Here is a 112,424-nt window from a genome sequence, read left to right on the forward strand (position 1 = left end):
GTCGACCTGGGTACAGGGACACAAAGAACACCACCAGGAAATACACCGAGCTGTAGAGGAACAGCGCCAACGGGCTTTCACCGGTCAGTGGCGCCAGGCCCACTTCGAATGACACGGTCGCAGTACGCGGGGTAGCGAACAGCGGCCCCACCGCCAGGTACGCCGCCGCCGCCAGCAGGCCACCGGCGATCTTGCCGATCGGGCTGCTCAGCGCATCCATGCCACCACCGACCTTGGCCAGGGCAATCACGGTGACCACCGGCAAACCGACCGCGGTGATCAAAAAGCCAAGCGCCGCCATCCAGACATGGGGCCCGGACTGCAAACCCACGATAGGCGGGAAGATGATGTTGCCAGCGCCCACGAACAGGGCAAAGGTCATAAAGCCCAGCGCCAGGATATCCTGGCTTTTCAACACTTTCATTTGAGGAAATACCACACTACTGAATCGGAATTTAGAGAGGGCTTCCCTATGGATGAGGGAAATGCTGCCGGCCCTTATGGGGACCGACCGGTCTAGCGCGCAGCTTCCTTTTGGGATGCGGACGCATAAAGAGGCGGCTAGAGTACAGAATCAGGCTGACAAACGCACTGTTGCGGGGCGAACTGTCCGATAAGCGACATTTGAATGTCGCGTTTTCATACTTAATTGGGCAATGCTGGCCCCTGTGGGAGCTGGCTTGCCTGCGATGGCATCGACTCGATGTGTCTGATGCACCGAGGTGCCTGCATCGCAGGCAAGCCAGCTCCCACACGGGACCAAGTACATCCTCACTCTATTTCAGAATGCACAAAGGCCACCCGAAGGTGGCCTTTGTGTGGTGAAGCGTCAGCTAAGCGCGAGGCTTACTTGACAGCCCAACCGGTCAGCTCGGCCAGGGCCTTGCCGATGTCTGCCAGCGAACGCACGGTTTTCACACCTGCGTCTTGCAGTGCAGCGAACTTCTCGTCTGCAGTGCCTTTGCCGCCAGAGATGATTGCGCCAGCATGGCCCATGCGCTTGCCCGCAGGGGCAGTCACACCAGCGATGTAGGAAACAACCGGCTTGGTCACGTGTGCCTTGATGTAGGCAGCCGCTTCTTCTTCAGCCGAACCGCCGATCTCACCGATCATCACGATCGCTTCGGTCTTCGGGTCTTCCTGGAACAGCTTCAGGATGTCGATGAAGTTGGAGCCTGGGATCGGGTCACCGCCGATGCCGACGCAAGTCGACTGACCGAAACCGGCGTCAGTGGTCTGCTTCACAGCTTCGTAGGTCAGGGTGCCGGAACGGGAAACGATACCGACCTTGCCTGGCAAGTGAATGTGACCTGGCATGATGCCGATCTTGCATTCGCCTGGAGTGATCACGCCTGGGCAGTTAGGGCCGATCAGGACTACACCCAGTTCGTCGCACTTAACTTTAGCGTCCAGCATGTCCAGGGTAGGAATGCCTTCGGTGATGCACACGATCAGCTTGATGCCGCCGAATGCCGCTTCCAGGATCGAGTCCTTGCAGAAAGGAGCTGGAACGTAGATCACGCTGGCAGTGGCGCCAGTGGCTTCTACCGCTTCTTTCACGGTGTTGAACACTGGCAGGCCCAGGTGCTCGGTGCCGCCTTTGCCCGGAGTTACGCCACCAACCATCTGGGTGCCGTATTCAATGGCTTGCTGGGTGTGGAAACTACCTTGCGAACCGGTAATACCCTGGCAGATAACTTTGGTGTCTTTATTGATCAGGACGCTCATTACTTGCCCTCCGCAGCTTTGACAACTTGTTGAGCAGCGTCGGTCAGGCTGGTAGCCGCGATGATGTTCAAACCGCTTTCTGCCAGTACTTTAGCGCCCAGTTCAGCGTTGTTACCTTCAAGGCGAACAACAACCGGGATTTTAACGCCGACTTCTTTCACTGCACCGATGATGCCTTCGGCAATCATGTCGCAACGAACGATGCCGCCGAAGATGTTGACCAGTACTGCTGCGACGTTGGAGTCGGACAGGATGATCTTGAACGCTTCGGTAACGCGTTCCTTGGTAGCGCCACCACCTACGTCGAGGAAGTTGGCTGGCTTGCCGCCATGCAGGTTGACGATGTCCATGGTACCCATGGCCAGGCCGGCACCGTTGACCATGCAGCCGATGTTGCCTTCCAGGGCCACGTAGTTCAGTTCGAACTTGGCAGCGTGCGCTTCGCGCGGATCGTCTTGCGACGGATCGTGGAAAGTCTTCAGCTTGGGCTGACGGTACATGGCGTTGGCGTCGATGTTGATCTTGGCATCAAGGCAATGCAGGTCGCCGTCAGCCTTGATCACCAGCGGGTTCACTTCCAGCAGGGCCAGATCGTGATCCTGGAACAGTTTGGCCAGACCTACGAAGATCTTGGCGAACTGGGCAACTTGCTTGCCTTCCAGACCCAGCTGGAACGCCAGTTCACGACCCTGGAACGGCTGTGCGCCAACCAGTGGATCGATAGTGGCCTTCAGAATTTTTTCTGGGGTTTCGTGAGCGATTTTCTCGATGTCCACGCCACCTTCGGTGGAAGCCATGAACACGATGCGACGGCTCGAACGGTCAACGACAGCGCCCAGGTACAGCTCTTTAGCGATATCAGTGCACGATTCAACCAGGATCTTGGTGACTGGCTGGCCATTGGCATCAGTCTGGTAAGTCACCAGACGCTTGCCCAGCCACTGCTGTGCGAAGGCCTTGGCGTCTTCTTTGCTGCGAACCAGCTTAACGCCGCCCGCTTTACCGCGACCACCGGCGTGGACCTGGGCTTTGACAACCCACTCGCTGCCACCGATTTTGTCGCAAGCTTCTGCTGCTGCTTCCGGGGTGTCTACTGCGTAGCCCTTGGAAACTGGCAGGCCGTATTCAGCGAACAGCTGCTTACCCTGATACTCGTGAAGATTCATGCTTTTTACCGTCTTCGTTAGGTACTGCGCATTCGGCGCTGCGCTCATTATGAGTGCCGCACCACCTGTGACTGCTGCTTGCGCAACTTGCGGGGCTTATGGCCCGTAAAGCTGCGCAAGGCTGCGTCCAGCGGATATTCCGCGGTGAGTCTTGCGCGCAAGGCTCACGACGGGCAACTCCGCCGTGGTTTCTTATTATCTCGCTTAGCGCTTCTTCTTGTTGGCGATGTGGATGGCACCGCCATTCACTGCCAACGCTGCTTCGTGCAACGCTTCGGACAGGGTCGGATGGGAGAAGACCATCATACCCAGGTCCTCGGCACTGGTGCCGAATTCCATACCGATCGCGCCTTGCTGAACCAGTTCTGCAGCGCTTGGGCCAATCACGTGGACGCCCAATACGCGGTCAGTCTTGGCATCAGCGATGACTTTGACAAAACCACCGGTGTCGTTGGCTGCCATGGCACGGCCGGAAGCGGCGAACGGGAAGGTGCCGACGTTAACTTCAACGCCTTCAGCTTTCAACTGCTGTTCGTTCTTGCCGACCCATGCGATTTCCGGGTGGGTGTAGATAACCGACGGGATCAGGTCGTAGTTCATCTGGGTCTTGTGACCCTTGATGCGCTCGACGACCATGATGCCTTCCTCGGAAGCCTTGTGGGCCAGCATCATGCCACGAACCACGTCGCCGATCGCATATACGCCCGGTACGGTGGTTGCGCAGTGATCATCAACGTGGATGAAGCCACGCTCGTCGATGTTCACGCCGCTGTCGGAAGCCAGCAGGTCGTTGGTCACTGGACGGCGACCAACGGCAACGATCAGCTTGTCGAAGGTGATGGTCTGCTCGCCGTCTTTATCGGTGTAGGTCACCACGACTTCTTCGCCGTTGACCTTGGAGCCGGTGACACGGGCGCCGAGCTTGATGTCCAGACCTTGTTTGGTCAGGGTTTTCAGCGCCTCTTTGGAGACTGCAGTGTCGGCCGCCAGCAGGAACGTGTCCAGGGCTTCCAGCACGGTGACTTCAGCGCCCAGACGGGACCATACCGAACCCAGTTCCAGACCGATTACGCCAGCGCCGATCACGCCCAGGCGCTTAGGCACAGCCTGGAATTCCAGGGCGCCAGTCGAATCAACGATCACGTTGTTGTCAACTGGAGCAGGCGGAATGTCGATTGGACGCGAGCCAGGAGCCAGGATCACGTTTTCGGCTTCGATGACTTCAACCGAACCGTCTGGCTTGGTGACTTCGACTTTCTTGCCGGCCAGCAGCTTGCCGTGACCCTGAATGGAAGTCACACCGTTGGCCTTGAACAAGGTGGCAACGCCGGAAGTCAGGCCTTTGACGATGTTGGCTTTACGGCCGACCATTGCTGGCACGTCCATGGTCACGCCAGCATGGTTGATGCCGTGGATCGCGAAGCCGTCTTGGGCTTCGTGGAATTTCCAGGAGCTGTCCAGCAGCGCCTTGGAAGGAATGCAACCAACGTTCAGGCAGGTACCGCCCAGCGCCAGTTTGCCTTCCTTGTCGGTGTACTTTTCGATGCAAGCAGTCGAGAGGCCCAGTTGCGCAGCCTTGATGGCGGCAACATAGCCGCCAGGGCCTGCACCAATCACTACAACGTCAAATTTCTGTGTCATGAAAATAGATCCTCTATTTGCGACAAGCTTCTAGCCACAAGCTGCAAGCCAAGCTGCTTTTTCCTACAGCTTGTAGCTCGCAACTTGCAGCTGCTTCTATCAGATGTCCAGGAGCAGGCGAGCCGGGTCTTCCAGCAGGTTCTTGATGGTCACCAGGAACGTCACGGCTTCTTTACCATCGATCAGGCGGTGATCGTAAGACAATGCCAGGTACATCATTGGGCGGATCACGACCTGGCCGTTGATGGCCATCGGACGCTGGATGATGTTGTGCATGCCCAGGATCGCGGCTTGCGGTGGGTTGACGATCGGCGTCGACATCATCGAACCGAAGGTACCACCGTTAGTGATGGTGAAGGTACCGCCGGTCATCTCGTCGATGGTCAGCTTGCCGTCACGGGCTTTCTTGCCGAAGCCGGCGATGCCGCCTTCGATTTCGGCCAGGCTCATCAGCTCGGCGTTACGCAGCACTGGAACCACCAGGCCACGGTCGCTGGACACGGCAACGCCGATATCTGCATAGCCGTGGTAAACGATGTCGCCGCCGTCGATGGAAGCGTTGACTGCCGGGAAGCGCTTGAGTGCTTCGGTGGCCGCTTTCACGAAGAACGACATGAAGCCCAGGCGCACGCCGTTGTGGGACTTCTCGAACAGGTCCTTGTACTTGGAGCGCAGGGCCATGACTTCAGTCATGTCGACTTCGTTGAACGTGGTCAGCATCGCCATGTTCGACTGCGCTTCAACCAGGCGCTTGGCCACGGTGGCACGCACGCGAGTCATCGGTACGCGCTTCTCGGTACGGTCGCCGGCAGCGAACACCGGGGCAGCAGCCGCTGGAGCAGCAGCCTTGGCAGGCGCGGCAGCCGGAGCGTTCTTCTTGGCTTCAACCGCAGCAACCACGTCTTCCTTGGTCACGCGGCCGTCTTTGCCGGTGCCCTTGATGGAAGCCAGGTTGATGCCGTTCTCTTCAGCCAGTTGACGCGCAGCTGGTGCAGCGATTGGATCTTCGCCACCGGCTGCCGGTGCAGCGGCAGGCGCCGAAGCAGCCGGTGCAGCAGCAGCGGCGGCAGGAGCAGGAGCTGCAGCAGCGCTGCCCTCTTCGATCGAACCCAGTACCTGGTTCGACAGAACGGTAGCGCCCTCTTCAGCCACGATCGCGCCCAGCACGCCGTCAGCTTCGGCCAACACTTCCAGTACGACTTTGTCAGTCTCGATGTCGACGATCAGGTCGTCACGCTTGACGGCCTCGCCTGGTTTCTTGTGCCAGGTGGCAACGGTGCCATCGGCAACCGATTCCGGGAATGACGGGGCTTTGATTTCGATAGCCATTATCTGTAGGTCCTTAAAATTCGGTTTCAGTCAGCGCGAAGGCGTTAAACAGTGAAAGCATCTTGCAGCAGTTTTTCCTGCTGCTCGGCGTGCATCGACGCATAGCCACACGCAGGTGCAGCAGAAGCATCACGACCGGCGTACTCAAGGACCAGGGCCTTGTTGTGGTTGCCGATGCTGCGACGCAGATGATGCTGGCTGCTGTACCAGGCGCCCTGGTTCATCGGTTCTTCCTGACACCACACCACGTTCGTGAGGTTGGTGTAAGGCGCGATGATCTCCATGAGGTCATCTTCCGGGAACGGGTAAAGCTGCTCGATACGCACGATGGCGATGTCTTCGCGGCCTTCGGCACGGCGTTTTTCCAACAGATCGTAGTAGACCTTGCCGCTGCACAGGATCAGGCGAGTGACCTTGGCGGCGTCCAGTGTATCGATCTCTGGAATCACGGTCTGGAACGAACCTTGGGCCAGATCTTCCAGGGTCGAAACGGCCAGTTTGTGACGCAACAGCGATTTCGGGGTCAGCACGACCAGCGGCTTGCGCAGCGGGCGGATCACCTGGCGACGCAGCAAGTGGTAGATCTGCGCCGGGGTGGTCGGCACGCACACCTGGATGTTGTGCTCGGCGCACAATTGCAGGTAACGCTCCAGACGGGCCGAAGAGTGCTCCGGACCCTGGCCTTCATAACCGTGTGGCAGCAGCATGGTCAGACCGCACAGGCGGCCCCACTTGTGCTCGCCGCTGGTGATGAACTGGTCGATAACCACCTGGGCACCGTTGGCGAAGTCGCCGAACTGGGCTTCCCAGATCACCAGCGCATTAGGCGTGGTGGTGGAGTAGCCGTATTCGAACGCCAGTACGGCTTCTTCGGACAGGAACGAATCGTACAGGTCGAAACGTGGCTGGCCTTCGTACAGGTTCTGCAACGGGATGTAGGTGCCCGCGTCTTTCTGGTTGTGCAATACAGCATGACGGTGCGAGAACGTACCGCGGCCGATGTCCTGGCCGGTCATGCGGATTGGGTGACCTTCGAACGCCAGGGTCGCGTACGCCATGGTTTCGGCGTAACCCCAGTTGATCGGCAGGCCGCCGGCTTGCATCTTCTGACGATCTTCGTAGATCTTCGCCACCTGGCGCTGTACGACGAAGCCTTCGGGAATTTCCAGCAGCTTGGCGGACAGTTCCTGCAACGTCTTCAAATCGAAGGATGTATCGTGACGTGCAGTCCAGGTGTGGCCCAGGTACGGACGCCAGTCAACGAACAACTCTTTGTTCGGCTCCTTGACCAGGCTTTTCACTACATGCAGGCCATTGTCCAGCGCGTTGCGGTATTCATCGACTTTCGCCTGAACACGCGCATCGTCAACCACGCCGGCCTTGGTCAGGCTTTCGGCGTACAGCTCACGGGTGGTGCGCTGCTTGGTGATCTGCTGGTACATCAACGGCTGGGTGCCGCTTGGCTCGTCCGCTTCGTTGTGACCGCGACGGCGGTAGCAAACCAGGTCGATCACCACGTCACGCTTGAACTGCATGCGGTAGTCGACTGCCAGTTGGGTCACGAACAGCACGGCTTCCGGATCATCGCCATTCACATGGAGGATCGGCGCCTGGATCATCTTGGCAACATCGGTGGCGTACTCGGTGGAGCGCGCGTCCAACGGGTTGCTGATGGTGAAGCCGACCTGGTTGTTGATGACGATGTGAACGGTACCGCCGGTCTTGAAGCCGCGAGTCTGCGACATCTGGAACGTTTCCAGGACCACGCCTTGACCGGCGAATGCCGCGTCACCGTGGATGGAAATCGGCAGAACCTTCTCACCGGTGGCATCGTTACGACGATCCTGGCGCGCACGTACCGAACCCTCGACCACTGGCGAAACGATTTCCAGGTGGGATGGGTTGAACGCCATGGCCAGGTGAACTTCACCGCCGGTGGTCATCACGTTGGACGAGAAGCCCTGGTGGTATTTAACGTCACCGGAACCCAGCTCGACCTTCTTCTTGCCTTCGAACTCGTCGAACAGCTCGCGCGGGTTCTTGCCGAAGGTGTTGACCAACACGTTCAGGCGACCACGGTGAGCCATGCCGATCACGATTTCCTTGGTGCCGTAGGAACCGGAACGCTGGATCAGCTCGTCGAGCATCGGAATCAGGCTTTCGCCGCCTTCCAGGCCGAAACGCTTGGTGCCCGGGTATTTGGTACCCAGGTATTTCTCGAGGCCCTCGGCCGCGGTCACGCGCTCCAGCAAGTGGCTGCGGACATCGGCGGACAAGACCGGACGGCCACGCACGCCTTCCAGGCGGTGCTGGAACCACTGGCGCTGCTCGGAATCGGTGATGTGCGTGAATTCAGCGCCGATGGTGCGGCAATATGTCTGCTGCAACGCTTCGTGAATTTCGCGTAGGCTCGCTTCCTCTTTGCCGATGAACAGGTCGCCGGCACGGAAGGTCGTATCAAGATCGGCATTGGTCAAGCCGTAATGATTGATCGACAGGTCTGCAGGTGCAGGACGCTGCCACAGCCCCAGCGGGTCAAGCTGGGCTGCCTGGTGGCCACGCATACGGTAGGCCTGGATCAGTCGCAGTACTTCAACTTGCTTCTTCTCGTGCTCACTGCTCACGCTGCCGGCGGAAACCGGTTGGGCGCGGCGCTGGTTCTTTGCCAGCAGCACGAACTGATCGCGAATTGTTGCGTGCGATACATCGGTGGCAGCGTTGCCGTCTGAAGACAACGTCTGAAATTTGGTGCGCCATTCTTCTGGCACAGCGTTAGGGTCGTGCAGGTAGAGCTCATAAAGCTCTTCCACATAGGCAGCGTTACCACCTGAAAGATAGCCGCTGTTCCACATGCGCTGCATCACGCTTTCTTGCATGCTTGGTCACCCTCGATTTGGGGACACCACCGGCGAAAACACCGAGTTTGCTTGCAAAAGGCCAAGTGCAGCGACCAAAACAAGCCACTTAGGATCACGCTGATAGTTCGGGTACCAACCCGAATGCCCCTGCTTGTCTCATTTCTTCAAAATAAGAGCCGCGGCTTTGTAAGTCGCTGCTCAAGTTAAAACTACGGCGCCGGTTGAAGCCTGCGCCGCAGCATTTACGGGCACAACGGTCCTGCTTTACTACAACGTCAGTTACACGCCGCTGTGCAGCAGCATGTTACGGATGTGACCAATGGCCTTAGTCGGGTTCAGGCCTTTGGGGCATACGTTGACGCAGTTCATGATCCCGCGGCAGCGGAATACGCTGAACGGGTCATCCAGCGAAGCCAGACGCTCGGACGTCTTGGTGTCACGGCTGTCTGCCAGGAAGCGGTACGCTTGCAGCAGTGCAGCTGGACCCAGAAATTTGTCCGGGTTCCACCAGAAAGACGGGCACGACGTCGAGCAGCAAGCACACAGGATGCACTCGTACAGACCGTCGAGCTTCTCGCGCTCTTCCGGGGATTGCAGACGCTCGATGGCCGGAGCCGGCGTGTCATTCTGCAAGAACGGCTTAACTTTCTCGTATTGCTTGTAGAAGATGCTCATATCGACGACCAGGTCACGGATAACCGGCAAACCTGGCAGAGGACGAACGATCAGCTTGTTGCCTTTGACAACAGCAGACAGCGGCGTGATGCACGCCAGGCCATTCTTGCCGTTGATGTTCATGCCGTCGGAGCCGCAAACACCCTCACGGCAAGAGCGACGATAGGAGAAACCTTCGTCCTGCTCTTTGATCAGTGCCAGTACATCCAGCACCATCAGGTCTTTACCACCGGTATCGACCTGGAACTCCTGCATGAACGGCGCAGCGTCCTGATCAGGGTTGTAGCGATAAACACTGACTTTCAACATGGCAGCCACCCTTAGTAAGTCCGAATCTTCGGTTCAAACGTCGGCACCGTCTTCGGCGAGAAGTTCACGGCACGCTTGGTTACGCGCTTGTCACCCGGGAAGTACAGGGTGTGGCACAACCAGTTTTCGTCATCGCGATCTTCAAAGTCTTCACGAGCGTGAGCACCACGGGATTCTTTACGAACCTCGGCGGCGATCGCCGTCGCTTCAGCCACTTCCAGCAGGTTTTGCAGCTCAAGGGCTTCGATACGAGCGGTGTTGAACGCCTGGCTCTTATCGTTGATCTTGACGTTGGCGATACGCTTGCGCAGGTCAGCCAACTGGGCGATACCTTTCTGCATGTATTCGCCGGTACGGAACACACCGAAGTAGTTCTGCATGCAGTTTTGCAGCTCGCGACGCAGGGTTGCCACGTCTTCGCCATCTGTGCGCTCGTTCAGAGCGTTCAGGCGCGCCAGGGCCGCTTCGATGTTGGCGTCGGTGGCGTCATCGTATTCGATGCCGTCGGTCAGCGCCTTTTCCAGATGCAGGCCGGCCGCGCGACCGAACACTACCAGGTCGAGCAACGAGTTGCCGCCCAGGCGGTTGGCACCGTGAACCGATACACAAGCCACTTCACCTACCGCGAACAGACCATGGATGATCTCGTCCACGCCTTCGGCATTCTGGGTGATCGCCTGGCCGTGAATGTTGGTCGGTACGCCGCCCATCATATAGTGGCAGGTCGGAACAACCGGAACCGGAGCAACCACTGGATCAACGTGAGCAAAGGTCTTGGACAGTTCGCAGATACCTGGCAGGCGGCTGTGCAGCACTTCTTCACCGAGGTGATCGAGTTTGAGCAGTACGTGGTCACCATTCGGGCCACAACCGTTACCGGCGATGATCTCTTTAACCATCGAACGGGCCACGACGTCACGACCAGCCAGGTCTTTGGCGTTCGGAGCATAACGCTCCATGAAACGCTCGCCGTGCTTGTTGATCAGGTAACCACCTTCACCACGGCAACCTTCGGTTACCAGTACACCGGCGCCGGCGATGCCGGTGGGGTGGAACTGCCACATTTCGATGTCTTGCACCGGTACGCCAGCACGCAGTGCCATGCCGACGCCGTCACCGGTGTTGATCAGGGCATTGGTGGTCGAGGCGTAGATACGGCCTGCACCGCCAGTCGCCAGCACGGTAGCCTTGGCGCGGATGTAGGTGGTTTCACCGGTTTCGATGCAGATGGCGATCACGCCGACGAACTCGCCCTTGCCGTTCTTCACCAGATCAACAGCGTAGTACTCGTTCAGGAACGTGGTACCGGCTTTCAGGTTGCCCTGATAAAGGGTGTGCAACAGCGCGTGACCGGTACGGTCGGACGCAGCGCAAGTACGGGCAGCCTGCCCGCCTTTACCGTAATCCTTCGACTGGCCGCCGAATGGACGCTGGTAGATACGACCTTGCTCGGTACGCGAGAACGGCAGACCCATGTGGTCCAGCTCGAACACTGCGGCCGGGCCTTCCTGACACATGTACTCGATAGCGTCCTGGTCACCGATGTAGTCGGAACCCTTGACGGTATCGTACATGTGCCAGCGCCAGTCATCGTTCGGGTCGGCGGAGGCGATGGCGCAGGTGATGCCACCCTGGGCCGATACGGTGTGGGAGCGCGTCGGGAACACCTTGGTGATCACGGCAGTCTTGTGACCGCCCTGGGCCAGCTGCAGCGCAGCGCGCATGCCCGCACCGCCGCCACCAATAATGATGGCGTCGAATGAAATAGTTGGAATGTTAGCCATGAATCAGATACCCCAAAGAATCTGCACACCCCAGACGAAGTAAGCGAACATCGCGACGCCGCATACTGCCTGGAAGAGGAAACGTACTGCAGTCGCGGACTTGCCAAGCGCCATAGGCGTCAGGTAGTCGGTCGCGATGGTCCACATGCCAACCCAGGCGTGTGCGCCCAGGGCTACAAGGGCCAGCAGACTGAAGATTCGCATCGCATTGTGGGAAAACAGGCCGTGCCACTGCTCATAGCCGATGCCCGGGTTTGCGACGAGGTATCCGATCAGAAAAATGAAATAAGCCGCGAGAACGACCGCAGACACACGCTGTGCCATCCAGTCATAGAGGCCCGAACGCGACAGATTCGTTACGCTGGTTACCATATCCAAACTCCTGCCAGAACGATCAGCACCACGGAAATGGCGATGATGATTTTCGAGCCCAGGCGGCCGCCTTCCAGCGTCTCACCGATGCCCATGTCCATGATCAAGTGGCGCACACCGGCTACCAGGTGATACAGAAGAGAGGACAGGAGGCCCCATGCTACGAACTTGGCCAGCGGGCTGGTCAAGCATGCCTTCACCTCGGCGTAACCTTCCTCGGAACCCAGGGATTTGCTCAATGCATAAAGCATGATGCCCAAGCCCAGGAACAGGATGATGCCGGAAACACGGTGCAGGAACGACGTAACGCCGGTGATGGGGAGTTTGATGGTCCTTAGGTCTAGGTTTACAGGTCGTTGGCTATTCACGGCTTTTTTTCACACTGAAGAGCCCCTAACAATCAGGGCAAAGTTGTTGGGGAGTGCGACTGGTCAGGTAAGCACCACCCAGGGAGTGCGACCCCCAATGAAAGCAAGCCCAAAAGCCCTTGGCGGTCGGTGGCCGAGTATAGACAGTTAGGTTACTAATGACAACGCGCACACCTCACCCTAATAGCTGATTGCGCTGGCGGGATAAAAGGCGTAAATGGCAGGCAATTTCGACGAAAAAGTACGGTTAAAGCCTTCTGGCGCAAGACTTTAGGCAAATTGACATCTGGATTTATATCAATATAGTGGTGCGGGCCCTGCGTGGGGGGTCTGTCTGATGATTTGAAGCATAAATAGGAGGCCACATGGCTGACAAAAAAGCGCAGTTGATCATCGAGGGCGCAGCCCCCGTCGAGCTGCCCATTTTAACCGGCACCGTTGGTCCCGATGTTATCGACGTACGGGGCCTGACGGCCACGGGCCGTTTTACTTTCGACCCAGGCTTCATGTCGACCGCTTCCTGCGAGTCGAAGATCACCTATATCGATGGTGACAATGGCATTCTGCTTCATCGCGGCTACCCGATCGAACAACTGGCTGAAAAGTCGGACTACCTGGAAACCTGCTACCTGCTGCTAAATGGCGAATTGCCAACAGCCGAGCAAAAGGCCCAGTTCGTCAGCACCGTGAAGAACCACACCATGGTTCACGAGCAGTTGAAGACCTTCTTCAACGGCTTTCGTCGCGACGCCCACCCGATGGCCGTCATGTGCGGCGTGGTCGGTGCCCTGTCGGCCTTCTATCATGACTCCCTGGACATCAATAACGCCGAGCATCGCGAAATTTCCGCGATCCGCCTGGTTGCCAAGATGCCGACCCTGGCCGCAATGGTTTACAAGTACTCCATGGGCCAGCCCATGATGTACCCGCGCAACGATCTGACGTACGCGGAAAACTTCCTGCACATGATGTTCAACACCCCGTGCGAGATCAAACCGATCAGCCCGGTGCTGGCCAAGGCAATGGACCGGATCTTCATCCTCCACGCCGACCATGAACAAAACGCCTCCACTTCTACCGTCCGCCTGGCCGGCTCTTCGGGTGCCAACCCGTTTGCCTGTATCGCCGCCGGTATCGCCGCACTGTGGGGCCCTGCCCACGGCGGTGCGAACGAAGCCGTATTGACCATGCTCGATGAAATCGGCGATGTATCCAACATCGACACGTTCATCGCCAAGGCCAAGGACAAGAACGATCCATTCAAGCTGATGGGCTTCGGTCACCGGGTCTACAAGAACCGCGACCCTCGCGCGACCGTCATGAAGCAGACCTGCGACGAAGTGCTGAAGGAACTGGGCATCAAGAACGATCCGCAACTCGAACTGGCCATGCGCCTGGAAGAGATCGCCCTGACCGACCCGTACTTCATCGAGCGCTCGCTGTACCCGAACGTCGACTTCTACTCGGGGATCATCCTCAAGGCGATCGGCATTCCAACCAGCATGTTCACCGTGATCTTCGCCCTGGCGCGGACCGTGGGCTGGATTTCCCACTGGAAGGAAATGCTCTCCAGCCCGTACAAGATTGGCCGTCCGCGCCAGCTGTACACCGGCTACGAGTCGCGTGACATTACCAAGCTGGAAGATCGCAAGTAAGCACTTAGCGGTTTGCTTGTAATGAGAACGGCCTCCCTTAGCGGAGGCCGTTTTTGTTTGTGTGGCCTGATCTACCGCCATCGCAGGCAAGCCAGCTCCCACAGTCGATCGGGTTCACACAGTCAACCTGTGGGAGCCGGGCTTGCCCGCGATGAGGCCAGCCCAGGCAACACAAAAGACCCAGGCAAAAAAATACCCCGGCCTTGCGACCGAAGTATCTCTTATGCATCTGACGACTTAGTGATTAACCGCCCCACTCGCCCCCAGGCCAGTCTGCGAACGCACAAACTGCGGGAAATACAGCGCACGCTCTTTCTCTGCCGCCGCCGATTTGTCGGTGATGGAGAAGAACCAGATGCCGATGAACGCAATGATCATCGAGAACAGCGCCGGATACTCGTACGGGAAGATGGCTTTTTCATGGTGCAGGATCGACACCCAGATGGTCGGGCCGAGGATCATCAGGCCCACGGCACTGATCAAGCCCAGCCAGCCGCCGATCATGGCGCCACGGGTGGTGAGATTTTTCCAGTACATGGAAAGCAGCAACACCGGGAAGTTACAGCTGGCGGCAATCGAGAACGCCAGGCCGACCATGAACGCAATGTTCTGGCTTTCGAACAGGATGCCCAAGCCAATCGCCAGCACCGCCAGGGCGATAGTGGTGATCTTCGATACGCGAATTTCATCCTTCTCGTTGGCCTTGCCTTTCTTGATCACGCTGGCATACAGGTCATGGGACACCGCCGAAGCGCCGGCCAGCGTCAAGCCGGCAACCACTGCAAGAATGGTGGCGAAGGCCACGGCCGAGATGAAGCCCAGGAAGATACTGCCGCCCACCGCGTTGGCCAGGTGCACCGCCGCCATGTTGTTACCGCCAAGCAAGGCGCCTGCTGCATCCTTGAACGCCGGGTTGGTGCTGACCAGCAGAATCGCGCCAAAGCCGATGATGAACGTCAGGATGTAGAAGTAACCAATGAAGCCGGTCGCATACAGCACGCTTTTACGTGCTTCCTTGGCATCGCTCACCGTGAAGAAGCGCATCAGGATGTGCGGCAGGCCGGCGGTACCGAACATCAGGGCCAGGCCAAGGGAGAATGCCGAGATCGGGTCTTTCACCAGCCCACCCGGGCTCATGATCGCTTCACCTTTAGGGTGAACCTTGATCGCCTCGGCAAACAACGTGTTGAAGTCGAAGTTGACGTGCTTCATCACCATCAGCGCCATGAACGAAGCACCGGAGAGCAGCAGCACTGCCTTGATGATCTGCACCCAGGTGGTCGCCAACATGCCGCCGAACAACACGTACAGGCACATCAGGATGCCGACCAGGATCACCGCCACATGGTAATCCAGACCAAACAGCAGCTGGATCAACTTGCCCGCGCCAACCATCTGCGCGATCAGGTAGAACGCCACCACCACCAGCGAGCCACAGGCCGACAGGCTGCGGATCTGAGTTTGCCCCAGGCGATAGGACGCCACGTCGGCAAAGGTGTACTTGCCAAGGTTACGCAGGCGCTCGGCGATCAGGAACAGAATGATCGGCCAGCCCACCAGAAAGCCGATCGAGTAGATCAGGCCATCGTAGCCGGAAGTGAAAACCAGCGCGGAAATCCCCAGGAAGGACGCGGCCGACATGTAGTCACCGGCAATCGCCAAGCCATTCTGGAAACCGGTGATCTTGCCGCCTGCCGCATAGTAGTCAGCCGCCGACTTGTTGCGCTTGGACGCCCAATACGTGATGCACAGGGTGGCGCCGACAAACGCGACGAACATCACGATGGCCGAGACGTTCAGCGGTTGCTTGTGCACTTCACCGGTCAATGCGTCCGCCGCCCAGACGGCCGGAGCAAACAGCGAAGCGCCGAATATAGCCAATAGACGCCGGATCATTGCGCAGCCTCCTTGAGAATCGCATTGTTCAGGTCGTCAAATTCGCCGTTGGCCCGGCGTACGTAGATGCCAGTGAGAATGAAGGCAGACACAATCAGCCCGACGCCCAGGGGAATGCCCCAGGTAATCGAGGAACCGGGGCTGATCTTGGCCCCCAGTATTTGTGGCCCGTAGGCAATCAACAGGATGAAAGCGGAGTAAAGCCCTAGCATGATCGCCGAGAGAATCCAGGCGAATCTTTCCCTTTTCCTGACCAGCTCCTTGAAACGCGGGCTGTTTTGAATCGAGAGGTAAATGCTGTCGTTCATTGTTTTTATCCTCGCAGCACAGCTTTTTTATTATTTTGGAACATATCCACTGTATGCGGCTGCGGAAGAGGTTCCAGACGACCTTAGTAGTAGATCGAGTGTAGCGAGGGATGGCCAAAGCGCAGGAAGATTTGAGGCGGTGCGAAACCAATGTGGGAGGGGGCTTGCTCCCGATAGCGGTGTGCCAGTCAAAAAATCTGTGGCTGACCTACCGCTATCGGGAGCAAGCCCCCTCCCACAGGGGTGCATCAGTGGCTTTTATTTAGCGGTCCACTCAGCGACGCGCTCAGGGTGCTTGGCCACCCAATCCTTGGCCGCGGCGTCTGGTTTGGCGCCTTCCTGGATAGCGAGCATGACTTCACCGATTTCGTCCTTGGAGGCCCACTGGAATTTTTTCAGGAAAGCTGCCACTTCCGGCGCTTTCTTTTCCAGGCCCTTGCTGCCGATGCTGTTGACGGTTTCAGCAGCACCATAAATCCCTTTTGGGTCGTCCAGGAAACGCAGTTTCCACTTGGCGAACATCCAATGGGGCACCCAACCGGTTACCGCAATGGATTCCTGCTTGTCTTCGGCACGTGTCAGTTCAGCGATCATCGCCGCGCCCGAGCTGGCTTGCAGTTTGTAGTCCAGGCCGTATTGCTTGATGGCGTCGTCGGTCTTGAGCATCACGCCTGAACCGGCGTCGATGCCGACGATCTTGTTTTTGAAGGTGGTGTCGGTCTTGAGGTCTTCGATGGATTTGGCCTTGACGTACTCCGGTACGATCAAGCCAATTTTTGCATCCTTGAAGTTGGGGCCGTAGTCGACCACCTTGTCCTTGTTCTTGGTCCAGTATTCACCATGGGTCACCGGCAGCCAGGCAGACAGCATGGCATCGAGCTTGCCGGTGGCGACGCCCTGCCACATGATCCCCGTGGCGACCGCTTGCAGTTTCACGTCATAACCGAGCTTTTGCTTGATCACTTCCGCCGCCACATGGGTCGTGGCAACGCTGTCGGACCAACCGTCCACGTAACCGATGCTCAGGGTTTTGCTGTCGGCACTGACCAGTGTGGAGCCCATCGCAACTACCAGCGTGGCAGCTGCGCCCAAGAGTCGTCGCATCTTCATATGTACTTCCCCGAAAGTGCTGCGCCCGACGGATGCCGAGCGACATCAACCTGTTGTTATGCGGTGCACCGCGCCCCCTTCACGCGCATCGATCCGGTTGCTGAGGCATCAGTGGAGTACTGACAGTTTTATCATCAACCTGCGTAGGCCTTTGCCCTGCTCTGTGGGCGACCTTGGTTGAGCAAGAAACGACATCACATCGCCAGCAGGACGTTTTGTAGGAGTTATCTTCAGAATCCCGCCCGAAGTTTGCATATCAAAATTATGCAGCCGCACTGGCACGCGCCAAATCCGGGTAAGATGCGCGCCTTTGCTCCCCCAGATAAGCCGACCATGCCCGCGACTGCCCGCTTTCCTGCCCTGCCCTATTTTCTTGCCTTGATCCTTGGTGTGCTTGCCCTCGCCGGCTACTGGTATGGCCTCGGCCGGCCGGTAGTGCTGCCGGATGTGGCGAGCGCCAGTCATAAGTTGCAGTGTGCGTCCTACACGCCCTTCGACAAGGACCAGTCGCCGTTTGACCAGCCATTCAAGCTGCGTCCCGAACGCATGGATGCCGACCTGGCCTTGCTGGCCACACGCTTTGAATGCATCCGCACCTACTCCATGACCGGCCTGGAAGCCTTGCCGGACATGGCGCGCAAGCATGGTTTAAAGGTCATGGCCGGCGCCTGGGTCAGCAGTGATCCGGTGGCGACCCAGAAAGAAATCAACGAACTGATCGCGGCGGCCAACACCAATCCCGATGTCGTCACTTCGGTGATCGTCGGCAACGAGGCGCTGCTGCGCAAGGAAGTCACGGCCAAGCAACTGGTGGCGCTGATCCATCAGGTCAAAAGCCAGATCAAGCAACCGGTCACCTATGCCGATGTGTGGGAGTTCTGGCTGCAACACCCGGAAATCGAGCCGGCGGTGGACTTCCTGACCATTCACCTGCTGCCGTACTGGGAAGATGAGCCGTCCGGCATCGACCAGGCGCTCAAGCATGTAGGCGATGTACGCCAGACCTTCGGCCACAAGTTCGCGCCCAAGGACATCGTGATCGGCGAGACCGGTTGGCCCAGCGAAGGCCGTCAGCGCGAGACTGCCGTGCCAAGCCGGGTGAATGAAGCCAGGTTCATGCGCGGCTTTGTCGCCATGGCCGAAGCCAATGGCTGGCGCTACAACCTGATCGAAGCGTTTGACCAGCCATGGAAACGTGCAAGTGAAGGCGCAGTGGGCGGGTATTGGGGGCTGTTCGATGCAGACCGCCAGGACAAGGGCATCCTCGCAGGGCCGGTGACCAATGTGCCGTACTGGTCGTTGTGGCTGGGCGTAGGCGCCGTGATTCTGCTCGGTACCCTGGCGCTCGGTGGCCGCATTCGCAGCAAGCGCTCCGCGGTGCTCCTGCCACTGCTCGGTGCGGTTGCTGCCTGCTCCATCGGCACCTGGGCCGAACTGACCCGCGTCACTGCGCGTTTCAGCGATGAATGGGTATGGGCAGGCTTGCTGGTGGTCTTGAACCTGTTGGTGCTGGCCCACGCCGCCCTGGCCCTCAGCGCCCGTGACGGCTGGCGCGAGCGTGCATTCAACTGGCTGGAGCAACGCGCTGGCTGGCTGGTGGCGATTGCCGGGTTTGCGGGGGCGGTGATGATGCTGGCGCTGGTGTTTGACCCGCGTTATCGCAGCTTTCCAAGCGCGGCGCTGGTGCTGCCAGCCCTGGTGTACCTGGTGCGCCCGGTGACCGGGCCGCGTCGGGAGATTGCGCTGCTGGCCTTCATTATCGGTGCCGGCATTGCGCCGCAGTTGTACCGCGAAGGGCTGTTGAATCAGCAGGCCTGGGGTTGGGCTGTGGTCAGCGTGCTGATGGTTGCGGCTTTGTGGCGTTGCTTGCGAGTGCGCAAGGCTTAAGATCGCTATCGCAGGCAAGCCAGCTCCCACATTTGACCGTGCTCACAGATAGAAATGTGTGAACCCAATCAACTGTGGGAGCTGGCTTGCCTGCGATGAGGCCACATCAGGCGCAGCCAGGCTTCCTGACCAACCGCAATCCCGCAATCACCACCGCAAACACCGCAAACGTCGTGTTGTACAACTCCAGTGCCGGCAACCCGAACACCAACCCCACTACTGCCAACGCCCATCCCGCACGCCCCGGTACAAAAAAGCCCAACACCGAGGTGATCAACGCCGCCCAGCCCAGCACCTTGAAGTGAATCATCAACCCAAGGTTCGCACGCACCTGGCACTCCCAGCGGCTGGCCTCCTCTGCGCAGAGGCCAACCCACTGCCCATCCTCCATAAAGCCATAACGTGCGGCATAACTGGCAGCCAGCCATAACGGCAGAGCAACAAGCAGCAAAATCAACGGCAAGCGGCGGGACATGGGGCACTCCGATAGGCAAAAACGGCGCTCAGCTTAATCCCACCGCGGCCGTTAGCAAGGTGTTCGCGCAGATATCTGTTCAACAATGCATGGCAAAGTGTATCGTCTGGCTACTATTACCCCGATTCCGACGTTTTTTCCGACTTTTCGTGCCGCTGCCTGGCACTTCGGTGGCAACGCGGTGGTCATAGCCTGCGAATTTCATTCAGCACGTTTCCTCTTAGGGATTAAGTCATGCTCCGTTCCTTGCGCTGTGCTGCCTTGCTGGGCAGCCTATTTTTGAGTGCGTCAGCACTGGCCGTCGATATCGACCAGGCCAGCTATGGCTACCCTTTGACCAACCCGTTCGAAGCGACCATCGCCACCACGCCTCCCGACCTTCGGCCAACCTTGCCGACCGATGATGAGATCAACCAATCCGATTACACCCTGAATATGCGCCCCGAGCGTGAGTTCAGCCTGCCCGATAACTTCTGGGCAGTGAAGAAGCTCACCTATCGCATCGCCAAGCAGGACCGCGCCGCGCCGCTGATCTTCCTGATCGCGGGCACCGGTGCGCGGTTCGACAGCAGCATCAACGAATACCTGAAGAAGCTGTATTACCAGGCCGGCTACCACGTGGTGCAGTTGTCATCGCCCACCAGCTTCGACTTCATCAGCGCTGCCTCGCGCTTCGCCACCCCGGGTATCACCCAGGAAGACGCCGAAGACATGTACCGCGTGATGCAAGCCGTGCGCGCGCAGAACGCCTCGCTGCCGGTCACCGACTTCTACCTCACCGGCTATAGCCTGGGGGCGCTGGATGCGGCGTTCGTCAGCAAGCTCGATGAGACGCGCCGCACCTTCAATTTCAAGAAAGTGCTGCTGCTCAACCCGCCGGTCAACCTCTACACCTCGATCACCAACCTCGACAAGCTGGTACAGACCGAGGTCAAGGGCATCAACAACACCACCACTTTCTATGAACTGGTGTTGAGCAAACTGACCCGCTACTTCCAGCAAAAAGGCTACATCGACCTCAACGATGCGCTGCTCTATGACTTCCAGCAGTCCAAGCAGCACCTGAGCAACGAACAGATGGCCATGTTGATCGGCACCTCGTTCCGCTTCTCGGCTGCCGACATTGCCTTTACCTCGGACCTGATCAACCGCCGTGGCCTGATCATTCCGCCTAAATACCCGATCACCGAAGGCACCAGCCTCACGCCGTTCCTCAAGCGTGCCCTGCAATGCGACTTCGACTGCTACCTCACCGAGCAAGTGATCCCGATGTGGCGCGCCCGCTCCGACGGCGGCAGCCTGCTGCAACTGATCGATCAGGTCAGCCTGTACGCCCTCAAGGACTACCTGCGCGACAGCCCGAAAATCGCCGTAATGCATAACGCCGATGACGTGATCCTCGGCCCTGGCGATCTGGGTTTCCTGCGTAAAACCTTCGGCGATCGCTTGACCGTCTACCCGCTGGGCGGCCACTGCGGCAACCTCAATTACCGCGTCAACGCCGACGCCATGCTGGAGTTCTTCCGTGGCTAAATATCTTCTGCTGCTCGCCGCACTGATGTGCGCAGGCGTGGCCAATGCCGACAACAGCAAGGCTCAAGAGCCCATCAAGGTCGATGCCGACGGCTTCAAGGAGCCGCTGACCAAGCTCAAGTTCAACCCGGGCCTGGACCAGCGTGAATTCGAGCGTTCCACGCTTACCGCGCTCAACGTCTACGACCCGCTGGAGTCGTGGAACCGCCGCGTTTACCACTTCAACTACCGCTTCGACCAATGGGTGTTCCTGCCGGTGGTCAATGGCTACCGCTACGTCACGCCGAGCTTCCTGCGCACCGGTGTGAGCAACTTCTTCAACAACCTGGGCGATGTGCCCAATCTGTTGAACAGCCTGTTGCAACTCAAGGGCCATCGCTCCCTGGAAACCACCGGGCGCCTGCTGGTCAACACCACCATCGGCGTCGCCGGCCTGTGGGACCCGGCCACGGCCATGGGCCTGCCACGCCAGAGTGAAGACTTCGGCCAGACCCTGGGCTTCTACGGCGTACCGGGCGGTGCCTATGTGGTGTTGCCGATCTTTGGCCCGTCGAACCTGCGTGATACCACCGGCTTGCTGGTGGACTACACGGCAGAATCGCAGATCAACTTCCTCAACGTGTCCGAAGTCAGCTCCAACCACCCGGAAGTCTGGGCCCTGCGCGCCGTCGATAAGCGCTACCAGACCAGCTTCCGCTACGGCCAGATGAACTCGCCGTTCGAGTATGAGAAGGTGCGGTATATCTACACCGAATCGCGCAAGTTGCAGATCGCCGAATAAACAGCAGCGACAAAAAAAGGCCATTCGATTGAATGGCCTTTTTTATTGCATTGATTTTACTCGCTTACTCAGATAGAAATTTTCTATTAGGAGGCAAGCCATAATCGTTCTCCCCCTTATCGCCTTGGGTGAACAGGCGGACGGACACCATTATGAAACCAACGACCGGTATCAAAAACCAAAGCGCATACGCCCCAGTAATGTTCACATCATGAAGCCTGCGAAATGTCACTGACACCGCAGGTGGGATCATGAACAAGACGTAAAACCCAAATGGAACGATAAACCACGGACTCGAGAGAACCTCCGCCAAGTACGCTATCAATATAGAGCCCCAAATCAGCATTATGTCCATCACTACAAACGCCCAATATTCCCTTCTACAGGCTCGCCCACTGAACTTGGCATAGTTTTTTATCGCTTGAAAACACCAGTTCATCCTTAACCCCTTATCGATCCATTTTTCGCGCCACTTCACATGAAGAAGCGCGATGCATCCTATAAATGCATGGAAAACCGGGCTGTAGGATTAAACTTAAACAGCGTTTCGATTTGCAATCAATGCGAACTAATCAGCGCTTAGCTGTTCGCCATACCTTGCCGACTGCTTGGACAACGATCAGCACCAAAGCCCCTGCAACGATCCCCGCCAGCGCATTGAGCAACGTCGGCATCAACCATGCCAGCGCCCCCGTGCTTTGGCTTACCGTTTCGATCCAATGATGCACCACAGGCACGCCATGGGTGAGGATGCCGCCACCGACCATGAACATCGCCGCCGTGCCGATCACTGACAGGCTCTTCATCATGTAGGGGGCCGCACTCAGGATCGCGCCGCCAATACTGCGCGCCACCTGACCCGGCTTCTGCGTCAGCCACAGCCCCAGGTCGTCGAGCTTGACGATACCGGCCACCAATCCATATACGCCGATGGTCATGACAATGGCGATACCCGATAGCACAATCACCTGTTGCGTGAGCTGCGCGTCGGCGACGATGCCGAGGGTGATGGCAATGATTTCGGCCGACAGAATGAAGTCGGTACGGATCGCGCCCTTTATCTTGTCTTTCTCGAACGCCACCAGATCGGTTGCCGGGTCGGCCACCGCTTCAGCCAACTGCGCGTGTTCGGCTTGATCTTCAGCCTTGCTGTGCAGGAATTTGTGGGCGAGTTTTTCGAAGCCCTCGAAACACAGGTAAGCGCCGCCCAGCATCAATAAGGGGGTCACGGCCCAGGGAGCGAAGGCGCTGATCAGTAACGCGGTAGGCACCAGGATCAACTTGTTGATAAACGAGCCCTTGGCCACCGCCCACACCACCGGGATTTCCCGCTCGGCGCGCACGCCGGAGACCTGCTGGGCGTTCAGTGCAAGGTCATCGCCCAGCACGCCCGATGTCTTCTTGGCGGCCATTTTTGTCATCAGCGCGACGTCATCGAGTACCGCCGCGATATCGTCGATCAACACCAATAAGCTGCTTCCTGCCATGAACCGGACTTCCGTTAGAGAGAGATGACGCGAGCATAGCCCGGCGTACGGCCTTGCGGCCAGATTGTTGAGGCCTGCTGATGGCCGGTGCTACCATGCGCAACCGCCTGTCATGGCAAGGAAACGTCTGGTTTATGAGCAGCATTCGCGAGCGCAACAAAGAAAAAATCCTGCGGGCGGCGAGCGAGGAGTTTGCCGACAAGGGCTTCGCCGCGACCAAAACCAGCGACATCGCCGCCAAGGCCGGGCTGCCCAAGCCCAACGTCTATTACTACTTCAAGTCCAAGGACAACCTCTACCGCGAGGTGCTCGAAAGCATTATCGAGCCGATCCTGGCCGCTTCCACGCCGTTCAACCCCGAAGGGGAGCCCAAGGAAGTATTGAGCAACTACATCCGCTCCAAAATTCGCATCTCCCGCGACCTGCCGTTCGCCTCCAAGGTGTTCGCCAGCGAAATCATGCACGGCGCCCCACACCTGAGCGCCGAGCAGGTTGAACAGCTCAATGCCCAGGCCAAGCACAATATCGATTGCATCCAGAACTGGGTGGATCGTGGGTTGATTGCGGCTATCGACCCTAATCACCTGATGTTCAGCATCTGGGCGGCGACCCAGACCTATGCGGACTTTGACTGGCAGATCTCAGCCGTTACCGGCAAGGCCAAGTTGGATGAAGCCGATTATGAGGCGGCGGCGCAGACGATTATCCGGCTGGTGCTCAAGGGGTGTGAGCCGGATTGATAGACCGCGGCGAGGCTATCGCAGGCAAGCCAGCTCCCACACGAATTTGCGCCGAACACAAAATGTAAAGTGGTCACAATCCCCTGTGGGAGCGGGCTTGCCCGCGATAGCGCCCATCCAGACACATCCTGCTAAAAGCCTGCCGATCAGCCTTCGCCCCTCAGTCTAGCCTCTCAGAACACCATCTGAAGAGAGGCCAAGGAATGCCCGATCTCCCTGCTTCAAATCGCCTGCGCATCGGACGCTATAACGAATCCAACCGCATTTACCTGCTCACCACCAACACCCTTGAACGCGAGCCCATCTTCAGCGACTTCAAACTCGGCCGCCTGGTCGTACAACAATTCAGGATCGCTCAATATAAAGGGCTCGCAACATCATTGGCCTGGGTAGTGATGCCTGATCATTTCCATTGGCTTGTTTCTCTGGAGAAAGGTTCGCTTGCCGACTTGATGCGCCAAGTTAAATCCAAGAGCACCCGAGTGGTGAATGCGGTGGCGGGCCGCCAAGGTCGCCTCTGGCAGCCGGGCTTTCATGATCATGCCGTGCGTCGAGAGGAAAGCCTTGAGGGGATTGCACGTTACATCGTAGCCAATCCACTCAGGGCCGGGCTGGTAAAGAAATTTGGCGACTATCCGCTATGGGATGCCATTTGGGTTTGACTGTAGACCGAGTCGACTGCATCGCAGGCAAGCCAACTCCCACACTGAGTGGGCTCACACAGTTAGATCTGTGAACACCGTCAATGTGGGAGCTGGCTTGCCTGCGATAGCTTACTCACAGTCAGAACGACTCAAGCCGACACCCCCGCATCCGCCATCAACCCCACCCCCTCAATCGCCGTGATCGCACACTGCTCGTCAATATCCGACGTATCCCCGGTGATTCCAATCGCCCCCAACACCACCCCCGACTGATCCCGTATCAACACCCCGCCCGGCGCCGGCACCACACTGCCCTGCCCCAGGCTGTTCAACGCTGCGATAAACGCCGGCCGCTGCTGCGCATCCAGTGCCAGTAAACGTGAGCCCTTGCCCAAGGCAATCGCCCCCCAGGCCTTGCCGATGGCGATTTGCGGGCGCAGCAGGCTGGCGCCGTCTTCGCGCTGCAAGGTAATCAAGTGCCCCCCGCTATCGAGTACCGCGATGGTCAGCGGCGCTGCAGAAATCGTGCGGCCTGCGGCGATAGCATGGCCGGCCAACTGGGTGGCGAGTTTCAAGGTTAAAGCGCTCATGGTGCCGTCCTTCTTTTGTTATTGGAAAGCGGTGGAGTTCTGTTTGATCAGATGCTCGATCGAATAAATAGAACACAATGACATTTGTTTTTGTATACAATATTTTCAAACAAATGCTCCATACGTCGAAAAAAGCCGTTCCGACGAACGCAAAGGCCGTTTCATAAAATGCATTGACCTGCGCCGTCCGCCGTGAATACACTTTGGACAAACACCACTTGTATACAATTACAAAACGCAAGAGGCACCAAAACCATGAGCAAAATGAGAGCAATCGAAGCCGCTGTCCTGGTGATGCGCCGTGAAGGTGTGGATACCGCCTTCGGTATCCCGGGCGCCGCGATCAACCCGCTGTATTCAGCCTTGCAGAAGGTGGGTGGCATCGATCACGTCCTTGCTCGCCACGTTGAAGGCGCCTCGCACATGGCCGAGGGCTATACCCGCACCAAGGCCGGCAATATCGGCGTGTGCATCGGCACTTCGGGCCCGGCGGGCACTGACATGGTCACCGGCCTGTACAGCGCCTCGGCCGACTCGATTCCGATCCTGTGCATCACCGGGCAAGCGCCACGTGCACGGATGCACAAGGAAGACTTCCAGGCCGTCGATATCACCAGCATCGTCAAGCCCGTGACCAAGTGGGCCACCACCGTGCTCGAACCCGGCCAGGTGCCCTACGCGTTCCAGAAGGCTTTCTATGAAATGCGTTCCGGGCGCCCAGGCCCGGTACTGATCGACTTGCCGTTCGACGTACAAATGGCCGAGATCGAATTCGACATCGACGCCTACCAGCCACTGCCCCTGGCCAAGCCGTTGGCCACTCGCATTCAGGTCGAGAAAGCCCTGGCGATGCTGGACCAGGCTGAACGCCCATTGCTGGTGAGCGGTGGTGGCGTGATCAACGCCGACGCCAGCGAGTTGCTGGTGGAGTTCGCTGAGTTGACCGGCATCCCGGTGATTCCGACCCTGATGGGCTGGGGCACCATTCCCGATGACCACCCGCTGATGGTAGGCATGGTCGGCCTGCAGACGTCCCACCGTTATGGCAACGCGACGATGCTCAAGTCGGACGTGGTGCTGGGTATCGGCAACCGCTGGGCCAACCGTCACACCGGCTCGGTGGAGGTGTACACCGAAGGGCGCAGATTCATTCACGTTGACATCGAGCCGACGCAGATTGGCCGCGTGTTCACCCCGGACCTGGGTATCGTCTCCGACGCCGGTTCCGCGCTGACGATGTTCATTGAAGTCGCCCGCGAATGGAAAGCCGCCGGCAAGCTCAAGGATCGCAGCGCCTGGTTGCATGACTGCCAGCAACGCAAAGCCACGCTGCACCGCAAGACGCACTTCGACAACGTGCCGGTCAAGCCGCAACGCGTGTACGAAGAGATGAACCAGGTGTTCGGCAAAGACACCTGCTACGTCAGCACCATCGGCCTGTCGCAGATTGCCGGCGCGCAATTTTTACATGTGTACAAGCCACGCCACTGGATCAACTGCGGCCAGGCGGGCCCGCTGGGCTGGACCATTCCGGCGGCACTCGGCGTGGTCAAGGCCGACCCGAGCCGCAAGGTGGTGGCGCTGTCAGGCGACTACGACTTCCAGTTCATGATCGAAGAACTGGCGGTGGGCGCGCAGTTCAAGCTGCCGTACATCCACGTGGTGGTGAACAACTCTTACCTGGGGCTGATCCGCCAGGCCCAGCGCGGCTTTGAAATGGACTACTGCGTGCAGCTGTCTTTCGACAACCTCAACGCCCCGGAACTCAACGGTTATGGCGTCGATCATGTGGCCGTCGCCGAGGGCCTGGGCTGCAAGGCGCTGCGTGTGTTCGAGCCGGGCCAGATCCAACCGGCCCTGCGCAAGGCTCAGGAAATGATCGAAGAATTCAAAGTGCCGGTGATCGTTGAGATTATTCTGGAGCGAGTGACCAATATTTCCATGGGCACCGAGATCAACGCCGTCAACGAATTCGAAGACCTGGCCCTGGTCGGCAACGATGCGCCGACTGCCATTTCCCTGCTCGATTAAGGAGAACCCTATGCCGCGCTTTGCCGCCAACCTGTCCATGCTGTTTACCGAACAGGACTTCCTTGCTCGCTTCAAGGCAGCCGCCGATGCCGGCTTCGAAGGTGTGGAATACCTGTTCCCGTACGAATTCAGCTCTGCCGATATCAAGGCACAGCTCGATGCCAACGGCCTGACCCAGGTGCTGTTCAACCTGCCGGCCGGTGATTGGGCCAAGGGCGAGCGCGGCCTGGCCTGCCACCCGGACCGGGTCGAGGAATTCCGCGCCGGGGTCAAGCTGGCCATCGCCTATGCCCAGGTATTGGGCAACACCCAGGTCAACTGCCTGGCAGGTATCCGGCCACAAGGCGTCGATGACGAGACCGTGGAAAAAACCTTCGTCGCCAACCTCAAGTACGCCGCCGAGAAGCTGCAGGCGGCGGGTATCAAGCTGGTGATGGAGATGATCAACACCCGCGACATTCCGGGCTTCTACCTCAACAACACGGCGCAGGCTCTGTCGATTCGCGAGCAAGTGGGCAGCGCCAACCTGTTCCTGCAATACGACATCTACCACATGCAAATCATGGAAGGCGACCTGGCGCGGACCATGCAAACGCACCTGGGTGAGATCAACCATATCCAGCTGGCGGACAACCCGGGGCGCAACGAGCCAGGTACCGGTGAGATCAACTACCGCTTCCTGTTCGAGCATCTGGACCGCATTGGTTACGCAGGTTGGGTCGGCTGTGAGTACAAGCCGTTGACCACGACCGAGGCGGGTTTGGGTTGGCTCAAGACCCATAACGCCATCTGACAACTGACACAACATAAAACAATGTGGGAGCTGGCTTGCCTGCGATGCAAACACCTCGGTGTATCAGTCAGGTCCGGTTGATGCCATCGCAGGCAAGCCAGCTCCCACATTAAAAGAGGATTTTGATCATGGCTAAAATCGGATTTATCGGCACCGGCATCATGGGCCAACCCATGGCCGCCAACTTGCAGAAAGCCGGTCACCAACTGTTTCTCTCCGAGCACCACGGCAAAGCGCCCCCCGAGCTGCTTGCTGCCGGCGCCATCGCCTTGGCCAACCCGCAGCAGGTCGCCCAGGAAGCGGAATTCATCATCGTCATGGTGCCCGACACCCCACAGGTCGAAGACGTGCTGTTGCGCGCCGATGGCGTGGCCGCCGGTCTGTCACCCAATAAAGTAGTGATCGACATGAGCTCGATCTCCCCCACCGCCACCAAGGCGTTCGCGGCGAAGATCAACGAAACCGGCGCGCAGTACCTGGATGCACCGGTGTCTGGCGGTGAAGTCGGCGCCAAGGCCGGTACCTTGAGCATCATGGTCGGTGGTGAACCGCAGACGTTCGAACGCGCATTGCCGCTGTTCCAGGCCATGGGCAAGAACATCACCCTGGTGGGCGGTAACGGCGATGGCCAGACCGCCAAGGTCGCCAACCAGATCATCGTCGCGCTGAACATCCAGGCGGTGGCCGAAGCCTTGCTGTTTGCCTCGAAAAACGGTGCCGACCCGGCCAAGGTGCGTGAAGCGTTGATGGGTGGCTTTGCGTCGTCGAAGATTCTGGAAGTACATGGCGAACGCATGATCAAGGGCACCTTCGATCCGGGCTTCCGCATCAACCTGCATCAGAAAGACCTGAACCTGGCATTGGCCGGCGCCAAGGAACTTGGGATCAACCTGCCGAACACCGCCGGCACCCAGCAAGTGTTCAGCACCTGCACGGCGATTGGCGGCGGTAACTGGGACCACTCGGCACTGATCAAGGGCCTGGAGCACATGGCCAATTTCTCCATCCGCGACAAGTAACCCACCTTGGAATGCAATCCAGTGTGGGAGGGGGCTTGCTCCCGATAGCAATCGGTCATTCAACCACTATGTCGACTGATACACCGCTATCGGGAGCAAGCTCCCTCCCACATTTTGACCGCATTTCAAATCTGAAATGGCTGCACTCCTAACAACAAGAATCCCCCGGGAGCCCGCTTATGTCGGTCGATCCGCAACACCTGCTTCGCGAGCTGTTTGCCACAGCCATCGACGCCGCCCACCCCCGGCAAGTCCTTGAACCCTACCTGCCTGTTGACCGCAGTGGCCGAGTGATCGTGATCGGCGCCGGCAAGGCCGCGGCCGCCATGGCGCTGGTCGTCGAAGACTGCTGGCAGGGAGAGGTCTCGGGCCTGGTGGTCACCCGCTACGGGCACGGTGCGCCGTGCAAAAAAATCGAGGTGGTCGAAGCGGCCCACCCGGTGCCGGATGCTGCCGGCCTGGCTGTGGCCCAGCGCGTACTGGCGCTGATCAGCAACCTGGGCGAAGAAGACCGTGTGATTTTCCTGCTGTCCGGCGGCGGTTCGGCGCTGCTGGCCTTGCCCGCCGAAGGCATCAGCCTGGCCGACAAGCAAAGCATCAATAAAGCCCTGCTCAAATCCGGTGCCACCATTGGCGAGATGAATTGCGTGCGCAAGCACCTTTCGGCGATCAAGGGCGGGCGACTGGCCAAGGCCGCATGGCCGGCTACCGTGTACACCTACGCAATTTCCGATGTGCCGGGCGACCAGGCCACGGTGATCGCCTCGGGCCCAACCGTCGGTGACCCGAGCACTTCGCAACAAGCCCTGGCAATCCTCAAGCGCTATGGCATCGACGCTCCCGCCTCGGTGCGCAGTTGGTTGCAAAACCCCTCCTCGGAAACCGTCAAGCCTGGCGACCCGGTGCTCGCCCGCAGCCACTTCCAATTGATCGCCCGCCCCCAGCAATCCCTGGAAGCCGTGGCCGTGAAGGTCCGCCGGGCAGGGTTCAGCCCACTGATCCTCGGTGACCTGGAAGGTGAAGCGCGGGAGGTGGCCAAGGTGCATGCCGGCATCGCCCGGCAGATTGTGCAGCACGGCCAGCCCCTGGCAGCGCCGTGCGTGATCCTTTCGGGCGGCGAAACTACCGTCACCGTGCGCGGCAACGGCCGTGGCGGACGCAATGCCGAATTCCTGCTCAGCCTCACCGATAGCCTTAAGGGCATGCCCGGCGTTTACGCCCTGGCCGGCGACACCGACGGTATCGACGGCTCGGAAGACAATGCCGGCGCGATCATGACCCCCTGCAGCTACCGCCGTGCCGAAGCCCTCGGCCTGAGCGCCAGCGACGAGTTGGATAACAATAATGGCTACGGCTATTTCGCCGCCCTGGGCGACTTGATCGTCACCGAGCCGACCCGCACCAACGTCAACGATTTCCGCGCCATCCTGATCCTTGAGACTGCCAACCATGACGCCTGACAAGAAGGTCAAAATCCTCGCCACCCTGGGCCCGGCCACCGACGGTATCGATGACATTCGCGAGCTGGTGCAAGCCGGGGTGAATATCTTCCGCCTCAACTTCAGCCACGGTGAGCACGCCGACCATGCGCAGCGTTACCAGTGGATTCGCCAAGTGGAGCGCCAGCTGAATTACCCGCTGGGCATCCTCATGGACCTGCAAGGGCCGAAGCTGCGGGTCGGACGTTTTGCCGAAGGCAAGGTACAGTTGATTCGCGGCCAGGCTCTGCGCCTGGACCTCGACCCGACACCCGGCGACCAACGCCGCATCAACCTGCCCCACCCAGAGATCATCGCAGCCCTTGAACCGGGCATGGACCTACTGCTCGACGACGGCAAGCTGCGCCTGCGGGTGATCACCAAACACGCCGATGCCATCGACACCACCGTGCTCAACGGCGGCGAGCTGTCCGACCGTAAAGGCGTAAACGTCCCACAAGCGCTATTGGAACTCAGCCCGCTCACCGCCAAGGACCGCCGCGACCTGAGCTTTGGCCTGGAGCTGGGCGTGGACTGGGTGGCGCTGTCCTTTGTGCAGCGCCCGGAAGATATCCGCGAGGCCCGCGAGCTGATTGGCGACAAGGCCTTCCTGATGGCCAAGATCGAGAAGCCCTCAGCCGTGCAGCGCCTGCAGGAAATCGCCGAGTTGAGCGATGCGATCATGGTGGCCAGAGGCGACCTGGGCGTGGAAGTGCCGGCCGAAAGCGTGCCGCAGATCCAGAAAGACATCATCAGCACCTGCCGCCAACTGGGCAAGCCGGTAGTGGTCGCCACGCAGATGCTCGAATCCATGCGCTTCTCCCCGGCGCCGACGCGTGCCGAAGTCACCGATGTCGCCAACGCCGTGGCCGAAGGCGCGGACGCGGTGATGCTGTCGGCCGAAACCGCGTCGGGCGAGTACCCGCTGGAAGCGGTACAGATGATGAGCAAGATCATCCGTCAGGTGGAAAATGGCCCGGATTACCAGGCGCAACTGGACGTCAGCCGGCCCAAGGCGGATGCCACGGTGTCGGACGCCATCAGCTGCGCGATCCGGCGCATCAGCAGCATCCTGCCGGTGGCGGTGCTGGTGAACTACAGCGAGTCGGGCAGTTCCAGCTTGCGCGCCGCAAGGGAGCGCCCGGTGGCGCCGATCCTCAACCTCACGCCGAACCTGTCCACGGCGCGACGCTTGAGCGTGGCGTGGGGCGTGCATTCGGTGGTCAATGATCGTTTGCGTCAGGTCGACGAGGTGTGTTCCACCGCGCTGGAAATTGCCCAGGCCCAGGGTATGGCGCAGCGTGGGGATACCTTGGTGATTACCGCAGGGGTGCCGTTCGGGCAGCCGGGGTCGACCAACTCGCTGCGTATCGAGACATTGCTCTAGCGCCTGTAGGGGCCTCATCGCAGGCAAGCCAGCGATGGGGACAACTCGGTCTCATTGAATACCTATCATGCACAACCACACCTGCCCCGACTGGGCCGAAGCCCTGCTCAACGGCTTCAGCCAGATTTTCCTGCAGCGCCACCCGCTGTGCGGCCTGCTGTGCCTGCTGGCGATCCTGATCGGCGCCCCGGACTTGCTGGGCGGTGCGTTGCTGGGCGGTGTCGCGGGGTTGCTCACCGCCCAGCGCCCTGGGTATCCCAAAGCTGAGCGTCAGGCCGGGCTGTATAGCTACAACGGCGTACTGCTGGGCTTGTTGATCAGCCAGCACTTTGCCTGGTCGGCGCTGGTGCCGCCGTTGATCCTGGCGGGCGGCGGCTTGAGCGCTATCCTCACCCGGCAATGGTTGAAACACGCCAGCCGGCCCCACAATTTGCCCGCCTACACTGCCCCCTTTGTTGGCCTCGGCTGGCTGCTGCTCGGCCATGTACCTCAAACTACGCTTGCGCCGGCCCAGGCCGACATGTTCGCGGTACTCACGGCGCCCTTTTCCGGTCTTGGGCAAATCATGCTGCTGGAGCAGCCCCTGGCGGGTCTTTTAATCGCCCTGGGTTTGCTGCTGGCTGACCACCGTGCCGCCGCATGGGCCATGATCGGCGCCAGCCTCGGTGTGCTGGCCGGCCTGTGGTTGAATGAGCCTTCCGGTGCCCTGCTCGGTCTGCACAGCTATAACCCGGCATTGGCGGCCCTGGCCCTGAGCCCGTTACGTCGCCAGCCCTGGTTACCGCTGCTGGGCATCGGCCTGGCCATCCTGCTCACGCCGGGCTTCACCGCCCTGCACCTGCCCGCACTGACTGCACCGTTTATCCTCGCCTGCTGGCTGGTGCGCGCCGGTCACCGGTTGCTTCACAAACCCCGCATGGACAGCCCGTTCGAATCCCCCTAGGCTTGCTCGATATTCGCTTCAGGCAGGATTTATGGACAGCAACAACGACTGGCGCCAGCGGCTCTACATCATGGTGTTTCAAAGCGATACCGTCGCCGGGCGGCGCTTTGACGGCATCCTGCTGCTGATCATCCTCGCCAGCCTGGTGATCGTGATGCTCGACAGCATCGACCAGATCCACCAGAACTACGCGGACGTGCTGGCCTATATCGAATGGGGCTTCACGCTGATCTTCGCCATCGAGTACGGCCTGCGCCTGTATTGTTCGCCCAAGCCGCTGCGCTATGCCTTCAGTTTTTATGGCCTGGTGGACCTGCTGGCCATCGTCCCCGGCATCCTCGCCCTGTACTACAGCGATGCGCAGTACCTGCTGATCATCCGCATCATCCGGATGCTGCGAATCTTCCGCGTGCTCAAGCTCAGCCCGTACCTCAAGCAAGCCAATTATTTGATGGCGGCGCTGCGCGGCAGCAAGCAGAAGATCGTGGTGTTCCTGGTCAGCGTGTGCACGCTGGTGACGGTGTTCGGTACCTTGATGTACGTGATCGAAGGCCCGGAACACGGGTTTACCAGCATTCCCAAGGGCATCTACTGGGCCATCGTGACCCTGACCACCGTGGGCTTCGGCGATATCGTGCCCAAGACACCGCTGGGCCAGGTGATTTCATCGCTGGTCATGATCACCGGTTATTCGATCATTGCCGTACCCACGGGCATTTTTACCGCCGAGCTGGCCAGTGCCATGCGTGGTGAACAGCTGCGTACCGAGTGCCCGGCGTGCAAGAAAGACAGCCACGAACCCAACGCCGCGTTTTGCTCGCGCTGTGGCAGCAATCTTTTCCATAAACTGGAATAAGCAAAGTTCGTTTTAATCTTTAAAGGTCTATGCAGGCCCGGCTATAGTCGCTGGCAAATTGCCTCCCCTCTTCTCGAACAACAAGGAATGAGCAGTGAAAAAAATCCTCAGCGCCTCTCTTCTGGCCGCCGGCCTGGCCCTGGCGGGCTCTGCCCAGGCAGCGACCACCCTGCTCAACGTCTCCTACGACGTGATGCGCGACTTCTATAAGGACTACAACGCCGCTTTTCAGAAGCATTGGGAAGCCGAGCACCCGAACGACAAGTTGACCCTGCAGATGTCCTTCGGCGGCTCCAGCAAACAGGCGCGCTCGGTAATCGACGGCCTGCCGGCTGATGTGATCACCATGAACATGGCCACCGACATCAATGCCCTGGCCGACAATGGCAAGCTGGTGCCGGACAACTGGGTCACGCGCCTGCCGAACAACAGTGCACCCTTTACCTCTGCGACCGTATTCATCGTGCGCAAAGGCAACCCCAAAGCCCTGAAAGATTGGCCGGACCTGCTCAAGGACGGCGTGCAGGTGATCGTGCCCAACCCGAAAACCTCGGGTAACGGCCGCTACACCTACCTGTCGGCCTGGGGTTATGTGCTCAAGAACGGCGGCGACGAAGAGAAGGCCAAGGCCTTCGTCGGCAAACTGTTCAAACAAGCGCCAGTGCTGGACACCGGTGGGCGTGCCGCGACCACCACGTTCATGACCAACCAGATCGGCGACGTGCTGGTGACCTTTGAGAACGAAGCAGAAATGATCGCCCGTGAGTTTGGCCGCGATCAGTTCGAAGTGATCTATCCAAGCGTTTCCGCCGAAGCCGAGCCGCCCGTTTCGGTGGTCGACAAAGTGGTCGAAAAGAAAGGCACCCGTGCTGCCGCTGAAGACTACCTGAAGTACCTGTGGTCGCCAGAGGGTCAGGAAATTGCGGCCAACAACTACCTGCGCCCACGGGATCCGAAGGTGTTGGCCAAATACACCGACCGCTTCCCGAAGGTGGACTTCCTGTCGGTGGAGAAAACCTTTGGTGACTGGCGCACGGTGCAGAAGACCCACTTCAACGATGGTGGGGTGTTTGACCAGATCTACTCCGGCCAGTGAATGATCTTGGCTGAATAGACTCGATCAAAATTGTGGGAGGGGGCTTGCTCCCGATAGCGGTGTGTCAGCCAATGCCTGTGCTGACTGACACACTGCTATCGGGAGCAAGCCCCCTCCCACATTGGGTTTTGCATTGAGTCATTATTTCGCGGCATGACAGTTATCACGCCAAGCGGCCTACTCACTGCCGGCCCTTGCCTTTACTCTCTCACCCCATCGTCCTTCGCCTTACGAGCACGCCATGAACGCTACCTCTCACGCCACAGGCACCATGACCCGGAGCATGGTCATGCTGTTCGCGTTTTGCTGCGGCGCCATCGTCGCCAACATCTACTACGCGCAGCCAATCATCGAACTGATTGCCCCGGACATCGGCCTGACGCCGGCGATGGCCAGCCTGATCGTGTCGCTGACACAAATCGGTTATGCCTTGGGCCTGTTCTTCCTGGTGCCGTTGGGTGATTTGCTGGAAAACCGCAGGCTGATGATCTTCACCACCGTGGTGGCTATCGCGAGCCTGTTGGGCGCAGCGTTCACCGAACAGCCCAACCTGTTCTTGCTGGTGTCGCTACTGATCGGTTTCAGTTCGGTATCGGTGCAGATCCTCATCCCGCTCGCCGCGCACCTGGCCCCTGCCGAGTCCCGTGGTCGTGTGGTCGGCAGCATCATGGGCGGCTTGCTGCTGGGCATTCTGCTGGCGCGGCCGGTGTCCAGCGTGGTGGCCGACCACTTCGGCTGGCGTGCGATGTTTATGGCCGCCGCCGCCTTGATGGCGTTTATCAGCGTGGTGCTGATGCTGACCATTCCCAAGCGTCAACCCGATCACAGCGCCAGCTACGCCCAATTGCTGCGCTCCCTGGGCACCTTGCTGCGTAAGCAGCCGGTATTGCGCCAGCGTGCGTTTTACCAGGCGTGCATGTTTGCCACCTTCAGCCTGTTCTGGACCGCTGCTCCACTGGAGCTGGCGCGCAACCATGGCCTGAGCCAAAGTGAAATCGCGCTGTTCGCCCTGGTGGGTGCCCTGGGCGCCATCGCCGCGCCCATCGCCGGTCGCCTGGCCGATGCCGGCCACACCCACCGCGCCTCGCTGCTGGCAATGCTGTTTGGCGCGTTGAGTTTCCTGCCCGCGTTCGTGCATCCGGTGTACAGCGTGATCGGCCTGGCAGTGACCGGCGTGGTTCTGGACTTCTGCGTGCAGATGAACATGGTCCTCGGCCAGCGCGCTGTATACGCCCTCGATGCCCACAGCCGCAGCCGCCTGAACGCGCTGTACATGACCAGCATCTTCATCGGCGGTGCGTTCGGTTCGGCAATTGCCAGCAGCGTGTATGAACACGGCGGCTGGCTGAGCGTGATGCTGGTGGGCAGCGCTTTCCCACTGGTGGCGTTGTTGCGTTTCCTTTCTGCATCGCGCCAGGTGAAGGTGGCAACCGCCTAAGAGCGCACCAACTTCTCCAGCGCCGCATCCGCCAGAAAGGAGGACCGGCTTTTGACCTTGTGCTCGCGCACATAACGGTCAATGCGCTGAATGACATAGCCGGGCAAGGTCACATTGACCTTCTCGGTCTTGCCAAGATAAGGCGAGATGTCCAGTTCCAACATGCCCCAGCCCATGCCCAGATAGTCTTCATGAGCGTGATGAGTGGCGACCGAGGTTGGCATCGGAATCACCCCACCCTCTGCGGCGATTTCCTGCAAAAGGATATGCGCCACTTCCACGGCGGCATTGTAGGCTTCTTCGAAACTGTCCCCGGCAGTGACCGCGCCTGGGATATCAGGGATCTGGATACCGGTGGCGGTGAAATCATCGCCCCATTCGATACAGATTGGGTATTGCATGAATGCTCTCCTTAAAACTGAAACAACCCGGCGCGCTTCCTGCAACTCCTTGATCAATAGCCTGCTCTGCACCGCTGCCTCCGTGGCTTGGCCTGAATAAAAGTAACCCTAGAGTTACCATTATTCAAGCGCAAAAAGCATCGCCCGGACTGGCGGCTGTTTTACCGAATGTTGAAAACTCACGAAAAAATCGAAAACAGCCTGCTTATAAAACCCGTGAACGATGAAAAAACGTTCTGGATAAAGCTCCCCCCTGGCCTGGGACCCGGTTCGTGCGGCTGGTCTGTGTCTGGAGTCGGTTCTGGAATAGGCGTCGGGAGAGGTTCTGGAACAGGCGCGACAATGGTTTCAGGGGTGGGGAAAGGAATTACCGTTGGGGCCTGCCCGCTCCACACCACATCCGTCTGTTTGATCTGGCCTTGGCTGGTCACCAACAGATCAGCTGTGCCAGTGCCAGTCGTATCCACCGCCAGGGTGAAACGCCCCGTCGCCGAGTCATGCCCGAGCACCGCATCCCCCGCCCGGCCTTTGAATCGGTCGGAGAAATTCAGCGACTTGAGCTGCGCAGTCTGAAGCACTCCGGTCAGGTCAATCTTGTCGATCCCGCTTTGGAAGTCCTGGATGATGTCCGGGTTCTGCGGCGTTGAATCGACGACACGGTGATAGACGAACGTGTCCGCCCCAGCACCACCGTGAAGCTTATCCGCACCCCGGCCGCCCGTAAGACGATTGCCAGCTTCGTTGCCTATCAATGTATCGTCGCCGGAACCACCAATGGCATTCTCCACGCTCACGCCCTTGGCAATCGACACATTCCCCCGCAAGCCACCTACATCCGAGAACGTTTCGGCCTTGAGGCTGATGGTTTGGTTCTGGGTGAACCCGGAGAAGTCGAGCGTGTCGTTACCACCGCCGTCCCAAACGGTGAAAATCGGTTTGTCACTCCCGCGCTTGAGGCTATAGAACTCCCGAGCGGAGTTGGAGTTGAAGCCGTAGGTGGTATCGGTATTGCGGGTTTTGCTATTCGCCCCGTAAAGCCGCTGGGCCGCGGCGATATCATCCATCATCGGCGCTACCGGGCTGTGCCTGGCAAAATTATGCCCAGGCTGATAAGTCTCCGCCCAATAACTCATGACACTGCGTGCCTTGGTGTCCTGGGCATATTCGGCAGAGCGCTCGTAATTGAAGCCACCACCATCGTATCCACCCGGATGACTCAACCCGAGGGTGTGCCCCAGTTCATGGATCAACAAACCCAGGAAGTGGCTGCCCATGGTCGGGTTATGCGCACCGCTGGTGCCGATGTTGGCCTGGACTCTGGAGTAATGCCTGTTAGGCAGCCTTGCCCAGCCCGACGAACCCGACGTGCCCTTGATACTGATGGTGCCATCGGTGTTCGAGCCGTTTTCGACAAATTCGATATTGGCGACATCCGCCCAGTATTGCAGGGCTTGTCTGGCTCGCTCTTTCTGCGCGGCATTGAAACCGCCAGCAAAATTAAAGCCGACGACAACCTTGCCATCTTTATTGAGATCATGAAACTTGGATCCACTGCGCGTAATATGTTTCGCCGCCTGATCCGTGGTGAAGGTTTTTTTATTGTTTGCCCAGAGAACAACTGCGTTCTCAGCGGCTGATAAACGGGACTGCGACATCGCCGAAGCGCGCGTACGGGAAGAATGCCTAACAGGGATTTGCATGGTGTATTGATACTCTGAACAGTGAAGAATTAACCGTCCATATATGAATTACCGACACTGACTTATCCGTGGCCAGCCCGATAAAAATCCCATATCAAAAACACCTTAACTACCGTTATTTTTTTGCGAAAGCATTTATTAAACACAACAGCAAAAAGTCCGTACAAGTATTAATCGGATCGACACACCCCTACATACCAATCGCCACAAAGGCGTTAAGCCACAGAAGAAACAGTTTTCAACAAATCAACTTAATTCAATCAAGAGTTTTACTTAACAACATCAAGAAACCCACTCAAACATACCGAAGAAAACACGCTTGAGGTGAAGGCTTTTATCTGATCTGAAACATGATCAATGCCTACACACCTTGATTGCCCGCAGCTACCGAGTGCGCCTGATCCAGGCAGCACAGCAAGCGTTCGACGGTATGCACCAAGGGCCCGGAATTATCCAACACAAACAAACCCGCGCCGTTTCCGGCAATCAGCTCAGCGGTAAATCGCGCGTTGCGCGCCAATCGCTCTTCGATGTCCGCCAATGACTCACGCCCGCGTGCGATCAAACGTTGGCGCAATACGGCTTGATCGACCGTCAGCAGCAACACCAACAATGTCGGGTAACGCTCACGGGTCTGCGCCAGGTGGGCGCGAGAGCCATTGACCAGCACATCGTCCCCTGCGGCCAGCCACTCGTCGATTTCCCTGGGGATGCCATACGACAAGCCATTGGCCTGCCAGCTCAAGGCAAACGCGCCCTCGGCGTCCATCCGCGCAAACTCCTGCGGGCTCACCCCTTGCGCCGCTTCGCCGACTGCCTCCGCCGAGCGTGTGATCACCCGGCGCACCATGCGACAACCACGCGCCTGCAAGCGCAGGCGTGCGGCATCCAGCAGGCTGTCCTTGCCCGAACCCGATGGCCCGATGAGATAGATCAACCTGCCCGTCATCAAAACACCCTCTTGGCTTGTCTCCAGGCTTGTTGCGCCCCCGGCAACGCTTCGCAGCAACCGACCTGCGCCAGGTAGCAGCCACTGGAAAGTATATCCAGCAATTTTTCGCCAGCCAGGCCGGCGGCGGCCACATTACCCGAGTGCGCGCTGCCGCGCACCTGTGGGAGGGGGCAAGCCCTGCTGCAAGTCAGTTAAGACAGAACTGGCAACTGTGGCGAGGGAGCTTGCTCCCTCGCCACAGGTCATTGCGCGTACTGCTTGCTCAACCCCGGCGGCACGCCTTGCACATTGGTTTCTTCCCAGGGCCCGTTGGGGCTGATGGAACGGCTCCAGCCGTTGCTCCAGCGGTAGTAGGTACGCTGGCGGTAGAAGGTGTCGGGCTGGTCGTCGAGCACGTACACCTGCATCTTGCCGTCCCAGTGGCTGGCAGCCCCCGGTGGTGGAGCAAAGGTGGGTGACTTGCTTGGCAGTGGCTTTGGCGGCGGGGTCACCGGGCCAGAAGGCTTGGTACTCGGCTGAGTCGACGGGCCCGATGGCGGGATGGTCGGGCCGGTGGGTGCCGCAGGTGGGCGGTGGACCGCACAGGCGCTCAGGCCGAGTACCAGGCTGAGCAGGGTGATGCGTGCATATGCGGTCATGGGCGTTTCCTCAGAATGACTTGTCCGGAGTGTCGATGGTCAATTGCTGCAGCGCAGTGGTGCTGCTGGCCAGCGGTTGGCTGCGGCCGATCCATTCGCCAGTGGTCGGTTGGCCGGCCCGGGATATGCGCGCAACCAGTTGGACTTCGGGGAAGTTGGACAGTTTCAACTGCGGCATCATCGCGTCGGCATCGCCCAGTTCGACGGTGATGGGCAGTTCGGCAACGGTGACGCGCTTGGCCGCCAAGGGTGCCGGTGGGCCGCTGACTGCACGGGCGAAGATGAACACAGTGTCGGTCGGCAAGGCTTTGGCTTTCGCTTCGGCGGACAGGTCTACACGCACGGTCATTACCGCCTTGCGCGCGACCGTACCGCCGCTCTCTTTAAGCTTCTCGCCAGCCCGGTCAATACCGCCTTGCAGTGCTACACGGGAGTTGTCCTGCGGTGGCAGTTGCGCCAGCAGACGGTTCCAGTAATCGATCGCTTCCTGATAACGCTGGCCTTCAAAAGCCGCGATCCCCAACAGGCCAAGGCTGGTGACTTCCTTGGGATCGAGCTTTAACGCCTCGTCGGTCAGCGCCTGCACCTTGGGCGACCACTGTTTATTGTCGGCAAAATATTGTGCCTGGGCCCACTGGCCAAGCAATTCCGGCTGGCGCCCGGCTAAGGCTACGGTGCGTTCAAAGACTTTGGCGGCATCGGCGGAACGGTCCTGAGCCATGTAGGCGCGCCCCAGGAAATACAGGCCCTCGGCCGAATCCGGCTGGGCTGCCGCGGCACGCTCCAGGCGCTGAGTCATGTCGGCCATGGACACCGGAGGCTGTGAGAATTCACGGGTCAGTTCGACCTTGTCGCTCGCCCCATAATGCAGGTACAGCGCAACGCCAAGCACCGGCACCAGAAACGCCGCCAAAAACGGCAGCGGTTTGCCCAGGCGCGATTCACGGGGCTTTTCCACGCCCTCGGTATCGGCCAGCAACTCGCGAGCCGCCTCGGCGCGGCCCGTATCCAGTTGCACGGCGTTCAATACACCTTCGTCCTGCTGCACTTGCAGCTCGGCGACGCGTTCCTGATACAGCGCCACGTTCAGCGCGGTACGATCCTCTTCACGCTGGGCGCGACGGTCACGCAGTACAGGAATCAACAGGAAACTCAGGGCAATCAGAAGCAGCAAGCCGGCTGCGAGCCAGAAATCAATCATCAGTCTTGGTGTCCAGCAATTGGTCGAGGCGTTTACGCTCTTCAGGGGACAGCGCATCGGAGCCATCAGTCGGCGCGGCGCGGCGACGGCGTACGATCACCGCCATCACCACAACGCCGGCCAGCAGCAGCCCGGCGGGGCCGAACCAGAGCAGCGCGGTTTTGCCGGTAAGGGCCGGTTTGTAGCGCACGAAATCACCGTAGCGGTCGACCATAAAGTCGATGATCTGCTGGTTATCCTTGCCCTCCCCCAACATGCGGAAGATTTCTTTGCGCAGGTCAGCGGCGATGGGCGCGTTGGAGTCGGCGATGTCCTGGTTCTGGCACTTGGGGCAGCGCAGTTCCTTGGTCAGGTCGCGGAAACGCTCACGCTCGGCGTCATTGGCAAATTCATAGGTGTCGATGGCGGCATGGGCCACACCGGCCAGGCCCAGGGCTAAAACAGCAGCGGTCAACCAACGCTTCATGGCTTGGCCTCATCGACCAGGGCCTGGTACTTGGCGGCCAGTTGCTCACGCCAGACTACCTCGTCGATCACGCCGACGAACTTGTCACGGATCACGCCCTTGGCGTCGATGAAGAAGGTTTCCGGCGCGCCATAGACGCCCAGGTTCAAACCCAGGTTGCCGTCTTCATCACGGATATCGAGCTGGTAAGGGTTATGAAACTCGGCCAGCCATTTCAAGGCCGCCGCATTGTCGTCCTTGTAGTTGATGCCGTAGATCACCACGCCCTTCTCGGCCAGTTTGTTCAGCACCGGGTGTTCGACGCGGCAGGAGATGCACCAGGTGGCCCACACGTTGACCAGCGCCGGCTTGCCCTGCAGGTCGGCCTGGGTCAGGGTCTTGTCACCCTGCACCGTCGGCAGGTTGAACGCGGGAAACGGCTTGCCGATCATCGCCGAGGGTAACTCGGCCGGGTCCAGATACAGCCCGCGATACAGGAACACTGCCATCAGCAGAAACAATGCCAGCGGCACCACCATCAACCAACGTTTCATACCGCAGCTCCCGAAAGGCCCAGTGCTTCACGCACACGGCTGCTGACCTTGACCCGATAACGCCGATCCAGCGCGGCGAGCAAACCCCCAAAGCCTGTGAGCAACCCGCCGAACCAGATCCAGCGCACGAAGGGTTTGACATGCACCCGCACAGCCCAGGCGCCGTCGCCCAAGGGTTCACCCAGCGCCACATACAGGTCACGGGTGAAACCGGCGTCGATACCGGCTTCGGTCATCATTGAACTTTGCACTGTGTACAGGCGCTTTTCAGGATGCAATACGGCGATTTCCTTGCCATTGCGCACTACGCGCACGGTGCCTTTATCCGAGGTGAAGTTCGGCCCTTCGAAGTGCCTGGCACCTTCGAAGATGAACTGGTAACCGGCCAGGTCCATGGACTCACCCGGCGCCAGGCGCAGGTCGCGCTCGGCGCTGTTCTGGCTGGAGAGCACTACGCCCAAAGCGCACACGGCGATGCCAATGTGAGCGATCTGCATGCCCCAGTAACTGCGGGTCAGGGTGGGCAAGCCTTTGATCAGGCCTTTGTGGCGCGTCTTGTCGAAGATGTCCCGCACGCCGGCCAGCAACACCCAGGCTGCCAGCAGGAACGTGGCGAGTACCGCCCAATTGAAGTCGCCGTAGGCGAACCCGGCGATCACTGCCAGGGCCACGCTGCCCAACAGCACCGGCATCAACATGCCTGCCAGCCATTTCACCGGGGTGTCTTTCCAGCGCACCAGCACACCGACCGCCATCACTACCATCAACAGGCCCATCAACGGGATGAACAACGCATTGAAGTACGGCGGGCCCACGGACAGCTTGGCGCCGCTCAAGGCATCCAGCACCAGCGGGTAGAGGGTGCCGAGCAGGATCATTGACGCGGCTACCACCAGTACCAGGTTATTGCCCAGCAACAGGGTTTCGCGCGACCACAGGTTGAAACCGACCTGGCTCTTGACCACCGGCGCACGCAGGGCGAACAGGGTCAGGGAACCGCCCACCACAAACAGCAGGAAGATCAGGATGAACACGCCGCGTTCGGGGTCGGAGGCAAACGCATGCACTGACGTCAGCACCCCCGAACGCACAAGGAACGTGCCGAGCAGGCTGAGGGAAAACGCGGCGATGGCGAGCAATACCGTCCAGCTTTTGAATACGCCACGCTTTTCGGTCACTGCCAGGGAGTGAATCAGCGCCGTGCCCACCAACCAGGGCATGAAGGACGCGTTTTCCACCGGGTCCCAGAACCACCAGCCGCCCCAGCCGAGTTCGTAGTAGGCCCACCAGGAGCCCAAGGTGATACCGATACCGAGGAAGGCCCAAGCGACGATGGTCCAGGGACGCGACCAGCGTGCCCACGCAGCATCCAGGCGGCCGCCAAGCAAGGCGGCGATGGCAAACGCAAAGGCTACGGAGAACCCCACGTAACCCATATAGAGCATCGGCGGGTGCACGATCAGGCCGATGTCCTGCAACAGCGGGTTGAGGTCATGCCCGTCTGCGGGGATCTGCGGCAGGATGCGGCTGAATGGATTGGAGGTCATGATCAGAAACAGCAGGAAGCCGATGCTGATCATGCCCATCACCGCCAGGACTCGCGCCAGCATCACTTGCGGCAGTTGGCGCGAGAATACCGACACGGCAAAGGTCCAGCCGCCGAGGATCAGCGCCCACAGCAGCAACGAACCTTCGTGGGCGCCCCACACGGCGCTGAACTTGTAGTACCAGGGCAAGGCGCTGTTGGAGTTGTTCGCGACATAGGCGACGGAAAAGTCGTCGGTCATGAAGGCATAGGTCAGGCAACCGAAGGCGAACAGCAGGAAAGCAAACTGACCCCAGGCGGCCGGCTGCGCCAGGCTCATCCACAAACGATCGCCGCGCCAGGCACCGAGCAACGGCACCACAGCCTGGACCACGGCAAAGCACAGGGCGAGGATCATCGCCAGTTGGCCCAGTTCAGGAATAAACAATGCGGACGTCATCACTTAGCCCTCCTTGGCTGGGGTCGCGGGCGCGGACTGGCCACTGTCTTTCAGGGCCTTGGTGACCTCGGGCGGCATGTACTTTTCATCGTGCTTGGCCAGCACTTCGTCCGCCACTACCACACCATCGGCGTTGAGTTTGCCCAGAGCGACGATGCCCTGGCCTTCGCGGAACAGGTCCGGGAGGATGCCGCGGTAAGTGATGGTCACGGCCTTGTTGAAATCGGTGACCACGAAGGTCACGTCCAGAGAATCGCCGGAACGCTTCAACGAGCCCTGCTCCACCATGCCGCCGGCGCGGATGCGCGTGTCCAGCGGGGCTTCGCCGTTGGCGATCTGGGTGGGGGTGTAGAACAGGTTGATGTTCTGCTGCAGGGCGCTCAAGGCCAGGCCCACGGCAATGCCGACGCCAACCAGGATGGCAAGGATGATCAACAGACGCTTTCTACGCAGCGGATTCACTTTTCGGTCTCCCGGCGCAGACGTCGCGCCTCTTGTTGCAGGTAACGCTTGCGGGCCAGGATCGGCGCGGCGACGTTGAGGGCCAGCACCGCCAGGCAGATGCCGTAGGCGCTCCAGACATACAGGCCGTGGTGGCCCATGGCGAGAAAATCACTGAAAGAAGCAAAGCTCATCCCCGCGCTCCCAGGCTGGTTTGCACTTGGGCTTTGACCCAACTGGTGCGGGCTTCACGCTTGAGCACTTCAAGGCGCATGCGCAGCAACAGCACGGCGCCGAAGAAGCAGTAGAACCCCAGCACCATCAGCAGCAGTGGCGCCCACATTTCCACGGGCATCGCCGGTTTTTCGGTGAGGGTGAAGGTGGCGCCCTGGTGCAGGGTGTTCCACCACTCTACCGAGTATTTGATGATCGGGATGTTGATCACGCCGACAATCGCCAGCACCGCGCAGGCCTTGGCGGCGCTATCGCGATTGCTGATGGCGTTGCCCAGGGCAATCAGGCCGAAGTACAGGAACAGCAGGATCAGCATCGAGGTCAGGCGTGCATCCCAAACCCACCAGGAACCCCAGGTCGGCTTGCCCCAGATCGCGCCGGTGACCAGCGCCACGGCGGTCATCCACGCACCAATAGGTGCAGCGCATTGCAGGGCCACATCGGCCAGTTTCATCTTCCACACCAGGCCGACGATGCCGCAAACCGCCAGCATCACGTAGCAGGACTGGGCCAGCATCGCAGCAGGGACGTGGATATAGATGATGCGAAAGCTGTTGCCTTGCTGGTAGTCCGGCGGCGCGAAGGCCAGGCCCCAGACCAGGCCGGTGCCGATCAGCAATACGGCGGCGACGCTCAACCACGGCAGCAGCTTGCCACTGATGCCATAAAACCATTTGGGCGAGCCGAGCTTGTGAAACCAGGTCCAGTTCATTGCATTTTCCATCACGGGTGCTTTTCGTCGTGGCGAAAAGCTTAGGGTCTTTACTGACTCAACGTCATTAACGCCGAGTCAGACCTCATTATTCACCGACGCTGATTTTCAGGCCGGCGGCTATAGCAAAGGGTGTCAGGGTTACCGCCAGGGCGGTCAGGCTACCAAGCCACAAGAGGTAACCGGTCGCCGGCATCCCCATGAGCGCGGCTTGCAAAGCGCCGCTGCCCAGGATCAACACCGGGATATACAAAGGCAGAATCAACAGGGCCAGCAGCAGGCCACCCCTTTTCAGGCCCACAGTCAAGGCGGAGCCCACCGCCCCCAACAGGCTGAGCACCGGCGTACCGAGCAACAAGGACACCAGCAACACGGGCAGGCATTCGACGGGCAAGCCCAGCATCATCGCCAGCAGCGGCGAGAGCAAGACTAGCGCCAGGCCGGAAAAAGCCCAGTGTGCCAGTACCTTGGCCAGTACCAGAAGTGGCAGGGGGTGCGACGAAAGGACCCACTGCTCCAGGGATCCGTCTTCGAAATCACTGCGAAACAGCCCGTCCAGCGAGAGCAGGACCGATAAAAGCGCCGCGACCCACACCAGTCCCGGGGACAAGGTTTGCAACAGTTTAGTCTCCGGGCCGACCGCCAACGGAAACAGCGCGATCACAATCGCAAAGAACACCAGCGGGTTGGCCAGCTCGGCCGGGCGACGGCACAACAGCCGCGCTTCACGGGCCACCAACAGGGCAAACACACTCATGCCGACCACCGTCCGAGATCCAGCTCCCGGTAACCACCCGGCTTGCGCGCCAGGGTATGGTGGGTGGTGAGCACCACCAGGCCGCCCTGCTCGCAATGCCGGGCCAGGTGCTCTTCGAGCTGGGCTACGCCCTGTTTGTCGAGAGCGGTGAAGGGTTCGTCGAGAATCCACAGCGGCGGGCCGGGCAGGTACAAACGCGCCAGGGCCACACGGCGCTGCTGGCCGGCTGACAGCGTGTGACAGGGCACATCTTCAAAGCCCTTGAGGCCAACGGCGGCCAGGGCCTGCCAGATGCCATCGCGGGTAGCAGGGTGATGCAGGGCGCTGAGCCAGCTGAGGTTTTCTTCGGCGCTGAGCACGTCCTTGATACCGGCGGCGTGGCCGATCCAGACCAGGTTGCGCGCCAGCTCGGTACGTTGTTCGTGCAGGGGCTTACCGTTGAGCCGAACAACACCCGCCGTGGGCTGCATCAAACCGGCCAGCAGACGCAGCAGACTGGTCTTGCCGCTGCCATTGGGGCCGCTGATTTGCACCATGTCGCCAGCCGCCAGACGCAGGTCGAGTTGCTCGAACAACAGGCGCAGGTCGCGTTCACAGGCAAGCGCTACGGCTTCAAGAAGAGGGCTGGTCAAGAGATCGCGGGCCTTTACGGTTCAAGTCGGCGGTGCAGCGGCCGTTATAGAGAGATGCACAATAACGACTTTGGCGACCGATTTTAGAGAGCTGGATCAAATAGTTGTGAGGTTTTTACCGCTCTCTTTGCAGACGGGCGGCATTATACATGCGATGCCCTACTCTAAAGAGGGCAATTTCCCCAGAGACGATGCGCACGATGACCGGTGAGATCAATCTTCCTCCACTGCCTCCAGCCTCAGCACCCAAGGCTGCCCCGCTGCCTGCGGCTGGCGAGTTGCTCAAGCTCCTGGAGCCACAGGCCGGGTTGATTGGCGCCGGAAAAACCGTAAACGCTGAAGTCATCGCGCTGAAACAAGGCAGTGAAGCCTTTCAGCTGTTGCTCAAGCTGACCCTTGAAGGTGGTCGCCAGACCCTGGTTCAAGCCAGCAGCGCCCAGCCCTTGCCCCTGGGCAGCAATGTGGCAGTGAGCCAAACGCCTGCGGGCAACCTGGCCATTACCTTGCAGCAAGCCATGAGCGCCAACGTGACCGCCCTCACCCGCCTCGACACCACACAAATGCCGGTGGGCACACTGCTGCAAGCCAAGGTGCTGACCACTCAGATGCTGCCTCAAGGCTCAGCGCAAGCGGCGATCTATCGCTCGCTGGTGAGTGTGCTCAATAATGCCCTGGCCGGTACCACGCTGACGCTGGAAAGCCCTCAACCCTTGCGGGTCGGCAGCTTGCTCAGTGCCGTGGTGCAGAACGCGCAAACCCTGAATTTTGTGCCGCTGAGCGGGCTGAAAGACCAACTGGCCGTGACGCAGCAACTGGCAACCCAGCAAAGTCGCCAAGGCTCGCTGGATGCGGTGTTCACTGCCCTGCAAAACCTGCCCCGTGGCGACAACACCTCGGCCGAGCTGCGGGCCGCTGCCGAGCGTTTACTGGCAGCCTTGCCCGATCTGGCGCAAGTCAGCAATCCCAAGGTACTGGCACAAGTGGTGCAAAACAGCGGCGCCTTCCTGGAAGCCAAATTGCTCGCTGGGCAGAACCCACAAATCCCACCGCTGGATATGAAAGGCGCGCTGTTGCGCCTGGTCGCGGACCTGCTGCCCGCCCTGCCCGCCAACACCAACCTGAATGCGATCCTCGCCGCCAATACCCTGGCCCAGGTGCTGCCGCACTTTGTGCGCAGCCCGTTGAACACTCTCGGCCAGGTCGGCGCTCGGCAGATACCCGCCGGTTTCCCCTTGCCGGAGCGGCTGATCGCGAAACTGGAAGGTGAAGGCGACCTGGAAAACCTGCTGCGCCTGGCCGCCGGGGCGATCTCGCGCTTGCAGAGCCACCAACTGTCGAGCCTGGAACAGACCGGCACCACCGCCGATGGCCGCCTGCAAACCACGTGGCAGTTGGAAATCCCCATGCGCACCCTGCAAGACATCGTGCCGTTGCAGGTCAAGTTTCAGCGCGAGGAGCCTGCGCCTGACAAGGATCAGCCCGAGCGCAAGGATAAAAAAGATCCGAAGCAGATGCTTTGGCGCGTCGAACTGGCCTTCGACATGGAGCCGCTGGGGCCGCTGCAAGTTCAGGCGCAGTTGTCCCAAGGCAAACTGTCCAGCCAGTTGTGGGCCAGTCGCCCTTTCACCGCCAGCCTGATCGAAAGTCACCTGGGCAGCCTGCGCGAGCGCCTGGTGTCATCCGGACTTAACGTCGGCGACCTGGATTGCCACCTGGGCACCCCGCCACGCGGTGCAAAAACCGGATTGGAACAACGCTGGGTGGATGAAACCGCATGAAGAACGCCGCCCCACCCCGCCAGGCCATCGCCCTCAAGTACGACGGCCAACAAGCCCCCACCCTGACCGCCAAGGGCGATGACGCCCTGGCCGAAGCGATTCTCAAGCTGGCACGGGAGAATGAAGTACCGATCTATGAAAATGCCGAGCTGGTGAAGCTGCTGGCGCGTATGGAACTGGGGGACAGTATTCCAGAAGAGCTCTATCGCACGATTGCCGAGATCATTGCGTTTGCATGGACCTTGAAGGGCAAGTTCCCGGTGGGCTACGACCCGGATGCGGGGCCGATGGAGCGGGATGTCACTGAGCGTGGCGACGATTACTGAGTAGCCACAGGCATACCAAGATCCACTGTGGGAGGGGGCTTGCTCCCGATAGCGTCATTACAGCCAACCTATCTGGGGCTGATACACCGCTATCGGGAGCAAGCCTCCTCCCACATTTTTTGATCTGTGTTCAGTTCAGGACTTCGCTCAGGGGGATGAAAATGACCGGGTCGCCAATGGCCAATGTGGTCCCCTCCATCACCTCCACAACCCCCTCCGCCCACGCCGCACTGCGCAGCACCCCGGAGCTCTGGTTGCGATAGATAATCGCCTTGCCCTGCTCGATACGCCCGCGCAGGTATTCGCGGCGGTTGCCTGGTTTGGGCCAGTCGAATCCTGCCGGCACCTCGAAACGCAGCGGCTGCACCTGCGCCACGCCTTGGCGGCGCAGCAGGTACGGGCGCGCCAATAGCGCAAAGGTCACCAGGGTCGAGGCCGGGTTACCTGGCAGGCCGATCACCGGCACGCCACGAAAATGCCCGAAGGTCAGCGGTTTGCCTGGCTTGATCGCCAGCTTCCACAACGCCAACTCGCCCTCTTCACGCAAGGCAATGCCGAGGAAGTCCGCTTCGCCCACCGACACACCGCCGGTAGACAAGATCAGGGCGACGCTACCCAGGCCGGCCAAACACGTACGGGTCTGTTCCAGATCATCCGGCAGAATCCCCGCATCGATCACTTCGCAGCCCATGCGCGCCAGCCAGCTGCACAGCACGCGACGGTTGCTGTTGTAGATCTGCCCCGGGCCCAACGGCAAGCCTGGCTCGATCAATTCGTCGCCGGTCGACAGCACGGCCACGCGCGGGCGGCGCACCACATCGAGCCGATCCCGCCCCAGAGACGCAGCCAGGCCCAACTCGATGGGCCCCAGGCGCGTTCCGGCGCTGAGTACGCACTCACCCACCGTAGTCTCCTGGCCCTGTGGTCGGATGTTGTCGCCCACCCGTAACGGCTCGGTGAAACTCACGCGCTGATCGGCATGAACCACCGCGTTTTCCTGCATTTGCACGCAGTCTGCGCCTTCGGGTACCGGCGCGCCGGTAAAGATCCGTGCGCAGGTGCCGGCCGCCAGCGGCTCGGGCGCAGTGCCAGCGAAAATCCGTTGGCTCACCACCAGCGGTTCCCCGGTCCAGTCCGCCAGGCGCACGGCGTAGCCGTCCATGGCACTGTTGGGCCACGGCGGCAGGTCGAGCGTCGAGATCAGGTCCTGGGCCAGTACGCGGCCATCGCACTGCGCCAGGGGCAGCACATGCTGGTCACGGATCGGCGCCGATTCCGCCATGGCGAGCAGCCGCTGCAAGGCTGCTTCCACCGGCATCAGTGCGCCGGTCTTGCCCGGCTTATCCACGGGATTCACAGGGTTGGGCCTGCTTCAGGTGCGGGACGAAATTGCATGGGCGGTGACGATTATCCAGTTGCTCGGCGAGGATGCCATCCCAACCGGTGCGCACGGCATTGGTGGAGCCCGGCAGGCAGCACACCAGGGTGCCATTGGCCAGGCCGGCCAGGGCGCGCGATTGCACGGTGGAGGTGCCGATATCGGCCACGGAGATCTGGCGGAACAGTTCGCCGAAGCCATCGACCTGCTTGTCGAGCAGGCAGCTCACGGCTTCAGGGGTGCTGTCACGGCCGGTGAAGCCGGTGCCCCCGGTGATCAGCACCACTTGCACCACGTCTTCGGCGATCCAGTGGGCAACCTGGGCGCGAATCTTGTAGAGGTCGTCCTTGAGCAGCACGCGCTCGGCCAGGTGGTGGCCGGCGGCGGTCAGGCGATCGACGAAGACCTGGCCGGAGGTGTCGGTGTCCAGGGTGCGGGTGTCGCTGACGGTCAATACAGCAATATTCAGGGGTACAAAGGGCGCATCGGCCTTGGCTTTCATGGCTCGGTCCAGTTGTCGAAAAAACAGCCCGATGTTATATCACAGGCCCCTCTTTACCTGCCGCAGTGGAACCGCCATGTCTCTTGAATCTTCACCCCTGCCTTGTTCGATTCTGTTGTTGGCCGGTGGTCGTGGCCAACGCATGGGCGGCCAGGACAAGGGGCTGCTTCAATGGCGGGGCGAGCCCTTGATTGCCCACCTGCAACGGCTGGCCAGGCCGCTCACGGATGACCTGATCATCTCGTGCAATCGCAACCTTGAACACTACGCGCCCTATGCCGACCAACTGGTCAGTGATGACAGCCCGGACTTTCCCGGCCCGTTGGCGGGTATCCGAGCAGGACTCTTCGCTGCACGCCATGAACATCTGCTGATCTTGCCGTGCGATGTGCCGCAAATTGATGAGCGACTGCTGGCCGACTTGCGTCAGATTGCCCAACGCAATCCGCAGGTTCCCATCATGGTGCGTCATGGCGAGTTCTGGGAACCCTTGCTGTGCATTATCCCAACAGACCTGAAAGATCAGGTGGAACGGGCCTGGCAAGCGGGTGAACGCAGCCCGCGCAAGGTCCTGCTGCAACTGGGTGGCGTCGGCCTGGAATGCCCGGCCGATGACCCGCGCCTGGCCAATCTTAATACGCCCGAGCTGTTGCACCCACGGGCTGGCGTGTCAGAATGAGCCTTTCACAAGGAACTTTGCCGACGTCCCATACGTCACAAGGTCAGCAATTTAAAAGTATTTTCTCGGAGACAAACTCATGACTCAACGGACCATCGCCGCTCTCATGCTTGCACTGGGCCTCGCCACCCTCGCCGGTTGCGCCTCGCCAACAGTGATCACCCTGAATGACGGTCGCGAAATCCAGGCCGTCGACACCCCGAAATTTGACGAAGATTCGGGTTTCTACGAATTCCAACAGCTTGACGGCAAGCGCACCCGCATCAATAAAGACCAGGTTCGCACCGTTAAAGATCTGTAAGCCTTAACGCTTGCCAACAAGGCCCGCCTCGCGCGGGCCTTGTCGTTTGCGGCGTTTACCAGTCGAGGGTGATACGGCTGTGAAAACTGCGTTCTTCACCATTTAGCGGGTCGATGAAACGCACGCCCTGGGCCAGCAGCTTCAGGGGGTGGGCGTAGTCGTCCTCGGCGTCCTTGACCACAACGGGATAGAACGGGTCATTGCAGATACTCGCCCCGAGGGCAGTCATGTGTACGCGCAGCTGGTGTTTCTTGCCGGTCACCGGGAACAGACCGTAACGCCATAAACCACCCTTTTTCTCGCGCACTTCAACGGCCGTCTCGGTGTTGCTGGCGCCCTGCCCTTCCTGCATCCGAAAGAAGGGTTCGCCATCCACCAGGCGGCTTTTATGCACCAGGGGAAAGCTCAGATTCGGCAGGGCCGGGGCGATGGCTTCGTAGAATTTGTCGATACGCCGCGTGGGAAACAGTTGCTGGTACGCCGAGCGGCTTTGCGGGTTGGCCGAGAACAGCACCAGCCCCGCCGTGTGCCGGTCAATGCGGTGCAACGGCACCAGGGCGGGGTTGTCCAGGCGACGGATCAGGCGACGCAACAGGGTTTGCTCAACGTACTCGCCGGCGGGAGTCACCGGCAGGAAATGCGGCTTGTCCGCCACCACCAGATGTTCATCGGCGTACAGGATAGTTTCCTGTACCGGAATCACTTTTTCGTTGGGTACTTCGCGAAAGTAATAGATGCACAGGCCTTCCTTGTAGGCCAGGCCCAGGCTGATCGGGTTGCCATTGATATCCAGCACTCGTTCCCGGGCAATGCGGTCCAGCCACTGCTCACGGCCAATGGCCGGGAAGTGATCGCACAGGCAGTCGATCACCGTTGCCCAAGGCCCCGGTGGCAGATACAACGTGCTGGCTTGGTGCTGGGCGGCGGAAAAACCGGAAGTGGACATGCAAATGCTCGAACCTGGAAACAGGCGGGCATTATCCCGCATGGAGCGCGATTGCGCCTAGGGCCGTTCTCATGCCTTGGCCAGTTGGGCCCGCAGCACCGGCGAAGCGCTCGCCGCCTCGGTGAACTCCTTGAGCCAGCGCAGTACGTCCACTGCTTCCCAACGGCCCGGATCATAGAGCGCGTAGAGCAAGCCTTGATAACCCACCACATCCAACTGTTTGTGATAACCGGCACGCTGGAACAGCGCCTCGATTTCCGCAAAGCAGGTGTTGAAATGCACTTTGTTGAAGGGCGTCTTGCCTTCCGTGACCAGCCCATCGAGGCGCAGTTCGTTGACCGCGTCGCGCACCACATCGGCGGACATGCGATTGACGCTGCTTTTCAATTGTTCAACATTCACCACGGGCGTTCCCTCTATTCAATCGCTGTACGAATATACAGTAACGTAATATTCGCAAGCCCGCCATCGGATAAACGTCAGCGCAGAAAGGCAACGACCTGGTCGGTGTCGAACGGCCAGTCCAGTTCCGCCCCGGTGTCCTTGCGCCGAAGCACCGGAATCCGCAGGCCGTAGTCTTCTGTCAGGTCATCTGGCTCAGTGATATCCACCAACTCCACCAGCAGCCCGTGTTCGACGAGCGGCATGATTTCGGCTTCGGCAATTTCACACAGATGGCAACCCAGGGTGCCGAACAGCTGGCATTCAGGAGGCATGACGAAAGAACCCGGTCAGAAAAACAAGTGACCATTCTAAACCCGCTCGCGCCGTGAAATCCCATTGCCGACAAAACACCTGATCCAGGTCACCATGGCCTATAACTGATTCAGCGATTCTCGCGGCTTTTTGCCCGTCCACCTGCAATGGAGATGCCTGTGTTTGCCAACCTGCTGATCATCCTGGCCTCATCCCTGGTGGTGATTGCGCTGTTTCGCCGGCTGCAACTGCCGCCCGTGCTGGGCTACCTGTGCGTGGGCCTGGCGGTGGGGCCGACTGCTTTGGACTGGGTGAACGACAACGAGGACCTGCCGGACTTGGCCGAGATGGGCGTGGTGTTTCTGCTGTTCTCCCTGGGCCTGGAGTTTTCCCTGTCGAAAATGTTCGCCCTGCGCCGCGTGGTGTTCGGCCTGGGCAGTTTGCAGGTGTTGGGATGCGGCGCCCTGCTCGGCGCTGCGCTGATGGGCTTGGGCCTGGCGCCGGGCATCGCGCTGTTACTGGGTGCAGGGTTGGCGTTGTCGTCCACGGCCATCGTCAGCAAGGAACTGACCAGTCTTGGGGAGATCTTCAGCAGCCACGGCCAGAATGCGATAGGCGTGCTGCTGTTCCAAGATGTGGTGGCGGTATTGCTGCTGACACTGGTGCCGGTGTTTGCCGGCAGCAGTGACCAAGCCTGGTACTGGGCATTGCCGCTGACCCTGGGCAAAACCGTGGTGTTGTTCGTCGGCCTGTTATTCGCCAGCCGCTGGTTGCTGCCGCGGTTGTTCCATGAGGTCGCCGCGTCCCATTCCGCAGAGTTGTTCGTGCTGCTGGCGCTGGTAATTGTCTTGCTCACCGCCTGGCTCACCCACCTGCTCGGCCTGTCCCCTGCCCTTGGTGCGTTTCTGGCCGGTATGTTGCTGGGCGAGAGTCATTATCGTCACCAGATAGAAGCGGATATCCGGCCGTTTCGCGACATTCTGCTGGGGCTGTTTTTCGTCAGCATCGGCATGTTGATCGACCTGCAGTTATTCGTCAGCCACAGCCTGTTGATCCTCGGCCTGACCCTTACGCTGATGTTGGTCAAAGGCTCTGTGGTGGCCGTACTGGTCAAGCTGCGTGGCAGCGACACTGAAACCGCCTGGCGCAGCGGCCTGGCCCTGGCCCAGGGTGGCGAGTTCTGTTTCGCGCTGATGGCGCAGATGCAGCAGAGCCGGTTGATTCCGGATGAGTTCAACGGCCTGCTACTGGCCGCCACGTTCTGCTCGATGCTGTTGACGCCGCTGCTGTTGCGCGCAGCGCCGGCCATTGCCCTGCGCCTGCATCGCAAGCCCAACCAGCAAGTGCAACTGGAGCACATCACCGCGCTCAACGCTCAGTTGCACGGGCACGCGGTGATTTGCGGTTATGGTCGGGTGGGACAATCGATCGGGCGGTTTTTGCGCCGCGAGCACCAGGCGTTTATCGCCCTGGATGACGACCCCGAACGGGTGCAGGAGGCCGCTACCAAGGAAAGCAGCGTGCATTATGGCGACTGCCGCCGGGGTGCCTTGCTCAGTGCCGTGGGCCTGGAGCGCGCGCGGTTGGTGGTGATCGCCGTCGACAACAGCGATGTCGCCCTGGTGGTGCTCAAGGAAGCGCGACGGATCAACCCACAGGTGCCGATCCTGGTGCGCACCCGTGATGACAGCCAGTTGGCTGAACTCAAGGCCGCGGGGGCCAGCGAAGTGGTGCCCGAGTTGCTTGAGTCAAGCCTGATGCTCGCGTCCCACGCCCTGATCCTGCTGGGCCTGCCGGACCAACAGGTACAGGCTCGGGTGGATGAAGTGCGGCAGAACCACTATCGCTTGCTGCACGGGTTTTATCCGCCGCCACACACTGATGAACAAGCGCCGATCAATCCTGACTGACCGCACCGATCTTGTGGATCGACAGGTCCGCGCCGTAATACTCCTCTTCCTGACTCAAGCGCAGCCCTTGCACGCGCTTGATCACGCCGTACACCAGCAAGCCGCCACCAAACGCCACCGACACGCCCAGGCCGGTGCCGATCAACTGGCTGATCAAGCTGACGCCGCCAAGCCCACCCAGGGTGGCCTGCCCGAAGATGCCGCAGGCGATGCCGCCCCACACGCCACACAAGCCGTGCAACGGCCATACGCCCAGCACATCGTCGATCTTCCAGCGTGCCTGGGCGGCGATAAAGCACCACACAAACAAGCCGCCTGCGACTACTCCGGTGACCAGCGCGCCCACCGGATGCATCAGGTCGGAACCTGCGCAGATCGCCACCAGCCCGGCCAAGGGGCCGTTGTGCAGGAATCCTGGGTCGTTACGGCCGATCACCAGCGCGGCCACGGTACCGCCAACCATGGCCATCAACGAATTGACGGCCACCAGGCCGCTGACCCCGTTGAGGGTCTGCGCACTCATCACGTTAAAGCCGAACCATCCCACGATCAGGATCCACGACCCCAGCGCCAGGAACGGGATGCTCGACGGTGCAAACGCCACCAGGCGCCCTTCGCGATAACGTCCATTGCGCGGCCCCAGCAGCAACACCGCCGCCAGCGCCAGCCAGCCGCCCATGGCGTGCACCACCACGGAACCGGCAAAATCGTGAAAACTGGCGCCAAAGCTTGCAAGCAGCCAGGCTTGCAGACCGAAATTGCCGTTCCACACCATGCCCTCGAAGAACGGGTAGATAAACGCCACGATCAGTGCAGTGGCGCACAACTGCGGCGCAAACTTCGCACGTTCGGCTATGCCACCGGAAATGATCGCAGGGATCGCCGCGGCGAAGGTCAGCAGGAAGAAAAACTTCACCAGGCCATAGCCATGATCGGCGCTGATGACGGCTGCCGGTTGCATGAAGCTCACACCGTATGAGATCCAATAGCCTATAAAGAAATAGGCCAGGGTGGAGATGGCGAAATCGCTGAGGATTTTCGACAGGGCGTTGACCTGATTCTTCTGGCGCACCGTGCCGACTTCAAGGAAGGCAAAGCCGGCGTGCATGGCCAGGACCATGACCGCGCCAATCAGGATAAACAGGGTGTTGGAACTGTGGACGAGTGTATCCACCGCACTTTGCAGATTTTCCATGGAGGTTGGCAGGCCTGCATCAAGGCAAAAAGCACCAAATCGGTTCAAGCTGAGGGTTGGCGCACTAAATGGGTACCACCGGCTTCGTCCCTCTTGGGAGGGCACGAACCGCTTTAGCGCAGCGATCAACACAACTGACCGTTGCCGACAGGGTTTTTCCGCGGGTTTTAGTTATTTAGGGTAAGGTTTTTCAAGGCTTGCGCCCCGACCGCCCATATTCGGCGCGGGCCTCTGAGCCTGCGCACCAATGCAAAGCAAAAGCTGTACCACACAATTGCAGTGAACCTTCAGCGAACGCCGCGACTCGAAACCACACGTACAGATCAGCCACACACGGAGACAACCATGGCCGGTAAAACAGCAAAGACTGCTCAAGAGATACTGATGGCGGATTTTCAAACCCTGGTCAGTGATACCGAAAGGTTGCTGGACGACACCGCAGTGCTGGCCGGCGATCAGGCCGACGAACTGCGCACCAAGATCCACGAGAGCCTGCTCAAGGCCCGCGAGACCTTGCAACTGACCGAAGACTCCCTGCGCGAGCGCGGTCAGGCGGCCATCACCGCCACCGAAGACTACGTGCAAGCCAACCCATGGCAGTCAGTCGGCATCGCTGCCGGCGTGGGCTTTTTGATCGGTCTGCTGGCTACAAGGCGCTAATCATGTCTATCGGCGAATCCAGCTCATCAACGAGCGCACATTCTTCGGCAAGCGGTTCCACCTCCCGACGCCTGGGCGCCGCTGTGCTGGGCTTGCTGCACAGCCATGTCGAGTTGTTTGGCATCGAATTGCAGGAGCAAAAGGCCCGCACTGTCAGCCTGTTGTTGTTTGCCGGTCTGGCGTTGGTGTTCGCCCTGCTGTTGCTGGTAGGGTTGTCGACGCTGGTGATGATCCTGGTGTGGGATACCGGCTACCGCCTGACGGGGATCATCTGCCTTTGCGTGTTCTATAGCCTGGCCGCGGCCTTCTGCGGTGTGCGCTTGAAAGCGGCGGTGTTCGATGAATCCACGCCCTTCCACGCCACGCTCGAAGAGCTGGCCAACGACCGGGAGCGCCTGCTGCCATGAGCATGACCGAGATCCCGAAAAATACCTCCCGCCGGGAAATGCGCAAGACGCTGATCCGCCTGCGCATGGAAATGCACCGCCAGGAAATCCGTCATGAGTCCCAGCAACTGATGGCCCCTCTGCAGAAAATGCGCAACATGCGCCACAACTGGCAGGACAGCCTGGGCATCAAGCACGCGCCACTGTGGGGCGTGGCGGCGGTGACGCTGATGGGCTTTTTCACCGGCAAGGGCGCCAAGGGCGGCAGTATCAGCAGCGTGACACGTCTGGTGCGGCTGGGTGCAGGGTTGATCCCATTGATCAAATTGGCCATGCAAGGCTCGCGCAAAAGTTAAACCTTTGCCGGCGTTTAGCGTGCCGATACCAGTGGCCCGGCCCTCGTCAACGGGTGCCGGGCCTTTTTTCGCCCGCACCGCCGACCTGTAGATTTTTGCTTGCTCCGCCACGCCGGAAACGGGAAGCTGGCGGATGTCATTCACCGAACGGAGAGTAGTTGCCTTGGATTGGCCCACCCTGCTGAACCGCGAACGCCTGGGAAAACCTCTGCACAGCCCTGAAGAACTGGGCCGCAGCCCCTTTCACAAAGACCACGACCGCATTATTTTCTCCGGCGCGTTCCGGCGCCTGGGCCGCAAGACCCAGGTGCATCCGGTATCGAGCAACGACCATATCCACACGCGCCTGACCCATTCGCTGGAAGTCAGTTGCGTCGGCCGCTCCCTGGGTATGCGCGTGGGTGAAACGTTGCGCGGCGCCCTGCCCGACTGGTGCGACCCGAGCGACCTGGGCATGGTGGTGCAATCGGCTTGCCTTGCCCACGATATCGGTAACCCGCCGTTCGGACACTCCGGCGAGGATGCCATTCGCCATTGGTTCCAACAGGCCGCCGGGCGCGGCTGGTTGGACGACATGAGCAGCGCCGAACGCAATGACTTTCTCAACTTCGAAGGCAATGCCCAGGGCTTTCGGGTACTGACCCAACTTGAATACCATCAGTTCGACGGCGGCACGCGGCTGACCTACGCCACCTTGGGGACGTACCTCAAGTACCCCTGGACCGCCCGCCACGCCGACTCGCTGGGCTACAAGAAGCACAAGTTCGGCTGTTACCAGAGCGAGCTGCCGATTCTGGAGCAAATCGCCCATAAGCTCGGCCTTCCCCAGCTTGAAGAGCAACGCTGGGCCCGTCACCCGCTCGTATACCTGATGGAAGCGGCCGACGACATCTGCTATGCGCTGATCGACCTGGAAGACGGCCTGGAAATGGAGCTGCTGCAGTACGCCGAAGTCGAGTCGCTGTTGCTTGATCTGGTGGGCGATGACTTGCCGCAGACGTACCGCCAATTGGGCCCGCTTGACTCTCGGCGCCGCAAGCTGGCGATCTTGCGCGGCAAAGCGATTGAGCACCTGACCAATGCAGCGGCGCAGGCCTTTGTCGAACAGCAGGACGCCCTGCTCGCCGGCACGCTGCCGGGCGATCTGGTCGAGCATATGCACGGGCCGGCGAAGCGCTGTGTGCTGGATGCCAAGGACATGGCGCGCAAGAAGATCTTCCAGGACAAGCGCAAGACACTGCACGAAATCGGCGCCTACACCACCCTGGAAATCCTGCTGAACGCCTTCTGCGGCGCGGCCCTTGAACAACATGGCGGGCGCACGCCGTCATTCAAGAATCGGCGCATTCTGGACTTGCTCGGCAATAGCGCGCCGGATCCGGCCTGGCCGCTGCACGCCTCATTCCTGCGGATGATCGACTTCATCGCCGGTATGACCGACAGCTACGCCACTGAAATGGCACGGGAGATGACCGGGCGCTCCAGCCCTCAATAACGATCCGATCAAGCCGCCCGTTCCCTGAAACGAATCGCCCTACGATGGGAACAGAGCGGCCTGATCGAATTCGTACAGGCACCCGAAGAATAATCACGCACGCTCCTAACGGGCCAGCCGCGCAATTCCTACCGCCCCCATCGACGCTTGCATCACTGTGTGCACTTTTATGCCCAGACACTCTCTTCGTATTCTTTTGGTGGAGGATCACCCTTTTCAACTTCTGGCCACCCAGTGCCTGCTCAAAAGCTTCGGCTTCGAGCAACTGACACCTGTGGAAAATGCCGAGCAGGCCATACACACGATGAGTCGGTCCGAACACCCCTTCGACCTGATGCTGTGTGACCAATGCCTGCCTGACCTGCCGGGGCTTGAACTGATCGAAATCGCCAACCGCCAGCGCTTCATCACTGGCGCCATTCTGTTAAGCGGCTTACCCACACAGGAATTGATCAACCTGAGCAGGCAAGCCTTGCAACGACGTCTTCCACTGCTTGGCTATTTGTCCAAGCCCTTGAACAAAGATGAGCTGGAAAGGCTAATAGGTTAATTTTTAACTCTCTCATGTAGGAACTTAAACACCATTTTCAACGAAAAACACTATAAGGTCCGTCGTAAAATCCAAGGCCCCGTTTATTGGCGCAACCACCTTCAAATTGTTGATATACCCTGTAACGTCCCCCTAACAACTTGTAGGCTTTTGCCTTATTAAACGTAGGAACTTTCCTGTTTTGCATTTACTCCCTGTGAGCTTCATGCTGAGCCCTCATCTTCTGAGCTAATGTGCCCGCTTTATTTGCACCAGCATGGAATGTGATTATGAACTCAGTTTTTATTATCGATGACCACCCGGTAATCCGGCTTGCCATTCGAATGTTACTGGAGCATGAGGGTTACAAGGTCGTCGGCGAAACAGACAATGGGTGCGATGCGATACAGATGGTCCGCGAATGCCTTCCAGACCTGGTGATTCTCGACATCAGCATCCCGAAACTCGACGGCCTTGAGGTGCTCTGCCGATTCAACGCCATGAACACCTCGATGAAAACCCTCGTGCTCACGGCGCAATGCCCTACGCTGTTTGCCACGCGATGCATGCGCTCGGGTGCCGAGGGCTATGTGTGCAAGGAAGGGGACTTGAGCGAGTTGCTGAGCGCCATCCGTGCGGTCCTGTCCGGTTACAACTACTTCCCCAGCCAGGCGTTGAACGGCCCCGGAACGGAAGGCCTGGATGTACAAGAACTGGAACTGTTCAAGACAGTCAATGACCGGGAGCTGATGGTCTTGCAACTTTTTGCACAAGGCCGCACTAACAAGGAAATAGCCAAAGGCATGTTTTTGAGCAACAAGACTGTCAGTACTTATAAAAAGAGGTTAATGCAAAAACTCAAAGCCAAATCCTTGGTAGAACTCATCGAGATGGCAAAACGAAACGCGCTAGTGTGAGAAAGCGGATGCCCAGGCGTATAAAGGACTATCTGATTATATTGAGTGCCGGTCTGTACTTCAGCACTGCCGTGCTCGCAGAGCACCAAACAAACCCGGAACGCTTCACCTTATTGAGTCGTGCGGGAGCCGTTCAACTCGGCACTCATTTTGACAAGGCTCAGCACCAGTGGCTACAGAACAAACGCGAACTGGTGCTGGGCACCTCCGCGCCCGATTACCCGCCATTCGACCTGACGTCCAGCGGCTATGATTATGAAGGGCTGACCGCCGATTACGCGGGGTTGTTGGCCAAAGCACTCTCCTTGCCGGTCAATGTAATGCGCTACCCGTCCCGGGATGCTGCCATTCGAGCCTTGGAAACCGGGGAAATCGACTTGTTGGGCTCATCCAACGGTTTTGAGGCTGCGACACCGAACCTTATCCTCTCTGAACCCTACGCCGTGGACCAACCGGTACTGGTCACCCGCGAGGGAGAAACCCGTAGCCTCAACGAGGGCCTGGACGGGCTGCGCTTGAGCCTTGTCTACCATTACCTGCCGCTCAATGAGGTAGAAAAGCTGTACCCCAAGGCCATCATCCGCGCCTATCCGTCTTATCAGAACGCCTTGAATGCGGTGGCCTTCGACCAGGCGGATGTGTTTCTGGGTGACACCATTTCCACCCACTACATGATCAACAAGGGTTATCTCAAAAACATCCGCATGGCCAATTTCGGCAAGCATGAGGCTTATGGTTTCAGCTTCGCCATGCGTGAAGATAACCGCGTGCTGCTGAGCATTGTCGACGCGGTCCTGGCTGCGGTCCCCATCACCGAACGAGACAGCATCGCCAAACGCTGGAGCGCCGGCAGCGATATCCTGCTCACCGACAAGAAATTGCAACTGACCCAACGCGAAGAGCGCTGGCTTAAAGAGCATCCGGTGGTCAAGGTGATCGTCAATGAAACCTTCGCGCCTCTCACGTTCTTCGATGCGGACGGCAACTTTCGCGGCATTACCGCCGATCTCCTGGAGCTGATTCGCCTGCGCACCGGCCTACGCTTTTCGATTGTACGCGGGCGTGATGTCAACGCGATGATCGATCAGGTCACCAGCCAGAAGGTCGATATGATCGGGGCCATTGTGCCGAGCAACACAAGGGACTCGCAGCTCAATTTCAGCCGACCCTACCTGGAAAACTCCTACGTATTGTTGACACGCAAGGAGCCAGGGCCACCCGCGAACATCGCACAAATGGCAGGAAAGCGCCTGGCGATAACCCAGGGCAACCCCTTGATCGAGACCTTGACCAACGATTTCCCCCAGGTTCACCTGGTCGAAACCAGTGATACTTTCAGGGCATCGGAGTTACTCGCACAGGGCCAAGTGGATGGCGCAGTGAGCACACTGGTGATCGCCAACTACCTGCTGTCTTCCAAGGCTTTTCAGGACAAGCTGCAGATCAGCGCCAGCATTGGCACTACGCCGGCAACTTATACCCTGGCGACATCGCGCCACGCCACGGAACTGAGCTCGATCCTCGACAAGGCGCTGCTCAGCATCGCCCCGGATGAAATGGGCGTGATCAACAGTCGTTGGCGGGGTTACACCGCCGCGTCCGACAGCTACTGGCGCAACTACCATCAATTGATATCTCGAATCATCATCGGTACCGGGCTGTTGCTACTGATTTCCCTGACCTGGAACGCCTACATGCGGCGCCAGATAAAACACCGCAAAATGGCCGAACGGGCCCTGAACGACCAATTCGAATTCATGCGTGCGCTGGTCAATGAAACCCCCCATCCGATCTACGTGCGTGACCGCAACGGCCTGCTGCAAACCTGCAACGACAGCTACCTGCAGGTATTCGACGTCAAACGCGAAGACGTGATCGGCAAAAGCGTCACCCAGATGAGCATGGCCCTGGAGTCGGAGGCGGCGCAATACCATGCCGACTATCTGCGCGTAGTGGCCGAGGGCATTCCGCTGATCCTGGATCGCACATTGCATATCCACGAGCGCAAACTGACGATCTATCACTGGATCCTGCCGTACCGCGACTCCACAGGCGAAGTCCAGGGCATCATCGGCGGCTGGATCGACATCAGCGACCGACGCGAGTTGTTTGATGAGCTACGCGCCGCCAAAGAGCGGGCCGATGAGGCCAATCGCGCCAAGAGCACGTTCCTTGCCACCATGAGCCACGAGATCCGTACGCCCATGAACGCCGTGATCGGAATGCTCGAACTGACGCTCAAGCGCGCCGATCAAGGGCATCTCGACCGCCCAGCCATCGAAGTGGCGTACAACTCGGCCAAGGATCTGCTGGAGTTGATCGGTGACATCCTGGACATCGCGCGTATCGAGTCCGGCCGTCTCAGCCTGGCGCCGGAGCGCGTCAACCTGCGCGAGGTGATTGAGTCGGTGGTGCGTGTCTTCGACGGTCTGGCACGCCAGAAAACCCTCAGCCTGCTGCTGGAATTCAAGCCCGACCTGAACGATATCGAAGTGCTGATAGACCCTCTGCGCTTCAAGCAAGTACTGTCGAACCTGGTGAGCAACGCGATCAAGTTCACCGAGCAAGGCCAGGTGAAGATCAAGGTGGAAGTACAGCCGACCCAGGCACCGGAGCAGATCGAGCTGAAGCTGGTGGTGGAAGACACCGGCATCGGCATCAGCAGGGAGGATCAACTGCGTCTGTTCGAACCCTTTGCCCAAGCGGACAATTCCGGTCAACTGGCCAGGAGCGGCGCGGGGCTGGGGCTGGTGATCTGCCGCAGCCTGTGCGCCATGATGGGCGGCCAGTTGAGCCTGAGCAGCGTGCCCATGGTAGGTACCCAGGTGCACGTCAACCTGAGCGTACCCCGCCTGCAAACGATCACGGTGGTGGGTGAGCAACAGCCTGAAGCACCGGCCGCCACTCGGGTGCTGAATGTACTGGTGGTAGACGACCACCCGGCGAACCGCCTGCTGATGTGCCAGCAACTGGGCTACCTGGGTCATCAATTCACTGCCGCCGAGCACGGTGCTGCAGGGTTCCAGGCCTGGCGCAAGGAGCATTTCGACCTGGTGATCGCCGATTGCAACATGCCCATCATGAATGGCTATGAGCTGAGCCGTTCAATCCGTGAATATGAGCAACGCGAGCAATTGGTACCTTGTGTGGTGCTGGGCTTTACTGCCAACGCCCAGCCAGAGGAAAGACAACGTTGCGTGCAGGCCGGCATGGATGACTGCCTGTTCAAGCCCATCAGCCTGACCGTACTGGAACGGCAACTGGCGCAAATCGCTCCCAAACCTGCGAACCAGCGCCTGAACCTCGAGTGCCTGCAAGCGTTGACCGGCGGCGACCCGCAATTGAGTCGACGCCTGCTGGAGGAGCTGCTGAGCAGCAGCCGTGACGACCGTCAGGCGCTTGTCACGCTGTTGAACCGGCAGGCCCCCCCCCCGAGATCATTGAACAAGCCCACAAAATCAAGGGCGCTGCCCGTATCGTTCAGGCCCATTCATTGGCTGGGCAATGCGAAGCGCTGGAGCAAACCTGCGCTCGCAATGAAGAGTGGGCAACCATTGAAACCGGCATCAAGGCGCTGGAGCATCTCATGCTGGAACTGGAGAGGATGCTGCAGATTCAACTGGCCGAGCTGCAAGGCCAATAAACGCCCGGGCCCGCAACGGCAGGAGCGAGTCACTCGCTCCTGCACTCCTCTGCCGTGGCTCCCAGGTTCAGCAGTCGGTCAGCCGCAGGAAAATCGCCGCCAGCCGTTCAATCCCTGCCTGGTCCTGAGGTGTAAAACGGGCCAGCGAGGGACTGTCGAGGTCAAGCACGCCAATCAGCTGACCGTCTTTGACCAATGGCACCACCAACTCACTGTTCGAGGCGCTGTCACAGGCGATATGGCCTGGGAACGCATGCACATCCTCTACTCGCTGGGTTTGTCGTGAAGCCGCAGCAGCGCCACATACGCCACGGCCGAACGGGATACGTACGCAGGCTATCTGACCCTGGAACGGCCCAAGCACCAGTTCTTCATTGCGATTAAGGTAAAAGCCTGCCCAGTTCAGGTCATCGAGCTGGTTGAACAGAAACGCAGAAAACTGTGCACTGTTGGCAATAAAGTCACGCTCATCCGCCAGCAATGACTCCAGTTGTGCACACAGCATGGCGTAGCCATCAAGACCGCTGCCGGCCTGTTGCAAATCGATCATGGTTGACGTTCCAGCAATTTAAGACCTACCCAGTAACGGGCAAACTGATAGGCACAACGGCCATTGCGGTTACCGCGCCCTGTGGCCCAGCGCACCGCGAGTACATCAAGCTGCTCATCGCGCTGCCACTGCAAGCCGGCCTTGCCGGCCAACTCGCCGATCCAGTGTTCCACCACATCCAGGAAATGCTCCTGGGAAAACGGATAGAACGACAGCCACAAGCCAAAACGGTCAGACAAGGCAATCTTGTCCTCTACCGCCTCGCTCGGGTGCAACTCGCCATCCACACGTTTCCAGTTGTCGTTGTCGCTCTGGTTCTCCGGCACCAGATGACGGCGGTTGGACGTGGCATACAGCAGCACGTTTTCCGGCGCCTGCTCCAGGGAGCCGTCCAGCACGCTTTTGAGCACGCGATAATCGCCTTCGCCGGCTTCGAACGAGAGGTCATCGCAAAACAAAATGAAGCGCTGCGGCAGTTTTATCAACTGTTCGACCACGCGCGGCAGGTCGGCCAGGTGGTCGCGTTCGATTTCGATCAAGCGCAGACCCGCCGTGGCGTGCTGAGCCAGCAAGGCGCGCACCATGGAAGACTTGCCGGTGCCGCGAGAACCCCACAGCAGCGCATGGTTGGCGGGCAGGCCATCGAGGAACTGCTGGGTATTACGCGCCAGTTGTTCACGTTGCTTGTCGACGCCAATCAGGTCCGACAAGCGCATATCCAGGCTCACTTCCAGCGGCAACAGGAAGCCACTGCGACCTTCACGCTGCCAACGAGCGGCCAGGCATTGGCGCCAGTCGATGGCTTGGCGCGGGGCCGGCAATAAGGGTTCCAGGCGAGCAAGTACGGCGTCGGCCCGCTCAAGGAAGGCATTCAATCGAGAATCCATGATTATTCCTCTGGCAAGTTCTTGTAAAAGATGGCGTATTGGCAACCCTGCGGCAGACCGCATGAGGCTGCGTCAAAAAACGATTCGTGCCCGGCAAGCAGAAGCTTGGGGATGTTCAGCTATGCTTGCCGGGCGAAAGGAAACGTGAAGTGGTTCAACACTCGATGGATATCAAGTTCGCCCACCGCTTGTCTTATAAACAAGCCAGATTGACTGTGCTGGTCGGTTTCGTGTTGGGAACCTTGCTCAGTCTGATCCAAATCGGCATTGATTATGCCAGTGAAGACGCATCCATCAACCGTGAAATACGCTCACTGATTGAAATCAGCCATAACCCCGCGTCGCGTATCGCCTACAACATCGATGCCGAACTCGCCCAGGAGCTGACCCTGGGCCTGCTGCACTCCCCTGCCATCACCCGTGCGCAGCTGATCGACAACAATGGCGCGGTGCTGGCCGACGTCAACCGCCCGCGCAAAGAAAGCAACTATCGTCCGGTCAGCGATTTTCTGTTTGGCGCCAATCGTCAGTTCGAGGACCGACTGTTTCTCAACCATATGCCCAACGAATCCCTCGGCGTATTGCGCCTCGACGTTGATACTTATGCCTTTGGCAGCCGTTTCCTGCATCGCGCCGAGATCACCCTGCTCAACGGATTTACCCGCAGCCTGCTGCTGACCGGGATCTTGCTGGGCTTATTCTACGTAATGCTCACGCAACCGCTGGTACGTATTATCCGAGAGTTGAGTACCCGCAAACAGGCACGCCTGGATTGCCCGCCGGGGCATGAGCACGACGAAATCGGCGTATTGGTCGACGTCGCCAACCAGCAATTTGAAAACATGGAAACCGAGATCCATCAGCGGCGTCACGCCGAGGACCGCCTCACCGAATACCTGGGCCAATTGGAAAATATCGTTTCGGCGCGCACCCTTGAACTCAAGGCCAGCAACCAACGCTTGAGCCAATCCAATGATGAACTGGAAGCAGCCAGGATGACCGCGCTGGGGATGGCACAGGCACGGGCCGCGTTCCTGGCCAATATGAGCCATGAAATCCGTACGCCGCTCAATGGCCTGCTGGGGATGATTGCACTGTCGCTCGACAGCCCACTGAATGCCGAGCAGCGCCAGCAACTGTCGATCGCCCATGACTCGGGCAAAGTGCTGGTCGAATTGCTCAACGATATTCTCGATCTGTCCAAGTTCGATGCCGGCCAACTGGAACTGGAACATATCCCCTTCGACCTGGGCTCACTGGTGGAAGACACTGCCAACCTGCTGTCGCAGAATGCGGCGCCGAGTGTCGAGCTGACGTGCCTGATTGATCCACAGTTTCCCGCCCAGGTCATCGGCGACCCGACCAGGGTGCGGCAAATCGTCAGTAATCTGCTTTCCAATGCCTTGAAGTTCACGCGCTTCGGCCGGGTCGATGTGCGCCTGCGTGCCCTGGAAGGCAGGGTCAATATTGAAGTCTGTGATACCGGCATCGGTATCGCCCAGGAAGCCCAGGTGAAAATCTTCCAACCCTTCACCCAGGCCGGTGCGGGCATCACCCGTCAATTTGGCGGTACGGGTTTGGGACTGGCCTTGACGCACAATCTGTGTGAAGCCATGCAAGGCCGCTTGAGTATCAGCTCGGAGGTGGGCTTTGGCAGCCAGTTCTGCGCCGACCTCCCGCTACCCACCCATTTACCTGCCACGCGCTATACACCGCTCACAGGTGATGTAATCGCCATCACCCATGCCGGTGGCGGGTTGACAGAGCTGCTCACCACCCTGCTGCCCTCTTGGGGGCTGACACCAAGGTGCTATTCCCAAGACGATGATTTGAGCGCACTGGCCCCTGACCTGTTGATTACCGACTGCCCTGAATGCTTGTTCCGCTTGCGCCCGGCAATCAGCGCGCCGATTCTGCTGGTCACCGCCTATGGCAACTTCATGCCCAGTGAAGAAGTCGCGGCGCTGGCACCGCTGCAGCAACAAGCACGCCCATTGAGCCGTAACGCGCTGTACCAGATCCTGCAACGCAACCTGCGCAGCAGCACGCAACCGATCCTCGACCCGATCCAGATGGAAGCCGCGCCGCTGGCTCACCGCGCGCGCATCTTGTTGGTGGAGGACAACGCGGTCAATCAACTGGTGGCCAAGGGGATGCTCAGCAAGCTGGGGTGTGAGGTGATTGTGGCTGCCCATGGTGGGGAAGCGCTCAAGCTGCTTGAGGACCAGCGCTTCGATATGGTGCTGATGGACTGCAACATGCCGGTGATGGATGGCTACGAGGCCAGCCGGCAAATTCGCCGTAGCGGGCGCTGGCCAGACCTGCCCATTGTCGCCTTGACCGCCAATGCCCTGTCCGAAGAGCGCGAGCGTTGCCGGGCGGCGGGCATGAACGATTACCTGGCCAAGCCGTTTCGCCGCGAAGAGCTCCATGCGCTGCTGGAGTTGTGGGTACCGACGACGACAAGCCTCTGAGGCTGCGCCCGCACTATCGTGGTCATTTGAGCAAGGCTTCGATCTCCTGGCTCAGGTCCTGTGGCTTGGTCGTTGGCGCAAATCGCTTGACCTGCTTGCCGTCGGGGCCGATGAGGAACTTGGTGAAGTTCCACTTGATATTCTTGGAGCCCAGCAGCCCCGGGGCCTGCTTTTTCAACTGTACGAACAATGGGTGGGCATCGCTGCCATTGACGTCGACCTTCTTGAACAGCGGAAAACTGACACCGAAGTTCAGCTCGCAGAACTCGACTATCGCGCCTTCGTTACCCGGTTCCTGCTTGCCGAACTGGTTGCAGGGAAACCCCAGCACCACCAGCCCCTGGTCCTTGTAGCGCTGCCAAAGTTGCTCCAGGCCCTTGTACTGGGGGGTGAAGCCACATTTGCTGGCGGTGTTGACCACCAAAATGGCCTTGCCGGCGAAATCGGCCAGGGTCTTTTGCTCACCCTTGATGGTGGTGCAAGGGATGCTCAGCAGGGAGTCGCTCATGGCAATGCCTCAATTCAGGGGAAGAAGTGATACGCGTACGCTTGACCGACTGGCATTCGGGCCTGTTTATCGCTTCAAGCCGAGCGCGGCACCAGGTCCAGGCACACCGAGTTGATGCAGTAGCGCAGGCCCGTCGGCGGCGGCCCGTCCGGGAACACATGCCCCAGGTGTGCGTCGCACTTGGCGCAGGTGACTTCGGTACGAATCATGCCGTGGCTGACGTCACGAATTTCGATCATCGCGCTGTCGGCAATCGGCGCGTAGAAGCTCGGCCAGCCGCAGCCGGAATCAAACTTGGTGGTCGAATCGAACAGCGGCTCATTACAGCAGATGCAGTGATACACGCCGTCGGTCCTGGTGCCGTTGTACTTGCCGCTGAAAGGCCGCTCGGTGCCCTTGAGGCGGCACACGTTGTACTGCTCAGGGTCGAGCATGGCCTTCCACTCATCAACGGTTTTCTGCAACTTTTCCATCGGTACACCTCGGCAACTGAAAAACCCTGATCTGTGTCTTTTCCATGGATCAGGCGGCACGTATGATTGCGCCTCTTCAAAACGCCAGTCTGGCACCCGCGCCATCGGCATTCAAACGTATTTATGGGGGCGAACCGCGCAGGATTCACCCTACGGTAGTGTCTACGCCGTCTGAATCGTTCATTTTCAGGATCACATCGCCATGCAGGTCAGCAAATCGAACAAGCTCGCCAACGTCTGCTACGACATTCGCGGCCCAGTGCTCAAGCACGCCAAGCGCCTGGAAGAGGAAGGCCATCGCATCCTCAAGTTGAACATTGGCAACCCGGCGCCGTTTGGTTTCGAAGCGCCGGACGAAATCCTCCAGGACGTGATCCGCAACCTGCCGACCGCCCAAGGCTACAGCGACTCCAAGGGCCTGTTCAGTGCACGCAAGGCGGTAATGCAGTACTACCAGCAGAAGCAGGTCGAAGGTGTCGGCATCGAGGACATCTACCTGGGCAACGGCGTGTCCGAGCTGATCGTGATGTCGATGCAGGCGCTGCTCAACAATGGCGATGAAGTGCTGGTGCCGGCACCGGACTATCCGCTCTGGACCGCTGCCGTGACCCTGGCTGGCGGCCATCCGGTGCATTACCTGTGTGATGAAGGCGCCGACTGGTTTCCGGACCTGGCCGACATCAAGGCCAAGATCACCCCCAACACCAAGGCGCTGGTGATCATCAATCCGAACAACCCTACCGGCGCCGTGTACTCCAAGGAAGTGCTGCTGGGCATGCTTGAACTGGCACGCCAGCACAACCTGGTAGTGTTCTCCGACGAGATCTACGACAAGATCCTCTACGATGACGCCGTTCACATATGCACCGCCTCCCTGGCTCCGGACCTGCTATGCCTGACCTTCAACGGCCTGTCCAAGTCGTATCGCGTGGCGGGCTTCCGCTCCGGATGGATCGCCATTTCCGGCCCCAAGCATAATGCCCAGAGCTACATCGAAGGCATCGACATGCTGGCCAACATGCGCCTGTGTGCCAACGTGCCGAGCCAGCACGCCATCCAGACCGCCCTCGGCGGCTACCAGAGCATCAATGACCTGATCTTGCCCCAGGGTCGCCTGCTGGAGCAGCGCAACCGCACCTGGGAGTTGCTCAACGCGATCCCCGGTGTGAGCTGTGTGAAGCCTATGGGCGCGTTGTATGCGTTCCCGCGGATCGACCCGAAAGTCTGCCCGATTCTCAACGACGAGAAGTTCGTGCTCGACCTGCTACTGTCGGAAAAGCTGCTGGTGGTCCAGGGCACTGCGTTCAACTGGCCATGGCCGGATCACTTCCGCGTGGTGACTTTGCCACGTGTGGATGACCTGGAAATGGCCATCGGTCGCATCGGCAACTTCCTGAAGTCCTATCGCCAGTAAGGAAATTGACGCTGTACGACTCACATTGGGTCGTACAGCGATTATCTGGCAACACTTCTTTCTCGCTTACGCGCGGTGGTAGTTCACTCAGCCCCTGCCTGAGGCGTGCCCCCTGTAATCACGGGGCGGCAAGGCAAACTCACGCCGGTCATGGCCGACAATACAGGTCGGAAAATCCCTTCAGGGCCTTACGTTCACGCTGTAGGACACAGTTTGAAATAGTCGCTCGGTTGAATCACCCCATGCGGCACCTTATATACCCCGCAGTACGCGACATATTAAGCATGAGGAGAACCCTACAACCATGATGCGCATCCTGCTGTTCTTGGCCACTAACCTGGCGGTCGTGCTGATTGCCAGCATCACCCTGAGCCTGTTCGGCTTCAACGGGTTCATGGCGGCCAACGGGGTTGACCTGAACCTCAATCAGCTGTTGGTTTTCTGTGCGGTCTTTGGTTTTGCCGGCTCGCTGTTTTCGCTGTTCATCTCCAAGTGGATGGCGAAGATGAGTACCAGCACCCAGGTCATCACTCAACCTCGCACTCGCCATGAACAATGGCTGATGCAAACCGTGGAGCAGCTATCTCAAGAAGCAGGCATCAAAATGCCCGAAGTGGGGATTTTCCCTGCCTATGAGGCCAACGCCTTCGCTACCGGCTGGAACAAGAACGACGCGCTGGTGGCCGTAAGCCAGGGCTTGCTGGAGCGTTTTTCGCCCGATGAAGTCAAGGCGGTGCTGGCCCACGAGATCGGTCACGTGGCCAACGGCGACATGGTCACCCTCGCGCTGGTACAGGGCGTAGTGAACACCTTCGTGATGTTCTTTGCGCGGATCATCGGCAACTTTGTCGACAAGGTCATCTTCAAGAACGAAGAAGGTCGCGGCATTGCCTACTTCGTGGCGACCATCTTCGCCGAGTTGGTGCTGGGCTTCCTGGCCAGCGCGATCACCATGTGGTTCTCGCGCAAACGCGAGTTCCGCGCAGATGAAGCCGGCGCACGCCTGGCGGGCACCAGCGCAATGATCGGCGCGCTGCAACGCTTGCGCTCCGAACAGGGCCTGCCGGTGCATATGCCGGACAGCCTGACGGCCTTTGGCATCAACGGTGGCATCAAACAGGGCATGGCTCGCCTGTTCATGAGCCACCCGCCGCTGGAAGAGCGGATCGACGCACTGCGTCGTCGGGGCTGATAACCCAGGCAAGACAAAAAAGGGGCGATTGAATCGCCCCTTTTTCGTGGACGTGATTTACCGCCTGGTCAGCCGATAAACACGCTCATCAAGCCGAGTAACGCCGTCCGCCTTGAATTTGCTGCTTTCACTCAAAATGTCCCGCTCTTGCAGCGTGACCACATTCCAGTGCGGGCCCAGCAACGACTGCACTTCCTCATCCGGGACGGCGAAAGGCGGGCCAGCCCTTTGTGCCTGGTCGTAGTCGACAGTGATCAACAACCCCTCACAGACGGGGGTCAGCAGGGTATCGAGATGCTCGGTGTATCGCGAGCGCATTGGCTGCGGCAAGGCGATCAGTGCCGCACGGTCATACAGCGCTGTGCAATCAGCCACTGCACTTGAGTCAAGGGCGAAGAAGTCACCGCACCACACTTCGACCAGACCCGCCTGATACACCTTGAACACGCCTCTCTGATCGATCTGCGGCGTAAGCCCCTGCTCGCTGAAGAACGCCTCAACGGCTTGATCAGACACCTCCACACCCATCACGCGATGCCCGCGATCCGCCAACCACTTCATGTCCAGGCTCTTGCCACACAAAGGCACGAAAACCCTGGCACCATCAGCCAGGCCCAACGTTGACCAATGCCGCTGCAAGTAAGGATTAACGTCGGACTGATGAAAACCGATCTGATTGGTTGCCCAGCGTTCCTGCCAAATTTTTGCGTCCATGCATCACCTTGAAAAAATCGATCAAAAGACACTAAATCTTATATTAGATCTCGATTAATGATCTGAATGAAGATAGCGCCATATTATTCTTCAGGACCCCTCTTATGCTCCCCAGCCTGTTTATCTCCCATGGCTCCCCGATGCTGGCCCTGCAACCCGGTGCCAGCGGCCCGGCGCTGCAGGCCCTGGCAGCCGCGTTGCCACGGCCCAAGGCGATTGTGGTGGTATCGGCGCATTGGGAAAGCCACGAGTTACTGGTGAGTGGCAGCGCCGCGCCCGAAACCTGGCACGACTTCGGCGGCTTCCCTCGCGAACTGTTTGCGGTGCAATACCCTGCGCCGGGTGATCCACAGCTGGCAAATGAAATTGTCGAGTTATTGCAGGCTGACGGCCTGACTGCACGCGTCGACAACCAACGGCCCTTCGACCATGGTACATGGGTGCCCCTGTCGCTGATGTACCCGGCGGCGGATATTCCGGTGGTGCAAGTCTCCCTGCCAAGCCGCATGGGCCCGGCTTTTCAAACCCGGGTTGGACACGCCCTCTGCAGCCTGCGCGATCAAGGTGTGCTACTGATCGGCTCCGGCAGCATCACCCATAATCTCGGTGAGCTGGACTGGCGCGCCGGGCCGGAAACCATCACGCCATGGGCGCTAGCCTTTCGCGACTGGGTGGTCGAAAAACTCGCTGCCGGTGACGAAACAGCCTTGCATGACTATCGCCTCCTGGCGCCCCATGCAGTGCGCAGCCACCCCAGCGACGAGCATTTGTTGCCGCTGTACTTTGCGCGGGGTGCCGGAGGTGATTTCAGCGTGGCACATCAGGGCTTCACCCTCGGCGCCTTGGGCATGGACATCTACCGCTTTGGCTAACGCAGATGCACAGCCTGAAATCCCAGGCAAAAAAAATCCCCGAACCAGTCGGGGATTTTTTATGTGCGATCAATCAGCCCAGAGGCGGATCAATCTTCGCGGTAGCGACGCAGTTTGAGCTGCTTACCGGCAACGCGAGTGTCTTTGAGCTTGGCCAGCAGTTTTTCCAGGCCATCCTCCGGCAGCTCCACGAGGGAGAAGCTGTCACGTACCTGGATGCGACCGATGGCTTCACGCGCCAGGCCACCCTCGTTGAGGATAGCGCCCAGCAGGTTCTTGGCAGCGATACCGTCACGCGCACCCAGCGCGGTACGGCAACGAGCACGACCTTCAGCCAATGGAACCGGAGCACGACGCTCACGATCGCCACGTTCTGGACGGTCGCCGGAACGCTCTGGACGATCACCGCGCGGGGCGTTGTTCGGTACCAGTGGGCGCTCTTTCTCGATGGCAGCCAGGGTCAGGGCTTGACCATTGGTCGCTTTGCGCAGCAGGGCTGCAGCCAGGGCACGCGGGGTGCAACCGATATCGGCGGTCAGGCGGTCCAGCAGGTCGCCGTGGGTCGATTCAGCGTCAGCCACCAATGGCGCCAGGCTGTTGGTCAATTTCTTGATGCGAGCATCAAGAACGGCCTGGGCATCCGGCAGGCGTACTTCGGCAACTTTCTGACCGGTGACACGCTCGATCACTTGCAGCATGCGGCGCTCGCGCGGAGTCACCAGCAGCAGTGCACGACCTTCGCGACCCGCACGGCCGGTACGGCCGATACGGTGAACGTAGGACTCTGGATCGTACGGCATGTCAACGTTGAACACGTGGGTGATACGTGGAACGTCGAGGCCACGGGCAGCAACGTCGGTCGCCACAACGATGTCCAGACGGCCATCCTTGAGGGAGTCGATCACGCGCTCACGTTGGTTCTGGGCGATGTCACCGTTCAGCGCAGCGGCTTTGTAGCCTTTGGCTTCCAGGGCACTGGCCAGGTCCAGGGTCGCTTGCTTGGTGCGCACGAACATGATCAGGGCGTCGAAGTCTTCGACTTCCAGCAGGCTCAATACAGCCGAGGTCTTCTGGTCAGCGTGAACCAACAGGTGAGCCTGTTCGATCGCGGTAACGGTCTGGGTCTTGGTCTGGATCTTCACGTGTTGCGGATCGCGCAGGTGGCGTTCGGCAATGGCACGGATCGACTGCGGCAGGGTAGCCGAGAACAATACGGTCTGACGGGTCGGTGGCAGTGCCTTGAAGATGACTTCCAGGTCATCCATAAAGCCCAGCTTCAACATTTCGTCAGCTTCGTCCAGAACCAGGTGGTTCACGGTCGACAGGACTTTCTCGTCACGACGCAGGTGGTCGCACAGACGGCCCGGGGTGGCGACAACGATCTGTGCGCCGTTACGGATAGCCTTGAGTTGTGGGCCCATCGGCGCGCCGCCGTAAACGGCCACAACGGTTACGCCTGGCATTTGCTTGGCGTAGGTTTCAAAAGCGGTTGCTACTTGCAGCGCCAACTCTCGGGTTGGCGCCAGGATCAGGGCTTGCGGCTCGCGCTTGGCAGGATCGATGCAATGCAAAATAGGCAGGGCGAACGCGGCGGTTTTACCGGTACCGGTTTGCGCCTGGCCAATCATGTCCTGGCCGGCCATGATGATCGGGATCGATTGCTGCTGAATAGCCGAAGGTTCTTCGTAGCCAGTCGCGATGACAGCGGCGAGAATGTTCGGGTTAAGATTAAAAGCGGCGAAGCCGCCGGTTTCCTGGGTCATGGGTCTGCCTCTAAGTGCATCCGCAAAGACCCATGCTCCAAAGCTGCGCGTGCCGTGTTGAGACTCAAGAGTCGCCCTGGCTGCTTTGTCGGCGGGGATTTGCGAAAACGAATGAATGAAAAAGATTCGTCAAGGGAGAGTCCGCTGTGCGGACGTGCAGCCGAAGCTGACTTCGGGGAATTGCGCTACCTAAACGCGGCCCGGTTAAAGGCCGGCGCGCACTATACCGGAAATAGCTGAAAAAGGGAGCTTTTTTTATCGCAGCGCACTGATAAACCGCGCTGCGTCGCGGGCTTTGCAGATCTGTGCGCCAGGGTCTATTTTTCAAAGGCCCGGCCCTGCTGGTCATCAAGCTTAAACGGTTCACCCACCCACTCAGGCCCTTCGGTCTGAAACCCTACCCGCGCCCGAGGGCACACCCGATGAAACAAGCCAGCAGTAGCCGCGTCAGCCGTGCACTTGAGGGCCATGTTCTGTTGCTGGGCCTGGACCGCGTGGCCAAACGCAATGCCTTCGATCTGGATTTACTCAATGAACTGAGCCTGGCCTATGGCGAATTTGATCGAAACGATGACGCCCGGGTGGCCGTGGTATTTGCCCACGGCGATCACTTCACGGCGGGGCTGGACTTGGCCAATGTCAGCGGCGTGATGGCGGGCGGCTGGCAACCGCCGCTGGGCGGGTGCGATCCCTGGGGCGTATTCGCAGGGCCCAGGGTCAGCAAACCGGTGATCGTCGCGGCCCAGGGCTACTGCCTGACCATTGGTATCGAGTTGATGCTGGCGGCGGATATCAACCTCTGCGCCAGCAATACACGCTTTGCACAGATGGAAGTGCAACGTGGGATCTTTCCGTTTGGCGGCGCGACAATGCGCTTGCACCAGATCGCGGGCTGGGGCAATGCGATGCGCTGGCTGCTTACCGGAGACGAGTTCGACGCCCATGAAGCCCTGCGCCTGGGCCTGGTACAGGAAGTAATGGCCAGTGAAGACCTGTTGCCCCGCGCCATCGAACTGGCCAACCGCATTGCTCGTCAGGCGCCGCTTGGCGTGCAGGCGACGTTGATGTCGGCGCGTCTGGCGCGTATGGAAGGCGAAGCTGTCGCAGCCGCCGCCCTGCCACCCATGGTGGATAAATTGCTCAACAGCGAGGATGCCAAGGAAGGTGTGCGGGCGATGATCGAGAAGCGACCGGGGGTGTTTAAGGGGATTTGAGTTGGCAATACCGTCGCCATCGGGGGCAAGCCCCCTCCCACATGTGTACGTGTAAACGGATCTGAAATGCGGTCGAATGTGGGAGGGGGCTTGCTCCCGATCGCGCCGGAACAGACAACTAGGTTGCCGGCCGAATAGCCTTGATCAACGGCTGCAACGAGTACCCCAATCGCGGCGCCAAGGCTTCGGCGCGGGCTGACAGGGCATCGAGGTCCAGTTCCTGATCCAGCTCGGAAGGCACCAGCAGAATCACATTGCCCTCCTTCACCGGCAGCTCCCAGTAGTGTCGGTGATACAACCCACGCAGCAATGCCGCGCCCAGCGGTTTACCATCATCGGTGGCCCACTGGTTGATCACCAGCCAGCCGCCGGGGTTGAGTTTCTTCTGGCAGCTTTCCAGAAAGGTCCAGGCCAGATGCCCCACACCGGGGCCGACATCGGTGTAGAGGTCGACGAAGATCAGGTCGGCCGATTCAGCGGTATCGAGCAATTGCAGGGCGTCCCCCACTCGAATGTACAAGCGCGGGTCGTCATCGAGCCCCAGGTATTCGATGGCCAGGCGCGGTACATCAGGGCGCAGTTCAATGGCCTCGACGTCTTCCAAAGGCAGAAACCTGAGGCATGCCTGGGTCAACGTGCCCGCGCCCAAACCGAGGAACAACGCGCTCTCCGGCTGCTCATGGCACAGCGCACCGATCAACATGGCCCGGGTATAGTCATACTCCAACCAGCTAGGGTCGGCGGTGAACACGCAGCTTTGCTCGATGGCGTCGCCGAATTCGAGAAAGCGGTAATCGGCTACTTCGAGCACACGGATCATGCCGAAATCATCATGGACTTCGGCCAGCAGGCGCTCGACACGCTCCTCGGTCATCACTACTCCTAAGGGGTTACCGCTTGGCAAAGGCGCGATTGTCGGCCAACCGGCAGCAACAGGTCACGCACTAATTGCTGATAACATCAGCGTTATCCGTCAATCACCCAATCGAGTTCATGATGAGCCAACCTTGGAGCCCCGACAGCTGGCGCGCCCTGCCAATCCAGCAACAACCCCAGTATCCGGACGCTGCACACCTGTTGCAGGTGGAGCAGAACCTGGCCAGCTACCCGCCGCTGGTGTTTGCCGGGGAAGCCCGTGAGTTGCGTCGCCAGTTTGCCGAAGTGACCCAAGGCCGCGCCTTCCTCCTGCAAGGTGGCGATTGTGCCGAGAGTTTTGCCGAGTTCTCCGCGGCAAAAATCCGCGACACCTTCAAGGTGCTGCTGCAGATGGCGATTGTCATGACCTTCGCTGCCGGTTGCCCGGTGGTGAAAGTCGGACGCATGGCCGGCCAGTTTGCCAAACCGCGCTCGTCCAACGATGAGACCATCGACGGTATCACCCTGCCTGCCTACCGTGGCGACATCGTCAACGGCATCGGCTTCGATGAAAAAAGCCGTGTGCCGGACCCGGACCGCCTGTTGCAGTCCTACCACCAGTCCACCGCCACCCTCAACCTGCTACGCGCGTTTGCCCAAGGGGGGTTCGCCGACCTGCACCAGGTGCACAAGTGGAACCTGGACTTTATCGCCAACTCAGCCCTGGCCGAGAAGTACAGCCAACTGGCCGACCGCATCGACGAGACCCTGGCCTTCATGCGCGCCTGTGGCATGGACAGCTCGCCGCAATTGCGCGAAACCAGCTTCTTCACCGCCCACGAAGCGTTGCTGCTCAACTATGAACAAGCCTTCGTGCGTCGCGACAGCCTGACCAACGACTACTACGACTGCTCGGCCCATATGCTGTGGATCGGCGACCGTACACGCCAGTTGGACGGCGCCCACGTCGAATTCCTGCGCGGGGTGAACAACCCGATCGGCGTGAAAGTCGGGCCGAGCATGAACCCGGACGATCTGATCCGCCTGATTGATATCCTTAACCCGAACAATGACCCTGGTCGCCTCAACCTGATTGCGCGCATGGGCGCAGGCAAAGTCGGCGACCACTTGCCCAACCTGATCCGCGCCGTACAGCGCGAGGGCAAGCAGGTGCTGTGGAGCTCCGATCCGATGCACGGCAACACCATCAAGGCCAGCAGCGGCTACAAGACCCGCGACTTTGCGCAAATCCTCGGCGAAGTGAAGGAGTTCTTTCAGGTGCACCACGCCGAAGGCAGCTACGCCGGCGGTATTCATATCGAGATGACCGGGCAGAACGTCACCGAATGCATCGGCGGCGCACGGCCGATTACCGAAGACGGGCTGTCGGACCGCTATCACACCCATTGCGACCCACGGATGAATGCCGATCAGTCGCTGGAGCTGGCGTTTCTGATTGCTGAGACCTTGAAACAGGTCAAACGCTGATCAACATCGCCGCCCTTAATCGGGCGGCATCGGGTCGCTGGCAATTGAGCTGGACCTGCTCCAGCCCCAGCCAGGCGGCCATTCGCCGCAGGTTGACGGCCAGCGCCAACATGCCTTCGTCATCCAGCCCCGATTCTTCTTCGTGCACTGCATGCACCGCCAGCCGCCCGTGGGCACGCTCGGCCCGCAGGTCGACGCGCGCAGCGATCCGCTCATTGTGCAAAAACGGCAGCACGTAGTAGCCATACACCCGCTTGTCTTGCGGGGTGTAGATCTCCAGTCGATAGCGGAAATCGAACAAACGCTCGGTGCGGCTGCGCTCCCATATCAATGAATCGAACGGTGACAGCAAGGCACTCGCCGGCACTTTGCGTGGCACTTTGGGCTCCGGCAGACAGTACGCTGGTTGCTTGAAGCCTTGCACCTGGCACGTCAGCAACTGCCCGTCCTCGACCAGTTCGGCCAAGCGCGGGCGGCTGTCCGCGGGGTCGAGACGGAAATAATCGCGCAGGTCTTTTTCGGTGGCGATACCCAGCGCCGTTGCGCTATGCATCAGCAAGCCGCTCTGGGCTTGAGCCTCGCTCATGGACGTTTGAAGAATCTCGCCCGGGATCACACGCTCCGGCAAATCATACAGTCGCTCAAAACCTCGGCGCCCCGCGACGGTGACCAAACCGGCGGCGAACAGCCATTCCAGTGCGTGCTTCTCATCACTCCAATCCCACCAGGGCCCAGCACGCTCCTCTCGGGTCGACAAACTGCCCGCACCCAAGGCGCCCTGTTGCTCGACGCTGTGCAACACACGCCCAATAGTCGCCTGCTGCTCACGGCCAAAACGCGCCATCTGCGCATAGATGCCCTGCCCTTGCCTGGCCCGCTCCATGCGCCAGCGCATCAGCGGGTACATCGCCATCGGCAACAGCGACGCCTCATGCCCCCAATACTCGAACAATGAACGCCGCCGCCCCTGGCTCCAGGCTGCTTGCTCAAGGAGCAACGGAGTGTACTGGCCAAGGCGGGAGAACAACGGCAGGTAGTGGGAACGCACCAATGCGTTGACCGAGTCGATTTGTATAACGCCCAGGCGTTCGATCAGCCGGTTGAGGTGCGCAGCTTTTATCTGGGCAGGCGCCTGGCGCCCCGAGAAACCCTGGGCGGCCAGCGCCATGCGTCGAGCTTGCTTGAGTGAAAAGGACAGGTCGGCGGGCATGGCAATCTCCATAAAAGCTCGCTCCCTACCCTACTGCATCCTGGCTTACTTTCGCAGCGGGTCTTCCCAGAAATGCCGATGGCTTTCCTGCTCGACGTCGGCGCGGTTGAGCCCGATATCCTTGAGTGCGTCATCGCTCAACGTCGCCAGCATATTGCGCTCTTGATGCAACAACTGCCAACGCGCAACCCTATTAAACAGACCGGCAAACCACCACTTATTCAGTAATACAAAACCTTTTTGACCTTTCATCTTCTCGCCCTCCAGTAGGGATGACGAAAGTGTGTGCCTGCCGCTATGATCAATCCAACGAATGTTTCTTATGCAATACATCTCGGAGATTGATCCATTGTCCGGCTACCCGAGTATCGACACTGACGTGCTACGCACCTTCGTGGCCATTGCTGACCAAGGCGGCTTTACCCGCGCCGGTGAGCTGGTCAACCGCACTCAATCGGCGGTGAGCATGCAGATGAAACGCCTGGAGGAGGATGTGTTGCAGCGCAAGCTGTTCGAGCGTGACGGCCGACAAGTGCGGCTCACGCCCGAAGGCCAGGTGCTGCTGGGGTATGCGCGGCGCATCCTGAAACTGCACAGCGAGGTGTTCAATACCCTGCGCGAGCCACATATGGTGGGGCTGGTACGCATCGGCACGCCGGATGACTACGTCATGCGTTTTTTGCCGGGAATCCTGAAGCAGTTTTCCAAAGCTTACCCACTGATTCAGCTTGAGATGCACTGCGAGGCGTCGTCTGTATTGATGCAACGGCGGGACCTGGCGCTGACCGTCATCAGCCGCGAGCCTGGTAATGATATCGGTGAGCTGTTACGCACTGAACGCATGGTGTGGGCTGCGTCACCGTGCTTCTGTGCCGATGAGCACGATGCCCTGCCACTGGCGATTTCCGGCGATGACTGCCTGTACACCCATTGGGCACGCGCCGCACTGGATGCGGCCGGACGGGATTATCGCCTGGCCTATCACAGCTCCAACGGCGCGGCGATCCAGGCGGTGGTCAGTGCTGGCCTGGCGGCGATGGTCAGCATGGAAAGCCTGATCACCGACGACCTGCGAGTGCTTGGCAGCGAAGAAGGCTTTCCCCCGCTGCCGTCGATGAATCTGCGCTTGCTGCGCAACCCGCAGATGACGTCGCCGATCACGGAATGCCTGGCGGAGTACATCGTTGAAGGCTTCAAACTTTAAAGGTCAGCATCACCGCGCACACCACTAAAAAACCACAGAACAGGCCGCGCAACAGGCGCTCCGGCATGGCGTGCGCGACTTTCACACCCCAACTGATACTGAGCAGGCCACCTACCGCCAGTGGCAGGCCGATCATCCAGTCCACCTCGTGGTGCCAGGCATAAGTGACCAGGGTCACGCTGGTGCTGGGCAGCGCCAAGGCCAACGATAAGCCTTGGGCAACCACTTGGGTGGTGCCGAACACACTGGTGAGTACCGGCGTGGCGACCACCGCGCCACCCACGCCGAACAATCCGCCCATGGAGCCGGACGCCGCGCCCAATACCCCAAGCCACGGCCATGAATAGCGCATCTGCGCCGTGGGCGGTGCGTTGCGGGTGAACATGCGCAGCAGGTTGTAGGCCGACAGCGCCACCAGGAACGCAATAAAGCCGATACGCATTGCGCCCGCATCCAGCCCCACCGCCCAGATAGATCCCAGCCAGGCAAAGCAGAATCCCATCACGCCCAATGGCAAGGCGTGACGCAATTCGATGCGATTACGCTGGTGATAGCGCCACAGGGCAAGCATCACATTGGGCACCACCATGACCAAGGCGGTGCCCTGGGCGATCTGCTGATCCAGGCCGAACAGCACGCCCAGCACCGGGATAGCAATCAGCCCGCCGCCAATGCCAAACAGCCCACCCACCGTGCCCAGGGCCGCGCCCAATATCAGGTACATCACTAAATCCAACACCGCGCTACTCCGTCATCCCAAGCCTTGCATGCTACGCAGTCGGCTCTAGCGCGGAAACGCACAGCAACGCACAATGGCTATGCCAATCTCGCACAAGCGCTAGCCAATGAACCCCAATACCCTCACCGAACAACTGGGCCTGTTTCTGGACGTATTGGAAACCGGCAGCTTTTCCGCCGCCGCACGGCGCCATCCGCTGACGCCCTCCGCGGTGGCTAGGCGTATCGACAGCCTGGAAAGCTCAGTGGGCAGCCAGTTGTTCCAGCGCAGCACCCATGCGGTGCTGCCGACACCGGCGGGTTTGGCCTTTGCCGAACGGGCCCGGCGGATCGTCAGTGAGTTGCAACTGGCGCGGGCGGAAGCAGTGTCCCTGAGCCACGCGCCGGAAAGCTTGATCCGGGTGGATGCACCTGCGGCATTCGGTCGACGGCACCTGGCACCGGTGATTGCGGATTTTTTGAACGTGTACCCGGGCCTGGACGTGCACCTGCACCTGATCGACAGCTTTGTCGATATGCAGGGCGCACACCTGGGCAAGGTCGACCTGGTGCTGCGCGCCGGGCATATCGTAGACACGCGGTTGATCGCTACCCCGCTGGCGAGCATCGTGCGTATCGCCTGTGCCAGCCCGGCCTACTTGAAGAGCCGCGGCACACCGACCCATCCTCGAGAACTGAGCGAGCATGACGGCCTTGACTGGGATGGCCTGGCGCCGATGTTTGCCTGGCGCTTTGAGCACGACGGGCGCCGCACCACTTATCGTCCGCGGCGTATCCGCCTGAGCGCCAACAACGCCGAGGCCCTGCTCAGCGGTGCGCTGGCGGGGCTGGGCATCGCGCATTTGCCTACCTGGCTTGCCAGTGAATACCTGGTACGGGGTGAGCTGCTGCCGCTGTTTTGTGAAAACGGCCTGCCCAGCCCGGAGACCGCCGGCATTTATGCGCTGCGCCTGGAACAACAACCCAACGCCCGTAGCCGATTACTCCTTGAATACCTCAAGTCGCGCTTCAGCCCAGTGCCGCCTTGGGATTTGGCCTTGCAAAGCGGCCTGATCTGACCCGCCAGGCAAAATTACCTGGCGCATTAAAGATTTGCCCGCTAGATTCCAGCGCAGACACGCTTTTACGAGGCACCCCAATGAGTAAAAACCCTGATCCCTGCCAATCGCTGCTGCTGGACAATCAGCTGTGCTTCGCCTTGCATTCCACCTCGTTGCTGATGACAAAGGTGTACAAACCCTTGCTCCAGGCGCTCGGCCTGACCTACCCGCAGTACCTGGCCATGATGGTGCTGTGGGAAGAGGATGGTTTGACCGTCAGCGAAATCAGCAGCCGCCTGCTGACGGACCCCGGTTCACTCACGCCATTACTCAAACGCCTGGAAGCCGAGGGCCTGCTTAGCCGCACCCGTAGCCGCGAAGATGAGCGGGTGGTGGTGGTAGAGCTGACCGACGCCGGGCGTGCCTTGCAGGGCAAGGCCAAGGATGTGCCCCAATGCATCCTGGGCGCCAGCGGGATGCAGCTTGCGCAATTGCGCAAGCTGCAAGCCGACCTGATCGCGTTGCGCGGCAATCTGCAAAGCGCTATTTAGAAAACAGCAAATCACTTGAATGTGGGAGGGGCGGTGCGCCCTCCCACATTAAATTTCAGCAAGTCAAAAACATTTATCTTGCGCGCAAAACATTAGCGCTATACATTGGCTCTACCAACTACTTAGCGCGCAAATATTTAGCGCTAACAATTAAAGAGGAACGCCCCATGCAAACGCTCTATACCGCTGTAGCCACCGCCACTGGCGGCCGTGATGGTCGCGCTGTTTCCAGCGATAACATCCTCGACGTCAAACTCTCCACCCCCAAGGAACTGGGCGGTGCTGGTGGCCAGGCTACCAACCCGGAGCAACTGTTCGCCGCGGGCTACTCCGCTTGCTTTATCGGGGCGCTGAAATTTGTCGCCAGCCAGACCAAACGCAAAATCCCGGATGACGCCTCTATCACCGCCCACGTTGGCATCGGTCAGATCCCCGGCGGTTTCGGCCTGGACATCGACCTGCACGTCAGCCTGCCGGGCCTGGCCCAGGAGGATGCGCAAAGCCTGGTCGACGCCGCCCACCAGGTATGCCCTTATTCCAACGCCACCCGTGGCAACGTGGATGTGCGCTTGCATGTAACAGTCTGATAAACAGACGCCCACAAAAAAGCCCGACACCAGGTCGGGCTTTTTGCGTACCGCCGGGGCCAGAATTACTTCTTGGCGCGACCTTTGTACGAACCACCTTCGCGGGTGTCGATCTCGATCAGGTCGTCGATTTCGATGAAATCGGCCACTTGCAGTTCGGTACCGTTGCTCAGCTTGGCAGGCTTCATCACCTTGCCCGAAGTGTCGCCGCGAGCGGAACCTTCGGTGTAGGCAACCTTACGCACGATGGTAGTCGGCAGCTCTACGGACACCAGGCGCTCTTCGAAGAAAATCGCTTCGCAGACGTCTTCCATGCCTTCTTCGATGAACGGCAGAACGGCTTCGATATCTTCAGCGTTCAGCTCGTACATGGTGTAGTCGGTGGTGTCCATGAACGTGTAGGTGTCGCCGCTGATGAAGGACAGGGTCGCTTCCTTGCGGTCGAGGATCACGTCGTCCAGTTTGTCGTCAGCGCTGTAGACGATCTCGGTCTTGTAACCGGTCAGCAGGTTCTTCAGCTTGGTCTTCATGATTGCGCTGTTACGACCAGACTTGGTGAACTCAGCTTTCTGAACCAGCCAAGGGTCGTTTTCGAGACGGATCACTGTACCGGGTTTCAGTTCTTTACCAGTTTTCATTGCATATATCCGAAATTTGGATGGGATTTACAAAAATCAAGGTGGCGTATCATATCCAACTTTCATAAAACTGTACCAGCGCCGTCGCAAGATCGGCCTGCAAGCCTTGTTCCAGACACCAGTTCTGCGCGTGCTCATTCACCTCGGGCCAGTGTTCCAGCAGCATTTTCCAGGACTGTGCCATGTCGCCATCAGCGTTCCAGGCTTGCCAAAGCGCAAAGACAGCCGCTTTGGCGGCAGGCGAGAGTGCAGCGGTGTACAACTCAAGGAAGGCATCCAGTTTGTCCAGGTGGATGTCTTCATCCTGGCGGTAGATATGCCACAGCAACGGCCTCCCCGCCCATTGGGCGCGCACGAAGGAATCCTCACCGCGCACGGCGTTGAACTCGCAACACCACAGCAAATGGTCATATTGCTCCTGGCGCATGAATGCAATGACCTGCACCGTCAGCGCCCCGCGTACCTGGATGTCTCCCGACGACAGGCTGGTCACGCCCAACCAGCGTTGCACATCCCCCAGAATTCGCCCTTCCGGCACCAGCAAGTGAGTGGCACGCCCATCCTTGGCGAGCACGTCCAGCCAACCGGCCAGCCCAGGATTCTCATAGGCAAACAATGAGATCAATCGTGCCCCGCCCACAGGAGACACGCCCAGGCTCTGCAGGAATTGTCGTTGCGCAACGTCATCCTGCTGAAAAGCCTGGCGTCGCTCCACCAACCCGGCTTCACGCAGCAAACCACCGGTACCAGGACGAAAGCCGGGGAAGAAAAAGTACTTCTGCACCCCCTTGAACTTCACCGAAGGCAGGCGATGACAACCCACCACCCAGTCTTCTGCGCTGAGGTAATCCAGGTTCATCCACAACGGCGGGCGCTCACGCTCGGCCATGCGCTCCATGTAGTGCGGCGGCAGCTGGCAGGCGAATGCAGCAATCACCACATCGGCCGACTGCGCGCCCGGCCACTCGGCCGGCCAGTGCCGCACCTCTACGCCCTCTTGCCATTGCTGGTCCATCTGCACATCAATGTGCGGGCACATGCGCTCGAACGCCCGCAGGTCATCGACCCACAAGCGCACCTCACAACCATGCTCCGCCACCAACTGTCGGGCCAGGCGCCAGGTCACGCCGATGTCGCCGTAGTTGTCGACGACGCTGCAAAAAATATCCCAGCGGGCTTTCATTCCGGGCTCCATCGTCCAAAGGCTCGATTGTCCGCATAAATGCGCTGATGCAGAAGGCTTGATCGCGATTATTCTGCACGGCGGCTGTGCGACAATCGGCACCACGCCGTCAATGTCTGCAAGGAGGCCATCATGTCCGACCGTCAGCTGTCACTGTTCAAGCTGTGCATCGCCATTGCTGCAGGCGTGTGGCTGGGGTTTATCGCCATTGCGCTGACCGCCTGGCTGGCAACTCGCTATCTGTTTCCCCAAAGCCTGGCACCCGTGGCCCAGGCGGTTCAGCAGTTGGGCGAGCCGGCCGCAGTTGTGCCGCAGCCACCGAACCGCATGTTCGAACAGTATCAACAAAACCTGCAAAAGCAGGAACAACAACAGGCCCTGGACCAGGCCCGCAGTAATGCGCGCAACCTGTCCAACCCCAAATGCCAGTTCTGGCTGCAACAGGACCAGAACGCCCCCAGTGAAAAGACTCGGGCCAATGTCCTGCAATTTTGCGATTGAAGACCATGAATAAACACGCCGTCCTCCAGTTGATCCTGGAAAAACTCACCGCCGACCTCGATATTGCCCAACGCGCCGCGCAGACTGCCTACAAAACCGCGACCCACGAAGAAAACATCGCCGAGAACAAATACGACACCCTGGGGTTGGAGGCGTCATACCTGGCGGCCGGGCAGGCCAAGCGGGTCGAGGAGATCAAGCAATCGCTGACGCTGTGCCAGAACCTTCAGTTGCGAGGGTACGATGAACAACGCGGGATAGAAGTCGGGGCGCTGTTGGGCCTGGAAGACGAGAACGGTCGCCAGCAATGGCTATTTTTGGCGCCGGATGCGGCAGGGTTGAAAGTCGATGTGGTCGGGCAACCGGTGACCGTCATCACCCCGCGCTCGCCCCTGGGCAAAAGCCTGCTCGGCAAGTTTGAAGGCGATGAGGTAGAGATTCTGGTGGCAGGCGCCCGGCAACACTTTATGGTTACCGAGGCCCGATAAATCACTCAGTGGACGGGCAATTCAACGCCGTCGAACAAATCTTCCAGCTCTTGCTTGTTGTGGCACTGGATCGCCTTGGCCATGACTTCGCGGGTCAGGTGCGGTGCGAATTTCTCGATGAAATCGCACATGAACCCCCGCAGGAAGGTGCCGCGACGGAAGCCGATCTTGGTCACGCTCGACTCGAACAATTCGCTGGCATCCAGCACCACCAGGTCTTTGTCGAGGTTGGTGTCGACCGCCATCTTGGCGACGATCCCGACGCCCAGGCCCAGGCGAACATAAGTTTTGATCACGTCGGCATCCGCCGCGGTGAACACCACTTTTGGCGTCAGACCACGATGACTGAACGCTTCGTCGAGCTTCGAACGACCGGTAAACCCAAATACATAAGTCACAATCGGGTATTCGGCCAGGGCTTCCAGCGTCAGCTTCGGCAGCTTGGCCAAGGGGTGCCCCTGGGGCACGACCACGCAGCGGTTCCAGCGGTAGCACGGCATCATCACCAGGTCGCCGAACAGCTCCAGGGCCTCGGTGGCGATGGCAAAATCGACGGTGCCATCAGCGGCCATCTCGGCGATCTGCATCGGTGAGCCCTGGTGCATGTGCAGGGCTACGTCTGGGTATTGCTTGATGAAATCGCGAATCACCGGCGGCAATGCATAACGCGCCTGGGTGTGGGTGGTGGCGATCGACAGGGTGCCCTTCTTTTCGTTGGAGAATTCCTGGGCGATCTGCTTGATGCTCTCGACTTTACGCAAGATCTCGCCAGCGGTGGTGATGATCCGCTCGCCAGCCGGGGTGACGCGGGTCAGGTGCTTGCCACTGCGAGCGAACACTTCGACGCCCAACTCGTCTTCGAGCAGGCGGATCTGCTTGCTGATACCGGGTTGCGAGGTGTAAAGGCTTTGAGCGGTAGCGGAAACGTTGAGGTCGTGGTGCGCCACTTCCCAGATGTAGCGCAGTTGTTGAAGCTTCATATCAATCCCTCAAAGCAGATAGACGCCACGGGTATCAGCGACGATATATAACTATATTAAAGGTTAGACAGATAAATCTAGAACTTTTTATCGTTTTTACCGATCAGCTATCTTCGCTGCGTCTACGCTGCAGCGACGGCACCAGATAAACCGGCACCGGAGACAGCTGCAACACGCGAGCAGCGGTGCGCCCCAAGGGCACGGCCACGCCGGTTGCCTGGCTATGACTCCCTACGATCAGCAAGTCGACGGAAAGTTTTCGCAGTTGGTCGAGAATCACCTCGCAGGTATCCCCTTGGATCACCCTGACCGAACGAATCAATTGCAGGTCCTGCTCCCCTTCTCCCAACTCATCGCGAAAGCCGTCCAATACGCGCTGTTCGATGGTCGCCATGACCGTGCTCACCCCCTGGCTCTGCCACTCGCTCAGCGCCTTCTCATCAAGGTAGCTCTGTAATACTGATTCGGCGAACAACCCGATGGGCTCGACCACATGGATCACATACAGGTCAGCCTTGAACGTTCGCGCCAGCGCCAGCGCATGTTGCATCACGTACGGCGCATACAAACCCAGGTCCGTGGCATACAACATCGAACGAATCATAGAACCTCCTGGACTGCCAGGATGGCGGAGATTGAATGAGCTTAGCAGCTAGCTCTCGGTCTGGATTCTCAACTCGTTACTGATGCCATGGGGCACATGCCCGGTGGCCACCACCTCCCTGGCTTTCTCGCAATGCCCGGCCTGGTCATCAAAAAATACATCGGCCGCAAAGGCCTCCAGGAAGGCGGATTTTTCCAGCCCCCCGAGAAACAGCGACTCGTCCAGGCGGATATCCCACTCACGCAGCGTACGAATTACACGCTCATGGGACGGCGCCGAACGTGCAGTGACCAGCGCCGTGCGGATCGGGCAGGCGTCATCGGCAAACTCGCGCTGCAACAGGTTGAGCGCCGCCAGGAAGCCTTTGAACGGGCCGCCGTGCAACGGCTGGCGCGCCGACTCCCGCTCACTGGCCTGAAAGGCTTCCAGCCCGCCAGCCTGGTAGACACGCTCGGACTCGTCGGAGAACAACACTGCGTCGCCGTCGAATGCGATGCGCAGTTCTTCGCTCGAAGCCCGACGCGCACCGCCCGACAGAATCGTCGCCGCGGCAAAACCGGCATCCAGGGCGCTGCGCACATCTTCAGCATGGGTGGAGAGAAACAGATGACAACCGAAGGCCGCCAAATAAGGATAAGGACTACGCCCGCCGACGAAAGCGGCGCGCGAAATGTCCAGGCCGTAATGCTGGATCGAGTTGAACACCCGCAACCCGGTATCGGCACTGTTGCGCGACACCAGTACCACCTCAACCCGCGCACGGCCCAAGCTGGCATTCAGGCTCAGCAGTTTTTTGACCAGCGGGAAGGCATCGCCGGGCTCGAGGGTTTCTTCCTCGTGTTCGATCTGGTATTTGCGGTAAGCCTCAACACCTTCAGCCAGGTAGACCTTGTGACTGTCACTGAGGTCGAACAGCGCCCGCGAGGAAATCGCCAGCACCAGCTTGTCACCTAACCCCTTTGCCATGGTGTCTCCCCCCAATCAGCGATTGTGCCGATCAATAAAACTCAAGGCCTGGAACAGCGCCTGCATACGCGGCAGCTCGCAACCGGCCGCCCTCGCAGCGGCCAGGGGCCGGGCGTAGATCGCCGCCAATTCCAATGGGCGCTTATGCACGTGATCGTGATACATGCTGGGCAAGTAATCGTCCATGGTTTCGGTCATGGCAAACATCTGCCCGGCGTAGCTGGCGGGAATTTCATGGCCGCAGGCACGGGCGCCTTGCACCACTTCGGCCATCAAGGCCTGGATCAATTCGCGGCTGGACTCATCCGCCATCATGGCCTTGGTTCCCGTGCCCAGCAACACAGACAGGCCGTTATACGGCACGTTCCACACCAGTTTATGCCAGCGCGCCTGATGCACGTTGGCCATGGCCTGGGACTCGATGCCGGCCCGGTGAAACAGCCCCGCGCCTTCTTCGACAATTGCCTTTTGCTGCGCCTCATCGTTGGCAGCCGTACCGCTGTGATACCCCAGGTTGACCCGGCCCAGTGCCTGATGCTCGACCACACCCGGAGCGGACCGGTACACGCCGATGTAGCACAGCCCGCCGAGCAGGTGCAGCGACGCTGGCAAATGTTCACGCAGACTGTCCTCCACATCGAGGCCGTTTTGCAGCAGCACCACCTTGGCATCCGGCGCCGCGACCTGGGCGATAGTAGGCGCCAGGTCCACGTTGCCGGTGGATTTGGTGCCCACCAACAGCCAGTCGCATGAAGGCATGTCGGCGGCGCAGGCATAGGCCTGAACCGGATGCAGGTGCAACGGGCCATGCACCGTGCTGTTGACGTGCAGGCCCTGTTGACTGACCGCTGCATATTCGCTGCGCAACAGGAAATGCACATCGAAGCCAGCACGCGCCAGCATCAAGCCGTAGTAACCACCAATGGCACCCGTGCCAATAATGCCAATGCGTGGCGACGGGGATGAAAGGGCTGTCATGGCAAATCCTCTGGTGTGCGTGTGAGCGCCTGGTTTACACATTTGGCGAGGTCGGATGCCGTAAGCCGTGTCTGTAATTGCCCGAGGAACTGACCCTCGCACACCAGGAACAACGCCGGCAAATGAAAGATCTGGTAGCGTTCGACTGCACCGCCATTGTGCCCGGCATCAACCCAGCACACGCGGTCCACCGGCAGCGGCCAGCTCGGCAGTTGCTGGCGTGCCCAACGGCAACTGGAGCAGCCGACACTGGTAAACACTACCAGCGAAATACCTGGCAATCCCAGCAATTGCTGGTCAATATCCAGGTCGGTCAATTCCAGTTCCTTCACTATACTGCTGCCACTGCCGTCAACCGGACGGCGCTCGGAGTCCGTGTACATGGGTCGTTTTTTACCTCACCCTGATGATGTCGCTGTCGAGTTGATCCAACGTCCCTCTCCTGCCCTGCCCCGTCAACGCCTGCACACTATCGGCCGCGGCGGCGTCGCCTGCAATTGGCCGCGAGCCTGGCGCCCAGGCACGGCGGTCGACCTGCATATCCCCTCCCTGGGGCCCAGCGCCCGTTATCCGGGCTATGTAGCCTGGTGCCGCAAAGGCGAAAACGCTTATCGCGTCGGTATTTGCTTTACCGATGAGCACGCCTTGTTCGGTGCGCGAATGGGCGAGCAAGTGTGCCAGATCGAACGTTACTGCCGCCTGCACGAAAACACCGAGCCAACACCTGCGCAACTGGAAGCCATGGCCCGTGACTGGGTGTCGCGCCACGCCGCCGAGTTCTCCCATGAGGCCGTTGTGCAATCGGCGCTGGATTAAACCGGGCTTTGCCCATTGTCGCGGGCCCGTGTTACGCGCTAAGGTTCCTCCCCCCTGTATTCAAATCATGCTGTGCCCGCCGCACGGGGATGGCTGGCGGCCGGCACCCGTGACCCTGGCGAGTAACACGATGGCTGATTTACCGATCAATGACCTTAACGTCGAATCCAACGAGACCCTGATCACACCCGATCAGCTCAAGCGCGAAATCCCCCTGAGCGACGCTGCCCTGCAGACCGTCACCAAGGGTCGCGAAGTCATCCGTGACATTCTCGATGGCACCGACCACCGTCTTTTCGTGGTGATCGGGCCTTGCTCGATCCACGACCTCAAGGCTGCCCACGAATACGCCGAGCGTCTCAAGGTCCTGGCTGCGGAAGTGTCCGACACCCTGTATCTGGTGATGCGCGTCTATTTCGAGAAACCGCGTACCACCGTCGGCTGGAAAGGCTTGATCAACGACCCGTACCTGGACGACTCGTTCAAGATCCAGGACGGCTTGCACATCGGGCGCAAACTGTTGCTGGACCTGGCTGAAATGGGCCTGCCCACTGCCACCGAAGCGCTGGACCCGATCTCCCCGCAGTATCTGCAGGACCTGATCAGCTGGTCGGCCATTGGCGCACGCACCACCGAATCCCAGACCCACCGCGAAATGGCGTCCGGCCTGTCTTCGGCCGTAGGCTTCAAGAATGGTACCGACGGCGGTCTGACCGTGGCGATCAATGCCTTGCAATCGGTCTCCAGCCCTCACCGTTTCCTGGGTATCAACCAGGAAGGTGGCGTCTCCATCGTCACCACCAAGGGCAACGCCTACGGTCACGTAGTGCTGCGCGGTGGCAACGGCAAGCCCAACTACGATTCGGTCAGTGTCGCACTGTGCGAACAGGCGCTGAACAAAGCCAAGATCAAGCCAAACATCATGGTTGACTGCAGCCACGCCAACTCCAACAAGGACCCGGCCTTGCAGCCACTGGTGATGGAAAACGTCGCCAACCAGATCCTGGAAGGCAACCAGTCGATCATCGGCTTGATGGTCGAAAGCCATTTGAACTGGGGTTGCCAGGCAATTCCAAAGGATCTGGCCGATTTGCAGTACGGCGTGTCGATTACCGATGCCTGCATCGACTGGGCGGCTACCGAAAACACCCTGCGCAGCATGCACGCCAAGCTCAAGGACGTGTTGCCCAAGCGCAAACGCAGCTGAACCACGCATTTTTCTGGATCAGACGCACACAAAAACGCCGGGCTAAGCCCGGCGTTTTTATTGGCAACTGGTCAGTTACAGCTTTGCGGCATGGCGCTGGTGGCGCTCCATGTAGCGTTCGACATACGAGCACGACGGGATCACCGTGTAGCCGGCCTCTTCGGCAAACTTCAAGGCTTCTTCTGTCAACGCGGCGGCAATGCCTCGTCCGCGCAGCGCGTTGGGCACGAACGTGCGATAGATATCCAGCGTCTGCTTCCCGAGGTCCATATAGGTCAGATAGGCACGATGACCGTCCACATTGGTCTCGAACTGATGACCAGCCTGGTCATGGTGGATGGACAACGCCTCGCTCATCACTACTCCTCGCGGGTCTTGAATATTGACCCTACCTTACCGATGTTTTTCCGGCGAAGGAACATCTACGCCACCCCGTGCCGGTTTCGACAACGAGAAAACCCTGAGCGCTCACAGCCAGCACGTAGGGAATAGTAGGCACCAATCCTGCAATTGCTCAAGGCGCACTCATCATTCCCTGCCCCGGCTGGATATATAGAAAGGGCCTCGATCAACCGTTGACCGATAGCCTGAACATTGCCGGCAGTTGAAGCTTGAGACGAACTGCCGCTCTTAAAGTCACCTCTAGATGCGCAAAAGATGCCAGCCGGAGTAAAGCCGATGGCAACGAAAGTGCCCGCTTCGATATATAAATTTTCATCTGTTTACAAGGCTTAACACATGCGGGCCGGCCCTTTCAGCCTGGATCCAATGTCGATCGAGATGAAAAAAATTGGACAGTTTTCATACAAACCTTCAAAAGGTTAGCCAAAATAGATTCGGCACAGGAATTTTTTTTGCTTCTTGCGCAACGTCAGTTTACTTACTACAAGTAATGGGTAGTATGTACGCCGGCTATTAGCTCACTCTGAGCAAGTAGCCATCTAATTGAAAGTCCTTGAAGGGGAACACGATGAACAACGTTCTGAAATTCTCTGCTCTGGCTCTGGCCGCAGTTCTGGCTACCGGTTGCAGCAGCGTCTCCAAAGAAACCGAAGCTCGTCTGACTGCAACTGAAGACGCAGCAGCTCGCTCCCAGGCTCGTGCAGACGAAGCCTACCGTAAAGCTGATGAAGCTCTGGCTGCTGCTCAAAAAGCACAACAGACTGCTGACGAAGCTAACGAGCGCGCTCTGCGCATGCTTGAGAAAGCAAGCCGCAAGTAATAATCCTTCGGGGTTGTTATCAAGCCGATCCATTTATGGGTCGGCTTTTTTTTGCCTCGCGCTTGACGCGCCTACAGGTCGGCCGGCGTGCTGGAGGCCACCGGCGCCGCGCCCGGCACGCCAATCTCGGTCGGCAAACCATCCTCGGCCGCGACCACATCACGCACCTGGTCCCAGTTCACGCGCAGGTTGTTGGACAGGTCTTCACGCTTGAGCAACGCGTTGATGACCGCCGTGTGCTTGTCGACCACCGAAGGCGTGCCGTCATCGTTCAACGGGGTATGAGCTTCAAGGTAGACCTTGCCACCACTGCTGCCGAACTTGTAGGCATCGTTGATAATGCGCACCGAGGTGCCCACCGGCACCATGCCGGCCATTTCCAGTACGTTGTTATTGAACATGCGGAAACAGCCGTGGCTGGTACGCGTGCCGATACCAAATTTCATGTTGGAGCCATGGATCAGGTAACCCGGCGTGCCCAGCGTGAACTTGAACGGCCCCAGCGGGTTATCCGGACCGGCAGGCACCACGTTGGGCAGCGGGTCACCGTTGGCGGCGTGCTCGGCCTTGATCGAGGCCGGTGGCGTCCAGGTCGGGTTCGGCGTTTTGGCGATGATACTGGTGTGGGCGATCGGCGAGCCCCAGCCTTCACGGCCAATGCCCAGCGGGAAGGTGTAGACGACGTCCTGGCCCTTTGGATAGTAGTAGAGCCGGTACTCGGCCAAATTGATCACAATGCCTTCCCGTGGCCCCGGCGGCAGGATAAAACGTGTCGGCAGCACAATATCGGTGCCCGCGCCCGGCAGCCAGGCATCGACGCCGGGGTTGGCCGCGACCATTTCCGAGTAACCCAAGTCGTAGGTGGTGCCCAGGTCGGCAAAGGTATCTTCGTACTTGGCCTTGATGACCTGGACCTGACCGACAATGTCCTCGCCTGGCGGCGGCAGGGGCAACTGCAAGGCTGCCGCCGGACCGGCCGCACAAAGCGCAGCGAGAGACAGGCAGCAGGTGACGACGGAAAGGCGCGACAACATCCGGAAAATCCTTCGCAAGACGACGGGTAGGGAAAAATTGATTGTATACGGCTTCGCAGCGCCAGGCTTCAAGCTGTTTTATAGCTCGAACCGCAGCTCCGGCCAGATCGGCGGCGTGCCGCGCTTTTGCGATTCCAGAATCGCCCGGCACAACGGGCACAGGCGCTGATCCTGGAAGATCGAGCGATTCACCGACGACCAGCGTGGCTGCGCCGGCAATAAAGTGCCACAGAGCGTGCGGTCGATCGAGCCGCCCAACTCCAATTGACGCGCCACCAGATGAACCCGAACTTCCTGACAGGCGAACAGATCCAGCTGCTCGTCCGGCTCGATCAGTTGGTAGTTAAACAGGGACCAGGCAGGGCGCGACATCGAGGGCTCCAAATCAGGGGGGCGCCACCTTAGCCGAAAGCCTGCCGGTAGAAAAGCGTCATAACAGCGGTTTTAGCGCCGGCCAGACATTTTCCAGCAACTTGCCTTGGGCCGCGACCGCCGGGTGCAATTGATCAGCCTGCATCAGCTCTGGATGACCGCCCACCCCCTCAAGGAAAAACGGCACCAGGGGAATGTCATTTTCCTTGGCCAACTCACCATAGACTTGTGCAAATGCGGTGGTGTATCGAGGCCCGTAATTGGGTGGCAACTGCATACCCAGCAGCAGCACCTTGGCACCGCCAGCCTTGGACTGGTCAATCATCGACGCAAGATTTTGTTTCAATTGCGCCGGCGGCTGCCCGCGCAAGCCATCATTGCCCCCAAGTTCGATAACCACTACGTCAGGCTTATGCTCTGCAAGCGCCGCAGGCAGGCGTGCGAGGCCACCCGCACTGGTGTCGCCACTGAGGGATGCGTTGACCACTTTGTCGTCAAAACCCTCCTGCTTGAGCCGTTGCTCCAGCAGCGCAACCCACCCTTTGCGGGTATCCAGGCCGAAACCGGCACTGATACTATCGCCAACGATCAGGACTGTACCCGCCGCTGCGTTCTGGGCCATGCACATCAAGGCCAGGCCAGCACTCAAAAACCACATTCGCATCGGATTCTCCATGGGCGCAAGCATTCTCACCGCGCGAAACCTTAGCAAAGTGGTTCCCAGCGCGGAAGGTGAACTGACTATCCTGCACGAACTGAGCCTGGAACTGAACAAGGGCGATAGCCTGGCTATCGTCGGCAGCTCCGGTTCCGGTAAATCCACCCTGCTGGGCCTGCTGGCCGGCCTCGACCTGCCCAGCAGCGGCGAAGTCACTCTGGCGGGGCAAGCCTTGAGCACGCTTGACGAAGACCAGCGTGCACGCATCCGTGCCGAACATGTGGGTTTCGTCTTTCAATCCTTCCAACTGCTCGACAGCCTCAACGCACTGGAAAACGTGATGCTGCCGCTGGAGCTGGACGGCCGCAAGGACGCCCGCGAGCGTGCCCGGCATCTGTTGGAACGTGTGGGTCTGGGCCAGCGCCTGACCCACTCGCCGCGCCAACTGTCCGGTGGCGAGCAGCAACGGGTCGCCATTGCCCGCGCGTTTGCCGCCGAACCGGACGTGCTGTTTGCCGACGAACCCACCGGCAACCTCGACAGCCATACCGGCGAGCGCATCAGCGACCTGCTGTTCGAGCTCAATAAAGAGAGCGGCACGACCCTGGTACTGGTCACCCATGACGAGCGCCTGGCCCACCGTTGCCGACGCCTGATCCGCCTTGAAGCCGGCCTGATGGTCGCGCCCCTGGAGCCTTGATGGCACGTTTGCCGCTGTTGCGCCTGTTCAGCCTTGCCATGCGCCAGTTACTGCGCGACGCCCGCGCAGGTGAACTGCGCGTGCTGTTCTTTGCCCTGCTGGTGGCCGTGGCGGCCAGCACCGCCATCGGCTACTTCGGCGCGCGCCTCAACGGCGCCATGCTGTTGCGTGCCACCGAGTTCCTCGGCGCCGACCTGGTGCTCGAAGGCAGCTCACCTGCCCGCCCCGAGCAAATCAGGTCCGGGGCCGAACTGGGCCTGGATCACGCCCGCATCGTGGAGTTCTCCAGCGTTATCGCCACGGACAATGGCATTCAGCTTTCCAGTATCAAGGCCGTCAACGAGCAGTACCCCTTGCGCGGCGAGTTGAAAAGCAGCGCCGAGCCCTTCGGTACGCAAACGCAGGGCGGCGGCCCCAAACCCGGTGAAGCCTGGGTGGAAGCAAGGCTGCTGACCGCGCTGGACCTGAAAGTCGGCGACAGCATCGATGTCGGCATGAAGACCCTGCGCCTGGCGCGTATCCTGACGTATGAGCCCGACCGGGCCGGCAACTTCTACAGCCTCACGCCCAGGGTGATGATCAACCTGACCGACTTGGACGCCACCGGAGTAGTCCAGCCAGGTAGCCGTGTGAGTTACCGCGAACTGTGGCGCGCCCCGCAAGGCAGCACGGCGCTGCAAACCTATCGCGACTTGATCAAGCCTGGCCTTGCCGCCAACCAGCGACTGCAGGACTCGCGCGATGGCAACCAGCAGATCGGCGGCGCCCTGGGCAAGGCCGAGCGCTACCTGAACATGGCCAGCCTGGTGGCCGTGCTGCTGGCCGGCGTAGCCGTGGCACTGTCGGCCAACCGATTCGCCAGTCGTCGTTTCGATGCCAGCGCGTTGTTGCGCTGCCTGGGATTGTCACGACGTGAAGCCATGTTGCTGTTCAGCCTGCAACTGAGCGTACTGGGCTTGCTGGCAAGCCTGGTCGGCGCCCTGCTCGGCTGGCTGGCGCAATTTGGTTTGTTCTATTTCCTCCACGACCTGCTGCCCGCCGATGTGCCGCCGGGCGGATTGCTGCCGGCCGTCGCGGGGATCGGCACCGGGCTGGTCGCCCTCGCAGGCTTCGCCCTCCCACCACTGGCGGCACTGGGGCGCGTACCGCCGCTGCGGGTATTGCGCCGCGATTTGCTGCCCATCCCCTCAAGCACCTGGATGGTCTACGGCGCGGCGCTGTTTGCCTTGGGCCTGATCATGTGGCGCCTGAGCCTGGATCTGGTATTGACCTTCGCTCTGCTGGGCGGCGGCGTGGTCGCGGCATTGATCCTTGGCGGCTTGTTGCTGCTGATGTTGCAAAGCCTGCGACGCCTATTGGCTCGCGCCTCCTTGCCCTGGCGCCTGGGCCTGGGCCAATTGCTGCGCCACCCGCTGGCGGCGGCAGGCCAATCCCTGGCCTTTGGCCTGATTCTGCTGTCCATGGGATTGATCGCACTGTTGCGGGGCGAATTGCTCGACACCTGGCAAAATCAACTGCCCAAAGACGCGCCCAACTACTTCGCATTGAATATCCTGCCGGCCGACAAGGACACCTTTGGCGCCCGCCTGCTGGAAGTACAGGCGCAAGCGGCACCGTTGTATCCGGTAGTGCCGGGGCGATTGATCAGCATCAACGGCGAACCCGTGCAAGAGATTGTCAGCAAGGACTCCAGTGGCGACCGTGCGATTCAACGCGATCTGAGCCTGACCTGGGCTGCCGATTTACCTCCGGGTAACGCCCTGACGGCAGGCGCCTGGTGGTCGGCGCAACCAAGCGATGAGATTCCTGGCGTGTCGGTGGAAGCCAAGGTGGCCGAGAGCCTGAAACTCAAGCTCAACGACCATTTGCTGTTCACCATCGGCGGGGAAAACCGCGAGGCACGGGTCACCAGCCTGCGGACCATCAACTGGGATAATTTCCAGCCTAACTTCTTCATGATCTTCCAGCCCGGCACCTTGAAAGACTTACCCGCGACCTACCTGACCAGTTTCTACCTGGCACCCGGTCACGACCAACAGATCGTCGATCTTGCACGGGCCTTCCCGGCTGTCACTATCCTGCAGGTCGAAGCGTTGCTGGAGCAGTTGCGCAGCATCCTTGCCCAAGTGACCCTGGCGGTGGAGTACGTGCTGTTGTTTGTGTTGGCGGCGGGCATGGCGGTGTTGTTCTCCGGCTTGCAGGCCACTCTGGACGAACGCATCCGCCAGGGAGCCTTGCTGCGAGCCCTGGGTGCCGAGCGCAAATTGCTGATCAAGGCGCGACGCATTGAGTTCGGCCTGCTGGGTGCCGTCAGTGGCCTGCTGGCGGCATTGGGCACCGAACTGGTGACGTGGGTGCTGTACCGCTACGCCTTTGACCTGGCGTGGCACCCCCACCCGTGGCTGCTACTGCTACCCGTGATCGGGGCCGTGCTGATCGGCGCTGCCGGGGTATTCGGCACGCGTCGCGCACTGAATGCCAGCCCGCTGACCGTATTGCGCGAAGGCTGAGACCTGGCTGGCCCGTGCTCGGTTCAGAGCACGGGCCATTATGCCTGCTTCACATATTCAATCTTGGTGATCCACCAGCACACCTCGCCGCCTGGGGTGTGCACGATTGCCTCATCGTCCACCTCCTTGCGCAGCAGAGCCCGTGCCATGGGCGAGTCGATGGAGATGTAATCCATTCGGTCATAAATCTCGTCATAACCCACGATACGAAAACGCTTGGTGTCACCCTGTTCGTTTTCGATTTCGACCCATGCGCCGAAAAACACCTTGCCCTCCTGCTCGGGCATGTATTCCACCACGCGCATATCTTCCAGGCGTTTACGCAGGTAGCGCACCCGCCGGTCGATCTCCCGCAACAGTTTCTTGTTGTACTGGTAGTCCGCGTTTTCACTGCGATCGCCCAGGGAGGCCGCCCAAGTCACTTTGCGCGTGGTGTCCGGACGCTTTTCCCGCCACAGGTAGTCCAACTCTTTTTTAAGCGCTTCATGGCCTTCTTTGGTAATCAGCTTGGTACTCAAACGCTTGCATCCCCAGGCAGTGTCCAATGGTGCCAAATACGCCAGGCATCATGCCCAGGCGTTGGCTGGCTGGGGGTGATGATAAATGAACCTGGGCGGCGAGCCCATCGGCTTATCCCTGGCCATCCAGGACCTGATCCAGGCCAAAGAGCGTCCCGTGCAGATGCTGGCGCACTCCTGACAGCTGCGACATCATCATCGCCAGCTTTTCCGCCTTTTGGTTGACCTCTGATTGCTGATCCTGCAATTGAGTATGACGCTGCTCCAGCTCTCGGTGTTTTTCGTCCAATAGGCTTTGCTGCTCTTGCAGCCGCATCTGCCACTGCTCAAGTTGCTCTTCCTTTTCGAGGACAGCGCGTTTTTTTTGCGTCAGCTCCTGAGCGACCTTGGCGAGATTGCTCAGGGTGCTGTCCATCTCAAGCAAAGACTCTTGCTCCAGCGGCGCAGGCTCCTCAAACGGTGGGACTTCAGGCTGTTCAACCTGAAAAGGCACCTTAACTGCCTCAGCGGGCGCCTGCGGCATCTGCACAAACGATGGCACCGGTTCTTCCACGATATCTTCAACCACAGGCTGTGGCGCAATCCTGGGTGGGGTTGGGTTGCGTGGCGGTGCAACCATTTGCGATGAGAAGCGGATCGACGGCACGATCACCGTACTACTTTCGATGGCAGGCAACGCAGGGGCTGACATGCCCAAGGTAATCACCTTCATCACCAATGCTTTCTTGATGATCACCGAGTGGTGATCCTCGGGTCGGGCAGGCGGCAACCTGCACCCCTTCAGGTCAATGAAATGGAACGGAACCTGGGGCTCGGCAGCCGGAATCGCCTTGGAGCCAGGTGCAGCCGCCTGCGTCAGAACCTGCTTGAAGACCTGCATCGCCACCTGCAAATCCTCCTTCGAATCAACGCCGCCCAGGAAGTAGCGTTCAAGCTTTTTACGCAGAACCGCGATGTAGACCCTGGAATGACCAGGTTCGGCTTCTTCATCGAGGCTATACACAAGAAAGTTCGACGCCGTTTGGGCGACAGCAAACCCACAGAGCAACGCACCGTTTACAGGTGCCTGCGCATCGCTGCGCTCAAGAACAAGAGTACGTAGAAGCATCATGGCGATCAGGCCTCGTTACAAAAGAGAAAACCTTATATAAACATCAGATAAACATCCGAACATTAATAAGCCCTCCAAACAAAACAATTGTTTCAGCGAATTATCGAGCCGAACGTAGGATTCTTCTTATAAGTCGCGCCGTGCGTTCCCAACCACAACTAATGAACGTACTCTTTTTAAGGCCCTTCCCTATACAGCGCCGCTTCGCACACGCCCCGAACACTTATTCGGTAACGACATGATCGAGATAAGCAACTTAACAAAACAGCTGGGCAGAACAAGCGCAATTACCAACATCTCCTTCAGTGCGCAGCATCAGGAATGCGTGGGCCTGCTGGGAGAAAGTGGCGCAGGGAAAACGACCTTATTGAACTTGATCGCCGGTACGATCAAACCGACTTCTGGGCAAATCAATATTCTGGGGTTCAATACCCAAACTCATTCACTTCAAGCCAAAAAAGCCATTGGCTATCAACTTCAAGGCGGACTCACCCACCATAGAATGTCCGTCAAAAACATGCTTAATTTTATTGCGGCCATTCGTGGTTTGAGGGGCCTGGAAAAGCGCAGCCAGGTAGAGCAGGTAGCCGCACGGCTGGACCTGATGCCCGTGCTCGACTGCCCCGCCGACATACTGCCCCCTGATTTGAAGCGCAGGGTTGCATTGGCCCAGGCTTTAGTCCATTCCCCAAGCCTGCTCCTGCTCGATGAACCCACGCAAGGGCTATGCCCTGATCAACGGCTCAAGTTCAGCGCACTCATCAAGTCCCTGACCGAGGACATGACGGTCATTATCGCCTCCCGCCACTACCACGAACTGACGGACATGTGCACCCGTGCCCTGGTCATCGCCGGTGGCCGCCTGGCCGCCGATGCTTCGCTGGCGGATCTGCAGCGCAGTTCCCGGCATTTCCAGGCGGTGACCCTGGCATCAGACAGCCCCTTGGATTTACTCGCACTTGCCGTATTACCCGGTGTCGCGGGCATCGAGGAGGACCGACATGCACAGGGCAAGGTGACTGTCCTGGCCATGCCCGGGCACTCCATCTTCCCCTCGATTAACGCGCTTATCGCACATCGCGGCTGGAACATAACGTCTTTGAGCCTGGAGCCGGGTCGCTTGGGCGATGTCGTTCACCATCTGAGCCAGGAGATACCTGCTTGAGACTGCTACCTGTTATTTTCAAGCGTCAACTCGCCAGTTATGCCTGCTCACCAAGCACTTACCTGAGTGTGGCGGTTTTCCTCGTGCTGTGTGCGACATTGGGATTGGACACCCAGCAATGGATGGAGCGAAACAGCAGCGATTTGCAGGCTTTCTTCGAACTGCACCCCTGGCTTTATCTATTGTTGGTCCCCATTTTATCGACGCAGTTGTGGTCGGATGAATACAACAGCAGCTTTTGCGACACGCTGAAATCCTTGCCTGTCACCGCCACTGAACAGGTGGTCGGAAAATTCATGGCAGCCTGGACCGTCTGCGCCATTGCCTTAATGTTTAATTTCCCTTTGGTGATCGCGGTCAACTATTTGGGCACACCGGATAATGCCGTTATCGCGTCACAATTCCTGGCCAGTTGGTTGTTGGCCGGAAGTTATCTCTCGGTGGGCTGCTTCATCTGTGTACTTGCCAAGCAACGCATCATTATTTTCCTGCTCACACTGGGCTTATTGCTGATTGCCAGCGCGCTTTCCTCAATGCTGGATGCACTTGATAGCCAGACACCCATTTGGATTATCGACAGCCTGATGTCCCTTGACCCTATTGTTCGCTTTAGCACGATGGATAACGGCAAACTGACACTGCATGACGGCTTTTACTTTATAAGTATGATCCTGGCTTTTCTCTTTGCGACGACCATCACACTCAACTACAAGAACAGCTGAGAAGGAAAGCCACTGATGGGATCCGCTCTTCGTGCGGGTATGACCTTACTTGTCATATCGCTACTGTTTCTGGCATTCAATCTGGTCTGGGTACCGAAACTACCCAATATCCGCTGGGACTTTTCACACACGCAAATCCATACCTTATCGTCATCAACGCGCCAACTGCTGACAACACTTGAAACCCCACTGGACCTGTATTACTTCAATGCTATCAATGCCCCTCAACGGAGCCAGGCAGTGAGTCGTTACGGCCGTCGCGTTGAAGACATGCTCAAGGAAGTCGAAAAAGCGGCCAACGGCATGATCAATCTACATGTCATCAACCCAACGCCTTTTTCAGAAGACGCTTACAAAGCCGGTTTGTTTGGCCTGGATGACACGCAAGGATTCCTAGGCCTTATTGGCACCCGTGCCGGCCATAGCGCGCAACGCATTGACCTGTTCAATCCCGAGCATGAGTCATTGCTTGAATATGAAATCAGCCACCTGCTCCACAAACTCATGCACCCTGAACGTCCCACTATCGGCCTGCTGTCGGGACTGGCGCTACATGAACCTGCCGGCGAACTACTGGAACAGATGCGCGAACAATTCAACGTGGTGGAACTGGCATCGACCATCGCTCAAGTGCCGTCATCGATAAGTACATTGATGGTCGTACAGCCCGGTGCCCTGCCCGAGCAGGCTCTGTATGCCATTGAGCAAGCGGTAATGAGAGGCGCAACGCTGATGGCCTTTATCGACCCGGTGAGCGAGATAGCTGCGCAAGCCATAACGACCAACGCCAGGCTGGATGCGCTGCTCACTGCATGGGGTATACAAATGCCTGCGGACAAGCTGTTGGTCGATAATATTTACGCCTCATCGGCTACGCCCGGCCCCGGAATGCCAAAGGTACTGCACCCAGCCAGGCTGGAACTTCCACGGCAGGCAATGAACCCGACAGACCTGAGCACCTGGAACCTGGATGCCGTGACCGTGTCCAGCAGCGGCGCCCTCTCCCTGTCCAACAAAAATCGTACGCTGCTGACCCCCTTGCTACAGAGCTCCCGGCAGTCCGCACTGCTGGATGCAGGGCGCTTTGCTTCTGCGACCACGTTCGACTCACTCATCGATGAAACCGCCACGACAGGAGAGCGCCACGTGATTGCCGCCCGTGTCGAGGGCCCCGCTTATTCGGTATTTCCCGACGGCCTCAAGGGCCAGCCACCGGGGATGCAACACACCGAGCAGATCCAGGTGGTGGTCGTGGCCGACACTGACGTGCTCGCGGACGCTGTCAGCAACGCTCAGCCCAACGGTAATGCGCAATTTGTATTGAATACCCTGGATAACCTGGCAGTTCCGGAGATACTCAGGCGCATCCGACCGCGCGTCATCACCCAGCCACTGCACAGGCTCGAACACATGCGCGAAGAAGCCGCACAGGCTTATCGCAAAAGTGCGGTTGAACTGGAGCGACGACAAGAGCTCACAGAGCAAGCATGGCAAAGGCTGAATCCAGGGCACGCAAGCCTGGTCACACAGGCCGTGGATACCAACACCCAGTTGCAGGCACTCAACAAGGAACGCCTGCAATTGCCCATCGAGTTGCATGCACTCAAAGCCCAGGCATACGCGCCCTTGCAGCGTTTCGAGCGATACCTTAAAGGGCTGATGATCGCCACGATGCCGTTACTGTTATGCCTGATTGCCTGGGGACTTTCCCTCCACCAACGTCGACGCCGATCAGCCGCGCCAGCGGCCTATGACTGACGGCTCAACGCCGCGCAATCAACCCCTGGCGGGCAATACGCGTCAGTTGGTGAATCACTTCATGGGCGTCGCCGGCATTGGGCGCCTGGATCACTGCAAGGTCGAAACTATTGCTGGCAAAACGAGCCAGGGATTCGCCGTCCTCGACAAACTGGATCAGGAACGCCGAGGGCCGACCGCTACGGCGTGGCCAGCCGTCCAGATAACGCAGGAGCGTCGGCTGGTGTTTACCACCCAGGAGGATTTTCGGATTGCGTTGAGTCAGGTCCGCGGTAATCGGGGCCAGGCGTATGAGAGGGCGTGGTGCATTCATCGTGTCGTGTCTCTGCCTCAAAAGTCTGCGGGCAGGTGAGAGGCAACACCGAACCAGCGCTTTAGCGGTATTTCGAAGAGCGCCCTGGGTGAGGATACGGACTTCTGTCGGGCTGCATTGAGTCCCAGTGGCGCCCCGCAATTAGCTGTTTAAATCGGCGCATGAACAGCATCCTAGAGAAGCCGGTGGGGCAGTGTCAAGAATCCCGAGCAACGAAAAGGCCCGCAGATGCGGGCCTTTTCCGGGACATGCAAACAGATCAGTCAGTGATGGCGCGATCAACCGACAGTTTGCCCGCACCTTCGAGCAATACCGCCAGCGCCCCGCCGAGCAAAGCCAAAGCAAATTCATACCCGTTGTTGGCCATGAACAAGCCGTTATGGATATGCACCGAGAAGATCGCAACCAGCGTGAGGAAGGTCAGGCCCAATGCTGCCGGGCGAGCGAGCAAACCAATGATCAGGGCCAGGCCGGCGAAAAACTCGGTACCGCCCGACAACACTGCCATCAGGGTACCCGGCGTCAGGCCGAGGCTTTCCATGAATTGGGCAGTACCCGCCAGGCCGCCGCCGCCAAACCAGCCGAACAGTTTTTGCGAACCGTGAGCGGCAAAGATGATGCCGACGAAGATGCGCAGGATAGTCAGGCCGTAACCGGCGCGGGTGGACAAGACGCGTGTAATCATTGGGCTCATTTAAATAAATCCTTTTCCAGGTAGGGGTTGGTTGGCCGCTATATTAATCAGTTTAAACAATGACAAAAGCGCAAATATTGCCTAATTAATATCGATAAATTTGATTATTTGCGTAAGGCAATTTTTGCTGCAGGCGGCTCCAGGGACTCTCGCTCCCGGTCGAACGCCAAGTAATACTTGTTGACGCTATTAACATAGCTGACGCCGCCCATCCCCACCTGCTCCATGGCGATGCGTTCAACCTGGAAGAACCATTGATTGGGGTTCAGCCCGCGGCGCTTGGCCTCCGTGCGCATCCCCTGGACCCGCTCCGGGCCCATGTTGTAGGCCGCCAGCACAAAAGCCATGCGCTCGCGCTCGTTGAGCTTGGGGCTGGAGAAAAATTTACGCCGGATCAACGCCAGGTAACGTGCGCCAGCTTGCACATTGCTATCGAGACTCTCGATGTTGTTGACCCCCACCCGTTGCGCCGCCGAAGGCGTGATTTGCATCAGGCCGGTCGGGCCGCCGCTATTGCGTGCGCCTGGGTCCAGGGAGGACTCCTTGAACGCCAACGCCGCCAGGTTCAGCCAGTCCATCCCTTGCTCGCGCGCATGTTTTTGCAGGACCGGGCGCAGTTTTTCCAGACGCTGGCGGTCGGCGCGCGCCAGCGGGTTGCGCACCTGATAGAGGCGTCGGTAGATACGCTGGAACGCCACGTCCTGATCGGCAGGGGTTCGATAGGTCTTGAGAAATCGGTCAATGCTGGCGCGCAGCATCGAAGCGTCCTGGCGCACGAACCAGAACTCGTCACCCGGTTCGCTGATTACCACCTGCTTGTCAAAGCGCAGCTTGGGCAGGATTTTCGACCAGCGCTCGGCAATCGGTTTTTCAACGATCGTCAGGTGAAAAATCCCGGCCTGCACCATCTCCAGTACATCCTCTACCGCCAGGCTAGGGTCAACCCACTCCACCTTCACCGGCGCTCGTTTGTGCAGCGCCAGTTTCTGATTGACCTGACTGATGGCATCCGCCGCCGCACTGCCGGTGGTCAGCGTCAACGTGCGACCAGATAATTGCTCCAACTTGGTAAATCGTCGCTCTCCCTTGACGCCGACCAGCCACAACGGCACATCGCTGACAATCGGCTCGCTGGCGCTGATTTTGTGTATGGCCTTCACATCCAGCAACTCGCCGGGCGCCACCAGGTCGCCTTCGCCACGGGCCAACGCGCCGAGTAACTGGTCCTTGGCCTTGGGGATGATCTTGAGGTTGATTTCCTGGCCATCGCGGGCGTGACCGTTGAGGTACTGTTCGAAGGCACGCAACCGATGGTATTCGACGCCGATGGCCTGGCCCTGCACTTCACCGGAGCTGTTGCGGCTCTGGTTGACCAGTACGCGCAGGGTGCGACTGGAACGAATTTGCGCCAGGTCACGCACCTTGCCAGGCTTGGTGACTTCCAACGGCCCGTCCAGACGTGCGACCGCCGCCATGGGCAGTAGCAACGTCAGGCACAACATAAGCAACGCCGAGGGTCGGATCATCCGCTCTCCGGAAAGAATACTGGCCAGCGCCTTCGCGAATAACAAAGTGCTGGAGGTCAGAAACAGAGCGCTCTATGCGCTGGCAAGGCGCGCAACGGCGACACAGTGACAGGCAACTGGCCAACCACAATGTCGCTTGCGACGTTCAAAGACAGCGATAACGCGTTGTAGTTCTTGGTTTTTCTTATAAATCTACAGCTCTGATATGCTTTCCGGCCGCAGGCGGAGATAGCACCATGCAACTCATTGATATCGGCGTCAACCTGACCAACCCCAGTTTCGACGAGAGGCACCAGGCTGTCCTCGAACGCGCCTACGCCGCTGGCGTGCAGCAATTGGTGCTCACCGGCACCAGCATCGAGGGCAGTGAACAGGCCCTGGAGCTGTGTGCAAAACTTGATGAAAGCGGCCAGCGCTTGTTCAGTACCGCTGGCATCCACCCTCACTCTGCCAGCGACTGGAACGGCGACAGTGCACAGCGCCTGCGTAGCCTGTTGGGAGAAAGTCGGGTGCGTGCCGTGGGCGAGTGCGGGCTGGATTTCAACCGCGACTTCTCCCCTCGCCCCCAGCAGGAAAAAGTCCTCGAACACCACCTGGCCCTGGCCGTCGAGCTGAAACTGCCGGTGTTTCTCCACGAGCGCGACGCCAACCAGCGCCTGCTGGAGATCCTCAAAGACTACCGCGACCACCTGCCCGCCGCCGTGGTGCACTGCTTCACCGGTGAACAAGCGGCGCTGTTCAGCTACCTGGACCTGGACTTGCATATCGGCATCACCGGCTGGATCTGCGATGAACGCCGTGGGACGCACCTGCATCCGCTGGTCAGGGAAATTCCCAGGGGCCGCCTGATGCTGGAAAGCGACGCGCCGTACCTGCTGCCGCGCACCCTGCGCCCCAAGCCAAAAAACGGTCGCAATGAACCGGCGTACTTGCCCGAAGTCCTGCGCGAAGTGGCCTTGCACCGTCATGAAACCCTCGAAGACCTGGCATTGCACAGCACCGCCTGCGCCCGCCGTTTTTTCGGCTTACCTGATGTGGATTGATGCCGTGCATTGACGCATGTCAAAAACGCTTTTCTGAGTAGCGGCACAATAATGGCACCTTGCCAATACTGTTTCCGCTATCAGAGAAAACCTTCCATGGGTGCCTGGCTTAGCAATATCTCGCTTAAGTACAAATTCTGGGCCGTCAATGCGGTCGCCTTCATTACCACCCTGCTGCTGGTGCTGTACGCGGTACAGCTTGAGCAACAGGCACGCAGCCAGGCATCCCAGGCTTCGGCCCAGGCTCAGGGGCGGTTGCTCAGCGCCTGGCCAGCCGACAAAGCCCTGCCCACCGGCGAGCAATGGCTGGCCTATGCCCAGGGGCAAATCCCACAATTGGGCGACCAGCCTCTTCCAGCCTTGAGTACTGCCAGCGGCTGGGTCGAACTCAATCACATGCCGCTGTTGGGCAAAAACCCACTGATAGGCGCCGAGGTGATCGATCGCGTTGACGGTCAACACGTCGCCGTCCTCGCCTACGCACCCAGCCTTGGCCAAGTGTTCAGCGAGCGCTTCGCCAACTATGCCGTCGCCGTGGCAATCCTGATGCTGGCCATGCTCGGCGCCTCACAACTGTTGATCCGCTTCCTGCTCAGCCAACTCAACACCCTCAAGGACGTGATGCTGCACGTCGAGAAAACCGGCGACCTGTCGGCACGCGTGCCCTTGGCCTGCAAGGACGAGGTCGGCCAGATGGCCAGTGCATTCAACGCCATGCAGGCCGGCTACCAGCGCGTGGTCAACACCGTGGCACGCACCGCCCGGCAACTGGATGACGGCGCCGCACGCCTGGCCAGCAGCATGAACGAGGTGCAGCACGGTATGCTCGGCCAGCAGAGCGAAACCGACCAGGCCGCCACCGCCATCAATGAGATGACCGCCACCGTCCACCATATCGCCCAGCACGCCGGCGCTACCCGCGACCTGTCCCAGACCGCCGACACCCTCGCCGGCAGCGGCCAGGAGGTGGTCATCCGCGTACAGCGTTCAATCGCCGGGCTGTCCAACGGCGTACAACAGACCGCCGAAATGATCCAGAAACTGGCCCAGGACAGCCAACAGATCAACGGCGTGGTCGGGGTGATCCACAGCATCGCCGAACAGACCAACCTGCTCGCCCTCAACGCCGCCATCGAAGCCGCCCGCGCCGGGGAAATGGGCCGAGGTTTCGCGGTGGTTGCCGACGAAGTTCGCAACCTGGCCAAGCGCGTGCAAAGCTCTACCGACGAAATCACCCGCATGGTCTCGGCATTGCAAGCCGGTACTCGCGATGCGGTGGACTTTATGCAGGAAAGCTCATTCAAGGCCGACGACTGCGTACAACAAGCCCAGGAAGCTGGCGCCGCACTGGCGCAAATCACCGGTGCCGTGGCGCAGATGCGCGAAAGCAATACTCAGATCGCCGTCGCCGCCGAACAGCAAAGCCATGTGGCCGAAGAGATGAACCGCGCCGTGGTGAGTATTCGCGATGTCACCGAAAACACTGTACAGCAGACCGTGTCGTCGGCGACCACCAGCAATGAACTGGCGACGTTGGCGGGTGAGTTGAGCAAGGCGATTGGGCAGTTGAAGCTGTAAGACTGTTCCACCTGTAATCCGATTCCTACCACCAAGCCTCGGTTTACCTGAAGTTTAGGCGAAACTTCCTCGCCATCTCCGCGAATAACGCCGACTTCTTTTACCCAAGAACCTCTGCAAAGTCCCTCGCCTGATTGAACAGTGCGAGGGATTGCAGATGGTTGTTTTCGTTAGAGCCCTGGTTGACAGGGCTGGCTCTTGATTCCGGTGATCGCTGGCTTCGTGCTGGCCCCCATGGATCCCAAGGCGCCGGATGTCACTCGCGTTTTAGCGGATTTTCGTACCTGCCTGAACACGTTCGACGCGTGGGCCGACAGCCTGTTGGGTGGTTCGGCACTTGCCGTGGAGCAGGTGTTCAAGGTTGGGGAAGACGTCGCACTGGTCGCGCCGGCTTCTTCCGATAAACCCAGCCGTACCGTCGCTCAATGCAAAGCCCAGGGTGGGTTGACTCTGGTGCATCTGTTTGAAAGTACCCGGTTTGTACCCATCGGCAATACCCAAGTGGAACTGCAAGCCCTGGCTCGGGATGGCAGCCCAGTCGGCGCGCCGCTTCATCGGACCATCGGCCCCAGCGGCATTCTCGAAGTCAACGACTGTACCCGCGATCAGCAGTACCAAATCACCTTTTACCCCAATGTCTCCAGGGATCACGTCAAGGCGCTGTATGCCTCCTACACGTCAGTGATTGCCGGGTTGGAAGCTGATCTGCGTAAACAGTGGGACGAGCGTTTCGCGCCTCAATGGGCAGACTTTGCCAAAGATCCTGCTTACAAGCGCAGTGCGATGCAGGGCATTGCCTTCGCTACCGGACTTGGCAAGGCGCTCTACAACCTGTGGGACAGCATCACCGAGCTGTATGACCTGCTCGCGAACCTCAAATCCAACAGCGAAAAGTTGCTGAAGTACCTCTCCCGGGCCGAACTGGACGCGCTGCTCGCGCTGAGCAAAGACACGCTGGCCAAGGGATTGCTGGTGCTCAGTGATGAGCCGCTGCTGTTTATCTACGTGGCAGCGGTGGTGGCCTGGATACGGATGCTGCCGCCGCCCGAAATGTACGAGCTGCTGGGTGAAATCACCGGCGAAGTGTTGATCAATTTGCTACTGATCTGGGCTACGCGGGGTATTGGCGTACAGCTGCGGCTGGGTGCGCAGGTGCTGAGTGGCGTCAAGTCCGGCGGGGCGCGGGCGTTGTTGGAGTTGCTGGCCAGGCAGGTGGCGGGGCCGCGGTTGGACACGCATGTTGAGGCCGCCAAGCCTGTGTTGCTGAGCAGTGCGGCGACGCCGGTCAAGGCCGTGCCGGTGGTGCCGTTGAAGGCCGGCGACACGCTGGTTTCGAACCCGGTGCCGGTGGTTCGCAACAAGACCCGACAGACCGTGTTGGTCCGTCAGGAACACGTCGATGATGTGCCTGCCGTGGCGTCGAATCCAAAAGGGGATGCGGCGGCGCCAGCGGACAAGACGGTCACCAACGGCTGCCCGGTGTCGATGGTCACCGGCGAGGAATTATTGACCCTCACTGATGGTGCGCTGGACGGTGTTTTGCCGTTTGAGTGGACGCGGTTGTATCGCACCAGTGCGGTGGGTGTGGATTGCGGGTTGGGGTTTGGCTGGAGTCATGCGCTGGCGCACAGGCTTTGTGTGTCGGGCGATTCGGTGGTGTGGATCGACCATGAGAACCGCTCGACCACCCTGCCCTTGCCTACAGCGGCTCGACCCGCGATCACCAATAGCCTGGCGGAAGCGGCGATCTACTTGGGCTCGGCTCCTGATGAGTTAGTACTGGCCCAGGCGTCGCGGTTCTATCACTTTCGCGACGGTGTGCTGGTCTCGATCAGCGATGCGTATGACAACCGTCTACGCATTTGCCGTGATCATTCCGGGCGAATTGAGCGGCTGGATAACGGTGCTGGTCGCTCGCTGCTGTTGCGTTATGAGCTGGGTCGTATCGTCGCGGTGGACTACCAGGTACATCGCGCCAAAGGGCGTGAGCCCTACGTGTGGGAGACCGAACAGAACGTCGTTTCCTACGCCTATGACGAAGCGGGACGACTTGTTTGCGCGACCAATGCTGTCGGAGAAAGCGAGCGTTATAGGTACGACGATCAGCACGTCATTCTTGAGCGGCAGCTGGCCGGTGGGGCGAGTTTCTTTTGGGAATGGGAGCACGCTGGCAAGGCGGCGCGTTGCGTTCGGCATTGGGCGAGTTTTTCCCAGATGGACACGCGCTATGCCTGGGACGATGACGGCCACGTCACCGTGCATAACGCCGATGGCAGCCAGGAAGTGTATGTCCACGACGACCGGGCGCGGTTGGTTCAGCGCATCGATCCGGACGGCGCGCAGCATTTCAAATCCTACGATGCCAAGGGGCGGCTGACCGTCGAGCAGGATCCGCTGGGCGCGGTGACGGCGTATCAGTACGACGAAGCCGGACGCTTGGTGGCGTTGTTTCCCGGGGATGATGAGCCGACCTCCTACGAACATGACAACGGCTTCGTACGGGTTGTAAGGCGCGGCGAGGCTGTCTGGAAATACGAGCGTAATGAGCAAGGCGATATTACGCGTAGGATCGATCCTGACGGCGAGGTTACCGATTACAGCTACAACAAACACGGGCAACTGACCGGAGTTTGGTACCCGGATCACAGTTGCCATCGGCTGGTGTGGAATGAGCGTGGC

At 59.5% G+C, this 112,424-nt stretch carries 111 protein-coding genes and 1 pseudogene (1 of these 112 only partly in view); 50 read left to right on the plus strand and 62 right to left on the minus strand.

What is annotated here, in order from left to right; translation table 11 throughout:
* The 10 genes from brnQ to sdhC form a co-directional block, all read right to left on the minus strand.
* Window positions 1-424: the beginning of a branched-chain amino acid transport system II carrier protein gene (gene brnQ, locus JH25_RS21815; RefSeq protein ID WP_005786584.1), read on the minus strand. Its footprint begins 890 nt before the window's first position; only the first 424 of its 1,314 coding nucleotides appear in the window; the start codon lies at window positions 422-424; its stop codon lies beyond the left edge, outside the window.
* 422 nt (window positions 425-846) lie between these two features.
* Window positions 847-1,728, minus strand: a complete 882-nt coding sequence (sucD, locus tag JH25_RS21810) for a succinate--CoA ligase subunit alpha (RefSeq protein ID WP_003190013.1) — start codon at window positions 1,726-1,728, stop codon at window positions 847-849.
* A complete protein-coding gene (gene sucC / locus JH25_RS21805) occupies window positions 1,728-2,894 on the minus strand; it encodes an ADP-forming succinate--CoA ligase subunit beta (RefSeq protein ID WP_003190011.1) in 1,167 nt (388 codons plus the stop codon). The genes sucD and sucC overlap by 1 nt, the downstream gene beginning before the upstream one ends.
* A 204-nt stretch (window positions 2,895-3,098) precedes the next feature.
* Window positions 3,099-4,535 (minus strand): dihydrolipoyl dehydrogenase, encoded by a 1,437-nt coding sequence (lpdA, locus tag JH25_RS21800; protein WP_005786578.1) that lies wholly within the window; start codon window positions 4,533-4,535, stop codon window positions 3,099-3,101.
* Between the two features lie 99 nt (window positions 4,536-4,634).
* Window positions 4,635-5,864 carry a 2-oxoglutarate dehydrogenase complex dihydrolipoyllysine-residue succinyltransferase gene (gene odhB, locus JH25_RS21795; RefSeq protein ID WP_032877091.1) on the minus strand — a complete coding sequence of 410 codons (1,230 nt, stop codon included), beginning with the start codon at window positions 5,862-5,864 and terminating at the stop codon, window positions 4,635-4,637.
* A 44-nt stretch (window positions 5,865-5,908) separates the two neighbouring features.
* Window positions 5,909-8,740: a 2-oxoglutarate dehydrogenase E1 component gene (locus tag JH25_RS21790; protein ID WP_005786575.1), complete on the minus strand. Its 2,832-nt coding sequence runs from the start codon at window positions 8,738-8,740 to the stop codon at window positions 5,909-5,911.
* 261 nt (window positions 8,741-9,001) lie between these two features.
* Window positions 9,002-9,706 (minus strand): succinate dehydrogenase iron-sulfur subunit, encoded by a 705-nt coding sequence (locus JH25_RS21785; RefSeq protein WP_005786573.1) that lies wholly within the window; start codon window positions 9,704-9,706, stop codon window positions 9,002-9,004.
* An 11-nt stretch (window positions 9,707-9,717) separates the two neighbouring features.
* A complete protein-coding gene (sdhA, locus tag JH25_RS21780) occupies window positions 9,718-11,490 on the minus strand; it encodes a succinate dehydrogenase flavoprotein subunit (protein ID WP_005786572.1) in 1,773 nt (590 codons plus the stop codon).
* Between the two features lie 3 nt (window positions 11,491-11,493).
* Entirely contained in the window at window positions 11,494-11,862 is a 369-nt protein-coding gene (gene sdhD / locus JH25_RS21775) for a succinate dehydrogenase, hydrophobic membrane anchor protein (RefSeq protein ID WP_003172805.1), read from the minus strand.
* A complete protein-coding gene (gene sdhC, locus JH25_RS21770; protein ID WP_003190005.1) occupies window positions 11,856-12,230 on the minus strand; it encodes a succinate dehydrogenase, cytochrome b556 subunit in 375 nt (124 codons plus the stop codon). Before sdhC ends, sdhD begins: the two co-directional genes overlap by 7 nt.
* 365 nt (window positions 12,231-12,595) lie before the next feature.
* Here sdhC and gltA point away from each other — a divergent pair, with 365 nt between their 5' ends.
* Window positions 12,596-13,885, plus strand: coding sequence for a citrate synthase (gene gltA / locus JH25_RS21765; RefSeq protein WP_005786568.1), 1,290 nt, complete (start codon window positions 12,596-12,598; stop codon window positions 13,883-13,885).
* Window positions 13,886-14,122: 237 nt separating this feature from the next.
* Here the strand turns inward: gltA and JH25_RS21760 are convergent, their stop codons facing one another.
* The 3 genes from JH25_RS21760 to JH25_RS21750 all read right to left on the minus strand — a co-directional run bounded on the left by JH25_RS21760 (window position 14,123) and on the right by JH25_RS21750 (window position 17,199).
* On the minus strand, window positions 14,123-15,781 hold the full coding sequence (locus JH25_RS21760) for a cation acetate symporter (RefSeq protein WP_005786566.1): 1,659 nt from the start codon (window positions 15,779-15,781) through the stop codon (window positions 14,123-14,125).
* Window positions 15,778-16,089, minus strand: a complete 312-nt coding sequence (locus tag JH25_RS21755) for a DUF485 domain-containing protein (RefSeq protein ID WP_005786564.1) — start codon at window positions 16,087-16,089, stop codon at window positions 15,778-15,780. The genes JH25_RS21760 and JH25_RS21755 overlap by 4 nt, the downstream gene beginning before the upstream one ends.
* 258 nt (window positions 16,090-16,347) lie before the next feature.
* Window positions 16,348-17,199 (minus strand): glycine betaine ABC transporter substrate-binding protein, encoded by an 852-nt coding sequence (locus JH25_RS21750; protein WP_032877092.1) that lies wholly within the window; start codon window positions 17,197-17,199, stop codon window positions 16,348-16,350.
* Window positions 17,200-17,532: 333 nt separating this feature from the next.
* Here JH25_RS21750 and JH25_RS21745 point away from each other — a divergent pair, with 333 nt between their 5' ends.
* Window positions 17,533-19,086: a glycoside hydrolase family 17 protein gene (locus JH25_RS21745; protein ID WP_032881046.1), complete on the plus strand. Its 1,554-nt coding sequence runs from the start codon at window positions 17,533-17,535 to the stop codon at window positions 19,084-19,086.
* Window positions 19,087-19,192: 106 nt separating this feature from the next.
* On the opposite strand, the gene JH25_RS21740 is transcribed toward JH25_RS21745, so the two are convergent.
* Window positions 19,193-19,561, minus strand: a complete 369-nt coding sequence (locus tag JH25_RS21740; protein ID WP_032877093.1) for a hypothetical protein — start codon at window positions 19,559-19,561, stop codon at window positions 19,193-19,195.
* A 234-nt stretch (window positions 19,562-19,795) separates the two neighbouring features.
* Here JH25_RS21740 and JH25_RS21735 point away from each other — a divergent pair, with 234 nt between their 5' ends.
* Together JH25_RS21735 and JH25_RS21730 are read left to right on the plus strand one after the other, a co-directional pair.
* The gene (locus tag JH25_RS21735) at window positions 19,796-21,094 is read left to right on the plus strand and encodes a serine/threonine protein kinase (RefSeq protein ID WP_032877094.1); all 1,299 of its coding nucleotides are present in this window, start codon (window positions 19,796-19,798) and stop codon (window positions 21,092-21,094) included.
* Window positions 21,087-21,875, plus strand: a complete 789-nt coding sequence (locus tag JH25_RS21730; protein ID WP_032877095.1) for an MlaA family lipoprotein — start codon at window positions 21,087-21,089, stop codon at window positions 21,873-21,875. Before JH25_RS21735 ends, JH25_RS21730 begins: the two co-directional genes overlap by 8 nt.
* A 64-nt stretch (window positions 21,876-21,939) precedes the next feature.
* On the opposite strand, the gene JH25_RS21725 is transcribed toward JH25_RS21730, so the two are convergent.
* Entirely contained in the window at window positions 21,940-22,314 is a 375-nt protein-coding gene (locus JH25_RS21725; protein WP_081883283.1) for a DUF805 domain-containing protein, read from the minus strand.
* Between the two features lie 133 nt (window positions 22,315-22,447).
* Window positions 22,448-23,362 (minus strand): DUF808 domain-containing protein, encoded by a 915-nt coding sequence (locus JH25_RS21720; RefSeq protein WP_032877096.1) that lies wholly within the window; start codon window positions 23,360-23,362, stop codon window positions 22,448-22,450.
* A 134-nt stretch (window positions 23,363-23,496) separates the two neighbouring features.
* On the opposite strand from JH25_RS21720, the gene JH25_RS21715 reads away from it, so the two are divergent.
* Entirely contained in the window at window positions 23,497-24,102 is a 606-nt protein-coding gene (locus tag JH25_RS21715) for a TetR/AcrR family transcriptional regulator (protein WP_032881048.1), read from the plus strand.
* Between the two features lie 203 nt (window positions 24,103-24,305).
* Window positions 24,306-24,764, plus strand: coding sequence for an REP-associated tyrosine transposase (locus tag JH25_RS21710; protein WP_032877097.1), 459 nt, complete (start codon window positions 24,306-24,308; stop codon window positions 24,762-24,764).
* 131 nt (window positions 24,765-24,895) lie between these two features.
* Here JH25_RS21710 and JH25_RS21705 read toward each other — a convergent pair whose 3' ends face one another.
* Window positions 24,896-25,336 carry a GlcG/HbpS family heme-binding protein gene (locus tag JH25_RS21705; protein WP_032877098.1) on the minus strand — a complete coding sequence of 147 codons (441 nt, stop codon included), beginning with the start codon at window positions 25,334-25,336 and terminating at the stop codon, window positions 24,896-24,898.
* A 255-nt stretch (window positions 25,337-25,591) separates the two neighbouring features.
* Here JH25_RS21705 and gcl point away from each other — a divergent pair, with 255 nt between their 5' ends.
* The 9 genes from gcl to JH25_RS21660 all read left to right on the plus strand — a co-directional run bounded on the left by gcl (window position 25,592) and on the right by JH25_RS21660 (window position 36,377).
* On the plus strand, window positions 25,592-27,367 hold the full coding sequence (gene gcl / locus JH25_RS21700) for a glyoxylate carboligase (protein WP_032877099.1): 1,776 nt from the start codon (window positions 25,592-25,594) through the stop codon (window positions 27,365-27,367).
* A gap of 10 nt (window positions 27,368-27,377) precedes the next feature.
* Window positions 27,378-28,160 carry a hydroxypyruvate isomerase gene (hyi, locus tag JH25_RS21695; protein ID WP_032877100.1) on the plus strand — a complete coding sequence of 261 codons (783 nt, stop codon included), beginning with the start codon at window positions 27,378-27,380 and terminating at the stop codon, window positions 28,158-28,160.
* Between the two features lie 128 nt (window positions 28,161-28,288).
* On the plus strand, window positions 28,289-29,179 hold the full coding sequence (locus JH25_RS21690; protein WP_032877101.1) for a 2-hydroxy-3-oxopropionate reductase: 891 nt from the start codon (window positions 28,289-28,291) through the stop codon (window positions 29,177-29,179).
* Window positions 29,180-29,358: 179 nt separating this feature from the next.
* The gene (locus JH25_RS21685; protein ID WP_032877102.1) at window positions 29,359-30,639 is read left to right on the plus strand and encodes a glycerate kinase type-2 family protein; all 1,281 of its coding nucleotides are present in this window, start codon (window positions 29,359-29,361) and stop codon (window positions 30,637-30,639) included.
* A complete protein-coding gene (pyk, locus tag JH25_RS21680; protein ID WP_032877103.1) occupies window positions 30,629-32,044 on the plus strand; it encodes a pyruvate kinase in 1,416 nt (471 codons plus the stop codon). Before JH25_RS21685 ends, pyk begins: the two co-directional genes overlap by 11 nt.
* Before the next feature lie 67 nt (window positions 32,045-32,111).
* Entirely contained in the window at window positions 32,112-32,987 is an 876-nt protein-coding gene (locus JH25_RS21675; protein ID WP_032877104.1) for an urea transporter, read from the plus strand.
* Window positions 32,988-33,018: 31 nt separating this feature from the next.
* On the plus strand, window positions 33,019-33,843 hold the full coding sequence (locus JH25_RS21670) for an ion transporter (protein ID WP_005786531.1): 825 nt from the start codon (window positions 33,019-33,021) through the stop codon (window positions 33,841-33,843).
* A 94-nt stretch (window positions 33,844-33,937) separates the two neighbouring features.
* Entirely contained in the window at window positions 33,938-34,939 is a 1,002-nt protein-coding gene (locus JH25_RS21665) for a sulfate ABC transporter substrate-binding protein (protein ID WP_005786529.1), read from the plus strand.
* Between the two features lie 241 nt (window positions 34,940-35,180).
* Complete coding sequence (locus tag JH25_RS21660) at window positions 35,181-36,377, plus strand: MFS transporter (RefSeq protein ID WP_081883284.1); 1,197 nt, start codon at window positions 35,181-35,183, stop codon at window positions 36,375-36,377.
* Here JH25_RS21660 and JH25_RS21655 read toward each other — a convergent pair.
* The 13 genes from JH25_RS21655 to ccmA form a co-directional block, all read right to left on the minus strand.
* Window positions 36,374-36,778 carry a type II toxin-antitoxin system HicB family antitoxin gene (locus JH25_RS21655; RefSeq protein ID WP_032877106.1) on the minus strand — a complete coding sequence of 135 codons (405 nt, stop codon included), beginning with the start codon at window positions 36,776-36,778 and terminating at the stop codon, window positions 36,374-36,376. The genes JH25_RS21660 and JH25_RS21655 overlap by 4 nt on opposite strands.
* 179 nt (window positions 36,779-36,957) lie before the next feature.
* Complete coding sequence (locus tag JH25_RS0126910) at window positions 36,958-38,433, minus strand: M10 family metallopeptidase C-terminal domain-containing protein (RefSeq protein ID WP_236648026.1); 1,476 nt, start codon at window positions 38,431-38,433, stop codon at window positions 36,958-36,960.
* Between the two features lie 406 nt (window positions 38,434-38,839).
* A complete protein-coding gene (gene phnN / locus JH25_RS21650; protein ID WP_032877108.1) occupies window positions 38,840-39,427 on the minus strand; it encodes a phosphonate metabolism protein/1,5-bisphosphokinase (PRPP-forming) PhnN in 588 nt (195 codons plus the stop codon).
* Between the two features lie 245 nt (window positions 39,428-39,672).
* Complete coding sequence (locus tag JH25_RS21645; protein WP_032877109.1) at window positions 39,673-40,068, minus strand: hypothetical protein; 396 nt, start codon at window positions 40,066-40,068, stop codon at window positions 39,673-39,675.
* 10 nt (window positions 40,069-40,078) lie between these two features.
* Window positions 40,079-41,269 (minus strand): c-type cytochrome biogenesis protein CcmI, encoded by a 1,191-nt coding sequence (ccmI, locus tag JH25_RS21640; RefSeq protein WP_032877110.1) that lies wholly within the window; start codon window positions 41,267-41,269, stop codon window positions 40,079-40,081.
* On the minus strand, window positions 41,262-41,735 hold the full coding sequence (locus JH25_RS21635; protein WP_005786512.1) for a cytochrome c-type biogenesis protein: 474 nt from the start codon (window positions 41,733-41,735) through the stop codon (window positions 41,262-41,264). Before JH25_RS21635 ends, ccmI begins: the two co-directional genes overlap by 8 nt.
* Window positions 41,732-42,268 carry a DsbE family thiol:disulfide interchange protein gene (locus JH25_RS21630; RefSeq protein WP_005786510.1) on the minus strand — a complete coding sequence of 179 codons (537 nt, stop codon included), beginning with the start codon at window positions 42,266-42,268 and terminating at the stop codon, window positions 41,732-41,734. Before JH25_RS21630 ends, JH25_RS21635 begins: the two co-directional genes overlap by 4 nt.
* Window positions 42,265-44,253, minus strand: coding sequence for a heme lyase CcmF/NrfE family subunit (locus JH25_RS21625; RefSeq protein ID WP_032877111.1), 1,989 nt, complete (start codon window positions 44,251-44,253; stop codon window positions 42,265-42,267). The genes JH25_RS21630 and JH25_RS21625 overlap by 4 nt, the downstream gene beginning before the upstream one ends.
* A 3-nt stretch (window positions 44,254-44,256) precedes the next feature.
* On the minus strand, window positions 44,257-44,715 hold the full coding sequence (ccmE, locus tag JH25_RS21620; RefSeq protein WP_005786506.1) for a cytochrome c maturation protein CcmE: 459 nt from the start codon (window positions 44,713-44,715) through the stop codon (window positions 44,257-44,259).
* A complete protein-coding gene (gene ccmD, locus JH25_RS21615; RefSeq protein ID WP_005786504.1) occupies window positions 44,712-44,888 on the minus strand; it encodes a heme exporter protein CcmD in 177 nt (58 codons plus the stop codon). The genes ccmE and ccmD overlap by 4 nt, the downstream gene beginning before the upstream one ends.
* Window positions 44,885-45,640: a heme ABC transporter permease gene (locus tag JH25_RS21610; RefSeq protein ID WP_032877112.1), complete on the minus strand. Its 756-nt coding sequence runs from the start codon at window positions 45,638-45,640 to the stop codon at window positions 44,885-44,887. The genes ccmD and JH25_RS21610 overlap by 4 nt, the downstream gene beginning before the upstream one ends.
* An 88-nt stretch (window positions 45,641-45,728) precedes the next feature.
* The gene (ccmB, locus tag JH25_RS21605) at window positions 45,729-46,397 is read right to left on the minus strand and encodes a heme exporter protein CcmB (RefSeq protein WP_005786500.1); all 669 of its coding nucleotides are present in this window, start codon (window positions 46,395-46,397) and stop codon (window positions 45,729-45,731) included.
* A complete protein-coding gene (gene ccmA, locus JH25_RS21600; protein ID WP_032877113.1) occupies window positions 46,394-47,029 on the minus strand; it encodes a cytochrome c biogenesis heme-transporting ATPase CcmA in 636 nt (211 codons plus the stop codon). The genes ccmB and ccmA overlap by 4 nt, the downstream gene beginning before the upstream one ends.
* Before the next feature lie 200 nt (window positions 47,030-47,229).
* Between ccmA and fliK the strand changes: the two genes are divergently transcribed.
* Window positions 47,230-48,807 carry a flagellar hook-length control protein FliK gene (gene fliK, locus JH25_RS21595; protein ID WP_032877114.1) on the plus strand — a complete coding sequence of 526 codons (1,578 nt, stop codon included), beginning with the start codon at window positions 47,230-47,232 and terminating at the stop codon, window positions 48,805-48,807.
* Window positions 48,804-49,133 carry an EscU/YscU/HrcU family type III secretion system export apparatus switch protein gene (locus tag JH25_RS21590; protein ID WP_032877115.1) on the plus strand — a complete coding sequence of 110 codons (330 nt, stop codon included), beginning with the start codon at window positions 48,804-48,806 and terminating at the stop codon, window positions 49,131-49,133. The genes fliK and JH25_RS21590 overlap by 4 nt, the downstream gene beginning before the upstream one ends.
* A gap of 130 nt (window positions 49,134-49,263) precedes the next feature.
* Here JH25_RS21590 and JH25_RS21585 read toward each other — a convergent pair whose 3' ends face one another.
* Window positions 49,264-50,490 carry a molybdopterin molybdotransferase MoeA gene (locus JH25_RS21585; RefSeq protein WP_032877116.1) on the minus strand — a complete coding sequence of 409 codons (1,227 nt, stop codon included), beginning with the start codon at window positions 50,488-50,490 and terminating at the stop codon, window positions 49,264-49,266.
* The gene (gene moaB, locus JH25_RS21580) at window positions 50,474-51,013 is read right to left on the minus strand and encodes a molybdenum cofactor biosynthesis protein B (protein WP_032877117.1); all 540 of its coding nucleotides are present in this window, start codon (window positions 51,011-51,013) and stop codon (window positions 50,474-50,476) included. The genes JH25_RS21585 and moaB overlap by 17 nt, the downstream gene beginning before the upstream one ends.
* 76 nt (window positions 51,014-51,089) lie before the next feature.
* Between moaB and mobA the strand changes: the two genes are divergently transcribed.
* Both mobA and JH25_RS21570 read left to right on the plus strand, forming a co-directional pair.
* The gene (gene mobA / locus JH25_RS21575) at window positions 51,090-51,692 is read left to right on the plus strand and encodes a molybdenum cofactor guanylyltransferase MobA (protein ID WP_032877118.1); all 603 of its coding nucleotides are present in this window, start codon (window positions 51,090-51,092) and stop codon (window positions 51,690-51,692) included.
* A 79-nt stretch (window positions 51,693-51,771) separates the two neighbouring features.
* Window positions 51,772-51,993, plus strand: coding sequence for a YgdI/YgdR family lipoprotein (locus tag JH25_RS21570; RefSeq protein WP_005786486.1), 222 nt, complete (start codon window positions 51,772-51,774; stop codon window positions 51,991-51,993).
* Window positions 51,994-52,048: 55 nt separating this feature from the next.
* Here JH25_RS21570 and JH25_RS21565 read toward each other — a convergent pair whose 3' ends face one another.
* The 3 genes from JH25_RS21565 to JH25_RS21555 all read right to left on the minus strand — a co-directional run bounded on the left by JH25_RS21565 (window position 52,049) and on the right by JH25_RS21555 (window position 53,655).
* The gene (locus tag JH25_RS21565; RefSeq protein WP_032881049.1) at window positions 52,049-52,939 is read right to left on the minus strand and encodes a pseudouridine synthase; all 891 of its coding nucleotides are present in this window, start codon (window positions 52,937-52,939) and stop codon (window positions 52,049-52,051) included.
* 69 nt (window positions 52,940-53,008) lie between these two features.
* Complete coding sequence (locus JH25_RS21560) at window positions 53,009-53,344, minus strand: hypothetical protein (RefSeq protein WP_003189932.1); 336 nt, start codon at window positions 53,342-53,344, stop codon at window positions 53,009-53,011.
* Between the two features lie 74 nt (window positions 53,345-53,418).
* A complete protein-coding gene (locus JH25_RS21555; RefSeq protein ID WP_005786480.1) occupies window positions 53,419-53,655 on the minus strand; it encodes a glutaredoxin family protein in 237 nt (78 codons plus the stop codon).
* Between the two features lie 153 nt (window positions 53,656-53,808).
* Between JH25_RS21555 and JH25_RS21550 the strand changes: the two genes are divergently transcribed.
* Entirely contained in the window at window positions 53,809-55,545 is a 1,737-nt protein-coding gene (locus JH25_RS21550; RefSeq protein ID WP_164699500.1) for a cation:proton antiporter, read from the plus strand.
* Here the strand turns inward: JH25_RS21550 and JH25_RS21545 are convergent.
* The gene (locus JH25_RS21545; RefSeq protein WP_032877119.1) at window positions 55,532-56,740 is read right to left on the minus strand and encodes an ammonium transporter; all 1,209 of its coding nucleotides are present in this window, start codon (window positions 56,738-56,740) and stop codon (window positions 55,532-55,534) included. The genes JH25_RS21550 and JH25_RS21545 overlap by 14 nt on opposite strands.
* Window positions 56,741-57,085: 345 nt before the next feature.
* Here JH25_RS21545 and JH25_RS21540 point away from each other — a divergent pair, with 345 nt between their 5' ends.
* From JH25_RS21540 to JH25_RS0126915, 7 genes and pseudogenes are all read left to right on the plus strand, one after another.
* On the plus strand, window positions 57,086-57,400 hold the full coding sequence (locus JH25_RS21540; RefSeq protein WP_005786475.1) for a DUF883 family protein: 315 nt from the start codon (window positions 57,086-57,088) through the stop codon (window positions 57,398-57,400).
* A 2-nt stretch (window positions 57,401-57,402) separates the two neighbouring features.
* Window positions 57,403-57,807 (plus strand): phage holin family protein, encoded by a 405-nt coding sequence (locus JH25_RS21535; RefSeq protein WP_005786473.1) that lies wholly within the window; start codon window positions 57,403-57,405, stop codon window positions 57,805-57,807.
* On the plus strand, window positions 57,804-58,142 hold the full coding sequence (locus JH25_RS21530) for a hypothetical protein (RefSeq protein ID WP_032877120.1): 339 nt from the start codon (window positions 57,804-57,806) through the stop codon (window positions 58,140-58,142). Before JH25_RS21535 ends, JH25_RS21530 begins: the two co-directional genes overlap by 4 nt.
* Before the next feature lie 163 nt (window positions 58,143-58,305).
* On the plus strand, window positions 58,306-59,637 hold the full coding sequence (locus JH25_RS21525; RefSeq protein ID WP_005786469.1) for a deoxyguanosinetriphosphate triphosphohydrolase: 1,332 nt from the start codon (window positions 58,306-58,308) through the stop codon (window positions 59,635-59,637).
* 169 nt (window positions 59,638-59,806) lie between these two features.
* The gene (locus JH25_RS21520) at window positions 59,807-60,187 is read left to right on the plus strand and encodes a response regulator (RefSeq protein WP_032877121.1); all 381 of its coding nucleotides are present in this window, start codon (window positions 59,807-59,809) and stop codon (window positions 60,185-60,187) included.
* A 269-nt stretch (window positions 60,188-60,456) separates the two neighbouring features.
* Window positions 60,457-61,083 (plus strand): response regulator transcription factor, encoded by a 627-nt coding sequence (locus tag JH25_RS21515; protein ID WP_005786466.1) that lies wholly within the window; start codon window positions 60,457-60,459, stop codon window positions 61,081-61,083.
* 8 nt (window positions 61,084-61,091) lie between these two features.
* Window positions 61,092-64,726 (plus strand): annotated as a pseudogene (locus JH25_RS0126915) (transporter substrate-binding domain-containing protein).
* 67 nt (window positions 64,727-64,793) lie between these two features.
* Here JH25_RS0126915 and JH25_RS21510 read toward each other — a convergent pair.
* Entirely contained in the window at window positions 64,794-65,276 is a 483-nt protein-coding gene (locus JH25_RS21510; RefSeq protein WP_032877122.1) for a GAF domain-containing protein, read from the minus strand.
* Window positions 65,273-66,163, minus strand: coding sequence for an ATP-binding protein (locus tag JH25_RS21505; protein ID WP_032877123.1), 891 nt, complete (start codon window positions 66,161-66,163; stop codon window positions 65,273-65,275). The genes JH25_RS21510 and JH25_RS21505 overlap by 4 nt, the downstream gene beginning before the upstream one ends.
* Before the next feature lie 164 nt (window positions 66,164-66,327).
* Here JH25_RS21505 and JH25_RS21500 point away from each other — a divergent pair, with 164 nt between their 5' ends.
* A complete protein-coding gene (locus JH25_RS21500) occupies window positions 66,328-68,637 on the plus strand; it encodes a hybrid sensor histidine kinase/response regulator (RefSeq protein ID WP_032877124.1) in 2,310 nt (769 codons plus the stop codon).
* Window positions 68,638-68,659: 22 nt separating this feature from the next.
* Here the strand turns inward: JH25_RS21500 and JH25_RS21495 are convergent, their stop codons facing one another.
* Both JH25_RS21495 and msrB read right to left on the minus strand, forming a co-directional pair.
* Complete coding sequence (locus JH25_RS21495; protein ID WP_032877125.1) at window positions 68,660-69,145, minus strand: glutathione peroxidase; 486 nt, start codon at window positions 69,143-69,145, stop codon at window positions 68,660-68,662.
* Between the two features lie 74 nt (window positions 69,146-69,219).
* Window positions 69,220-69,618 carry a peptide-methionine (R)-S-oxide reductase MsrB gene (gene msrB / locus JH25_RS21490; RefSeq protein ID WP_005786454.1) on the minus strand — a complete coding sequence of 133 codons (399 nt, stop codon included), beginning with the start codon at window positions 69,616-69,618 and terminating at the stop codon, window positions 69,220-69,222.
* 202 nt (window positions 69,619-69,820) lie between these two features.
* Between msrB and JH25_RS21485 the strand changes: the two genes are divergently transcribed.
* Window positions 69,821-71,032: a pyridoxal phosphate-dependent aminotransferase gene (locus JH25_RS21485; protein WP_003189906.1), complete on the plus strand. Its 1,212-nt coding sequence runs from the start codon at window positions 69,821-69,823 to the stop codon at window positions 71,030-71,032.
* A 304-nt stretch (window positions 71,033-71,336) separates the two neighbouring features.
* Window positions 71,337-72,224, plus strand: coding sequence for a protease HtpX (htpX, locus tag JH25_RS21480; protein WP_005786451.1), 888 nt, complete (start codon window positions 71,337-71,339; stop codon window positions 72,222-72,224).
* Between the two features lie 57 nt (window positions 72,225-72,281).
* Here htpX and JH25_RS21475 read toward each other — a convergent pair whose 3' ends face one another.
* Entirely contained in the window at window positions 72,282-72,938 is a 657-nt protein-coding gene (locus JH25_RS21475) for a thiopurine S-methyltransferase (protein WP_032877126.1), read from the minus strand.
* A 104-nt stretch (window positions 72,939-73,042) separates the two neighbouring features.
* Between JH25_RS21475 and JH25_RS21470 the strand changes: the two genes are divergently transcribed.
* Window positions 73,043-73,810: a DODA-type extradiol aromatic ring-opening family dioxygenase gene (locus JH25_RS21470; protein WP_032877127.1), complete on the plus strand. Its 768-nt coding sequence runs from the start codon at window positions 73,043-73,045 to the stop codon at window positions 73,808-73,810.
* A gap of 89 nt (window positions 73,811-73,899) precedes the next feature.
* Here JH25_RS21470 and JH25_RS21465 read toward each other — a convergent pair whose 3' ends face one another.
* Entirely contained in the window at window positions 73,900-75,573 is a 1,674-nt protein-coding gene (locus tag JH25_RS21465) for a DEAD/DEAH box helicase (protein ID WP_005786445.1), read from the minus strand.
* A 422-nt stretch (window positions 75,574-75,995) separates the two neighbouring features.
* Between JH25_RS21465 and JH25_RS21460 the strand changes: the two genes are divergently transcribed.
* Window positions 75,996-76,787, plus strand: coding sequence for a crotonase/enoyl-CoA hydratase family protein (locus tag JH25_RS21460; RefSeq protein WP_005786443.1), 792 nt, complete (start codon window positions 75,996-75,998; stop codon window positions 76,785-76,787).
* A 118-nt stretch (window positions 76,788-76,905) separates the two neighbouring features.
* Here the strand turns inward: JH25_RS21460 and JH25_RS21455 are convergent, their stop codons facing one another.
* Window positions 76,906-77,661 carry a spermidine synthase gene (locus JH25_RS21455; RefSeq protein ID WP_005786442.1) on the minus strand — a complete coding sequence of 252 codons (756 nt, stop codon included), beginning with the start codon at window positions 77,659-77,661 and terminating at the stop codon, window positions 76,906-76,908.
* 122 nt (window positions 77,662-77,783) lie between these two features.
* On the opposite strand from JH25_RS21455, the gene JH25_RS21450 reads away from it, so the two are divergent.
* A complete protein-coding gene (locus tag JH25_RS21450; protein WP_032877128.1) occupies window positions 77,784-79,130 on the plus strand; it encodes a class II 3-deoxy-7-phosphoheptulonate synthase in 1,347 nt (448 codons plus the stop codon).
* On the opposite strand, the gene JH25_RS21445 is transcribed toward JH25_RS21450, so the two are convergent.
* Window positions 79,120-80,340 (minus strand): winged helix-turn-helix domain-containing protein, encoded by a 1,221-nt coding sequence (locus JH25_RS21445; protein WP_032881051.1) that lies wholly within the window; start codon window positions 80,338-80,340, stop codon window positions 79,120-79,122. The genes JH25_RS21450 and JH25_RS21445 overlap by 11 nt on opposite strands.
* 45 nt (window positions 80,341-80,385) lie before the next feature.
* Window positions 80,386-80,592 carry a DUF1127 domain-containing protein gene (locus JH25_RS21440; protein WP_032877129.1) on the minus strand — a complete coding sequence of 69 codons (207 nt, stop codon included), beginning with the start codon at window positions 80,590-80,592 and terminating at the stop codon, window positions 80,386-80,388.
* Window positions 80,593-80,662: 70 nt separating this feature from the next.
* On the opposite strand from JH25_RS21440, the gene JH25_RS21435 reads away from it, so the two are divergent.
* Window positions 80,663-81,544: a LysR family transcriptional regulator gene (locus JH25_RS21435; RefSeq protein WP_032877130.1), complete on the plus strand. Its 882-nt coding sequence runs from the start codon at window positions 80,663-80,665 to the stop codon at window positions 81,542-81,544.
* Here JH25_RS21435 and JH25_RS21430 read toward each other — a convergent pair.
* Window positions 81,534-82,283, minus strand: a complete 750-nt coding sequence (locus JH25_RS21430; RefSeq protein ID WP_032877131.1) for a sulfite exporter TauE/SafE family protein — start codon at window positions 82,281-82,283, stop codon at window positions 81,534-81,536. The two genes, JH25_RS21435 and JH25_RS21430, sit on opposite strands and share 11 nt — an antisense overlap.
* Before the next feature lie 106 nt (window positions 82,284-82,389).
* On the opposite strand from JH25_RS21430, the gene JH25_RS21425 reads away from it, so the two are divergent.
* The 3 genes from JH25_RS21425 to JH25_RS21415 all read left to right on the plus strand — a co-directional run bounded on the left by JH25_RS21425 (window position 82,390) and on the right by JH25_RS21415 (window position 84,460).
* Complete coding sequence (locus JH25_RS21425) at window positions 82,390-83,340, plus strand: LysR family transcriptional regulator (protein WP_032877132.1); 951 nt, start codon at window positions 82,390-82,392, stop codon at window positions 83,338-83,340.
* A gap of 80 nt (window positions 83,341-83,420) precedes the next feature.
* Window positions 83,421-83,873 carry a MarR family winged helix-turn-helix transcriptional regulator gene (locus tag JH25_RS21420; protein WP_005786431.1) on the plus strand — a complete coding sequence of 151 codons (453 nt, stop codon included), beginning with the start codon at window positions 83,421-83,423 and terminating at the stop codon, window positions 83,871-83,873.
* Between the two features lie 167 nt (window positions 83,874-84,040).
* Entirely contained in the window at window positions 84,041-84,460 is a 420-nt protein-coding gene (locus JH25_RS21415; protein WP_005786430.1) for an organic hydroperoxide resistance protein, read from the plus strand.
* Window positions 84,461-84,525: 65 nt separating this feature from the next.
* On the opposite strand, the gene JH25_RS21410 is transcribed toward JH25_RS21415, so the two are convergent.
* Both JH25_RS21410 and earP read right to left on the minus strand, forming a co-directional pair.
* On the minus strand, window positions 84,526-85,098 hold the full coding sequence (locus JH25_RS21410) for an elongation factor P (protein WP_003172723.1): 573 nt from the start codon (window positions 85,096-85,098) through the stop codon (window positions 84,526-84,528).
* Window positions 85,099-85,147: 49 nt separating this feature from the next.
* Window positions 85,148-86,281, minus strand: a complete 1,134-nt coding sequence (gene earP, locus JH25_RS21405) for an elongation factor P maturation arginine rhamnosyltransferase EarP (RefSeq protein ID WP_032877133.1) — start codon at window positions 86,279-86,281, stop codon at window positions 85,148-85,150.
* A 132-nt stretch (window positions 86,282-86,413) separates the two neighbouring features.
* On the opposite strand from earP, the gene JH25_RS21400 reads away from it, so the two are divergent.
* The gene (locus tag JH25_RS21400) at window positions 86,414-86,782 is read left to right on the plus strand and encodes a hypothetical protein (protein ID WP_005786426.1); all 369 of its coding nucleotides are present in this window, start codon (window positions 86,414-86,416) and stop codon (window positions 86,780-86,782) included.
* A gap of 5 nt (window positions 86,783-86,787) precedes the next feature.
* Window positions 86,788-87,270 (plus strand): GreA/GreB family elongation factor, encoded by a 483-nt coding sequence (locus JH25_RS21395; protein WP_032877134.1) that lies wholly within the window; start codon window positions 86,788-86,790, stop codon window positions 87,268-87,270.
* Window positions 87,271-87,275: 5 nt separating this feature from the next.
* On the opposite strand, the gene cysB is transcribed toward JH25_RS21395, so the two are convergent.
* The 5 genes from cysB to JH25_RS21370 form a co-directional block, all read right to left on the minus strand.
* Complete coding sequence (gene cysB / locus JH25_RS21390) at window positions 87,276-88,250, minus strand: HTH-type transcriptional regulator CysB (protein ID WP_005786423.1); 975 nt, start codon at window positions 88,248-88,250, stop codon at window positions 87,276-87,278.
* Window positions 88,251-88,353: 103 nt separating this feature from the next.
* Window positions 88,354-88,854 (minus strand): universal stress protein, encoded by a 501-nt coding sequence (locus tag JH25_RS21385; RefSeq protein ID WP_032877135.1) that lies wholly within the window; start codon window positions 88,852-88,854, stop codon window positions 88,354-88,356.
* Between the two features lie 48 nt (window positions 88,855-88,902).
* Window positions 88,903-89,820, minus strand: a complete 918-nt coding sequence (locus tag JH25_RS21380) for a 5'-nucleotidase (RefSeq protein WP_005786420.1) — start codon at window positions 89,818-89,820, stop codon at window positions 88,903-88,905.
* 15 nt (window positions 89,821-89,835) lie between these two features.
* Entirely contained in the window at window positions 89,836-90,798 is a 963-nt protein-coding gene (locus JH25_RS21375; protein ID WP_032877136.1) for a putative 2-dehydropantoate 2-reductase, read from the minus strand.
* Entirely contained in the window at window positions 90,795-91,181 is a 387-nt protein-coding gene (locus tag JH25_RS21370) for a hypothetical protein (RefSeq protein ID WP_005786417.1), read from the minus strand. Before JH25_RS21370 ends, JH25_RS21375 begins: the two co-directional genes overlap by 4 nt.
* On the opposite strand from JH25_RS21370, the gene JH25_RS21365 reads away from it, so the two are divergent.
* Both JH25_RS21365 and JH25_RS21360 read left to right on the plus strand, forming a co-directional pair.
* Entirely contained in the window at window positions 91,180-91,614 is a 435-nt protein-coding gene (locus tag JH25_RS21365) for a PilZ domain-containing protein (RefSeq protein WP_005786415.1), read from the plus strand. The genes JH25_RS21370 and JH25_RS21365 overlap by 2 nt on opposite strands.
* Window positions 91,615-91,744: 130 nt before the next feature.
* On the plus strand, window positions 91,745-92,821 hold the full coding sequence (locus JH25_RS21360; protein ID WP_032877137.1) for a 3-deoxy-7-phosphoheptulonate synthase: 1,077 nt from the start codon (window positions 91,745-91,747) through the stop codon (window positions 92,819-92,821).
* A 75-nt stretch (window positions 92,822-92,896) separates the two neighbouring features.
* Here JH25_RS21360 and JH25_RS21355 read toward each other — a convergent pair whose 3' ends face one another.
* The gene (locus tag JH25_RS21355) at window positions 92,897-93,178 is read right to left on the minus strand and encodes a GNAT family N-acetyltransferase (RefSeq protein ID WP_003189869.1); all 282 of its coding nucleotides are present in this window, start codon (window positions 93,176-93,178) and stop codon (window positions 92,897-92,899) included.
* Window positions 93,179-93,791: 613 nt separating this feature from the next.
* Here JH25_RS21355 and oprI point away from each other — a divergent pair.
* The gene (gene oprI, locus JH25_RS21350; protein WP_003172710.1) at window positions 93,792-94,043 is read left to right on the plus strand and encodes an outer membrane lipoprotei OprI; all 252 of its coding nucleotides are present in this window, start codon (window positions 93,792-93,794) and stop codon (window positions 94,041-94,043) included.
* A gap of 71 nt (window positions 94,044-94,114) precedes the next feature.
* Here oprI and JH25_RS21345 read toward each other — a convergent pair whose 3' ends face one another.
* The 3 genes from JH25_RS21345 to JH25_RS21335 all read right to left on the minus strand — a co-directional run bounded on the left by JH25_RS21345 (window position 94,115) and on the right by JH25_RS21335 (window position 96,113).
* Window positions 94,115-95,077 carry a L,D-transpeptidase family protein gene (locus JH25_RS21345; RefSeq protein ID WP_032877138.1) on the minus strand — a complete coding sequence of 321 codons (963 nt, stop codon included), beginning with the start codon at window positions 95,075-95,077 and terminating at the stop codon, window positions 94,115-94,117.
* Window positions 95,078-95,155: 78 nt separating this feature from the next.
* On the minus strand, window positions 95,156-95,449 hold the full coding sequence (locus tag JH25_RS21340; protein ID WP_003189866.1) for a hypothetical protein: 294 nt from the start codon (window positions 95,447-95,449) through the stop codon (window positions 95,156-95,158).
* A gap of 58 nt (window positions 95,450-95,507) precedes the next feature.
* A complete protein-coding gene (locus JH25_RS21335) occupies window positions 95,508-96,113 on the minus strand; it encodes an arylesterase (RefSeq protein ID WP_032877139.1) in 606 nt (201 codons plus the stop codon).
* 10 nt (window positions 96,114-96,123) lie between these two features.
* On the opposite strand from JH25_RS21335, the gene JH25_RS21330 reads away from it, so the two are divergent.
* Complete coding sequence (locus JH25_RS21330; RefSeq protein WP_005786391.1) at window positions 96,124-96,807, plus strand: ABC transporter ATP-binding protein; 684 nt, start codon at window positions 96,124-96,126, stop codon at window positions 96,805-96,807.
* On the plus strand, window positions 96,807-99,317 hold the full coding sequence (locus tag JH25_RS21325) for an ABC transporter permease (protein WP_032877140.1): 2,511 nt from the start codon (window positions 96,807-96,809) through the stop codon (window positions 99,315-99,317). Before JH25_RS21330 ends, JH25_RS21325 begins: the two co-directional genes overlap by 1 nt.
* Before the next feature lie 38 nt (window positions 99,318-99,355).
* On the opposite strand, the gene greB is transcribed toward JH25_RS21325, so the two are convergent.
* Together greB and JH25_RS21315 are read right to left on the minus strand one after the other, a co-directional pair.
* The gene (gene greB / locus JH25_RS21320) at window positions 99,356-99,835 is read right to left on the minus strand and encodes a transcription elongation factor GreB (protein ID WP_005786387.1); all 480 of its coding nucleotides are present in this window, start codon (window positions 99,833-99,835) and stop codon (window positions 99,356-99,358) included.
* Window positions 99,836-99,947: 112 nt separating this feature from the next.
* Window positions 99,948-100,946: a hypothetical protein gene (locus JH25_RS21315; RefSeq protein ID WP_032877141.1), complete on the minus strand. Its 999-nt coding sequence runs from the start codon at window positions 100,944-100,946 to the stop codon at window positions 99,948-99,950.
* Window positions 100,947-101,184: 238 nt separating this feature from the next.
* Between JH25_RS21315 and JH25_RS21310 the strand changes: the two genes are divergently transcribed.
* From JH25_RS21310 to JH25_RS21300, 3 genes are read left to right on the plus strand one after another with little or no spacing between them, the layout of a single operon-like run.
* Complete coding sequence (locus JH25_RS21310) at window positions 101,185-102,111, plus strand: ABC transporter ATP-binding protein (RefSeq protein WP_032877142.1); 927 nt, start codon at window positions 101,185-101,187, stop codon at window positions 102,109-102,111.
* Complete coding sequence (locus tag JH25_RS21305) at window positions 102,108-102,833, plus strand: ABC transporter permease (protein ID WP_032877143.1); 726 nt, start codon at window positions 102,108-102,110, stop codon at window positions 102,831-102,833. Before JH25_RS21310 ends, JH25_RS21305 begins: the two co-directional genes overlap by 4 nt.
* 15 nt (window positions 102,834-102,848) lie before the next feature.
* Window positions 102,849-104,591: a Gldg family protein gene (locus tag JH25_RS21300; protein ID WP_032877144.1), complete on the plus strand. Its 1,743-nt coding sequence runs from the start codon at window positions 102,849-102,851 to the stop codon at window positions 104,589-104,591.
* Window positions 104,592-104,595: 4 nt separating this feature from the next.
* Here the strand turns inward: JH25_RS21300 and JH25_RS21295 are convergent, their stop codons facing one another.
* From JH25_RS21295 to JH25_RS21285, 3 genes are all read right to left on the minus strand, one after another.
* The gene (locus tag JH25_RS21295; RefSeq protein WP_032877145.1) at window positions 104,596-104,904 is read right to left on the minus strand and encodes a hypothetical protein; all 309 of its coding nucleotides are present in this window, start codon (window positions 104,902-104,904) and stop codon (window positions 104,596-104,598) included.
* A gap of 259 nt (window positions 104,905-105,163) precedes the next feature.
* A complete protein-coding gene (locus JH25_RS21290; protein ID WP_032877146.1) occupies window positions 105,164-105,598 on the minus strand; it encodes a DoxX family protein in 435 nt (144 codons plus the stop codon).
* 104 nt (window positions 105,599-105,702) lie between these two features.
* Window positions 105,703-107,124: a transglycosylase SLT domain-containing protein gene (locus JH25_RS21285; RefSeq protein WP_032877147.1), complete on the minus strand. Its 1,422-nt coding sequence runs from the start codon at window positions 107,122-107,124 to the stop codon at window positions 105,703-105,705.
* Between the two features lie 236 nt (window positions 107,125-107,360).
* On the opposite strand from JH25_RS21285, the gene JH25_RS21280 reads away from it, so the two are divergent.
* From JH25_RS21280 to JH25_RS21270, 3 genes are all read left to right on the plus strand, one after another.
* Window positions 107,361-108,167 (plus strand): TatD family hydrolase, encoded by an 807-nt coding sequence (locus tag JH25_RS21280; protein ID WP_032877148.1) that lies wholly within the window; start codon window positions 107,361-107,363, stop codon window positions 108,165-108,167.
* A gap of 96 nt (window positions 108,168-108,263) precedes the next feature.
* Window positions 108,264-109,745, plus strand: a complete 1,482-nt coding sequence (locus tag JH25_RS21275) for a methyl-accepting chemotaxis protein (RefSeq protein ID WP_032877149.1) — start codon at window positions 108,264-108,266, stop codon at window positions 109,743-109,745.
* A gap of 198 nt (window positions 109,746-109,943) precedes the next feature.
* On the plus strand, window positions 109,944-112,424 hold a 2,481-nt coding region (locus JH25_RS21270), incomplete at its 3' end, for a DUF6531 domain-containing protein (protein WP_032877150.1).

It is taken from the genome of Pseudomonas sp. BRG-100, from assembly GCF_000737955.1.
Classification (GTDB): domain Bacteria; phylum Pseudomonadota; class Gammaproteobacteria; order Pseudomonadales; family Pseudomonadaceae; genus Aquipseudomonas; species Aquipseudomonas synxantha_A.

Excerpts from the sequence above, each read along its gene's own strand:
- JH25_RS21445 (WP_032881051.1), bottom strand. The coding sequence starts at position 80,340 with ATGCCCGCCGACCTGTCCTTTTCACTCAAGCAAGCTCGACGCATGGCG.
- JH25_RS21435 (WP_032877130.1), top strand. The coding sequence starts at position 80,663 with ATGCAATACATCTCGGAGATTGATCCATTGTCCGGCTACCCGAGTATC.
- gcl (WP_032877099.1), top strand. The coding sequence starts at position 25,592 with ATGAGCAAAATGAGAGCAATCGAAGCCGCTGTCCTGGTGATGCGCCGT.
- JH25_RS21285 (WP_032877147.1), bottom strand. The coding sequence starts at position 107,124 with ATGATCCGACCCTCGGCGTTGCTTATGTTGTGCCTGACGTTGCTACTG.
- JH25_RS21590 (WP_032877115.1), top strand. The coding sequence starts at position 48,804 with ATGAAGAACGCCGCCCCACCCCGCCAGGCCATCGCCCTCAAGTACGAC.
- JH25_RS21365 (WP_005786415.1), top strand. The coding sequence starts at position 91,180 with ATGGGTCGTTTTTTACCTCACCCTGATGATGTCGCTGTCGAGTTGATC.
- ccmI (WP_032877110.1), bottom strand. The coding sequence starts at position 41,269 with ATGATTGATTTCTGGCTCGCAGCCGGCTTGCTGCTTCTGATTGCCCTG.
- hyi (WP_032877100.1), top strand. The coding sequence starts at position 27,378 with ATGCCGCGCTTTGCCGCCAACCTGTCCATGCTGTTTACCGAACAGGAC.
- JH25_RS21550 (WP_164699500.1), top strand. The coding sequence starts at position 53,809 with ATGCCTGTGTTTGCCAACCTGCTGATCATCCTGGCCTCATCCCTGGTG.
- JH25_RS21515 (WP_005786466.1), top strand. The coding sequence starts at position 60,457 with ATGAACTCAGTTTTTATTATCGATGACCACCCGGTAATCCGGCTTGCC.
- JH25_RS21520 (WP_032877121.1), top strand. The coding sequence starts at position 59,807 with ATGCCCAGACACTCTCTTCGTATTCTTTTGGTGGAGGATCACCCTTTT.
- JH25_RS21725 (WP_081883283.1), bottom strand. The coding sequence starts at position 22,314 with ATGAACTGGTGTTTTCAAGCGATAAAAAACTATGCCAAGTTCAGTGGG.
- JH25_RS21400 (WP_005786426.1), top strand. The coding sequence starts at position 86,414 with ATGTCCGACCGTCAGCTGTCACTGTTCAAGCTGTGCATCGCCATTGCT.
- JH25_RS21745 (WP_032881046.1), top strand. The coding sequence starts at position 17,533 with ATGCCCGCGACTGCCCGCTTTCCTGCCCTGCCCTATTTTCTTGCCTTG.
- htpX (WP_005786451.1), top strand. The coding sequence starts at position 71,337 with ATGATGCGCATCCTGCTGTTCTTGGCCACTAACCTGGCGGTCGTGCTG.
- JH25_RS21685 (WP_032877102.1), top strand. The coding sequence starts at position 29,359 with ATGTCGGTCGATCCGCAACACCTGCTTCGCGAGCTGTTTGCCACAGCC.
- ccmD (WP_005786504.1), bottom strand. The coding sequence starts at position 44,888 with ATGAGCTTTGCTTCTTTCAGTGATTTTCTCGCCATGGGCCACCACGGC.
- JH25_RS21565 (WP_032881049.1), bottom strand. The coding sequence starts at position 52,939 with ATGTCCACTTCCGGTTTTTCCGCCGCCCAGCACCAAGCCAGCACGTTG.
- JH25_RS21375 (WP_032877136.1), bottom strand. The coding sequence starts at position 90,798 with ATGACAGCCCTTTCATCCCCGTCGCCACGCATTGGCATTATTGGCACG.
- JH25_RS21355 (WP_003189869.1), bottom strand. The coding sequence starts at position 93,178 with ATGAGCGAGGCGTTGTCCATCCACCATGACCAGGCTGGTCATCAGTTC.
- JH25_RS21495 (WP_032877125.1), bottom strand. The coding sequence starts at position 69,145 with ATGAGCGACTCCCTGCTGAGCATCCCTTGCACCACCATCAAGGGTGAG.
- JH25_RS21310 (WP_032877142.1), top strand. The coding sequence starts at position 101,185 with ATGATCGAGATAAGCAACTTAACAAAACAGCTGGGCAGAACAAGCGCA.
- JH25_RS21705 (WP_032877098.1), bottom strand. The coding sequence starts at position 25,336 with ATGAGCGCTTTAACCTTGAAACTCGCCACCCAGTTGGCCGGCCATGCT.
- pyk (WP_032877103.1), top strand. The coding sequence starts at position 30,629 with ATGACGCCTGACAAGAAGGTCAAAATCCTCGCCACCCTGGGCCCGGCC.
- mobA (WP_032877118.1), top strand. The coding sequence starts at position 51,090 with ATGTCTCTTGAATCTTCACCCCTGCCTTGTTCGATTCTGTTGTTGGCC.
- JH25_RS21715 (WP_032881048.1), top strand. The coding sequence starts at position 23,497 with ATGAGCAGCATTCGCGAGCGCAACAAAGAAAAAATCCTGCGGGCGGCG.
- oprI (WP_003172710.1), top strand. The coding sequence starts at position 93,792 with ATGAACAACGTTCTGAAATTCTCTGCTCTGGCTCTGGCCGCAGTTCTG.
- JH25_RS21295 (WP_032877145.1), bottom strand. The coding sequence starts at position 104,904 with ATGAATGCACCACGCCCTCTCATACGCCTGGCCCCGATTACCGCGGAC.
- JH25_RS21465 (WP_005786445.1), bottom strand. The coding sequence starts at position 75,573 with ATGACCCAGGAAACCGGCGGCTTCGCCGCTTTTAATCTTAACCCGAAC.
- JH25_RS21425 (WP_032877132.1), top strand. The coding sequence starts at position 82,390 with ATGAACCCCAATACCCTCACCGAACAACTGGGCCTGTTTCTGGACGTA.
- JH25_RS21500 (WP_032877124.1), top strand. The coding sequence starts at position 66,328 with ATGGATATCAAGTTCGCCCACCGCTTGTCTTATAAACAAGCCAGATTG.
- JH25_RS21440 (WP_032877129.1), bottom strand. The coding sequence starts at position 80,592 with ATGAAAGGTCAAAAAGGTTTTGTATTACTGAATAAGTGGTGGTTTGCC.
- JH25_RS21720 (WP_032877096.1), bottom strand. The coding sequence starts at position 23,362 with ATGGCAGGAAGCAGCTTATTGGTGTTGATCGACGATATCGCGGCGGTA.
- fliK (WP_032877114.1), top strand. The coding sequence starts at position 47,230 with ATGACCGGTGAGATCAATCTTCCTCCACTGCCTCCAGCCTCAGCACCC.
- JH25_RS21760 (WP_005786566.1), bottom strand. The coding sequence starts at position 15,781 with ATGATCCGGCGTCTATTGGCTATATTCGGCGCTTCGCTGTTTGCTCCG.
- odhB (WP_032877091.1), bottom strand. The coding sequence starts at position 5,864 with ATGGCTATCGAAATCAAAGCCCCGTCATTCCCGGAATCGGTTGCCGAT.
- JH25_RS21475 (WP_032877126.1), bottom strand. The coding sequence starts at position 72,938 with ATGGACGCAAAAATTTGGCAGGAACGCTGGGCAACCAATCAGATCGGT.
- JH25_RS21690 (WP_032877101.1), top strand. The coding sequence starts at position 28,289 with ATGGCTAAAATCGGATTTATCGGCACCGGCATCATGGGCCAACCCATG.
- JH25_RS21315 (WP_032877141.1), bottom strand. The coding sequence starts at position 100,946 with ATGATGCTTCTACGTACTCTTGTTCTTGAGCGCAGCGATGCGCAGGCA.
- JH25_RS21410 (WP_003172723.1), bottom strand. The coding sequence starts at position 85,098 with ATGAAAACTGGTAAAGAACTGAAACCCGGTACAGTGATCCGTCTCGAA.
- JH25_RS21505 (WP_032877123.1), bottom strand. The coding sequence starts at position 66,163 with ATGGATTCTCGATTGAATGCCTTCCTTGAGCGGGCCGACGCCGTACTT.
- JH25_RS21345 (WP_032877138.1), bottom strand. The coding sequence starts at position 95,077 with ATGTTGTCGCGCCTTTCCGTCGTCACCTGCTGCCTGTCTCTCGCTGCG.
- JH25_RS21755 (WP_005786564.1), bottom strand. The coding sequence starts at position 16,089 with ATGAACGACAGCATTTACCTCTCGATTCAAAACAGCCCGCGTTTCAAG.
- JH25_RS21545 (WP_032877119.1), bottom strand. The coding sequence starts at position 56,740 with ATGGAAAATCTGCAAAGTGCGGTGGATACACTCGTCCACAGTTCCAAC.
- JH25_RS21790 (WP_005786575.1), bottom strand. The coding sequence starts at position 8,740 with ATGCAAGAAAGCGTGATGCAGCGCATGTGGAACAGCGGCTATCTTTCA.
- JH25_RS21635 (WP_005786512.1), bottom strand. The coding sequence starts at position 41,735 with ATGAAGCGTTGGTTGACCGCTGCTGTTTTAGCCCTGGGCCTGGCCGGT.
- JH25_RS21660 (WP_081883284.1), top strand. The coding sequence starts at position 35,181 with ATGAACGCTACCTCTCACGCCACAGGCACCATGACCCGGAGCATGGTC.
- JH25_RS21455 (WP_005786442.1), bottom strand. The coding sequence starts at position 77,661 with ATGACCGAGGAGCGTGTCGAGCGCCTGCTGGCCGAAGTCCATGATGAT.
- JH25_RS21415 (WP_005786430.1), top strand. The coding sequence starts at position 84,041 with ATGCAAACGCTCTATACCGCTGTAGCCACCGCCACTGGCGGCCGTGAT.
- JH25_RS21325 (WP_032877140.1), top strand. The coding sequence starts at position 96,807 with ATGGCACGTTTGCCGCTGTTGCGCCTGTTCAGCCTTGCCATGCGCCAG.
- sucC (WP_003190011.1), bottom strand. The coding sequence starts at position 2,894 with ATGAATCTTCACGAGTATCAGGGTAAGCAGCTGTTCGCTGAATACGGC.
- JH25_RS21670 (WP_005786531.1), top strand. The coding sequence starts at position 33,019 with ATGGACAGCAACAACGACTGGCGCCAGCGGCTCTACATCATGGTGTTT.
- ccmB (WP_005786500.1), bottom strand. The coding sequence starts at position 46,397 with ATGAGTGTGTTTGCCCTGTTGGTGGCCCGTGAAGCGCGGCTGTTGTGC.
- JH25_RS21750 (WP_032877092.1), bottom strand. The coding sequence starts at position 17,199 with ATGAAGATGCGACGACTCTTGGGCGCAGCTGCCACGCTGGTAGTTGCG.
- JH25_RS21335 (WP_032877139.1), bottom strand. The coding sequence starts at position 96,113 with ATGCGAATGTGGTTTTTGAGTGCTGGCCTGGCCTTGATGTGCATGGCC.
- JH25_RS21530 (WP_032877120.1), top strand. The coding sequence starts at position 57,804 with ATGAGCATGACCGAGATCCCGAAAAATACCTCCCGCCGGGAAATGCGC.
- JH25_RS21630 (WP_005786510.1), bottom strand. The coding sequence starts at position 42,268 with ATGAAACGTTGGTTGATGGTGGTGCCGCTGGCATTGTTTCTGCTGATG.
- msrB (WP_005786454.1), bottom strand. The coding sequence starts at position 69,618 with ATGGAAAAGTTGCAGAAAACCGTTGATGAGTGGAAGGCCATGCTCGAC.
- JH25_RS21280 (WP_032877148.1), top strand. The coding sequence starts at position 107,361 with ATGCAACTCATTGATATCGGCGTCAACCTGACCAACCCCAGTTTCGAC.
- JH25_RS21655 (WP_032877106.1), bottom strand. The coding sequence starts at position 36,778 with ATGCAATACCCAATCTGTATCGAATGGGGCGATGATTTCACCGCCACC.
- JH25_RS21300 (WP_032877144.1), top strand. The coding sequence starts at position 102,849 with ATGGGATCCGCTCTTCGTGCGGGTATGACCTTACTTGTCATATCGCTA.
- moaB (WP_032877117.1), bottom strand. The coding sequence starts at position 51,013 with ATGAAAGCCAAGGCCGATGCGCCCTTTGTACCCCTGAATATTGCTGTA.
- JH25_RS21420 (WP_005786431.1), top strand. The coding sequence starts at position 83,421 with ATGAGTAAAAACCCTGATCCCTGCCAATCGCTGCTGCTGGACAATCAG.
- JH25_RS21485 (WP_003189906.1), top strand. The coding sequence starts at position 69,821 with ATGCAGGTCAGCAAATCGAACAAGCTCGCCAACGTCTGCTACGACATT.
- sucD (WP_003190013.1), bottom strand. The coding sequence starts at position 1,728 with ATGAGCGTCCTGATCAATAAAGACACCAAAGTTATCTGCCAGGGTATT.
- JH25_RS21785 (WP_005786573.1), bottom strand. The coding sequence starts at position 9,706 with ATGTTGAAAGTCAGTGTTTATCGCTACAACCCTGATCAGGACGCTGCG.
- sdhD (WP_003172805.1), bottom strand. The coding sequence starts at position 11,862 with ATGGTAACCAGCGTAACGAATCTGTCGCGTTCGGGCCTCTATGACTGG.
- JH25_RS21470 (WP_032877127.1), top strand. The coding sequence starts at position 73,043 with ATGCTCCCCAGCCTGTTTATCTCCCATGGCTCCCCGATGCTGGCCCTG.
- gltA (WP_005786568.1), top strand. The coding sequence starts at position 12,596 with ATGGCTGACAAAAAAGCGCAGTTGATCATCGAGGGCGCAGCCCCCGTC.
- JH25_RS21450 (WP_032877128.1), top strand. The coding sequence starts at position 77,784 with ATGAGCCAACCTTGGAGCCCCGACAGCTGGCGCGCCCTGCCAATCCAG.
- JH25_RS21610 (WP_032877112.1), bottom strand. The coding sequence starts at position 45,640 with ATGAACTGGACCTGGTTTCACAAGCTCGGCTCGCCCAAATGGTTTTAT.
- JH25_RS21735 (WP_032877094.1), top strand. The coding sequence starts at position 19,796 with ATGCTCCGTTCCTTGCGCTGTGCTGCCTTGCTGGGCAGCCTATTTTTG.
- JH25_RS21330 (WP_005786391.1), top strand. The coding sequence starts at position 96,124 with ATGGGCGCAAGCATTCTCACCGCGCGAAACCTTAGCAAAGTGGTTCCC.
- JH25_RS0126910 (WP_236648026.1), bottom strand. The coding sequence starts at position 38,433 with ATGTCGCAGTCCCGTTTATCAGCCGCTGAGAACGCAGTTGTTCTCTGG.
- JH25_RS21385 (WP_032877135.1), bottom strand. The coding sequence starts at position 88,854 with ATGATTCGTTCGATGTTGTATGCCACGGACCTGGGTTTGTATGCGCCG.
- JH25_RS21370 (WP_005786417.1), bottom strand. The coding sequence starts at position 91,181 with ATGTACACGGACTCCGAGCGCCGTCCGGTTGACGGCAGTGGCAGCAGT.
- JH25_RS21645 (WP_032877109.1), bottom strand. The coding sequence starts at position 40,068 with ATGACCGCATATGCACGCATCACCCTGCTCAGCCTGGTACTCGGCCTG.
- JH25_RS21740 (WP_032877093.1), bottom strand. The coding sequence starts at position 19,561 with ATGTCCCGCCGCTTGCCGTTGATTTTGCTGCTTGTTGCTCTGCCGTTA.
- lpdA (WP_005786578.1), bottom strand. The coding sequence starts at position 4,535 with ATGACACAGAAATTTGACGTTGTAGTGATTGGTGCAGGCCCTGGCGGC.
- JH25_RS21570 (WP_005786486.1), top strand. The coding sequence starts at position 51,772 with ATGACTCAACGGACCATCGCCGCTCTCATGCTTGCACTGGGCCTCGCC.
- JH25_RS21710 (WP_032877097.1), top strand. The coding sequence starts at position 24,306 with ATGCCCGATCTCCCTGCTTCAAATCGCCTGCGCATCGGACGCTATAAC.
- cysB (WP_005786423.1), bottom strand. The coding sequence starts at position 88,250 with ATGAAGCTTCAACAACTGCGCTACATCTGGGAAGTGGCGCACCACGAC.
- JH25_RS21625 (WP_032877111.1), bottom strand. The coding sequence starts at position 44,253 with ATGACGTCCGCATTGTTTATTCCTGAACTGGGCCAACTGGCGATGATC.
- phnN (WP_032877108.1), bottom strand. The coding sequence starts at position 39,427 with ATGACGGGCAGGTTGATCTATCTCATCGGGCCATCGGGTTCGGGCAAG.
- JH25_RS21360 (WP_032877137.1), top strand. The coding sequence starts at position 91,745 with ATGGCTGATTTACCGATCAATGACCTTAACGTCGAATCCAACGAGACC.
- JH25_RS21555 (WP_005786480.1), bottom strand. The coding sequence starts at position 53,655 with ATGCCTCCTGAATGCCAGCTGTTCGGCACCCTGGGTTGCCATCTGTGT.
- JH25_RS21275 (WP_032877149.1), top strand. The coding sequence starts at position 108,264 with ATGGGTGCCTGGCTTAGCAATATCTCGCTTAAGTACAAATTCTGGGCC.
- JH25_RS21460 (WP_005786443.1), top strand. The coding sequence starts at position 75,996 with ATGAAACAAGCCAGCAGTAGCCGCGTCAGCCGTGCACTTGAGGGCCAT.
- JH25_RS21340 (WP_003189866.1), bottom strand. The coding sequence starts at position 95,449 with ATGTCGCGCCCTGCCTGGTCCCTGTTTAACTACCAACTGATCGAGCCG.
- JH25_RS21675 (WP_032877104.1), top strand. The coding sequence starts at position 32,112 with ATGCACAACCACACCTGCCCCGACTGGGCCGAAGCCCTGCTCAACGGC.
- JH25_RS21380 (WP_005786420.1), bottom strand. The coding sequence starts at position 89,820 with ATGGCAAAGGGGTTAGGTGACAAGCTGGTGCTGGCGATTTCCTCGCGG.
- JH25_RS21540 (WP_005786475.1), top strand. The coding sequence starts at position 57,086 with ATGGCCGGTAAAACAGCAAAGACTGCTCAAGAGATACTGATGGCGGAT.
- JH25_RS21510 (WP_032877122.1), bottom strand. The coding sequence starts at position 65,276 with ATGATCGATTTGCAACAGGCCGGCAGCGGTCTTGATGGCTACGCCATG.
- JH25_RS21290 (WP_032877146.1), bottom strand. The coding sequence starts at position 105,598 with ATGAGCCCAATGATTACACGCGTCTTGTCCACCCGCGCCGGTTACGGC.
- sdhA (WP_005786572.1), bottom strand. The coding sequence starts at position 11,490 with ATGGCTAACATTCCAACTATTTCATTCGACGCCATCATTATTGGTGGC.
- JH25_RS21535 (WP_005786473.1), top strand. The coding sequence starts at position 57,403 with ATGTCTATCGGCGAATCCAGCTCATCAACGAGCGCACATTCTTCGGCA.
- JH25_RS21395 (WP_032877134.1), top strand. The coding sequence starts at position 86,788 with ATGAATAAACACGCCGTCCTCCAGTTGATCCTGGAAAAACTCACCGCC.
- earP (WP_032877133.1), bottom strand. The coding sequence starts at position 86,281 with ATGAAAGCCCGCTGGGATATTTTTTGCAGCGTCGTCGACAACTACGGC.